This window comes from Ruminococcus sp. RTP21198st1_G1_RTP21198_201120 (assembly GCF_040924265.1).
GTDB lineage: Bacteria > Bacillota > Clostridia > Oscillospirales > Ruminococcaceae > Hominimerdicola > Hominimerdicola aceti.
Genome location: NZ_JBCOMH010000005.1, coordinates 1 through 115,343, shown reverse-complemented (window position 1 = coordinate 115,343; position 115,343 = coordinate 1). Strand labels below are relative to the sequence as shown.

At 42.2% G+C, this 115,343-nt stretch carries 99 protein-coding genes, 1 tRNA gene and 1 pseudogene (1 of these 101 running past the window's edge); 48 read left to right on the top strand and 53 right to left on the bottom strand.

What is annotated here, in order from left to right; all coding sequences use genetic code 11:
- The 3 genes from AB5627_RS04705 to AB5627_RS04695 all read right to left on the bottom strand — a co-directional run.
- Window positions 1-770: the 5' portion of an ATP-binding protein gene (locus AB5627_RS04705; RefSeq protein WP_022286484.1), read on the bottom strand. The gene continues 664 nt to the left of window position 1, outside the view; the window shows 770 of its 1,434 coding nt (coding positions 1-770); its start codon is at window positions 768-770; its stop codon lies off the left edge, out of view.
- 311 nt (window positions 771-1,081) lie between these two features.
- Window positions 1,082-3,916: an ATP-dependent RecD-like DNA helicase gene (locus AB5627_RS04700; RefSeq protein WP_265290709.1), complete on the bottom strand. Its 2,835-nt coding sequence runs from the start codon at window positions 3,914-3,916 to the stop codon at window positions 1,082-1,084.
- A 6-nt stretch (window positions 3,917-3,922) separates the two neighbouring features.
- Window positions 3,923-5,617 carry an N-6 DNA methylase gene (locus tag AB5627_RS04695; protein ID WP_265290708.1) on the bottom strand — a complete coding sequence of 565 codons (1,695 nt, stop codon included), beginning with the start codon at window positions 5,615-5,617 and terminating at the stop codon, window positions 3,923-3,925.
- Window positions 5,618-5,878: 261 nt separating this feature from the next.
- Here AB5627_RS04695 and AB5627_RS04690 point away from each other — a divergent pair, with 261 nt between their 5' ends.
- The gene (locus tag AB5627_RS04690; protein WP_265290707.1) at window positions 5,879-7,228 is read left to right on the top strand and encodes a restriction endonuclease subunit S; all 1,350 of its coding nucleotides are present in this window, start codon (window positions 5,879-5,881) and stop codon (window positions 7,226-7,228) included.
- Here AB5627_RS04690 and AB5627_RS04685 read toward each other — a convergent pair.
- The gene (locus AB5627_RS04685; protein WP_265290706.1) at window positions 7,221-7,787 is read right to left on the bottom strand and encodes a restriction endonuclease subunit S; all 567 of its coding nucleotides are present in this window, start codon (window positions 7,785-7,787) and stop codon (window positions 7,221-7,223) included. The two genes, AB5627_RS04690 and AB5627_RS04685, sit on opposite strands and share 8 nt — an antisense overlap.
- Window positions 7,788-7,906: 119 nt before the next feature.
- Between AB5627_RS04685 and AB5627_RS04680 the strand changes: the two genes are divergently transcribed.
- On the top strand, window positions 7,907-8,716 hold the full coding sequence (locus AB5627_RS04680) for a tyrosine-type recombinase/integrase (RefSeq protein ID WP_265290705.1): 810 nt from the start codon (window positions 7,907-7,909) through the stop codon (window positions 8,714-8,716).
- A 26-nt stretch (window positions 8,717-8,742) separates the two neighbouring features.
- Here AB5627_RS04680 and AB5627_RS04675 read toward each other — a convergent pair whose 3' ends face one another.
- From AB5627_RS04675 to AB5627_RS04650, 6 genes are all read right to left on the bottom strand, one after another.
- Entirely contained in the window at window positions 8,743-10,344 is a 1,602-nt protein-coding gene (locus AB5627_RS04675; protein WP_265290704.1) for a restriction endonuclease subunit S, read from the bottom strand.
- Entirely contained in the window at window positions 10,344-11,774 is a 1,431-nt protein-coding gene (locus AB5627_RS04670) for a type I restriction-modification system subunit M (protein WP_265290703.1), read from the bottom strand. Before AB5627_RS04670 ends, AB5627_RS04675 begins: the two co-directional genes overlap by 1 nt.
- Window positions 11,771-15,031: a type I restriction-modification system endonuclease gene (hsdR, locus tag AB5627_RS04665; RefSeq protein ID WP_265290702.1), complete on the bottom strand. Its 3,261-nt coding sequence runs from the start codon at window positions 15,029-15,031 to the stop codon at window positions 11,771-11,773. The genes AB5627_RS04670 and hsdR overlap by 4 nt, the downstream gene beginning before the upstream one ends.
- A gap of 228 nt (window positions 15,032-15,259) precedes the next feature.
- Window positions 15,260-16,375, bottom strand: coding sequence for a hypothetical protein (locus AB5627_RS04660; RefSeq protein WP_022287936.1), 1,116 nt, complete (start codon window positions 16,373-16,375; stop codon window positions 15,260-15,262).
- 13 nt (window positions 16,376-16,388) lie between these two features.
- Complete coding sequence (locus tag AB5627_RS04655) at window positions 16,389-17,555, bottom strand: GTPase (protein ID WP_302837712.1); 1,167 nt, start codon at window positions 17,553-17,555, stop codon at window positions 16,389-16,391.
- Entirely contained in the window at window positions 17,555-18,808 is a 1,254-nt protein-coding gene (locus AB5627_RS04650) for a GTPase (RefSeq protein WP_022287938.1), read from the bottom strand. The genes AB5627_RS04655 and AB5627_RS04650 overlap by 1 nt, the downstream gene beginning before the upstream one ends.
- Before the next feature lie 335 nt (window positions 18,809-19,143).
- On the opposite strand from AB5627_RS04650, the gene AB5627_RS04645 reads away from it, so the two are divergent.
- Entirely contained in the window at window positions 19,144-19,464 is a 321-nt protein-coding gene (locus AB5627_RS04645; RefSeq protein WP_118054467.1) for a helix-turn-helix domain-containing protein, read from the top strand.
- Between the two features lie 143 nt (window positions 19,465-19,607).
- Here AB5627_RS04645 and AB5627_RS04640 read toward each other — a convergent pair whose 3' ends face one another.
- The 3 genes from AB5627_RS04640 to AB5627_RS04630 are packed head-to-tail and all read right to left on the bottom strand — an operon-like array spanning window position 19,608 to window position 21,992.
- On the bottom strand, window positions 19,608-19,925 hold the full coding sequence (locus AB5627_RS04640; protein WP_265290699.1) for a DUF960 domain-containing protein: 318 nt from the start codon (window positions 19,923-19,925) through the stop codon (window positions 19,608-19,610).
- A gap of 10 nt (window positions 19,926-19,935) precedes the next feature.
- Entirely contained in the window at window positions 19,936-20,877 is a 942-nt protein-coding gene (locus AB5627_RS04635) for a glucosamine--fructose-6-phosphate aminotransferase (protein ID WP_368369697.1), read from the bottom strand.
- A gap of 2 nt (window positions 20,878-20,879) precedes the next feature.
- Complete coding sequence (locus AB5627_RS04630; RefSeq protein ID WP_368369696.1) at window positions 20,880-21,992, bottom strand: amidoligase family protein; 1,113 nt, start codon at window positions 21,990-21,992, stop codon at window positions 20,880-20,882.
- A gap of 294 nt (window positions 21,993-22,286) precedes the next feature.
- Between AB5627_RS04630 and AB5627_RS04625 the strand changes: the two genes are divergently transcribed.
- Window positions 22,287-22,460 (top strand): helix-turn-helix domain-containing protein, encoded by a 174-nt coding sequence (locus AB5627_RS04625; RefSeq protein ID WP_368369695.1) that lies wholly within the window; start codon window positions 22,287-22,289, stop codon window positions 22,458-22,460.
- A gap of 106 nt (window positions 22,461-22,566) precedes the next feature.
- Here the strand turns inward: AB5627_RS04625 and AB5627_RS04620 are convergent, their stop codons facing one another.
- From AB5627_RS04620 to AB5627_RS04605, 4 genes are all read right to left on the bottom strand, one after another.
- On the bottom strand, window positions 22,567-23,223 hold the full coding sequence (locus tag AB5627_RS04620; RefSeq protein ID WP_195221035.1) for an RloB family protein: 657 nt from the start codon (window positions 23,221-23,223) through the stop codon (window positions 22,567-22,569).
- Window positions 23,223-24,554, bottom strand: a complete 1,332-nt coding sequence (locus AB5627_RS04615) for an ATP/GTP-binding protein (protein WP_195221034.1) — start codon at window positions 24,552-24,554, stop codon at window positions 23,223-23,225. Before AB5627_RS04615 ends, AB5627_RS04620 begins: the two co-directional genes overlap by 1 nt.
- A gap of 141 nt (window positions 24,555-24,695) precedes the next feature.
- A complete protein-coding gene (locus AB5627_RS04610) occupies window positions 24,696-25,847 on the bottom strand; it encodes a phage/plasmid replication protein (RefSeq protein ID WP_195221033.1) in 1,152 nt (383 codons plus the stop codon).
- Between the two features lie 670 nt (window positions 25,848-26,517).
- Entirely contained in the window at window positions 26,518-27,726 is a 1,209-nt protein-coding gene (locus AB5627_RS04605) for a hypothetical protein (protein ID WP_195221032.1), read from the bottom strand.
- A 269-nt stretch (window positions 27,727-27,995) separates the two neighbouring features.
- Here AB5627_RS04605 and AB5627_RS04600 point away from each other — a divergent pair, with 269 nt between their 5' ends.
- The 3 genes from AB5627_RS04600 (at window position 27,996) to AB5627_RS04590 (ending at window position 31,472) form a co-directional block, all read left to right on the top strand.
- On the top strand, window positions 27,996-29,819 hold the full coding sequence (locus AB5627_RS04600; RefSeq protein WP_265290698.1) for a hypothetical protein: 1,824 nt from the start codon (window positions 27,996-27,998) through the stop codon (window positions 29,817-29,819).
- A 127-nt stretch (window positions 29,820-29,946) separates the two neighbouring features.
- On the top strand, window positions 29,947-30,156 hold the full coding sequence (locus AB5627_RS04595; RefSeq protein WP_117876691.1) for an excisionase: 210 nt from the start codon (window positions 29,947-29,949) through the stop codon (window positions 30,154-30,156).
- A 65-nt stretch (window positions 30,157-30,221) separates the two neighbouring features.
- Entirely contained in the window at window positions 30,222-31,472 is a 1,251-nt protein-coding gene (locus AB5627_RS04590) for a tyrosine-type recombinase/integrase (RefSeq protein ID WP_195221030.1), read from the top strand.
- 80 nt (window positions 31,473-31,552) lie between these two features.
- On the opposite strand, the gene AB5627_RS04585 is transcribed toward AB5627_RS04590, so the two are convergent.
- The 3 genes from AB5627_RS04585 to greA form a co-directional block, all read right to left on the bottom strand.
- Entirely contained in the window at window positions 31,553-32,179 is a 627-nt protein-coding gene (locus AB5627_RS04585; protein WP_265290697.1) for a hypothetical protein, read from the bottom strand.
- 263 nt (window positions 32,180-32,442) lie between these two features.
- A complete protein-coding gene (gene lysS / locus AB5627_RS04580; protein WP_022287907.1) occupies window positions 32,443-34,014 on the bottom strand; it encodes a lysine--tRNA ligase in 1,572 nt (523 codons plus the stop codon).
- A gap of 37 nt (window positions 34,015-34,051) precedes the next feature.
- Window positions 34,052-34,528, bottom strand: coding sequence for a transcription elongation factor GreA (gene greA / locus AB5627_RS04575; protein WP_022287906.1), 477 nt, complete (start codon window positions 34,526-34,528; stop codon window positions 34,052-34,054).
- Between the two features lie 256 nt (window positions 34,529-34,784).
- Between greA and AB5627_RS04570 the strand changes: the two genes are divergently transcribed.
- Both AB5627_RS04570 and AB5627_RS04565 read left to right on the top strand, forming a co-directional pair.
- Window positions 34,785-36,125 (top strand): family 43 glycosylhydrolase, encoded by a 1,341-nt coding sequence (locus tag AB5627_RS04570; protein ID WP_022287905.1) that lies wholly within the window; start codon window positions 34,785-34,787, stop codon window positions 36,123-36,125.
- Window positions 36,126-36,136: 11 nt separating this feature from the next.
- Window positions 36,137-37,924: a glycoside hydrolase family 5 protein gene (locus tag AB5627_RS04565; RefSeq protein WP_265290696.1), complete on the top strand. Its 1,788-nt coding sequence runs from the start codon at window positions 36,137-36,139 to the stop codon at window positions 37,922-37,924.
- Between the two features lie 62 nt (window positions 37,925-37,986).
- On the opposite strand, the gene AB5627_RS04560 is transcribed toward AB5627_RS04565, so the two are convergent.
- The 3 genes from AB5627_RS04560 to AB5627_RS04550 form a co-directional block, all read right to left on the bottom strand.
- The gene (locus AB5627_RS04560) at window positions 37,987-39,960 is read right to left on the bottom strand and encodes a CotH kinase family protein (RefSeq protein ID WP_265290695.1); all 1,974 of its coding nucleotides are present in this window, start codon (window positions 39,958-39,960) and stop codon (window positions 37,987-37,989) included.
- 203 nt (window positions 39,961-40,163) lie between these two features.
- Window positions 40,164-40,931 (bottom strand): type III pantothenate kinase, encoded by a 768-nt coding sequence (locus AB5627_RS04555; RefSeq protein ID WP_022287902.1) that lies wholly within the window; start codon window positions 40,929-40,931, stop codon window positions 40,164-40,166.
- A 24-nt stretch (window positions 40,932-40,955) separates the two neighbouring features.
- Window positions 40,956-41,579, bottom strand: a complete 624-nt coding sequence (locus tag AB5627_RS04550; protein WP_038672095.1) for an ECF transporter S component — start codon at window positions 41,577-41,579, stop codon at window positions 40,956-40,958.
- A gap of 467 nt (window positions 41,580-42,046) precedes the next feature.
- On the opposite strand from AB5627_RS04550, the gene AB5627_RS04545 reads away from it, so the two are divergent.
- Window positions 42,047-43,261, top strand: a complete 1,215-nt coding sequence (locus tag AB5627_RS04545) for an iron-containing alcohol dehydrogenase (RefSeq protein WP_022287900.1) — start codon at window positions 42,047-42,049, stop codon at window positions 43,259-43,261.
- 170 nt (window positions 43,262-43,431) lie between these two features.
- A complete protein-coding gene (locus AB5627_RS04540) occupies window positions 43,432-43,998 on the top strand; it encodes a GNAT family N-acetyltransferase (RefSeq protein WP_038673306.1) in 567 nt (188 codons plus the stop codon).
- A 65-nt stretch (window positions 43,999-44,063) separates the two neighbouring features.
- On the opposite strand, the gene radA is transcribed toward AB5627_RS04540, so the two are convergent.
- From radA to AB5627_RS04510, 6 genes are all read right to left on the bottom strand, one after another.
- Window positions 44,064-45,437 (bottom strand): DNA repair protein RadA, encoded by a 1,374-nt coding sequence (gene radA / locus AB5627_RS04535; RefSeq protein ID WP_022287898.1) that lies wholly within the window; start codon window positions 45,435-45,437, stop codon window positions 44,064-44,066.
- Window positions 45,438-45,569: 132 nt separating this feature from the next.
- Window positions 45,570-46,433 (bottom strand): stage 0 sporulation family protein, encoded by an 864-nt coding sequence (locus AB5627_RS04530; protein WP_022287897.1) that lies wholly within the window; start codon window positions 46,431-46,433, stop codon window positions 45,570-45,572.
- Between the two features lie 41 nt (window positions 46,434-46,474).
- A complete protein-coding gene (locus AB5627_RS04525) occupies window positions 46,475-47,470 on the bottom strand; it encodes a hypothetical protein (RefSeq protein ID WP_265290694.1) in 996 nt (331 codons plus the stop codon).
- 34 nt (window positions 47,471-47,504) lie between these two features.
- Complete coding sequence (locus tag AB5627_RS04520; protein ID WP_022287895.1) at window positions 47,505-47,828, bottom strand: cyclic-di-AMP receptor; 324 nt, start codon at window positions 47,826-47,828, stop codon at window positions 47,505-47,507.
- Between the two features lie 55 nt (window positions 47,829-47,883).
- Complete coding sequence (locus AB5627_RS04515) at window positions 47,884-49,203, bottom strand: PLP-dependent transferase (protein ID WP_288177885.1); 1,320 nt, start codon at window positions 49,201-49,203, stop codon at window positions 47,884-47,886.
- Window positions 49,204-49,217: 14 nt separating this feature from the next.
- Window positions 49,218-49,532 (bottom strand): sigma factor-like helix-turn-helix DNA-binding protein, encoded by a 315-nt coding sequence (locus AB5627_RS04510; protein ID WP_022287893.1) that lies wholly within the window; start codon window positions 49,530-49,532, stop codon window positions 49,218-49,220.
- 367 nt (window positions 49,533-49,899) lie between these two features.
- Here AB5627_RS04510 and AB5627_RS04505 point away from each other — a divergent pair, with 367 nt between their 5' ends.
- From AB5627_RS04505 to AB5627_RS04455, 11 genes are all read left to right on the top strand, one after another.
- Window positions 49,900-50,127 (top strand): DUF896 domain-containing protein, encoded by a 228-nt coding sequence (locus AB5627_RS04505; protein WP_022287892.1) that lies wholly within the window; start codon window positions 49,900-49,902, stop codon window positions 50,125-50,127.
- Window positions 50,124-51,110 (top strand): YafY family protein, encoded by a 987-nt coding sequence (locus AB5627_RS04500; RefSeq protein WP_022287891.1) that lies wholly within the window; start codon window positions 50,124-50,126, stop codon window positions 51,108-51,110. The genes AB5627_RS04505 and AB5627_RS04500 overlap by 4 nt, the downstream gene beginning before the upstream one ends.
- 470 nt (window positions 51,111-51,580) lie before the next feature.
- The gene (locus AB5627_RS04495; RefSeq protein WP_288177888.1) at window positions 51,581-53,167 is read left to right on the top strand and encodes a potassium/proton antiporter; all 1,587 of its coding nucleotides are present in this window, start codon (window positions 51,581-51,583) and stop codon (window positions 53,165-53,167) included.
- Between the two features lie 122 nt (window positions 53,168-53,289).
- Window positions 53,290-54,141, top strand: a complete 852-nt coding sequence (locus AB5627_RS04490) for a helix-turn-helix domain-containing protein (protein ID WP_022287889.1) — start codon at window positions 53,290-53,292, stop codon at window positions 54,139-54,141.
- A gap of 571 nt (window positions 54,142-54,712) precedes the next feature.
- A complete protein-coding gene (locus AB5627_RS04485) occupies window positions 54,713-54,994 on the top strand; it encodes a hypothetical protein (protein ID WP_022287888.1) in 282 nt (93 codons plus the stop codon).
- An 86-nt stretch (window positions 54,995-55,080) separates the two neighbouring features.
- Window positions 55,081-56,571 (top strand): diguanylate cyclase, encoded by a 1,491-nt coding sequence (locus AB5627_RS04480; RefSeq protein ID WP_022287887.1) that lies wholly within the window; start codon window positions 55,081-55,083, stop codon window positions 56,569-56,571.
- Window positions 56,568-57,836, top strand: coding sequence for an ABC transporter substrate-binding protein (locus AB5627_RS04475; protein ID WP_329963963.1), 1,269 nt, complete (start codon window positions 56,568-56,570; stop codon window positions 57,834-57,836). The genes AB5627_RS04480 and AB5627_RS04475 overlap by 4 nt, the downstream gene beginning before the upstream one ends.
- Before the next feature lie 441 nt (window positions 57,837-58,277).
- The gene (locus tag AB5627_RS04470; protein ID WP_288971209.1) at window positions 58,278-58,811 is read left to right on the top strand and encodes a type II secretion system protein; all 534 of its coding nucleotides are present in this window, start codon (window positions 58,278-58,280) and stop codon (window positions 58,809-58,811) included.
- Between the two features lie 220 nt (window positions 58,812-59,031).
- Window positions 59,032-59,499: a type II secretion system protein gene (locus AB5627_RS04465; protein WP_368369694.1), complete on the top strand. Its 468-nt coding sequence runs from the start codon at window positions 59,032-59,034 to the stop codon at window positions 59,497-59,499.
- A 265-nt stretch (window positions 59,500-59,764) separates the two neighbouring features.
- Window positions 59,765-60,055, top strand: a complete 291-nt coding sequence (locus AB5627_RS04460) for a hypothetical protein (RefSeq protein WP_278643127.1) — start codon at window positions 59,765-59,767, stop codon at window positions 60,053-60,055.
- Window positions 60,052-61,464 (top strand): hypothetical protein, encoded by a 1,413-nt coding sequence (locus tag AB5627_RS04455; protein ID WP_333635152.1) that lies wholly within the window; start codon window positions 60,052-60,054, stop codon window positions 61,462-61,464. The genes AB5627_RS04460 and AB5627_RS04455 overlap by 4 nt, the downstream gene beginning before the upstream one ends.
- 275 nt (window positions 61,465-61,739) lie before the next feature.
- On the opposite strand, the gene AB5627_RS04450 is transcribed toward AB5627_RS04455, so the two are convergent.
- Together AB5627_RS04450 and AB5627_RS04445 are read right to left on the bottom strand one after the other, a co-directional pair.
- Window positions 61,740-63,038 carry a tyrosine-type recombinase/integrase gene (locus AB5627_RS04450; protein ID WP_002586625.1) on the bottom strand — a complete coding sequence of 433 codons (1,299 nt, stop codon included), beginning with the start codon at window positions 63,036-63,038 and terminating at the stop codon, window positions 61,740-61,742.
- A gap of 107 nt (window positions 63,039-63,145) precedes the next feature.
- Window positions 63,146-63,820 (bottom strand): helix-turn-helix domain-containing protein, encoded by a 675-nt coding sequence (locus AB5627_RS04445; RefSeq protein ID WP_334298868.1) that lies wholly within the window; start codon window positions 63,818-63,820, stop codon window positions 63,146-63,148.
- A 173-nt stretch (window positions 63,821-63,993) separates the two neighbouring features.
- On the opposite strand from AB5627_RS04445, the gene AB5627_RS04440 reads away from it, so the two are divergent.
- Both AB5627_RS04440 and AB5627_RS04435 read left to right on the top strand, forming a co-directional pair.
- On the top strand, window positions 63,994-64,209 hold the full coding sequence (locus tag AB5627_RS04440) for a helix-turn-helix domain-containing protein (protein ID WP_195370581.1): 216 nt from the start codon (window positions 63,994-63,996) through the stop codon (window positions 64,207-64,209).
- A 232-nt stretch (window positions 64,210-64,441) separates the two neighbouring features.
- Entirely contained in the window at window positions 64,442-65,869 is a 1,428-nt protein-coding gene (locus AB5627_RS04435; RefSeq protein WP_195413016.1) for a MobA/MobL family protein, read from the top strand.
- 114 nt (window positions 65,870-65,983) lie between these two features.
- On the opposite strand, the gene AB5627_RS04430 is transcribed toward AB5627_RS04435, so the two are convergent.
- The 3 genes from AB5627_RS04430 to AB5627_RS04420 all read right to left on the bottom strand — a co-directional run bounded on the left by AB5627_RS04430 (window position 65,984) and on the right by AB5627_RS04420 (window position 68,269).
- On the bottom strand, window positions 65,984-67,174 hold the full coding sequence (locus AB5627_RS04430; protein ID WP_195413017.1) for a hypothetical protein: 1,191 nt from the start codon (window positions 67,172-67,174) through the stop codon (window positions 65,984-65,986).
- Window positions 67,171-67,725: an RNA polymerase sigma factor gene (locus AB5627_RS04425; protein WP_207737267.1), complete on the bottom strand. Its 555-nt coding sequence runs from the start codon at window positions 67,723-67,725 to the stop codon at window positions 67,171-67,173. Before AB5627_RS04425 ends, AB5627_RS04430 begins: the two co-directional genes overlap by 4 nt.
- Window positions 67,726-67,891: 166 nt before the next feature.
- Window positions 67,892-68,269 carry a TnpV protein gene (locus AB5627_RS04420; protein WP_118054371.1) on the bottom strand — a complete coding sequence of 126 codons (378 nt, stop codon included), beginning with the start codon at window positions 68,267-68,269 and terminating at the stop codon, window positions 67,892-67,894.
- A 251-nt stretch (window positions 68,270-68,520) separates the two neighbouring features.
- On the opposite strand from AB5627_RS04420, the gene AB5627_RS04415 reads away from it, so the two are divergent.
- The 8 genes and pseudogenes from AB5627_RS04415 (at window position 68,521) to AB5627_RS04380 (ending at window position 75,462) form a co-directional block, all read left to right on the top strand.
- Entirely contained in the window at window positions 68,521-68,916 is a 396-nt protein-coding gene (locus AB5627_RS04415; protein WP_368369693.1) for a GtrA family protein, read from the top strand.
- A gap of 30 nt (window positions 68,917-68,946) precedes the next feature.
- On the top strand, window positions 68,947-69,750 hold the full coding sequence (locus tag AB5627_RS04410; RefSeq protein WP_022287882.1) for a glycosyltransferase family 2 protein: 804 nt from the start codon (window positions 68,947-68,949) through the stop codon (window positions 69,748-69,750).
- Window positions 69,747-70,484, top strand: a complete 738-nt coding sequence (locus AB5627_RS04405) for a glycosyltransferase family 2 protein (RefSeq protein WP_022287881.1) — start codon at window positions 69,747-69,749, stop codon at window positions 70,482-70,484. The genes AB5627_RS04410 and AB5627_RS04405 overlap by 4 nt, the downstream gene beginning before the upstream one ends.
- Window positions 70,481-71,017: pseudogene (locus tag AB5627_RS04400) on the top strand (lysylphosphatidylglycerol synthase domain-containing protein); the annotation flags it as partial. The gene AB5627_RS04405 and the pseudogene AB5627_RS04400, both read left to right, overlap by 4 nt.
- 375 nt (window positions 71,018-71,392) lie before the next feature.
- Complete coding sequence (locus AB5627_RS04395; protein WP_265290687.1) at window positions 71,393-72,397, top strand: hypothetical protein; 1,005 nt, start codon at window positions 71,393-71,395, stop codon at window positions 72,395-72,397.
- Window positions 72,360-72,929 carry an HAD family phosphatase gene (locus tag AB5627_RS04390; protein ID WP_022287879.1) on the top strand — a complete coding sequence of 190 codons (570 nt, stop codon included), beginning with the start codon at window positions 72,360-72,362 and terminating at the stop codon, window positions 72,927-72,929. Before AB5627_RS04395 ends, AB5627_RS04390 begins: the two co-directional genes overlap by 38 nt.
- Before the next feature lie 11 nt (window positions 72,930-72,940).
- The gene (locus tag AB5627_RS04385; RefSeq protein WP_337400184.1) at window positions 72,941-73,213 is read left to right on the top strand and encodes a hypothetical protein; all 273 of its coding nucleotides are present in this window, start codon (window positions 72,941-72,943) and stop codon (window positions 73,211-73,213) included.
- Window positions 73,214-73,290: 77 nt separating this feature from the next.
- Window positions 73,291-75,462 (top strand): hypothetical protein, encoded by a 2,172-nt coding sequence (locus AB5627_RS04380; protein ID WP_368369692.1) that lies wholly within the window; start codon window positions 73,291-73,293, stop codon window positions 75,460-75,462.
- A 197-nt stretch (window positions 75,463-75,659) separates the two neighbouring features.
- Here AB5627_RS04380 and AB5627_RS04375 read toward each other — a convergent pair whose 3' ends face one another.
- Entirely contained in the window at window positions 75,660-76,064 is a 405-nt protein-coding gene (locus AB5627_RS04375) for an ImmA/IrrE family metallo-endopeptidase (protein WP_022287877.1), read from the bottom strand.
- Between the two features lie 3 nt (window positions 76,065-76,067).
- Window positions 76,068-76,415 (bottom strand): helix-turn-helix domain-containing protein, encoded by a 348-nt coding sequence (locus tag AB5627_RS04370; protein WP_022287876.1) that lies wholly within the window; start codon window positions 76,413-76,415, stop codon window positions 76,068-76,070.
- Between the two features lie 318 nt (window positions 76,416-76,733).
- Between AB5627_RS04370 and AB5627_RS04365 the strand changes: the two genes are divergently transcribed.
- Complete coding sequence (locus tag AB5627_RS04365) at window positions 76,734-77,204, top strand: hypothetical protein (RefSeq protein WP_288163254.1); 471 nt, start codon at window positions 76,734-76,736, stop codon at window positions 77,202-77,204.
- A 64-nt stretch (window positions 77,205-77,268) separates the two neighbouring features.
- Here AB5627_RS04365 and AB5627_RS04360 read toward each other — a convergent pair whose 3' ends face one another.
- The 3 genes from AB5627_RS04360 to metG all read right to left on the bottom strand — a co-directional run bounded on the left by AB5627_RS04360 (window position 77,269) and on the right by metG (window position 80,250).
- Complete coding sequence (locus AB5627_RS04360; protein ID WP_267300971.1) at window positions 77,269-77,886, bottom strand: flavodoxin family protein; 618 nt, start codon at window positions 77,884-77,886, stop codon at window positions 77,269-77,271.
- Window positions 77,887-78,174: 288 nt separating this feature from the next.
- Window positions 78,175-78,251 (bottom strand) — tRNA-Arg (locus AB5627_RS04355).
- A gap of 46 nt (window positions 78,252-78,297) precedes the next feature.
- Window positions 78,298-80,250, bottom strand: a complete 1,953-nt coding sequence (metG, locus tag AB5627_RS04350) for a methionine--tRNA ligase (protein ID WP_368369691.1) — start codon at window positions 80,248-80,250, stop codon at window positions 78,298-78,300.
- 727 nt (window positions 80,251-80,977) lie between these two features.
- Between metG and AB5627_RS04345 the strand changes: the two genes are divergently transcribed.
- The 4 genes from AB5627_RS04345 to AB5627_RS04330 all read left to right on the top strand — a co-directional run bounded on the left by AB5627_RS04345 (window position 80,978) and on the right by AB5627_RS04330 (window position 86,983).
- Complete coding sequence (locus AB5627_RS04345) at window positions 80,978-82,336, top strand: MATE family efflux transporter (protein ID WP_022287910.1); 1,359 nt, start codon at window positions 80,978-80,980, stop codon at window positions 82,334-82,336.
- A gap of 15 nt (window positions 82,337-82,351) precedes the next feature.
- A complete protein-coding gene (locus AB5627_RS04340; protein WP_046441313.1) occupies window positions 82,352-83,059 on the top strand; it encodes a histidine phosphatase family protein in 708 nt (235 codons plus the stop codon).
- A gap of 384 nt (window positions 83,060-83,443) precedes the next feature.
- Window positions 83,444-85,207: an ABC transporter ATP-binding protein gene (locus AB5627_RS04335; RefSeq protein ID WP_368369690.1), complete on the top strand. Its 1,764-nt coding sequence runs from the start codon at window positions 83,444-83,446 to the stop codon at window positions 85,205-85,207.
- Window positions 85,208-86,983: an ABC transporter ATP-binding protein gene (locus tag AB5627_RS04330; RefSeq protein ID WP_038672069.1), complete on the top strand. Its 1,776-nt coding sequence runs from the start codon at window positions 85,208-85,210 to the stop codon at window positions 86,981-86,983. It begins immediately after the preceding gene.
- A 115-nt stretch (window positions 86,984-87,098) separates the two neighbouring features.
- Here AB5627_RS04330 and AB5627_RS04325 read toward each other — a convergent pair whose 3' ends face one another.
- Window positions 87,099-87,809: an NAD-dependent protein deacylase gene (locus tag AB5627_RS04325; protein WP_368369689.1), complete on the bottom strand. Its 711-nt coding sequence runs from the start codon at window positions 87,807-87,809 to the stop codon at window positions 87,099-87,101.
- 65 nt (window positions 87,810-87,874) lie between these two features.
- On the bottom strand, window positions 87,875-88,945 hold the full coding sequence (locus AB5627_RS04320) for a branched-chain amino acid aminotransferase (RefSeq protein WP_022287915.1): 1,071 nt from the start codon (window positions 88,943-88,945) through the stop codon (window positions 87,875-87,877).
- A gap of 313 nt (window positions 88,946-89,258) precedes the next feature.
- Here AB5627_RS04320 and AB5627_RS04315 point away from each other — a divergent pair, with 313 nt between their 5' ends.
- The 3 genes from AB5627_RS04315 to AB5627_RS04305 all read left to right on the top strand — a co-directional run bounded on the left by AB5627_RS04315 (window position 89,259) and on the right by AB5627_RS04305 (window position 94,256).
- A complete protein-coding gene (locus AB5627_RS04315) occupies window positions 89,259-91,055 on the top strand; it encodes a L,D-transpeptidase family protein (protein WP_333635185.1) in 1,797 nt (598 codons plus the stop codon).
- A 67-nt stretch (window positions 91,056-91,122) separates the two neighbouring features.
- Window positions 91,123-92,964, top strand: coding sequence for an excinuclease ABC subunit UvrC (gene uvrC / locus AB5627_RS04310; RefSeq protein WP_117891894.1), 1,842 nt, complete (start codon window positions 91,123-91,125; stop codon window positions 92,962-92,964).
- 8 nt (window positions 92,965-92,972) lie between these two features.
- Window positions 92,973-94,256 (top strand): folylpolyglutamate synthase/dihydrofolate synthase family protein, encoded by a 1,284-nt coding sequence (locus tag AB5627_RS04305; protein WP_278946044.1) that lies wholly within the window; start codon window positions 92,973-92,975, stop codon window positions 94,254-94,256.
- A 42-nt stretch (window positions 94,257-94,298) separates the two neighbouring features.
- On the opposite strand, the gene glpK is transcribed toward AB5627_RS04305, so the two are convergent.
- Both glpK and AB5627_RS04295 read right to left on the bottom strand, forming a co-directional pair.
- Complete coding sequence (gene glpK / locus AB5627_RS04300) at window positions 94,299-95,780, bottom strand: glycerol kinase GlpK (protein WP_368369688.1); 1,482 nt, start codon at window positions 95,778-95,780, stop codon at window positions 94,299-94,301.
- 201 nt (window positions 95,781-95,981) lie between these two features.
- Window positions 95,982-97,853, bottom strand: a complete 1,872-nt coding sequence (locus tag AB5627_RS04295; RefSeq protein ID WP_368369687.1) for a hypothetical protein — start codon at window positions 97,851-97,853, stop codon at window positions 95,982-95,984.
- A gap of 399 nt (window positions 97,854-98,252) precedes the next feature.
- Between AB5627_RS04295 and AB5627_RS04290 the strand changes: the two genes are divergently transcribed.
- The 4 genes from AB5627_RS04290 to AB5627_RS04275 all read left to right on the top strand — a co-directional run bounded on the left by AB5627_RS04290 (window position 98,253) and on the right by AB5627_RS04275 (window position 101,332).
- Window positions 98,253-98,957: a hypothetical protein gene (locus tag AB5627_RS04290; RefSeq protein WP_022287921.1), complete on the top strand. Its 705-nt coding sequence runs from the start codon at window positions 98,253-98,255 to the stop codon at window positions 98,955-98,957.
- Between the two features lie 59 nt (window positions 98,958-99,016).
- Entirely contained in the window at window positions 99,017-99,526 is a 510-nt protein-coding gene (locus tag AB5627_RS04285; protein ID WP_022287922.1) for a hypothetical protein, read from the top strand.
- A 35-nt stretch (window positions 99,527-99,561) separates the two neighbouring features.
- Window positions 99,562-100,038 (top strand): peptidylprolyl isomerase, encoded by a 477-nt coding sequence (locus tag AB5627_RS04280; protein ID WP_270764443.1) that lies wholly within the window; start codon window positions 99,562-99,564, stop codon window positions 100,036-100,038.
- 79 nt (window positions 100,039-100,117) lie between these two features.
- The gene (locus AB5627_RS04275; protein WP_368369686.1) at window positions 100,118-101,332 is read left to right on the top strand and encodes a hypothetical protein; all 1,215 of its coding nucleotides are present in this window, start codon (window positions 100,118-100,120) and stop codon (window positions 101,330-101,332) included.
- A 52-nt stretch (window positions 101,333-101,384) separates the two neighbouring features.
- Here AB5627_RS04275 and AB5627_RS04270 read toward each other — a convergent pair whose 3' ends face one another.
- The 7 genes from AB5627_RS04270 to AB5627_RS04240 form a co-directional block, all read right to left on the bottom strand.
- Window positions 101,385-102,221, bottom strand: coding sequence for a prephenate dehydrogenase (locus AB5627_RS04270; RefSeq protein ID WP_117928310.1), 837 nt, complete (start codon window positions 102,219-102,221; stop codon window positions 101,385-101,387).
- Window positions 102,222-102,317: 96 nt separating this feature from the next.
- The gene (locus AB5627_RS04265; protein WP_022287926.1) at window positions 102,318-103,607 is read right to left on the bottom strand and encodes a Sapep family Mn(2+)-dependent dipeptidase; all 1,290 of its coding nucleotides are present in this window, start codon (window positions 103,605-103,607) and stop codon (window positions 102,318-102,320) included.
- A gap of 2 nt (window positions 103,608-103,609) precedes the next feature.
- Window positions 103,610-104,467: a metallophosphoesterase gene (locus tag AB5627_RS04260; RefSeq protein WP_022287927.1), complete on the bottom strand. Its 858-nt coding sequence runs from the start codon at window positions 104,465-104,467 to the stop codon at window positions 103,610-103,612.
- A 15-nt stretch (window positions 104,468-104,482) separates the two neighbouring features.
- Window positions 104,483-105,331, bottom strand: a complete 849-nt coding sequence (locus AB5627_RS04255; RefSeq protein ID WP_022287928.1) for a patatin family protein — start codon at window positions 105,329-105,331, stop codon at window positions 104,483-104,485.
- Window positions 105,332-105,478: 147 nt separating this feature from the next.
- Complete coding sequence (locus AB5627_RS04250; protein ID WP_368369685.1) at window positions 105,479-106,000, bottom strand: hypothetical protein; 522 nt, start codon at window positions 105,998-106,000, stop codon at window positions 105,479-105,481.
- 14 nt (window positions 106,001-106,014) lie between these two features.
- Window positions 106,015-106,611, bottom strand: a complete 597-nt coding sequence (locus AB5627_RS04245; protein ID WP_195552131.1) for a cache domain-containing protein — start codon at window positions 106,609-106,611, stop codon at window positions 106,015-106,017.
- Window positions 106,608-107,126 (bottom strand): MotA/TolQ/ExbB proton channel family protein, encoded by a 519-nt coding sequence (locus AB5627_RS04240; protein ID WP_265290956.1) that lies wholly within the window; start codon window positions 107,124-107,126, stop codon window positions 106,608-106,610. Before AB5627_RS04240 ends, AB5627_RS04245 begins: the two co-directional genes overlap by 4 nt.
- A gap of 1,179 nt (window positions 107,127-108,305) precedes the next feature.
- Between AB5627_RS04240 and sleB the strand changes: the two genes are divergently transcribed.
- A complete protein-coding gene (gene sleB / locus AB5627_RS04235; protein WP_117957247.1) occupies window positions 108,306-108,977 on the top strand; it encodes a spore cortex-lytic enzyme in 672 nt (223 codons plus the stop codon).
- A 38-nt stretch (window positions 108,978-109,015) separates the two neighbouring features.
- Here the strand turns inward: sleB and AB5627_RS04230 are convergent, their stop codons facing one another.
- From AB5627_RS04230 to AB5627_RS04220, 3 genes are all read right to left on the bottom strand, one after another.
- Complete coding sequence (locus AB5627_RS04230) at window positions 109,016-110,368, bottom strand: PASTA domain-containing protein (RefSeq protein WP_022287985.1); 1,353 nt, start codon at window positions 110,366-110,368, stop codon at window positions 109,016-109,018.
- Window positions 110,319-110,885, bottom strand: coding sequence for an RNA polymerase sigma factor (locus AB5627_RS04225; RefSeq protein WP_022287986.1), 567 nt, complete (start codon window positions 110,883-110,885; stop codon window positions 110,319-110,321). The genes AB5627_RS04230 and AB5627_RS04225 overlap by 50 nt, the downstream gene beginning before the upstream one ends.
- Before the next feature lie 137 nt (window positions 110,886-111,022).
- Window positions 111,023-111,145, bottom strand: a complete 123-nt coding sequence (locus AB5627_RS04220) for a hypothetical protein (RefSeq protein WP_022287987.1) — start codon at window positions 111,143-111,145, stop codon at window positions 111,023-111,025.
- A 193-nt stretch (window positions 111,146-111,338) separates the two neighbouring features.
- Here AB5627_RS04220 and AB5627_RS04215 point away from each other — a divergent pair, with 193 nt between their 5' ends.
- From AB5627_RS04215 to AB5627_RS04205, 3 genes are all read left to right on the top strand, one after another.
- On the top strand, window positions 111,339-113,237 hold the full coding sequence (locus tag AB5627_RS04215) for a lipopolysaccharide biosynthesis protein (protein ID WP_265291100.1): 1,899 nt from the start codon (window positions 111,339-111,341) through the stop codon (window positions 113,235-113,237).
- Between the two features lie 61 nt (window positions 113,238-113,298).
- Window positions 113,299-113,550 carry a YdbC family protein gene (locus AB5627_RS04210; RefSeq protein ID WP_022287989.1) on the top strand — a complete coding sequence of 84 codons (252 nt, stop codon included), beginning with the start codon at window positions 113,299-113,301 and terminating at the stop codon, window positions 113,548-113,550.
- Between the two features lie 237 nt (window positions 113,551-113,787).
- Window positions 113,788-115,032, top strand: a complete 1,245-nt coding sequence (locus AB5627_RS04205) for an ROK family protein (protein WP_368369684.1) — start codon at window positions 113,788-113,790, stop codon at window positions 115,030-115,032.
- Window positions 115,033-115,343 lie beyond the last annotated feature (311 nt).

The window sequence follows — 115,343 nt, the reverse complement described above, 5'->3', positions numbered from 1 at the left end:
GTTCCGTCTATTCGCTGATTGTCTATAAAACGTTCGCCGACGTTTGCCGTACTGCTTATCTCAGTTCCGGGCACAGACACAGCCGTTATGCAAAGCTGCGGAAAAAACGCCTGCGGGTAGTTTGAGAAAAGCATTATTCCGGTCAAAGTCGGTTTGCCCTCATCAGTAAAACCTTGCAAGCGGCATATTTCCTCATTTGAAAGCTCGGCAAGATTAGGCTTTTTGCTTTTCAGCAGGTCAAAATAAAGCTTGAATGTGTTGGTCTGAATGTCCTTTTCAAAGGCTCTTTCGCAAGTTCTCAGCTCGTCGTGAATGCTTTTTTTGAAAGCCTCATAGCTGTAAACCTCATATTCCGTCATAAGTCTGTCAGCGTCGCCCGACCTGACATATGAGCCTTTCAGCCTGCCCACACCGCTGTAAAAGCAGGGTTTGTCAGCATTATCTATCTCCTGTATCTCGGCGGATACGACAGTTTTGCCGTCGATAGATGCAACGGAAAACAGCGGCCTTATCACAGGCGTCATTTCCTGACACTGCGCCTCGACCTTTTTCATAAGGTCAGCGGCATCATAAACTCCGCAGACATTGTACCCGTCATTTTCATCTACGCCGAAAATAATAACGCCTCCGCCCGACTGATTTGAAAAAGAGGACAGCGAATCACGCACCTTAGGGCAACCCTTATTTGCCGCTTTTATCTCTATCTTGTTGCTCTCGCTGCGAACAAGCTGTATTTGTTTCACCATATCTACAAGTTCATTATCAAGCATTTTATCGCCTCCATAATATAATTATACTGATTTTATTAGAATTTGTCAAGATTGAATTCTTATAAAATTGTAATTTGTCTTATAAAAGTCTAATAAAAGCCGTATAAAATGAGGTGATGGCTTATAATTTGATATGGAAGTGCAAAAAAATCACCGATACAGGCACAAAGGCTTGTATCGGTGATTTTCTTTAGCCATTGTTATTAATAGAAAAGCCCGCTTATGTTAAGAACTCTCAAACTTCTGCATGATATTTACTAAGTTTATGTTAAGGACACGTATACATATATTAGAGAGTTAATTATTATACTTTAACTTTGTTTTATTTCGTTTTTTAGAAGTGCTATATCCTTATAATTGTCAATAGGCTTTATTCTATCAAGTATTTTTTGTTCAACAGCTTTCGACCAATATATTTTAAGCCTTTTCTTAGCACGAGTAATTGCTGTATAAAATATACTGTGCGTTATGAGTTCATCTATCTCATCAGTTATAACTATCTTAACAGAATCGTACTCCAAACCTTGGGCCTTATGGATAGAAACCGCATATGCTACCTGGAATGGAATTATTGTCTTGGAAGATATATCGTCATCTTCGTCTGTGCTTTTATTCTTACGCACATCAAATCGAATAATAGAATTGCCGTCACTATTAGTTCCAATAATTTCGAAGCTGCGGTTTTCTATATTTAATTCTATTAGAGGTTTATCAAGTTCTATATCAAATTGAATTGACTCTGTTACTTGTCCCTCATTTAAAATTCTAAAGTCCATGATTTTTGCTTTCATATTATTATGGATGACAGGCGACTCATCCTCTTCACTGTTAAAAAATGAATCAGCCGAATCGTTAAATAAAATAGGATCTCCGACTTTATACCTTTGTATACCACGATATATTTCCTTGCCATTATTGTTTTCTTGCATGAAGTGATTTATGTTATTAACACCATAAAGGCCACCATAATTTAAACAAAGAATAATCTCATTATCTGCAGCCGGAATGAAGATCGAAGTATCCAGATCCGCGGAAAATCCACCTGCTTGCAGTCTATCAAAAACATCGCTGTCAGATTTATCGTCTTTCATTTCTCTAACTTTATCCCACAAGCTTAACAATTGTGCGCTTTCTGTTCTAAATGGATCTTTCAGCTCGCATACTGATGTTTCAGGAATAAAATATTTTACCGCATTAAACCAATTGCCGAAATTAATTGCTTCAATTTGATATATATCCCCCACCAATATCAGTAATTCATATTGCGCAAGCTGCAATAAATCTTTCATATCGCAATTATTTACAGTGCTACTCTCATCTATTATCACAATATCATAATCTCTTTTCATATCTTTAGAATGTGAATTGTTAAATTTAGCAATAGTCATGAATTTACATTTCGACGATGCCGACACTTTTCTTTTGAGATTATTTACGGCGGGATTAGTATTTGCTAAATACAACCTTGAGGAATCCTTAAAATAGCTTGATATATAATTAATTAATGTCGTTTTTCCAGTTCCAGCAGCCCCATATATCAATGCTGCTTTTGAATGTTCAAACATATTTATTAAAGCCATTTTCTTTTCATTAGACACATCACTTCTATCTTGAGTACTGATCCAATGTTTTACAGAATTCGAGTGATTATTTATACCGGAGTTGGTCATATCTTTTATGGTTTTAATTATAGATACGGTGTCATTTCTATAGCTTTCTATAAAAATATAATCATTTTTTATTATCAATTTTCGTGCTTGCTGTTTATCAGTACTATACAATTTACTATTATATATATTCACTAACGATTCAACATTTTTGAAATGTTTATATTTATGGGAAACTCCATCTTCATTTTTTTCTAATGGTGTAAAAAGAATTCCTTTTTGTTCAATATTATTTTTTATATGCCAAGCCAATAGTTCATGTTCACGCCCTGATACATCAAAGCATTTAAAAATATCTGAAATGCTTGGAACATGTTTCCTAAGTGCAGAACAAAACGGCATTTCGTCAAAAGGAATAGACTCATAATGCAAATATAGACCCGATAATTTATAATAACCTGTGTATTCACGCTTCCATTTATGCCAATATCTTTTGTATTGTGCTTTTATTACTCTATTATTCATATGAAATAACAAATATTTTAGAATATTTGCACCAGGACAAAGATTTTTCAAAAGAGATCTACAATGTTTCAGAATGTCAAAGAAGAATGCAGATTTTGAATTCGGAACAATCTGATTGCGTAAATCTATAAAGTCATCATCAGATATATCAAGTATTTCAGATAAATTATCTCCCGTTTTGGTCAAGTACTGCGATAAATTATGTTGTTCCGCTCTTGAAAGTTTAGGGGCTGTTCCGTATACGATTTTAGCAAAATTATTAAATTCGCAAGGACGAATATTTACTTCCCACTTGACAATGATTCTTATAGGCATCGTTTTATCAAAGATTTCAATAGAATTATCAGCTATTGCAAACTTAACAGCATAATAATCGGATAATTCAATATCAGTAAACGCGATTATACGGTCTGTTTTGCTTGCGTTATCATTTGCGGGTATAAATGCTACTTCATAGTAAATCTTATTATTTACAAAGAATGGCTTGATTGATTGAATGTAAAACCGATCAAAACAATAATCATCACCCACAGGAGCACGGCATAAATCAATCTTTTCTGCAATTTTTTCATAGTAGGCTTTATAGCTATAATCTGTCTCAATATGGAATTTTCCAAGGTTATGAAGAACTTTCATAGAATAATTGTCATGAAGAAAATTCCTTATTCTTAATAGATACTCATAATATTTGAGCATTAATCGACTGGCATTTTCCTCTGCTAAAGTGCGATGAGACGAAGACACCTGTAAAAAGCCATGAAAACGAGAAATATGCTTTAACCTTGCTTGACTTTTAGCATACTTTACTGCCTTTTTTATATTCTCTTGATTATCCTCTATGTCGCCGCCGTTAGCATATATCTTCAGCATAATATGTTCAACGAAATGACGAAGTTGTGAAAGAATATCCTGAGAAATCTCGCCAGTTGTATTCATTCCCATATTATCGATATGTCGGCAAATAACCCTGTCGCTGTTTTTTATCTGCTCGTCAATCTGTAAAATTCCACACATATTTGGTCACCCCTTGTTACCGATCACTGTTCTTTTTCTTTCCAATACTTTTTTCATTTTACGTTTCAGTACATCGTATTCATCTAACGCAGCCTGATATTTCAGAGCAATTATTTTTTGCTCTTCAAGTGGTGGCAACGGGATCATAATATTCTTTACTGCTTCTATTGAAATGTTTTTAACTGCTGTGCCGCCTGAAACATAATCTAAGGCGGTTTCACCCGCTGCACTATCAAAAAAAGCTTGGATATAATACGGGTCTGCCTTGTTCTCGTCGATCTCAATAATATAGAGATTTCCTGTTGCAATAACAAAATGATCACTATCACAATTTACAACAGCAGAACGAAATGTAGGAGACGCCATCTTTGAAAGAACAATAGAATTACCGGGTATTACAAATTTATCGAGTTTTTTCGGCAATTCTGTGATATACTGCTGTCCTTCCTCAATATCTATTGAGCCATTTACTACATTTGCAAGAGAAATAAACCTGTACTTTGTTGGGATAATGGACTTGTATGATTCCAACAGTTCTGGTTTTACTTGCGAACCTCTTGAAATACTTTTTATAACCGCTCCAAAGCACACACCATCTTCTACAACAGGCTTGTCAAGATAATGAGATGCTATTAAATTATAGTCATGGTCTCGCATATCCTTCGGTAAAACATCTATCGTATTAACTCCGCCATTATTGATACAGTTAAGGATACTCTGAATATCATTTTCAGAAAGCGTATTCAGTCTTTTGCTTTCTTTGGAAAAGATGTTTTCTGCATTTATTAGTCTGATGGATTTGTTGTTACTACTAAAGACGATCATTGTTGTTGGTATCATAGTTTCGGCAAATAGTGCATGTGGAAGATTTATAACTGCTTCTATATAACCATTCTCAGCAAAATACTGACGCATATACATATCAGGCTTTGCAAATGCTGCTCCATTTGTCATAATTGCAACAGCTTTACCCGAAGCGTTTAACGAACGAATTATCATCGCATTAAATAACCAGTCAGATGAACATCTTGAAATATAGGTGCTCTCAATTCCGAAATGATCCTGCAATGAGCGACGACAATCATCTAAATCTGCGCCCTTGAGAGCAAAAGGATAGTTTGAAAAAATCCTATCATAACTTGTTGGATAATCATATGTCAATGCATTATTTATTACAAAAGAATAGTTATCGCCAAGAAGTGACCCTCTGAGAATGGCAATATCGTTTGCGTTAAAATTTAGTTCTACTCCAGTATATTCACCTACCTTTGTGTTTTGCAAAGCATATACAGGAAAAGTTGCCACTCCCGAACAAATATCAAGTACTTTATCATGTTCATTGGTTTCGAGTATCCCATCTGCCAGCTCCACTAATGAAGTTGGCGTACTCATTTTAAAGTACGAATTATCATAAAGAACTACTTCTTCTAATATGTCTGAATCGAACATGTCAATGTAACTCAAAACGATTTCCCATAAACCGTTCAAATTTCGTGAAAGAATATCTGAAATGTCAGGGGAAATATGTGCAGTTTCTATGAACGTGTCAAGAGTAGCTGTAGATATATTTGTTGTTTTTTCTATTTTACTCAAAACGTAAGCAGTAGAAACAACAGCCCCACCAATGTTCGATATTTTTCCACGATAGGCTTCACCAAGTTTGATTGAAACATCTCTAATCGTATCAATCGTATATTTCAAATTAATCCCTCCAAAATATTTTTAGGTAATTCAAAACCTTGATACAAGTATATCATAGTCTTCTTGTTCTGTCAATGTGTTTATTGGTAATTTATAACCTAAAATATAAATTTGTCGCTTTGCACAATTTGAGCGATGATTCACCTTGCAATATTGTCACTTGGCAACAAATCAAATAACTCATACATTTTCCCTATCAAGAATAAGATACCATAAAATTATTTATATAATTTGCATTATGAGAAGTTCCCTGACGGCACGGTGAAGTGCATTGAAGATGAGATACCGTTTGAGCTGCCGGAGGGGTGGGAGTGGACGAGATTACAGGCTATATGCGAACCAATTACCGACGGTACTCATAAAACTCCGACATACAGCGATGAAGGTTTCATATTCCTATCTTCAAAAAATGTCACCTCTGGACATATTGATTGGGATAATATAATGTATATTCCTGAATCTCTCCATAATGAACTATACGCAAGATTAGCACCACAAAAGAATGACATTCTTCTTGCTAAAAATGGAACAACAGGTGTGGCTGCAATAGTTGATAGAGATTGCATATTCGACATCTATGTTAGCTTGGCTTTACTTAGAATCATAGGATACATAATATCCCCTGAATATTTGCTTTCAACAATAGCAAGTTCAACCATACAAAACTATTTCAATTCATCTCTTAAAGGAATAGGCGTTCCTAATCTTCATTTGGAACACATTCGTACAACCCTGATTCCTGTTGCTCCGATTAACGAGCAGTATCGAATAGCAACTAAATTGGAGCAACTTCTTTCTTTTGCAGACAATATCGAATCCGACAAAACTGATCTCCAAACCACCATACAGCTCACCAAATCCAAAATACTTGATCTCGCCATCAGGGGTAAGCTCGTTAAGCAAAATCCCGATGATGAGCCTGCAAGCGTTCTTCTTGACCGTATCAGAGCCGAGAAAGAGGAGCTTATAAAACAGGGCAAGATCAAGCGTGATAAGAAGGAATCTGTTATCTTTAGAGGTGAGGATAACTCTTATTATGAGAAGATCGGTGATACCGTCACTTGTATTGACGAAGAGTTGCCGTTTGAGCTGCCCGACGGGTGGATATGGTGCAGAGGCTCAAGCTGTTTCTTACCTATGGAGAGTCGAAAGCCGTCAGGTACTTATTTCAAGTACATTGATATTGATTCCATTGATAATAAGCATCAGGCAATCAAAAAAGCCAAGATAACAGAAACAGCAAAAGCTCCCAGCAGAGCAAACAGAGCTGTATTTGACGGCAGTATTCTGTTTTCTCTTGTAAGACCATATCTTAAAAACATAGCTTTGGTGGATAGTAATAATGCAGACAGTATAGTTTCAACAGGTTTCTATATAGCTACATCAAATGGGACGTTTATACCGAAATACCTCTATATACTAATGATTTCTGCTTATGTAGTAAACGGCTTGAATCAGTTTATGAAAGGCGATAACTCTCCGTCTATAAGCAAGGATAATATTGAGAAGTGGCTATATCCTGTTCCGCCGCTTGCAGAGCAAGAAAAGATCGCCGATATCGTTCAAAAATACATCAGAATACTTGAAGATATAGAAAAGAGCCTCAGCTGAGGCTCTTTTCTATATTGGTCATGATTTCAACTGCTGCTGTGATAATCTCAATGATACGTTCCTGTTCTGCATAAGGCGGTAGAGCCACTATCAGGTTCTTCAATGTCAATGGCTTTAGCTCCTTTTGATTGGTTGAGCCTTCACCGAGCTTTTCAAGTTCCTGCTGATATGCTTTCAAGAAAAAGTATAAATATTCAGCACTTATCTCATTATTGGCTCTTATAACAGTAACATGAGAATCAGGCACGACAGACTTACCACGCCTATTATCAGTTTTCCTATAAATGCCGACTCTGCCGAGTGTTCCTGTACCTGTTGAGTTTATAACAGTATCCTTATCCTGCATATATTCATCATTAGGATACTTCACAAGCGTTGATTCATCAAGATACAGGGCTAACTCCATATTGATACCATCATACTTGGTATTGCATTTCTGAGCGAACACAAGTGTATCACTGCTTTCAGCGTATTTAGGAGATTTTCCACGCTTTATTTCCTTTTGACAGCACGTTTGAAGTCGTATCCACGCCCACCCGTCGGGCAGCTCAAACGGCAATTCCTCGTCAATGCAAGTGATGGTATCGCCGATCTTCTCATAATAAGAGACAAAGACACATCTGTTATAATAGTAAGTGCAGGGAATTTCGCACCAAAATTATAACGGAGGTGTCTTTATTGAAGGACAAAAACAAATTTGAAGCATTTCTTAAACGCAGTAATCTTTCAGAAAACACGATCGATGTTTATCTATGGACGGTAAGGTATTTTGAAGAACATTATGACGGTATTACAAAAGAATATCTTCTTGCCTACAAAGGTTATCTTATGGAGAATTTTAAGCCTAAAACAGTCAATCTTCGTATTCAGGCTATGAATAAGTATCTCGTGTATCTTGGCAAAGAATCGCTTCGCATTAAGGCGGTCAAGGTTCAGCAGAAAAACTTTCTTGAAAATGTAATCAGCAATGCGGATTATAAATTTCTGAAAAAGTCACTAAAAAAGGACGGTATCATGGAGTGGTATTTTGTTGTATGGTATCTTTGTGCTACCGGTGCAAGAGTGAGCGAGTTGATTCGTATTAAGATTGAACACGTTGAAACGGGTTACTTTGATCTCTATTCTAAAGGCGGTAAGCTTCGCAGATTGTATATTCCCAAAAAGCTTCGTAATGAAACTCTTGAATGGCTCAAAACTCAGGAGCGTACATCGGGCTACTTGTTTCTGAATCGCTTTGGCGAGCGTATCACTGCAAGAGGTATCTCCCAACAACTCAAAAACTACGCTGAGAAGTATGGGCTTGATAAAAAGGTCGTATATCCGCACTCGTTCCGTCACCGCTACGCAAAGAACTTTTTGGAGAAGTATAATGACATTGCTCTGCTTGCCGATCTTATGGGGCATGAGAGCATTGAGACTACCCGTATCTATCTTCGTAAGACCGCAAGCGAACAACAGGCTATCGTGGATAAGATCATTACATGGTAAAAGAATAGCCGTCCTCGGCTGATATATCAATTCACATTATCCGCTATGGAATCAAGCAGGGAGAATAGCTGGCTAACCTTGTCGGCTATTCTCTTTTGTTCGTTCACAGGTGGAACAATCAGCACCGCTTTCCTTCCGTCAAGTGTACCGAGTCTCGGCATTTTCACCCCATATGAGCAATGATTTGCATATCGCAGAAATGTAGGGGACATTAAGTAGTATTTTGCATATTCAGGTAAAATATATTTGTTGAAGTCAAGTGGCAATATCTCAGATGTACAGTATCCGTCATCATCAACAAGAACAACCTTATTCAGATAAGGACGGAGTTTGCTGTATAATACCTGTCCTTTGTGGAATGAGTGCTTTGTGCTTGCTGAATTTCTTTCTTTTAGTGTTAACTTTTGCGATACTTTCCCCGTATCCTTTTCAATATCTTCTAAGTCCAAAATCCACGCTGTTTTGGGAATATCTTTTGTATCTACATTCGTACAGTTACCATAATCACATACTTCTCCAAGACAGCATATGCCCCAACTATATGGAATATCGTTAATTCTCCAATCGTCAAGTGTTTCAATAAGATTACCCATCCTAAGATAATAAGAGTTATCCTCACCTCTAAAGATAACAGATTCTTTCTTATCACGCTTGATTTTACCCTGTTTGATAAGTTCTTCTTTCTCTGCTCTGATACGTTCAAGGAGTACGCTTGCAGGTTCATCATCGGGATTCTGCGGAACGAGCTTGCCCCTGATAGCGAGATCAAGGATTTTGGATTTGGTGAGCTGTATGGTGGTTTGGAGATCAGTTTTGTCGGATTCAATGAAATCTACAATAGAGAGTAACTCTTTAATCTTAGCTATAATTCTTTCTTGCTCCGTTAATGTCGGCAATGGGACAAGCATTTGCTTCAATTCTGTTTTATTGAATTTAGGCATAGCTGTTCCAGCTGTCAACCGTTGTAAGTAATCTTGTCCAACGAATGATCTAAACACATATTCAAAAAAATCTGATGTAGTATTATAATGGAATTTAAGTATAATAGAGTTTGGAGCGAGAGACATTGGAAAATCAAAATAAGGAATTTTAAATACTTTACCTATGGAAGCACCGATATTACTTAACATCAGTTCTCCACCATACAATCGGGACTTATCTAAGAAATCATAGCTTTCCTTATCAATATAAGAAAGGTCTTTTTCAAAATTATTTGCAAAATCAACTGTCCGTACAAATAAAGCATAGTTCTTTTCTTTGTATGTTCTAACGTTTGCCTTTAAGGTAGCAAAACTGCCATTAGCAACATAATCGGTAACAAGTGTGGTTAATATATCTAACCTCGTCCACTCCCACCCCTCTGGCAGCTCAAACGGTATCTCATCTTCAATGCACTTCACCGTGCCGTCAGGGAACTTCTCATAATGCAAATTATCATCACCGAGGAATATAACAGTATCGTTCTTTATTTCCTTAGCTTTCAGCTTGCCATCCTTGACCATCTGCTGTTTTTCGGCTCTGATACGCTCCAACAGCACAGAAGCAGGCTCATCGTTCGGATTTTGCGGAACGAGCTTGCCCCTGATCGCAAGGTCAAGAATTTTTTGTCTTAATGCTTTTGTATCCATTATTCATCTACCTCGCCGATAAGACTTTCAAGCTGTGCAACGGCACTTGCGATATTCTCCGATTTGGTTTTTATCGTTTCAAGAAGCTCCGTCAGCGTATAGTCATCGCTTGTATTCACAGACTTAATCCAGCTTATATCAAGGCTTGTCTTATCTCGCTCTAAAATATCGTCGTATGAATATCTGCGCCATCTGCCGTTCGGGTTTTCCTCGCTCCATGTTTCCTGTCTTGCGGAAATATCCTCAGCGTGATAACACTCCACAAATTCATCGAAGTGGCTTTCTTTCAGCGGATTGGTCTTGCCGAAGGACGGCATTTCGGAACGGAGATCGTATATCCATACTTCTTTAGTATTGCCCTTATCGGCAGTACCTCTCGTGAAGAAAAGCACATTGGTCTTTACGCCCTGGGCATAGAAAATGCCAGTAGGCAGACGCAGGATCGTGTGCAGATTGCATTTCTCCATAAGGTCACGGCGTATCTTTTCACCGTCACCGTCTGCAAAAAGCACGTTATCAGGCAGAACGACGGCAGCACGGGCATGACCTGATTGATTTAGGCTTCTGTAAATGTGCTGTAAGAAGTTGAGCTGTTTATTGCTTGTGGGGAAAGTAAGGTCATCACGGGTAGCACGTTCACCGCCTTTTTTCGTACCAAAAGGTGGATTCGTCAGTACAACGTCATAGCCCTTCATCTGCTTTCCGTAATTTGAGAGAGTATCTCCCAAGTAGATCGCACCACCAATATCATGAAGCATTGCGTTCATAAGTGCAAGCCTATGGGTATCGTGAACAAGTTCACAGCCTGTAAATGCCTGTGTACGTTGGAATTCCTGCTCATCGACCGACAGATCAAACAGATCATCGGTATGTTCCTTGACGTAGTGGTCGGCAGCGATCATAAATCCGAAAGTACCGCAGGCAGGATCGTTACAGCGTTCACCGGCTTGCGGAGCGATCAGCCTTGTCATTACATTGATAAGCACACGGGGTGTGAAATACTGTCCTGCTCCCGACTTCTTTTCGGTAGCATTCTTCTCCAACAGTCCTTCATAAAGGTTGCCCAAGCCTTCTTCCTTTGCACTGTACCAGTCAAACTGGTCAATAGTGGTGATGATTTTTTCAAGGTTTTTAGGCTCATCAATGTTAGTCTGTGCGCCCTGATAAATCTCACGCACACGACCTTGACAGTTCTCTCCGAGATGTTCCAAAAGCTCCTTGTAGAACTTCTTCAGCTCAATACCTTGCTTTGAAAGCAGCTTATCCCAGCGATATTCTTCGGGGATAGCCTTTTCGGTATCGGTTTCCTTACACATCTTCAAAAATAGTATATAGGTAAGCTCCGTAACATACTGCTGATAGGTGATACCATCATCACGCAGTACGTTGCACAAATTCCAAAGTTTCGCAACAATTTCCTGATTATTCAAGCTACGATTCCTCCATCGTCATATAAGTATTGGTTCAGTTCCATAATAACTTCATGGAGCTGTCCCTCAAATCGGCGATCAATGCCTTTGAATCCGCCGTTATTCTTGAAAGCACCCTGTTCAAACATCTGCTCATCAAGTACAGCTTCTTCAAGCATGACCTTTTCTATACGTTTCAGCCAGTCAAGCTGAACCTTGTTAAACTTGTGGTTCTGTCTCAGCTTCGCAAAGGCATTTTTAACTCTTGTTTCATGGCTTATCAGCGCTGAGCCGATAGCCTGCTGCCGAACAAATGCGATAATATCCGCAACAATATCTTCGTTTGTCATTTCATTCCAAGCTGTGTTGAGCTGCTTTTCCGTGAAATCATGACGGTCAAGCTCTATTTTCAGCTCTTTGAGAGTAGCCCTTGTCAGCTCAGAGGGGCGAGTGCATACGATTTTGAGTGCATTTATCTCACTAAGGTTCTCCACAACAAACTTCCTGAATGCTTCAATATAGTCTTCGGGTTTGCTTGCCTTGCCGTAACCTCTTTCATGTGATATGACCTCATCATCATGATCGTCTATTACAACGGGACGCTTTCTATGTGTTCTGTCTTTATCAAGCACAGCAAATGCCTCCGAGCATTCCAAAACTCTCTTTGTGGAGTCGGCAACTTTGCCATCGTTCAGCTCTTTTGAAAAAGCATTAAGGTCTTTACCGCCTGTCAGGTATATGAACTGCTCCAGAGCCTTTGCACTGATCTTTCGGCTTTTCCTTTGCAGTTTGGCAATAATCAGACTAAGCTGATATGCCTGTTTGTCCTTCTCAACAACTCTCAAACCGTTAAGCAAGTCCTCAAAGGTAGTCTGGGGGTTTGGTGTAACAGGCTTCATATTGCTTACAGGCTCTAAGGTTTCATAGACACCTACGGGATCATAGATCTCAAAGTGGTCTTTGTCTATCTTGCTACACAATCTCGTAGCTCTGCCGAGCATCTGCTCAAACAGGATACGGGACTTGATACGGCGCATAAATACAAGATTAACGATCTCAGGCACATCAATACCTGTTGTCAGCAAGTCAACAGTAACTGCTATTTTCGGATAGGCTTCGTTCTTGAATTGCCGTATTGCTTCAAGTATCTTCTTTTTGTTGCCACCCTCAATACTTCCGGTGATTTTCTTTACAACATCATTATCAATGCCATATTTCGAATAAATATCTTTGAGTATCGTTACAATAAGGTCAGCATGTTCATCATTAACAGCATAGATAAGCGTTTTGCCCTCACCGTCAGGATTGAAGTCCATAGCGATTTCATTAAATACGGCTAAATTGAACTTTTCAGTAATTACGTCCTTATTGAATTTATCTATTTCAAACTTCATATCATCCTCAAGCTCATCGCTGTTGAGAACTTCGCCCGTGTTCGGATCGTAGATAGCGAGCGTTTCGCCCTTTTTGTATTCAATGCCGTTATCACGGAGCTTGGTGTGAATATCGTGCGGAGCATCGTGATCGACAAGATAACCGTCAATGACAGCTTCTCTGTAAGAGTATGTAAACACGGGCTTTCCGAATATCTCTGTTGTATGCAGAGCAGGGGTAGCCGTCAAAGCGACCTTGACAGCATCGAAATACTCTATAACAGTACGATATTTGCTGATATAATCTTCCTGATTACGATACAGCATTTCATCATCGCTAAGTTCTTTGTCGAGTGTATAGCCCCTATGAGCTTCATCAATAACGATCAGATCATAATCAGAAACGGAAGGCATTGTATCATCGTCACTGTAAATTATACGTTTTACAAGGCTTTGCACCGTAGCTATATGTATTTTTGTTTCCTTATCTATTTCTTTTTCATCAAGCCCTTTAATGTTGTATATCTCATCAAGGGTCATTAAGTCTTCTATCTTGACTTCTTTAAATACATCAGCCGCCTGCTCGCCGAGTGCTGTTCTATCAACAAGGAAAAGGATACGCTTAAAACGATTGCTTTTGATAAAACGGTATATCATTCCGAGAATAGTTCTTGTTTTTCCGGTTCCCGTAGCCATGGAAAGCAATGCTGTTTTCTTTCCTTCAACGATAGCGTTTTCGGCTGCTTCAATAGCTCTTATCTGGTATTCACGCAGATTCAGTCCGTCAGGATCACGTAATAGATCAAACGGGGTATTCTGCAGTACCTGATTTGCTGCAGCAATATCTTTATCGAGCATTTCTATAAGTCCATCAGGACTAAACCAACCTTGCAGCGCTTTAGGCGTATTTGCACCGTCACGCAGATCAAGAAACCATATTCCAGATTTTTGTTCTATCTGTTTGAGATACTTTCTGCCATTAGTAGCAAAAACGAATGGGACTTTATAGCCGTTCCAATCATTGATAACATACTGGTCATGCTCAGATTTTATCATACGGGCGTAATCCTTGCACTGATAATCGATAACAGATGGGATATCTACACTTATTTTCTTTGCTTCAATAATAGCGACAAGTTTAAGTCCTACAAACAAAGCATAGTCTGCATAGCCGCCACTAGTTACCGTAGAATCAGTTGGAAATTCAGCAATAGCAATATTACGTCCTTTTTGCGGTCTTGTTCCTTTGGAATATCGGAGATCGTTTGTATCAACTTCCCAACCATATTTTCTAAGCTGGTCGTCAATAATAATGCGTGTTTCGGCTTCGGAAAGCTCCATTGCCTCTGTAACTTCTGCCGATTTGTCGGCTCTGTCCTTTGCAGACGAACCCTCCGTAGCTGTTATAACAGGTTCAGCTTTAGCAGCGTTTGCGAGCTGTTCCTCTAAGTCCTTTATAATGCTTTCATAATCAGGGACAGGCTTATTTTCCGGCATAACAAAATCAGGTGCTTGGAAGTTGTAGTCACCATAGACCTCCATGAACCATACAGCAAGCCTGAATGCCATTCTAAGCAAGGATTTTGCGGTATCAACAGAATCTTCGTATTTATGAACGGCATCATTACGCTTCATCCTGAGAGAATAAAGTATATCATCAATTCTGCCGCCACGATCTATAAGCCCTTCACGTTTCAGGATTTTTATTCTATTAGCGTGGGTATTATCATAATCAGGCTCATCAAGCCCTTCATTTGCAAATATCTCCTGTACAAGACGTTCAGCAAACATTCCGAGTTTATAAATACAAGCATTAGGATCATTATATAGATAACTCTCAGCAGTTTTTCCGATTTTCGCAAGAGCTTTCCAATATCTGCCTAGAAAATCAAAATTAGATGTCATGTTGATTTCACCTCTGTCACAAAGGAACTTCCCATAATATTATACTATCAGAAGTTATATATTCACATCACATTATACCACATTTCCCACAAATAGTCAATCGTTTAGCTGCGTTTTTTATTGCTTTGTAATAAAAAATGAAGTAAAGTCACTAAATTTAAGGTAAAAAAAAGCAGCCTTCCGACTCCTTAAAAAGCCGAAAAGCTGCCATAACAAAATTCAAAAATATCAGCTCAGCGAACTAATATAATACCCTAGTGTACTCTTAGGATTAAGCTCCGAAAGATCAACAGCTACGCCTACTGCCATGCCTAGCCGCTCGCGGTCTGCCTGCGATACGTCGAACTCTATGCCCCACGCGTTGCCGTCTATGTTTATCCACGCCGTCGGGCCGAACGTTCCGCCGTCAAGCGTTGCGCCCTCCAGGCTCGGGCAAATGGCTTTCAGCTCGTTGTACGTCATTCCAACCTGCACGCCCTCGGTGATGTATCCGCCCGGCGTGACGTGTATCGCGTACGGAAAATCAAGCGTGCCGATGTTCTGTATGTCCATGGTGTAAAAGCCTATCTTCGTGTTCGGGTACACGTCGTCGTTCTCCACAGCGATGATGTTTTCCTGCCCCACTGATATAAAATCCATGCTGAAATCGTCGCCCAGTTCGGCAAAAATATCGTCCGCCGTTTCGTAGATAAGGTCGTTCGCATACACCGTGTCGTCGTAAATGTCATACGGCGCAAGCGTGGTCACGGGCTTAGTCGTGGTCGCCTCGGCGGTCGTTGTGGTGGTAGTTTCCGTCGGCTGAGCGGCGCTGTCAGATTTTTCGTCTGCCGAACTTCCGCCAACTTCGATAAGAAAAGTCGCCGAATGTTCGTCACCGTCTGAATCATAATGGCTCTCAGTGATCCTGAAATCGCCCGCATTGTCCACACCAATGCAAGCCTGAGCCTTGCAGGTGCTTCCGATAGGCGCTTCATTTGGGTTTCTCGCAACGTCGCCCGGGTAACTGTAACCCATAACGCCATTGCTGTCTATTATGGTGTCCTCCATGTCGAAGAAAATGCCCTTTGCTATGCCGTCCTCGTCCTCGTAACCGATGTTTGTATATTCGTAGTCCACGATATAGACCGCCGCAGGATTTTCGTCCGCATACTCATTGCGCTCAGCCGTTTCCGTGACGCCTGTAACGGTAAGCGACCACTGCCCGTCAACTGTCCAAGTTTCGCCAATGGTGTAGTAGTCTTTCTTCATGCTTTTTTTGCCACTGCCTGAATCGCTGTCTGAGCAAGCGGTGAGCAGCACCACCGCACCCGCGAGGACTGCTGCTGTTAGTTTTTTTATGGTCATTTGGTGATACCCCCTATATCTTGATCTCGATAGCTAGCAGTTTCTCCTCAGTTTTCTCGACCTCTTCAAGAACCGTGCTTCTCGTTCTTACAATGTACTTGTCAACCGTTTCATGAAGGTCATTTTTGATATCTTTTGCTCTCTTTATGTTTATCTTTATCTCTGCAAAAAGTTTTTTCATAAGCTCTTTGGTAACGTCCTGGTTCATGAATTTCAGTATTTTTCCCGTCGATTCGGCGATCCTTTCCACCTGCTGACTTACTTCTTCTTTGAAAGCCTTTGTTGCGTCAAAAAACATTATCGGGTCGTTCAGCAGTTTTAACGTATCCATACCAAAAACGATCGTGTAATACTCTTTTGACAGCTGCTGATAATAATTATACGCATCGTTAAACTCGCTATTTAGTTTCATTACGGACTTTATAACGAACACGCTGAATTCATTATTTATCTTCTCTTCAAATTCATCCAGCTTATGATGCTTTCGCAGAACAAAGCTTGTACTTGCCACCATATCATGAAGCTTATCGTGCTCGCTGCGAAACATTTCGTTGACGTGCTCTTTTATTTTATACGGCACTTTTACCTTGTAATTGTTCCACAAGTTGCGGATAATGCAGTTTACTACCTCTTTGCGTCCAAACTTCTTTACCTCGCCCGAGATAAGCTTTTTCTCATAGTTGTTTACAAATATCACCGAGTCAGCCGAAACGCCGCCGTCTTCAACTATGCGCCTTTTCATGCGCTCCGCTCTGTCGTCGTTCTCAGATTTGCAGTGGGTTATCACAACGTTTACGTTGTTTTTCTCAGCTATAAGGTTGTTTATTATGCTTATCTCAAAATCTTCCACTCTGTCAGAGTCGGCGCTAAGGCAGTAGATTATGGTGCTGAACCATTCATTGATAGAGTGCTTGTCGTATTCTGCTACCTTTTCGATTATCTGCTTGTGCCATTCGTCCGCTTTATCGGGTTCAAGACCCCAGCTGTCGCATATCGAAAAAGATATTCGGTCGTTATCTTTCAGCTCGAAAGAATATTCGTGCAGGCCCTCCGCCGTTACGGGCTTTCCCGCACCCGTCTCCGCGACCTCTTCGCCAAATATGTAATTCAGCAGACTGCTTTTGCCAACGCCCGATTTGCCGGCTATCAGTATATTAGTTTTTATCTTGTCGCCTTCCATTATTTTCTTGCTCCTTTTTTCGTATCCTTGAACATATCAACTACAGCTTTTACTATTCTCTCTACAATTTTCTGATCCTTGCCCTTGCTGATCTCTTTCATTACCTTTTTCAGATTTTCAACAGTAAAGTAGTCGGAAATTTTGGTGATCATAAGGTCTTTCGAGCCGCCGTTCTCTATGCAGGCTTTAGTGTATTCCTCGCAGATCTTCGTTATCGCAACGCCGAGGGTAGCCGTAACAGTAGTTGCCACTGAAACATTTACCGTGGCTTTCGCCGCGCCGCCGACAAATGGGATCACCGAAAGCAGCTGAGAAGCCAGCGTTTTTCCTATATAAGAAACGAAGCCCGCTCCGGCTAAATTTTTCACAGCGCCCTTCATATCATTATCTATTCCGTAGCAGCTTAAAATATCCATCGCCATTTTTACCTGTATGCCCATAAGCGGTACCGAATCGGAAAGTGGCACGGGTACAAATGATGTAGCCGTAACAATACCTGCGGCTAAAGCCGCGTATTTCGGTATCTTGTGCTTTATCATCATTTCTGCCATTTGACCCTGCGCTTTTTTGAGCGACGGGATAAAGCTTTCTCTGAGGTAATCGTCAAGATTATGATGTGCCCAGCTGTTTATCTCAGATTTCTGCACATACTCGTCGCCAAGATCGCTGTTAGTAGAATAGGTAAACACCTCAACGCCGTTTATCCTATTGCGTTTTCCGGCATCGCCGACAGCGTCCTTTATCTGAGCGACTTCGTTCTCGTCAAGATTATCCACCTTTGTAATAATAACGCACACGGGGATATTTCTCGCCTGTATGTCTTTTATCAGCCTTTCATCGAGATCCATGAAGCGGTTATTTATGCAGTACCAAACCTCGTGGATGTGCATACCCAAATCCGCAGGATAATTATTTTTGCGTTCGTCGATAAGATCTATTATATTTTTGTAAAAAGCGCTGTTTTCCGGCGTAGACGAGCTTTCTACCTCGTAGCCCTCAGTGTCGAACAGGGTAATGCTCTTTGAATGATACTCGTGTATGCCCCTTGTCTGCGGCTTTCCGCTGCTTCCGACAGGCGCGGCGCTATCCTTATCAAACTCGAAGAAGTCGTTTATAAGGCTGCTTTTGCCAACGCCGGTAGCTCCGCACACTATGATATTGATATTTTTTGAAGCATTTTCCTTTACTTCTTCATAGCACTTATCATAGTCAAAGTTTTTTACGTCAAATTTCTTGTTGATGTTTTCGTTCATGTCAAAAACTCCTTTTCCTTATTGATTTGTCAATTATCAGCTATAACTGACATAATAATACGTTTTTGTATGTTAATTATAACACATTCTTTTTCACTTTTGTTAAGCTGGCTGCTTAGTATAACGTTTTCGTAAGATATTTTTTTATTTTAACAAAAAACATGACACAATCCGCTTCTTATACAAATATCGCATTATTTCAAATACTTTACATCATTATATCATATTATTTCACATATTTCAACCCCTTTATAGGAAAAATTCCGACATAATGCATAATGATATAGGATAAAATATTATATATGGGGGTGCAAATAATGTACGAAAACAAATTCATGTATGACAATAATTTTGCTTTGAGGCTCTCAAAACTTCGCACACAGAAAGGTGTTTCCGCAAGGGATATGAGCTTATCTATTGGACAGAACGCAGGGTATATAAACAATATCGAAACAGGAAAAGCCCTGCCCTCTATGACCTCTTTCTTTTATATCTGCGAGTATCTGGACATTACGCCGCAGGAGTTTTTCGATGCCGACGCCGAGCAGCCAAAAGAGCTAAGTAAGCTTATCTCTGACCTGAAAAAGCTCAACAAAAGGCAGCTGGAGAACATTGCTGATATTGTTAACGATCTGGCTAATGGGAATAGGCGGTGAAAGGGGAAAAGGTAAATTTGTACGTCTGCCACATAGACAAGACCGACACTTTGAAGCATGATTATAAGGTAAATAGGTACAGGAGAGGTGAGTTCAGGGCAAAAAAATCACAGCCCCCTCGAAAGCTGTGATTCCTTTTCAACTCAATACTCCTCCGCCAACAGCAGCGTAATATGATCCACATCGTCGATCATATACGCCCTGCCGTTTACCTCCACGTCGGTCGGTATGAAATATTCAAGCTTAGCCTCGGGGCATTCCTGCATATGATAAATGTGCAGGAATTTTTTCTGCCCTTTGACCTCTGTCACTATCTCGAAAATTTGCAGATAATCAAGCTGTCCGCTGACCTTTTCTCGCATTTGCTCTACGGCTGAAAATAACGCCACTTGCAATTCAATAGGGAAGTTTTCTGCCACGCCGCTTGTGACGTATCTGCTTCCGCTGAATGTGTATGCCATAAAATACCTCCTAATAATATTCCCCCACCAGCACCCTAGCCTCCTCGATACACTCCCTCAACATACTCCTGTCGCAAAGCATACCCTCTATCTCTTCATCCGTGTAACCCATATCGTAAAGCAGCATAAGATCTTCCTGCGATACCCCGAACATTCCGCATATATCAAAAAGTTCATCATCGTCATAAGCGGGCTTTCTGTATCCATAATAGTTCCAGCCATAGCAAAATTCGTTCGGTACAAAGCTGCTTTTCTCAAAACGCCCACGCTTGTCAATGCTTATGATCTCGCCTTCCGTGACCTTTATCACTTCAAACGGCAGCTTTTCAAGGAAACTGCCTTTCAGCACGTTCTTCATAATGTCCTCGGTGGACGTGTAAACATACAGTCCTAATTGCTTGTAATGGATAAGGCAAAGCGGATTGTCGCCCTTTGCTATGAAAAGCTTATTCTTGTCGCTAAGTATCGTGAATACGAAAGAGCCTTCTACTGCCTCTGACATCTTTGCTATAGTCTTGAAGTCAAGTCTGCCGTATTTCTCAATAAGCTGTGCGGCAACGTAGCTGTCAGTTTCTATCTTGCTTTTCGGCAGATGTTCAGACTTTGCAAGCTGGCTGTCATTGTAAAGCACACCGTTGTGACATAAAGCAAAAGACCCGTCCGCAGTTTTGCCTGTGAACGGGTGGTTATTGTAAATGTACCTAGCGTCGCCTTGGGTAGTCATTCTCGTATGACCTGTGAAGATAACTGTGTCCTCAGGCACATAAAGCCTTACCTTGTGAGCAGGCTTTGCTCTCTTGAAAACTTTAAGTTCGCCGTGTTTCACATACGCTATGCCCGTTGCGTCCTTGCCCCTTACCTCTGACTCGACGGATAATCTGTTGATAAGTTCTTTCATCTCGCTCCTGCTGAGCGAACGTCTGTAATTCACAAATCCAAATATCGCACACATAGTTAATCCTCCTCACTGACAGGCTCGTTAACATAGAGCCTTTTCTCTTTCAGATACCTGATAAGCTCTGTATATTCAGGCTTTATGCCCAGCACAAAATCCGTCCAGGATTGCTTGTTCAGTTCATCGTCATTAAGGCAAACTGCATTTTCGCATATGCTGTCAACAAGTTCAAGCGTAGCCATAAAGCTGTTGAATTTCAGCGTGCCTCTGAACAATCTTATCTCAACAGTATCAGCATTTGTGATGTTCACACAGGCATATCTGCCCTTAGTGCTTTTCTTTGCCTTTTCAAGTATCTCTTTCGGCTTGTCATTGTAACCGTGTCTTGCCGCCCAGCGGTCAACGCTGTATGCAGTACGCCGTGAGAACTTGAAAAGCTCGTTCCAATGGCTCTCGAAAAAGAACATTATTCGGCTTATGACTTCTTCCTGTTCCTCGTAGGAATATCCAAGCTGCTTTCGGCCTATATGGACGTGAAGTCCGCAGGTAGACGTATTATGCGAACGGTAGCCAAGGGCAATGGCTTTTTTTACTATCTCGTCCCACGGGAATTTCTTTCGATGAAAATCTATTGAACAAGGGTGGCTGACAAGTTCCATTCCCTCGTCCAGTGAGCCGTCAGACTTTATGTAAAGCACTTCATTCTGACTATTAGCTGTATCATATATCTTTTCCGCGTTATCATCGTATCTTCCTGCACCGTCTATCTCCAGTTCAACGCCGTAAAAACGCACGTTGTCTTCTTTCGGCAGTTTGTAGAACACGGGTTTTGGCTTGTAGTAATAATCGTTGATGTAGTCGCCGCTGTCATAGCAATCGTCATAACATTCACGGCAATAGGCATTATCGCCGCGCCAGTACGTATCGTCGGAATGCACGATAGTTTCGCAGTTTGAACAGCGGTAGTAATGATTATCATAGCAATCTGTACAGAGGATAGTATTCTCATCGCTCACGGTATTCTGTTCGATACAGCGTTCGCCGCAATGGTCGCATACCACAGTTTCGTTATCGTAGCAATCCTGACAAAGTATCTCGTTTTCGACTTCATAGCATTCCGCCTCGTCCTCTAAAGCGCAGCCGCAAATGCTGCAATGGGTAAGTTCGCTCATTTTAAAACTCCTTTACAAAATACAAAAATTAAAGGCAGACCCGAGGCCTGCCTATGGTGTTCACTCGTCCTTTTCTGCGATGTAGGTGATGATCTCCTGCGCTATCTCCACCAGCACGCTGCCCACAAGCACGAGTATAACTTTAGCTTTGTTCATCGTAACGCCCTCCTTTCCGCATTTGCGTTACTTCATAAAGATGATGTATATTTGTAAAGATCAAGTTTCCGAAAAGTGCCGTACTAAACCGCAGAACATTAAGATAAACCGATATTTTTTTGAAAGGAATGATAAATTATGTTTGACAATATCCCCGATATACTTACCGCTAAAGAATGTCAGCAGCTTTTAAAGATAGGCAAAAACTCTATGCTTCGTTATCTTAAAACAGGGGAGATAGAGGTTTTCAAGATAGGCAGCAGGTGGAGGATTTACAAGTTTAGTGTTATTGAGTTTTTGAGGAAGAGGTGAAAAAAACAGCCGCCCCTGTACTGTGTTTTTTCAGTACAGGGGCGGGTGATTATCGTATATTCCATATAATCGACACTATTAAGTCAATAATATATGTAAGTTATAGTTATTGAAACAGTTCACAATCTTTAAGTATTTTTTCTATGATCTCCCATATAGCCAAAGACGGATTTTCCTCATAATACTCGTATTTTCTGTGTTTTTTCGGGACATTTACTTCTTCATTTTGTTTCATTATCTGTTTTGATCGTTTTATCGCCGTACGAACATCTTCAAGTGTAAGTTTAGATAAACACTTTTTAAAATTCCTTTCTTGCTTGTATTTATCCATACTCTCAAAATGCTCATTATATGCTCTGTTTATATATTGCAGGTAATTGCTTCTATGAGTTTGTGGCGCTTTCATCTCAGCCTTATGAAGAATGATCCACAAATCAAAAGTCAAATTGCTATATCCAAATTTGTATGTTACTTTTTTACCATGATTTTTAATATCAGCCATTTCATCAATAACTTTTTTTAATTCGGTCGAGTGTTGATGACCATTACTTTCATAATCACATAGATGCCAGATTTCAGTTTGGGTTATTATAGACATACGTTTCACTCGGCGTTGAGGACTTTTTTCAATCTTACTATCCAGTTTTACAGTTATAACAGAGTTAGGATCATTGTTGATGATTTTTTCCAGCCAGTCTAAATACCATTTCTCCGTGTCACCTTCAACGGAAAAATAATACTTGACCTGAGTTTTTCTTTTCATTATGATTTTTCCTCCTTTTCTGAAGCTATGAGTTCCTCGAATATCGGAGTAAAATCAATATCTTTTATTGCTCCATACCTGCTGACAAAGTAATTCTTCATATAGTCCTCACCTTTACGTACTCCATAAGTACCGGAAGTACCAAAGTCAGCTAACGAATAAATTGAACTTGCTTGGTCTTTATTACGCTCAACAAATTTGATCTCATCTCTTCTGAATATATTGCCATTCAAAAAGATTGGATTATGTGTATTGAATATCAGCTGTGCGTGATGAATATTGATTTCATCATTATGAAAGATATTTATTATGTTCATCAATGCCATTGGATGGATAGATGCATCAAATTCATCAACAACAAGTGTTCCACCGGTGTGTATAGCTTTAATGACTAACGGAAAAAGATTTACAAATCGGTAAGTACCATAAGATTCAAATATTTCTGCTGCAATAGCGAAATTCTTTTTGCCTTTTGCATTTTTCATCATAGAGCAAAGTATTGTTTTATTATCTTCTTTGTTATCTACATAGCCAAGTGCATTTGAACCGATACCAAATATTTCAGCCGCCTTGTTAGTGGTCTTATCAATATAGATCGTTTTCTTCTGAGGGTCTGAGAATCGTTTTATCAGCTGCATTGAGTCAGAACGATAAATCACCATGAATTTGTATGAAAACCAATCAACTATGATCTTGACAAGGTCTTTACTGAAAATTAGCTTAAATCCATTAGTCAGAAACAGTTCCTCATCATTAAGGCTGTTAAGAATGATATCTTCAGCAAAATCAGCTCCGAGTCCTTGAGCATATGGCACATAGTCGGAAATATTTGCAAGATTGCCGATCTTAAGACCATCTTCTCTTTGAAAGATCATATGCTGATTTACAAAAAGTGTTTCAGATACGATTTTACGATCGTAGTCCGTATCAAGAAAACTTCCAAGATCAAGTTTCAAAGCATACTCTATCAACAAACCATTTGTCGTAAACTTTATGCAGAATTCGACAGGCTCTGCTTCTTCTGACATATTATTCGGAATAAGCTCAAGCAAAAATGCAGCACGATTAGGCGAGGACTCATCCTCTGAATCACGGATATTTCCTCTTAGTACAATTGCCCTCATAACATCCATAGCTCCTATTATGTTGGTCTTTCCAGAAGCGTTCGGACCATAAATAACAGAAGAACACAAACCCCTGATTTTTTTCTTATTGCAGTTTTCTTCTAAGATGCTATAGTCAAGCTCAGTTTGTTTTGGCTTCTTAGTCATATCCAGTTCAGCCTCATCAATAAATGATTTATAATTTTTTAATTTAAAACTAAGCAACATAAAACCATCTCCATTTTGTAAAATTATCGCAACTTATTTATTATATTATAACGCAATTTAAGGACTTTGTCAATATTATTGCATACGATTTTGCAAGAAATATGCAAAATCAAAGTTTAAAACAACTTTTTATTGCTTTCATTACTCCACTAAAGCTTTCTGAAAAAACACCGACTTACCATACTTCTTTTTAGCCATTAGATATAGTTTAATCTCCTGATCTGTAGGAGGATAAAATCCCAGCAAAGAATCCAAAGACTGAATAAATGGTATTGGTCTGCCCCTCATTGTAATTGGAGAAACACCATAACGCTCATAATGCTTCTTTATATTATTCTGGCGTTTATCGCTAGGGTATACATTATCAAGTGCAGTTTGAAGATCTTCTTTCGGATACTTATCAAGTTCATCAAGCAAAGTGACCATTCTTCTGCACCTTGCCTTTTTATTGCCTGTCTCATCAAAAAGATATTTTATCATCATCTTGCTTTCAAGATGACAAAGGTTAGTAGGAAATTTAAAAAGCCTGTTATAAACGCGGCTTACTGATGACGACATATTTACATAAGCATTTTTCAAAGTCCGTTTTAAATTTTTCTCTAGGAAATGTTGTCTTATATATTTTCTCTTGCACCTAAGTTCTATTCTTAATGTGTCCTTAAAATAATCAACACACTTATTATAATAGCAATTATCAAGTGCAGCCTGATGCTTATTGTATACTACAAATTCAAATCCTTGAGAGTTATTTTCTATATTAAAAGAATTTTCTCTCATAAATGAAGGACAATTTTCCTCAAGAGATTTATTATTAGTATAACCATCATACATAGGTATTCTGTATAGCATCTTATTTACTTCCTTGATAATATTCTCGGGAATGCCATGTACATCTCTTGCGATGTCGAGTCTGCTAAGATTAGATTCATCTATGTCACCTATCTGGAAGTCTGAGTCGATCTTATCCATAATGTCAAACAGTGTCTCTATAGCTTCATCAAATTCATCAGTACTATGTATCTGCTTTGTCAGATCCATATTATATATCAACATATTCATATTAACTATAACTGTAATTAAAAATGGCTTGCTATAATTTTTAATTTCATTATTGGTACATTTTCTTATTTCTAACCTTATTCCATATTGAATATATTCTAAATTTATAAAATTTTGAAATCCTATCCATTTATAATTTTTACTATTAAAATTGCATTTAGAAATTAATTCTTTATATTTTTCTATATCAATAGCTTTTATTAGTTCTATTGTATGAATAAAATAATTACTCAATTTACGCACCGTCCTTTTCGGTTTATTTTAGTTTATTGTTGTCCTAAAATAAAAAATAATTAAATATAGACTAAATTAGATAGAATTATAGGTGTTTTATATCTAGTGGAGATAGATAACATTTATTAAGTTTGACTTTATATGATAAAAATAGCTATAATATAGTTTTTATAAGTAAATACTTATAAATTTTATTTTACTAAGAAAAAAATCCACTCCCTTTTTCTAACAAACAGGGCATGGATTATTAACCTATATATACATATTTTAGCTCTAATTTGAATCTATTCATCGCTATAATATTTATTATATTTTTCGTAAATTTCTCAAATTGACTTTCTGATATAATCTCATTATAATAGACACTTGAAAAAAATTCGAGCCTATGATAAGGGGGAATTTTTATGCAAAGAAAATCACATAAGAAAATGTGAATATATTTGCATTTCACTTTGCCAGTCGTAAAGCAATAAAGATACTTTTAAATGGAAATTATTAGAGTACACATATTATAAAAAGAATAAAACCGCAAGTACAAGCCGTTTTTTTGTATCAACAGCGTAAAACTTGCGGTTTTTAGTTTAGAAATAAATTTCAATGTATTTATAAGGAAATGAGTAGTGTTTGATGTAGCACTAGGTTTATCTCAATCTTGGAGTATGAACGAGATTCATATTTTAGCAACGGACAAAAGCAAACTTATCCGTTCTCCACTTAGCGAGGGACAGGATCCATATAGTGTAGTGTAAACTTCATCAAGGATTTTTTTGTATCTAATTATATTTGCTTTCACACGGCCATTATATGCAGAATATGGTTTATGATTTGGCTTGATCAATTTCACAAACGCTTCAAGCCAATCTTTAAGAGTGATAATGTCATCTTTGATACGTTTAGCATAGTTATTATTGAAAACGAACTGATCGCATCTTTTTAATGCCATAACAAAAAAGCGATGATTATTTTCAAAGTTGTTATTACCTTCAACGCCACAAGTACCGATATGACACGCTCTCAAAAGATCCCGAAGTATGCGGCTCTTCTTCAAACGCTCCAAACTCTCTTGTTCCTCTTCCGAAAGACTGTTCATATCATAAACGAACAGCCTATGCTCTTGCTTTACATTATCCTGCGAAACTGCTTTTTCTTCTTTAACTATCGTGTGTTCAGACGTAACCACCCTTATTTCACGTCCCAGCGGTTCCCATACGTTGCGTCTTAGTTCAGTACCTATTTGGCTTTTTCCATATGTTTCAGTTGAAGTGCCGTACCAATCAACAAGTGTATCACGGCCAATGCGGTTGCTGTCCGAACGCTCACTAATAAGAAAATGCCATACTCCCAGCAGGAAACAATCGGCGGTAAAGTTAAACTGTTTATCGACCATTTCTTTTTTGCTCGTACTTTTGCCGTTCCCGAAAATGTAAAACGCTGTATCGTCGACGATGTCCTTATCATCTCTTATCGCTCTCAGCAGTTCGTCTACCATTTGCCTGCATTTATTTTCATCAATGCAGTACAGAACAAATTCGGTCATAAACGCAAGTGAAGTCGGCGTATCGGACTGTACATCTTCTATAAATGCCGCTTTTATCTCATCTTTTTCCGGCATAAGAAATTTAAAATTAAAGAGTTCCTTTTTGCAATTTATCAGATTGCTGTTCAGGCTCTTCAATGTATCTGCTCGTTCATTATCATCAGTATACCATTTCAAAGTAAGTGCAGAGATAAAATATTTGAAGATAGTTGTCGATATTACAGTATTATTTGCTCCCAAAAATCTTCTTTCTGCTATAGCTTTATCTTTTCTGGTATACCTTGACAAGAGTTTCAAAAAGATACCTAGAGAAAGATACGAACTTTTCTGAGTTTCTTCCATTTGAATGTTTCCTCCTTTTCAACATAAATCAGCGCATATGTACAAGTAGCATAAAAATCGCTCTGAAACTTTGTGAGTATTCACTTGGCGTTAACCCGTTAACATCTTTGCGTTAACGGTTCTTGGTGTGATAAACTCTAAACAGACAGATGATCTGATAGAGATAAAGTACAACAAAAATACTATGTGTCAGCAGCTTTGTAGTGCTTCTATTATATCACTTATTTACAGATATTTCAACTACTACTTGCTTAAAAGGAGAGCTTCTTATGAAAACTTTATTATTAACTCCAAAATTGCCGCAGGAGTATATACTGAAAGACGGCTGTTATTACAACTCAAAAGGCAAGATAACGGAATGGTCGATAACGCAATTAGAGTTTTATTCCACTATCAATACCCAGCACAATTGTACTAAGTACGTCAGATTTCACATCAAGCTTGCTGAGCAGGATAAGACGTATAGTTTCGATTGTCCGCTAGCACTTGCGATAGAGGGAAAGGCTTTAGACATCTTTTTCGACTATCAAATATACGCACTTTGCAGCGACAACCTGTTTTCTAAATTCATATCATCGGTAGTGAAACTGAGCGTATTCGGTCAAACACCGGCAGAGAACTATGCCATAGACCAAGGCTATCTGAAACTGCCAAACGGCAAGATCGTTTTCGGCTTAGGCAACGAAGTAGTCAATGTTTCCGACGAAGACCCTGTTATCTCTGAAAGCACTATAAAGCTAAAGAAAAGCGATAACAGCGGCGACTTTACTTCATATCTTGACAAGCTTATAAATTCATCATCATTCCCGCCGGCGGCATTCATAGCGTCCTTAGTTGCTTATGTCAAGCCGATGTTTGAGAACGAGCTGGACGAATATGGTTTTACCATATACATTTACGCCGATTCAGGGCTTGGCAAAACGGAATTTTCAAAGCTGCTCAGTGATATTTTTGAAGATCACGACAACATCGTTTCATTGTCCAGCGATAAATATGCGATCAAGAAAGCCGCAAAGCTGAAAGATTCATTGATAGTTATCGACGACCTGAATCGCACGGTATCATCGAGGATAAGAAATTCCAACGAAGCAAAGCTCTGCGACTTTATACAAATGAATCAAAGCAGCGGCAACTGCCACTACAAAGACATCGAGGTGAAACTCGACAACATAGCTATCGTCACAGCAGAATATGTCATCAAAAACAACAGCACCATAAACAGGTGTCTGCTAGTCCAGCTTGAAAACGCCTTTGACAGCGATGAACTTACTCTGTTGAAAAAAGAGCACGGAAGGTACATTGCGTTTCTAAAAGACTTCATCTTGTGGCTGTGTCGGAATTATGAAAAAATATCCGATGAATCAGCGTATTACAAAAGCAAGAACGATAATAGCAATATCGGCAATGAAAATAGCGGCAAGCTAAAGCGGATAATGCGTACCTATCAGATACTTTGTATCACGCTGGATATTTTTAAACGCTACCTCAAAGAACAGCACGATCTTTCGGACGAGCATATCAAAGACTTATCTAACATATGCAAGACCTCGATAGAAAACTGTATCAACGACACGATAGACCATTGTTTGACAGATGATAATAAGATAGGCAGAGAATTTATCGACGAGATACTTCTCGGAATATACCAAGAGGACATTGTGTCCGCCGATTTTGCTGAATATTCCAAAGAAGCGAAAAAAGCAAGAAAAAACAAATATCTGCAACGATACGTCTTTTATTTTGACGGCTCTTACCTTTGCGTTGAGGCTGACGTTTTGACAAATTGGCTGAAAACCAGATTAGAGCTTGAGGTAGTGCCCAGCAAGCAAAAAGTGTCGGCGCAGTTAAGATATTATGGCCTGCTCAAAGTTATCGGTGGCGAGTACACATCTACTATTTCAGAGGACAAGAGCAGAAAATATTATCAGCTATACTTGCAGAGATTGAAAGAATGTCAGGCTGAGATCGCCAATATATCGGCAGACGAAGTGCATTATTGGTGGGATGGTTCTTCAAGTTCGTCTGATTATGGCAGTTGGGGAGATAACTCGAACGACTGTTTTGAAAACATAGATGACCAAGAGCCTTATTAACTCCATACTAACTGCAGTTTTCTAAAGAATAGAAAGAAAGTCGAACAACGCCCATAAAAAGGAGCAAAGTCTTATTTTACACTAATACATTATTTTCAAGATACCAAGGAGGTAAGCAATTATGGATATGGTCAGAGAAAGGGAACTCAACGTCCCTATATTTCAAAAGCAAAACCTCACTATCGAGGAAGCCGCCGTTTATTCAAACATCGGTCAGCACAAGCTGAGAGAACTCACGGCGGACGAACGCTGTCCGTTCGTTTTGTGGGTGGGGAACAAAAGGCTTATCAAGCGCAGGCAATTTGACGAGTATATGGCGAGAGCTTATTCTATCTGAATCATATAACCAAAGCTAAATTTCAGCAGAATTTAGATATTCGTTTTTATAAGGAGGAAATAGCAATGCAGAATAAGGTCAGATATTCAAAAGGAAAAAGACTTAAAAAAGGCGAATCTGAGCTAGCAAACGGCACTTACAGATACCGTTATCAGTCACGCAGCGGAAAACGAGTTTATATTTATGCGAAAACGTTGGACGAGCTTCGCCAAAAAGAGGAGACGGTTGAAACTAACAAAGCTTATGGTATCCGAGTGGACTCTATGAATACGACTCTCGACCAACTGGCAGGCTCGTGGTTTTCGCTTAAAAAGGGTCTTAAAGAAAATACATATCAGAATTATCTTTATATGTACAATACTTTTGTCCGTGACGAGCTGGGCGGATACAAGATAATGAGCATACGCTATGCGGATATACTCGGTTTCTACAACGAGCTTGTCGAGGTAAAAGGGCTAAAACCTAACACTGTAGATAATATCCATACCGTAGTTCATCAGGTGCTTGACTTTGCCGTGCAAAATAATTTTCTGATGAACAACCCTTCTGATAACGCACTCAGGCATTTGAAACTTGAGAGCAAACAACATACTGAGAAACGTATCTCGCTAACTCTTGCAGAACAACAGTTATTCATCGACTATATGCTGAAGTACCCTCAGTGTAATCATTGGTATCCTATTTTCTACATAATGTTGAACACAGGAATGCGAGTTGGTGAGATAACAGGATTGCGCTGGCAGGACGTTAATCTTGAGAATGATTTGATAACTGTTGACCATACCTTAGTCTACTTCAACCATAGTGAGAACGGCTGTCATTACAATATCCATACGCCGAAAACTCGTTCAGGTGAAAGAACTATACCTATGCTTTCAGGAGTAAAGGCGGCTTTTGAGCAAGAGCGAAAGTTCCAGCAGGAAGCAGGGATAAAATGCGATGTTGTCATCGATGGGTACAGCGACTTTATTTTCACAAATCGCTATGGGAACGTGCATAATCAAAGCACTCTGAATCGTGCATTGAAAAGAATGATAGCCGACTGCAATCGTGAGCAGCTTGCGAATAATCCAAAGAACGCCGATGTCACGCTCCTACCGAATTTCAGTTGTCACATTCTCCGTCATACCTTCGCAACACGTCTTTGCGAGTCGGGCGTAAACATCAAGGTCATACAAGATGTTTTAGGTCACGCAGATTTTGATACGACAATGAACGTCTACACCGACGCCACAAAGGATTTCAAACAGCAGGAATTTAGAGAGCTGGATAGGCTTATCTCTAATGGTGGCAGTTTTGAAAAGTCAGATGAGTGATAGAAAAATACCGATACGATCTATTTTGGATTCATATCGGTATTTTTTTGCTGAAATTTTCATGTGTAAAAAACAACGTTTTATAAATGATTATGTGCCGTTTTATAAAAGATCTTATTCTCGATTACCTTTTCTATTGGTGCAGGAATTCTCTTTATACTCCTTAAAGATTCAATAGCTACTTTTTTTATGCTTAATCTTGTTGCTCTGTTGATTGCGGTTGAAGCCTCTACTTCTGATTTTGAACTTTCGATAAGACTTTCCATAAAATTCTGATAAGAACAGATATATTCCTGTCTTAAACCTTCGCTTATATTAATAGCTACATAATTTTGAAAGTTCAATATATTTTTCCCATCTATATTACTTTGTAAAACTATTAGTTCATTTTCTCCACTATATCTCCATTTTATTCGTTTTCCAAGTTTCTCTTTAAAGTCAATAAATTCCTTATCGCTATAGTACCATGCTACACCATCTACACCCTCAACCTTACGAGAATATCCAAATTCATTTGGACCATCGGTATATCCAACCGCATAAATTGAGCAGTATTCCCTTGAATCATGATGAAGATATGAGAATTCGTTTATGATCTCTTGGGCACCTACTGAAGTTGGTCTAACAAAAAGTAAAATAATAATATGATTCTCATTCAATTCTCTTTCCTGACGTTCGATCTGCTCATATGTATTTACTGCATACATTATTTTTCCTCCTTATCAAATCAAAATAACAACATTTTTATTACAGACGGGTTACCTCAGAACAATTATATCATTTTTTTACAAATAAATCAATAGTTCGACCATATTTACATAAATAAATCACCGACACAGCCACAAAGCCATATCGGTGATAACTTATCATATCTTTACGCTGCACCTCATGAAAATGGTGCAGATTTGGTGCATTGGTGCAAAATAATGTGACCTAAATGCACCGAAAAGCCCGTAATTACGACACTTTCTTACTCCAACGTCTTCATTGTAGGGAACAACAGCACATCTCTAATAGCCGGTGAGTTAGTCAGCAGCATAACAAGTCTGTCAATGCCGTAACCAATTCCGCCTGTAGGTGGCATGCCTATCTCCAAAGCTCTCAGGAAGTCCTCGTCTGTGTGGTTTGCTTCCTCATCACCCTGCTTCAATGCCTCTTCCTGTGCCGCAAATCTCTCACGCTGATCTATCGGATCGTTCAGCTCTGAGTATGCGTTGCACATCTCTCTGCCTGTGATGAAAAGCTCAAATCTTTCTACATAATCAGGATTCTCAGGCTTCTTCTTTGTAAGTGGAGAAATCTCGATAGGGTGATCCATTATGAATGTAGGCTGAATAAGATGCTCCTCAACATATTCCTCAAAGAACAGGTTGAGTATGTCGCCCCTCTTGTGCCTTGCCTCGTATTCAATGTGACGCTCGTCTGCAAGTGCTTTTGCTTCTTCTGTTGTGGCTACCTGTGAGAAATCAACACCAGAATACTTCTTAACTGCGTCGATCATTGTCATTCTCTCAAACGGCTTGCCAAGGTCGATCATTACGTCACCGTATGGTACACAAGTTGTGCCGCATACCTCCTGAGCAACGTGCCTGAACATATTCTCAGTCAGATCCATCATGCCGTAGTAATCAGTGTATGCCTGATAAAGCTCCATAAGAGTGAACTCAGGATTGTGTCTTGCGTCAACACCCTCGTTTCTGAATACTCTGCCTATCTCGTATACTCTTTCAAGTCCGCCGACAATAAGTCTTTTCAGATAAAGCTCCAGAGAAATTCTAAGCTTAACGTCCTCGCCAAGTGCGTTGTAGTGTGTCTCAAATGGTCTTGCAGCAGCTCCGCCTGCATTAGATACCAGCATTGGAGTTTCAACTTCCATGAAGCCCTGTCCGTCAAGATATCTTCTGATAGATGAAATTATCTGCGACCTCTTTATAAATGTTTCCTTTACCTCAGGATTGCATATAAGGTCTGTGTATCTCTGTCTGTATCTAGTGTCCTGATCCTTCAGACCATGCCACTTCTCAGGCAAAGGCAGAAGCGACTTTGAAAGCAGTACGAACTTCTGAGCGTGAATTGATATCTCACCCATTTTTGTTCTGAATACAAAGCCCTCAATGCCAACGATATCACCGATATCGCCCTTCTTGTAATCGTCAAATTCTTCCTTGCCGATCTCGTTCATTCTCAGATAGACCTGAACCTTGTCGCTTTTATCTCTCAGGTCAAAAAAGCTTGCTTTGCCCATAAGACGTCTTGACATTACTCTGCCTGCAACGCTTACTGTTATGCGGTTTGCCTCAAGAAGCTCCTTGAGCTTTTCCTCGTCTTCGCCTGCCTGCTCCTTAAGCTCAGCCTCAAGCTTTTCATACTGTGCTTTAGCCTCGGCACAGCTTGCCGTAACGTCATACTTTGTTATCTCAAATGGATTCTTGCCCTTGGCTTTCAGCTCTTCAAGCTTGTCCATTCTTATCTTCTTTAAGCTGTTTATGTCCTCCTGAGTAAGCTCTTCCTCAGGAGCGTTTGTGCGGTTTTCCTCGCTCATTTATATTTTCCTTTCCGTGTGTTTTGTAAGTGGTCTGTTACTTTGAAATGTCGATGACCTCGAATTTCAGCAGACCGGCAGGTGTTTCAGCCTCGAAAATGTCGCCTACCTTGTGCTTGAGTGCAGCCTTGCCTATAGGTGACTCGTCAGAGATCTTGCCGTTGTCAGGGTCAGACTCAGTTGAACCTACTATCTGAAGATCCTCGATCTCGTCAAGCTCGATATCCTTTATCTTGATGATAGAGCCTACGCCTATCTCGTTTACAGAAATATCATCGTCCTCAACGACAGTTGCGTTTGAAATGAGAAGCTCTAACTCATTGATCTTTGATTCAAGGATAGCCTGCTCGTTCTTAGCCTCGTCGTACTCAGCATTCTCGGAAAGGTCTCCGAAAGAACGTGCTTCTTTAAGCTTCTGAGCGACTTCACGTCTTTTTACTGTAATGAGGTATTCAAGTTCCTCCTGCAATTTAGCATAACCTGCTTTTGAAACAGTCTTAGAAATAGCTGCCATAATTAAACACTCCTATATCAATATAATTTTATACGGGTACTATCAACTTAATATTATACACGATTTGCCCTCTTTTGTCAAGGTCGGAAGCCGTCGCAAACGGGCTTTTTTGCACCTTTGGACAGTCTGCACGATTTTACATTTTGCACAAATTTTCACCTCTGACAGCGTGTTAGGATATTGAAAATAATAATAGTATGATCTATAATTATCTTATGATAAAACAAGTTATGAAAAAACATAGGAGGAAATTTTCATGCCAAACCCCATTTTGCCTGCATGGGAGTATATCCCTGACGGCGAGCCGAGAGTTTTCGGCGACAGAGTTTATCTTTATGGCTCACATGACAGAGCCGCTCAAAGCGACTTTTGCGACTATAAACTGAAAGTCTGGTCTGCACCACTTGATGACCTTAACAATTGGGTCTGCCACGGACACAGCTTCCATACCCGTGATGACCGTGACCATAAGTCCGATACCGAGGGAATGACCGACCGCAAGCTGTTCGCTCCGGACGTTATAGAAAAAGACGGCAGGTATTATCTCTACGCCTATATAGTCGGCTCAAAGGGCGTTGTTGGCGTGTCCGATAAGCCCGAAGGTCCTTTCAAGCTCCTTTCTCAGTATAAATATGACCCTGAGGACGCAGGCGATGACGGCATTTATAATGATGCAGGCGTGCTCGTTGATGATGACGGCAGAGTGTATATTTATTACGGCTTCACAGAATCCAACTTCAACGAGATAGACCCTGCGGATATGTATACCATTAAAAAGGGAAGCTACAAAAGAGCGGTCATTGATGACAGCGACAACGCACCGCAGGAACAGCGTTTCTTTGAGGCAAGCTCCCCGAGGAAAATCGGAGATACATACTATCTTATATATTCCCCATGTGTAGGAAGCAGGCTTGCCTATGCAACCTCAGATAAGCCACAAGGCCCGTTCAAATATCGTGGATATATAATAGACAACGGCGTGGATTTCCCAGGCGGAAATGACCACGGCTCAGTGTGCAACATAAATGGTCAGTGGTATATTTTTTATCACAGAATGACAAACAATACCATAATGTCAAGACGTGCCTGCGTTGAGAAAATAGAGATTCTCCCTGACGGAACGATACCGACAGTGGAAATGACATCGCTTGGCTTTGAAGACAGCCTTGACCCTTTCAAGCCTTATCCTGCGGATATAGCCTGCGTGCTGAAAGGCGGCTGTTTTATCACCGAAAAGGACATCTTCACAAGAAGTATCGTGAACATCACCGAGGGTAATGTTATAGGCTATAAGTATTTTGACTTTGGCGAGGACTTTTCCTCAAAGACCATGAAGATAGCCCTGAAAGTCAGGGGCATGGGAACTGTTGCAAAGGTGGCGGTCTATGCTGATGACTATGAGAACAGCGAGCCTGTAGGCTATGTTGATATTGGCACAGGCGACGGAGTTTACACAGGAGTAGTCAAGTCACTCACAGGCAGACATTCTATCTATTTTGTGCCTACAGCTTTTTCAGATGAACTTGCCGATTGGATAGCAGATTATTTCAAAAACAAGCCGCTTTTTGAACTTGAAGAATTTGTATTTATGAAATAGGAGGGAATGACATGGAAAAGTTTAGGCTTATCCCGCTTCTTACTGCAGCGGTCATGGGCTGTACTGCACTGCTTGCAGGCTGTGGAAAGGGAAGCGACAGCTCTTCATCAAAGGCAGAGGAGGGCGCAAAGACCTCTGATGACGGAAGTATAAACAAAGACCTTACATCAACCGAGCTTGCAAGACTTCTGGGCAACGGCACAAACCTTGGCAACACAATGGAGGCATACGGTCATAAAAGCTATTCCGCAGACACCGACCCTGAAAGCTTTGAAACTTTCTGGGGTCAGCCTGTCACAACGGAAGAAATGATAAAGGGCATGAAAGCAAGCGGCTTTGACTCTCTCCGTGTGCCTGTGGCATGGACAAACGCAATGGAGTATGAAAAAGGCGATTACACCATAAATGAAGCCTATCTCGACAGAGTGGAGGAGATAATAAACTACGCTTTGGATAATGATATGTATGTTATCATAAACGACCACTGGGACGGAAGCTGGTGGGGAATGTTCGGCTCTTCCGAGCAGAGCGACGTTGACAAGGCGTTTGAAATGTATAAGTCCATGTGGACGCAGATAGCGAACAGATATAAAAAATACTCCGACAGACTTATATTTGAGGGTGCAAACGAAGAGCTTGGTGACAGACTCAATGACACAGACGTGTGCAAAAACTCAGGCTCGCTTTCAAAAGCCGAGTGCTATGAAATGGCCAACAAGATAAATCAGACCTTTGTTGACACTGTCCGTGCAACAGGCGGAAACAACGAACAGCGTTTTCTTCTTATCGCAGGCTACAATACCGATATCACAATGACCTGCTCAAACAAGTTCCAAATGCCAACTGATACCGCAAAGGATAAGCTCCTGCTTTCTGTTCATTATTATACCCCTTGGGATTATTGCGGAACAAAGGGTCGCTCAGATTGGGGAACAAAGACAGACTATGAGGAGCAGAACAGACTTTTCAAGAACATGACAAAGTATTCCGAGCAGGGCTATGGCATAATAATAGGCGAGTATGCAGTGCTTACAAACGGCGGTGACCTAAAGAAAGGCACTGACAAGTTTATTGACAACCTCCTTGACAACTGTGACGCCTACGGCTTTGCACCATTCCTTTGGGATTGCAGTGATTTCTTCTCACGTTCAGAACTTAAAATGCGTGATGAAACTGTGGCAAAGATATTTGATGAAAGACGCCGTGATAACCAGTCCTCGATGACAGTGGAGGAGGAAAGAGCCGCTGCTGTAAAGAAGCTTGATGAAACCCTTGCGGCTGCACCTGAAAAGCTAACAGATGATACCGCACCGCAGGCTGACGAGAACACAGCGGTGGCATGGATAATGTATCAGAGTGCAGATTTTTCCGTATGCTACAGCGTTGGTGACGAATATGATCCGGTTTCAAAGAGCGACGGAGTTATCGCAGAAAACGCAGTTATAGACGGTGAGGGAACTTACACAGTAAGCCTTGATATGTCATCAAACAACGCCAACGGCATTGCATTCTCGGCTCTGGGTATCGCAAACGGTGAGAAGCTTTATCCGAACTATATCGCAACTATTGATGAGATAAAGATAAACGGCGAAGCTGTTGAAACCATAGCGGAGGGCTACACCACATCTGACGACCAGCTTTGCACAAGAGTGAACCTTGTAAATCAGTGGGTATCCACACCACCTGAGGATGCAAGGATAGCAGGCGGTGACCTTTCAAAGGCTTCTCCAACAATACTTGACTATGCAGGAAAGATAAACACTCTCGAAATAACTTTCACATACGCTCCTGAGGCATAGATCAGAGCATATAAAAACGGCAGTTCAGCATATGCTGTTCTGCCGTTTTGGTTTGTGAAATATCAGAACTGCGAATTAGTCCAGTCCACAATACTTTGGATAGACTTATCACGCTTGTTAATGAACGCCCTTATGCAATCTGAAGAAGCATATCCTCCATGAAGCGCTTCTTCAGCCGAGCCTGTTTCTGGGTATCTTGCAAAGAACTGCTCATAAAGAGGGGAATATATGCTCTCAAATTCTGCGAGCCTATCAAGTGCCTTTTCTTTTTCAAACGTACCCTCAGACATCTTTAAAAGCCTGTCATTGAAATCGTTCCTGAAATCTTCATTTGACATAAGATAAGCAAAACTCAGAACCGCAGGATTTTTCGTGTCCGTGTCAAGCAGTCCCTTTGGCTTGTAGTTATCCTCTTTCATGGTGTTCGTCCATGCGTCGCCCTCGCCGCTTACTCCGCCGAACTCAACGTCATAGAACATGAAACGCCATTTGCCGTCTGCATATTCGTTGGAACTGTCTGTGTTCTGCACCTTCCACATTGACCAGTTTTTGCCCGGCCAATCCCACTTGTTGTTTATCCAAACCTCTGCAAGGAAATAATCTCTCACACTGTCGGTGTCAACAAGCTTTGAGAACTCCTCATAATCCGTCTGTGTGGATAAGTCTTTGTGAGAAGCGAAGAAATCTGTAAGCTCCTTGAAGAAATATCCCTCGTCTGTTTCTCCCTCTGGAAGCTTGCCCTCGTCAAGCTTGTAGCCGCTTTGATAGGTTTCTGCGTCGCCTTTGTAGACCACCACATCGTCTTTGTTCACACCGTAGTGGCTTTCAAAATAATTGTCGGAATAGTCCTCCTCCAGCACATAAAGTCCCCAGTATTCGCCATTCAGATAAACAACGCATGGACGTGAAGCCTTTGTTGAGCCGTCAAGCTCTGTCATAAGACTCTGCCAATAGGTGTCATTGAATTTTGCCGTAAAAGCACAATTACCACCTGCACGGAGAGTAAGCGTCTTAAAGCTGTCGATAGTTTCATCAGATGCGTTTTTCAGCCCCTCAAAGACCTCATAGTTAAACTTCTTTTCGCCATATTTCTTTCTGGCGTAAAGCCTGAATCCCTTTTGCAGGTCGGAGCGTGAATAGTTTCCCTGTATCCTTATGCCGCAATCCTGTGACAAAGCGTTCGTCACATTTCCCTCGGCTGAAATCTCGTTAAGCTCGATGTGACAATCACGTTCCCATTCCTTGCCACGCTGTTTGTAGTTTGCGTCAAGCTGTCTTGCAGTTTCGTTTTCTATGCTTTCTCCGCTGGCTTTATAGTCCTCAAGTGCCTTGCTGAAAATATCTCCCTTGACGTAAATGCCGATCTTGCTGTCGAAAAGGTCAGCGTAGTCCATTGTAATGTTCATTACCGCAAGGTCATGCCCTGCCGCTTCACAGCTTTCTTTAAGCCCTTTTATATGCTCCTCTGCGCTTCCTATGTAAAAGCTGCCTGAGAAGCTTTGTGAAACGCTTCCGTCGCTTTTTTCACTTGACGCTCTTATAACAGTGCATTTGTCCACCGCATTGTCAGAAGGTGCTTTTTTGTTGCACCAGAAATCCCCTTCGCCAAAGCTGAACTCATTGAAATTTCCCGATATCATTTCTGTCGGCACGGCTGAAACCACATTAGGGTCATTGCTTCTGTCTTTTATCTCGATAGGGGCAGTGTATTCTTCTCTCGTGGCAGAGGTCCTGGGGTCTGTGCCGTCAGTGGTGTAGTATATCTTCTCACCCTCGTTTGCGGTAAGCTCAAGGCTGAAACCGCTGCCATAAAAGCCGCTTTCCTGTGAAAAACCTATCACGCTGTCATTGAGGTCAAACTCAGGCTTGTCTGTTTCAGGTTCGGTGGTGGTATTATCATAGTCTGAAACACTGCTGTCCGCTTTGCCGGAGCTTTCAGCCGCTTTTGATGAAGCCTGTGAACCGTCCACACCATTTGAACAGCCTGACAGCATAAGCACTGCGGCCATAAGGCATAATATTTTTCTTGCGTTCATATATTTCCTGCTTTCTGTTTTATGTAAACGTTTTACTTTGCACATATGATTGTACCATAACAAAGCACTGGAAGCAATAGAAACGCTCCATTTTCGGCATTTGCAACTGTTTGAAGCCCGTTTGTTTGTCTATTATGGATATAAACAGTGACATAAAAAAGCGTCGGATAAACTACCCGACGCTTTGTGTATTGTATTGTAAATTATTGTTTGTTTTTATTGTAGATTATCATAAGCCCTTTGAGCAGAAGCTCATCGTCAATGACGATGTCACGCTTGCAGTAAGGAACTATTATTTTTGCCACACCGCCTGTGGAAACCACAGTGCATTTTTCACCAAGCTCGTTTTCTATCCTCTCTATAACGCCGTCAATGCTTGCAGCGTTGCTATGGATTATACCGCTCTTCATACAGTCGATAGTATTAGTGCCTATGACCTTTTTAGGCGGCACAAGGCTGATGAAAGGAAGCTGTGAAGCCTTGCCCGAAAGCGAGTCGAGGGAAGTTCTGAGTCCCGGTATTATCATTCCGCCTATGAAATTCTTTTCCTTGTCTATTACTGATATGGTAGTAGCAGTGCCCATATCTATCATTATGATAGGCACAGGGTAGAGGTTTATCGCCGCAACTGCATCTGCAACTCTGTCGCTTCCAAGCTGTGCGGGATTGTCGAGATTTATCTTAAGTCCCGTCTTTATTCCGGGTCCTACCACCATGATGCGCTTTTTGATAAGCCTCTCCATTGCCTCTTTCATCGTGAGGGTAACAGACGGCACGACCGATGAGATTATGCCGCCCCTGAAATCTGACATATCTATAGAATGTATCTCAAGAATGTTCTTGAGCATTATGGCATATTCAAGTGCCGTGGACTGCTGATTTGTAGAAAGTCTTTCAACAAAAAGTATTCTGTCGCTTTCAAAACAGCCCATTACTATGTTAGTGTTTCCTATATCGACCGCTAAAACCATTTGTATGTTATCCTTTCGGTGAATTTATGCCTGCGCTTTGTTTTTGCTGGGTATGAACCTTGCCTTATAAAGTGCAGCACCCACTGTACCTGTAACAAATGTACATACAGCCATTTCGACCAGAGCGTTTATGCCTACAAAGGTGCAGATGAATACTATGATATTCTTTCCGCCCATAAGCTCTTTTACATAATCGGTGTTGCCGAAAAGCAAAACAAGCGCACTCATAAAGAACGCAGTGTTCAAAAACGCAGTAAAAAAGCCCGTAACAGCATATGAAACATAATTGTTTGTTACCTTGCTCATGCCTTTTGCAATAAATCCTACGATAATGCCGTCAAGAAGTCTTGGTACAAATCGCTGAACGAAAGCCAGGACCGGATCGATCGCAACAAGTGCTGCACCCATTCCGCTTGGCACGCCTATTCCGAAGCACTGCAAAAAGCTGAGCAGTCCGAAAACTCCTCCAATGACTGCACTTCCCACAGGGCCTACCGTTACAGCCGCTATGGCAATAGGAATTACGTTGAGAGTAATTACCAGCGGTCCGATAGGTATAGAACCGATAGGAGTGAACGAGAAGATCATTGTGAGAGCTGTCATCAATCCCAGTATCACCAATGATTTTGTGTTGACCTTTGTTTTCATATTAAATTTCCTCCTTGTTATTATTCCTCCATCGTGGGAGGATACAATACAATACTAGTATATTATATCACATTTTTTCGCATATTTCCATAGCTTAAGCAAATTTTTTATGAATTTTTTTATCTTCATAAACAGGAATATCTCTACACTCATAAATGTATAATTTATTAACAAAAGAAAACGAAATAAGCACTGCAAAATTCCATATAGTGCAAACAAAATCGTGATTTTTCATGTAATTGTGATATTTTTTTCACCTGTTTTACACATTCATATGTACATTTAGCTGTATGCACATACTTATATATGCTATGTAAAAGTTAATAATTAATAGAATATTCATAGATTATGTTAGAATAGTTCATTGACATTTTGTATAATTAAAGTCAAGCAAAGAGAGAATTTGTGTGAGATTTACACAAACCTCTTTGAACACATTATTACATTACATATAGGAGGAATTAGAAATGAGATTTACATTACCAAGAGACCTTTATCACGGCAAGGGAGCATTGGAGAACCTGAAAACACTGAAAGGTAAGAAAGCTATCATCGTAGTCGGCGGCGGCTCAATGAAGAGAAATGGTTTTCTCCAGAAGGCAGAAGCTTATCTGAAAGAGGCCGGTATGGAAGTTAAGCTTCTTGAGGGCGTAGAGCCAGACCCTTCTGTAACAACAGTTATGAACGGTGCAAAGGTCATGCTCGAATTTGAGCCTGATTGGATCGTAGCAATGGGCGGCGGCTCACCTATCGACGCTGCAAAGGCTATGTGGATCAAGTATGAGTATCCTGACTGCACATTTGAAGATATGTGTAAGGTATTCGGTATCCCTGAGCTGAGAAAGAAAGCACACTTCTGCGCAATTTCTTCAACATCAGGCACAGCTACTGAGGTAACAGCATTCTCTATCATCACAGATTATGACAAGGGTATCAAGTATCCTATCGCTGACTTTGAGATCACACCAGATGTAGCTATCGTTGACCCTGACCTTGCAGAAACAATGCCACAGAAGCTGACAGCTCATACAGGTATGGACGCTCTGACACACGCTATCGAAGCTTATGTTTCAACAGCAAACTGTGCATATACAGATCCGCTTGCTATCCACGCTATCGAAATGATCCAGAAGGATCTCATTGATTCTTACAACGGTGATATGGGTGCAAGAGACAGAATGCACGACGCTCAGTGTCTTGCAGGTATGGCATTCTCAAACGCTCTGCTTGGTATCGTTCACTCAATGGCTCATAAGACAGGCGCAGCTTTCGCTGACTATGGCGCACACATTATCCACGGCGCAGCTAATGCAATGTATCTGCCAAAGGTAATCGCATTCAATGCTAAGGACGAAACAGCTAAGAAGAGATATGGCGTTATCGCTGATTATATGCACCTGGGCGGTTCAAACGATGACGAGAAGGTAAAGCTCCTCATCGAGTATGTAAGAGGCATGAATGATAAGCTCAACATTCCTCACTGCATCAAGAACTATGGTACAGACAGCTATCCATGTGAGCAGGGATTCGTTCCTGAGAACGTATTCCTTGAGAGACTCCCTGAGATCGCTAAGAACGCTATCGCAGACGCTTGCACAGGTTCTAACCCACGTCAGCCTTCACAGGAAGAAATGGAAAAGCTCCTCAAGTGCTGCTACTACGATACAGAAGTTGATTTCTAATTCTCCAGATTATAGAACAGAGAGCGTCCCGAACTTGTTTCGGGGCGTTTTCTGCTTTTTTGTGTATTTCGCTTAAAAACGCTTGATTTTTGCTAGGCTTTATGTTATAATTTTAGTAGACTTGGGAATTTTTATTATATAAGCAGGGGAGAGTGTTTATTTTGCAGGATATGGACTATTATTTTTCTCATTTTCCTGTGCTGGAAACAGAAAGACTCATACTCAGGGCGAAGACCGCTACTGACGCAGAGGATATGAAAACCTATATGGCTGACGAGAACCTTTACAAATATTGGGGCAGAAACATGACAAGGCAGGAAAGAGAGCCGTCGCTTTTTTTCGGACGCACTCTTAACAACGGCAAAAAGGATCATATAAGCTGGGGGATAGAGCTAAAGAAAAATCATAGGTTGGCAGGGGAGGTAAATCTGTTCAATATCGAGAATGACAGACAGGCAATGATAGGCTATCGTATCTCGGCGGCGTATCAGAACATGGGTTTTGTCACCGAAGCTCTCAGGCGTGTGATCAGATTTTGCTTTGAGGAAACAGGCGTTCAAAGGCTTGAAGCTGAGGTCATGACGGTGAACGTGGCTTCAAACAGAGTAATGGAAAAATGCGGCTTTACCTGTGAGGGAACAAAGCGTCAGGCAAAGTTTGTGAACATCTATACAGACTTCAATATCTATGGGCTTCTCAGAAGCGATATTATGGGAGAGCGTGCGGCTTCTACATAAGACAGAAAAATAACGGGCGGAAGAATTGGTCTTCCGTCCGTTTTGTGTTGTTCTGTATTAGCTTATCAGCCTATAGCTTTGAACGCCTCTCTTATTGAGCGCACACCGATTATTTTCATTGAAAACTTGCTTGTGTCAACGCTTTTCAGCGAATGTGCAGGAACGATACAAGTTTCAAAGCCCATTCGTTCGCACTCCGCAAGGCGCTGTTCACAGTGGGAAATGCTCCTGAGCTCTCCGCCTAAGCCTATCTCGCCAAGGGCGATAAGCTTGTCGCTTATTACCTTGTCCGTCAGCCCCGAATAAAGCGCCAACGCCACCGATAGGTCAGCCGCAGTGTCATCAAGCTTTAATCCGCCTACAATGTTGATGTAAACGTCCAGCCCACCGAAAAAATAGCCAAGCCGCTTTTCAAGCACAGCTATTATTATCGCCATTCTGTAGTAGTCAAAGCCCGTGGCAGTACGTCTTGGGGAGGCAAGCACGCTCTTGCACACAAGTGCCTGAACTTCCGCCATAACAGGTCTTGTGCCCTCCATTATGCAGGCAACGCAAGTTCCCGAAGCGTCTGTCGGTCTGCCCTCCAAAAACATCATAGAGGGATTTTCAACTTCCAGCAGACCGCTGTCAGCCATTTCAAACATACCTATCTCATTTGTTGAGCCAAAACGGTTTTTTATGGCTCGCAGTATCCTGTAGGTGAGATTTCGCTGACCCTCAAAATACAGCACGCAGTCAACAATGTGTTCCATGACCTTTGGTCCTGCGATAGCACCGTCCTTGTTGACGTGACCTACTATGAACATTGGTATCTCTTCCGACTTTGCTGTGCGCATGAACATATTTGTACATTCTCTTACCTGCGTCACAGACCCCTGCGCAGAGGATATCCCGCTTATGTTCATGGTCTGGATAGAGTCGATTATGACTATCTCAGGCTTTTCTTTTACTATCACAGAGCATATCTGCTCGCAGTCATTGTCTGCAAGAAGATACAGATTTTCAGAATCAACATGAAGCCTGTTTGCACGAAGCTTTATCTGCCGTACAGACTCCTCTCCCGATACATAAAGTATGGTGTGGTCTTGTCCTAAATACTGACATATCTGCAAAAGCATTGTGGATTTTCCTATGCCCGGTTCACCGCCCAGAAGCACCAGAGAGCCTTTCACAAGCCCTCCCCCAAGCACTCTGTCAAGCTCTTTCAGCCCCGTTGCATAACGTATCTCGTTGTAGCTTGCGTCAACGTCGTCTATGCCAACTATCTTGTCGGAAATATCCCTGACAGTCGTGGGCTTAGACTTTGCACCGCCCGACCTGACCGCAAGCTCGACCTCCTCAAAGGTGTTCCATTCGCCGCAGTTAGGGCATTTGCCGTTCCATTTTGAAGTTTCATATCCGCATTGACTGCACACATACGAAGTTTTCACCTTTGCCATATGGACGTTCCTTTCTGCATATTTATCTGATGATTTGCTGATATATAAAAATGCTGCGCCGATTTTGTGTAGGGGCTGGCGCCCCCGACAGCCCGTTTATGTTGCGGTGATCGCTCGTGCAAAGCGCTGAAATTACTTGCCCTCAAGCCCCTTGAGAGCCTTTATCTCGTCACGGTCGAGCCTTATAACAGAATCCTTTATTACCTCAATATCGTCTTTCTTTACCACAACAACATTGTCGTTCTTATCCATTTTAACTCTCAGCTTGCCTGTGAGCAGATTTACTTCCTCAACAACGCCTCTGCCCTCAGCCGTTTTTACGATAGCGCCCACCTTTGGTGTGTGCTTGAGAAGATCCTCATAGCTGTCCTGCTCGTATTTCAAACAGCACATAAGTCTTCCGCAAGTGCCTGAGATCTTTGTAGGGTTAAGTGACAAGCCCTGCTCCTTAGCCATTTTAATAGAAACAGGCTGGAACTCTCCCAAAAATCTTGAACAGCAGAAAGGCTGTCCGCAGATGCCAAGACCCCCAAGCATTTTTGCCTCGTCACGAACGCCTATCTGACGAAGCTCTATCCTCGTTCTGAATACCGCGGCAAGGTCTTTTACAAGCTCACGAAAGTCAACTCTGCTCTCGGCGGTAAAATAGAAAAGAAGCTTGTTGTTGTCAAAAGTACATTCAACGTCGATAAGATTCATTTTCAGCTTGTGAGCGGCTATCTTCTGCTCGCATATCTTGAAAGCGTCCTTTTCCTTTTGTCTGTTTTTTTCGATAGTTTTCATATCGTTAGGGGTGGCAAGCCTTATAATGCCTTTTACGGGGTTTGTGAATCTTGTTTCGTCTATTTCCCTGTCCACAAGCGCAACTTCACCACATTCAACGCCCCTTGCGGTCTCAACGATAACTTTGTCGCCCATTTTCACGTCATAGTCTTTTGGGTCGAAGTAGTATATCTTGCCAACGCTTTTAAAGCGTACTCCGATTATTTTTAACATCTCTTTTTCCTTTCAAATATATATCACGGCTTTGCCGTCAGCTACTTTCCTGTGACAGAATATATCTGTCCTGCCAGACTGTTTATAGTCAGGCTTATGTTGCAGTTTGCGTCTATCCTGCCTATGTAGTCAGAAACTATATCGTAAAGCCTGACCGCCTGATCTGAGGAAAGGCTTCTGCTGAGCGTCTTTGCACCCTCTTTCGCACAGCTCACAGACTTTTCGCTTTCTCCCCCGAGCCTGAATGCCGCACTGTCACGGAGTATCTCCTGAAAAAGGCTCAGCCCCTCTCTCAGCAACGTTTTTTTGCCGTCTGCCACAAATAGCGTTTTCAAAACGTCATATTCGTTTCCACTGCACATTGCGTCGCACAGACCTCTTGCAAGCTTCACGCTGTCAAAAAACTGGGAGTGTTCAAGATACTCGACACATCTGCCGATGTTTCCACGCCCTGCTGAAACAGCTTCGCTTATGAGTGCAGGGGCAACGGCAGGATATTTCTCCTGCAAACACTCCATGCTCTCCGCCTCCGTGACAGAGGTCATGCCAAGGGAAAGCACTCGTGAGATTATGGTAGGCAGAAAAATTTCCTTGCTCCTCGCCGTAAGTATTATAGCGGTATGCTCAGGCGGTTCTTCAATGACTTTAAGCAGAATGTTCTGCACCTGAATAACAGTGTTCACCGACAAGTCAAGGTCAGGAATTATGTATACTTTCATTCTCGCCTCGTTCGGTGCAACGGGAGCTTCCGCAACTATAGGTCTGATAGAATCGTCAACGATATAGTTGCCGTTGCTGTTTGCCTTTGCCACCATAACGTCAGGGTGAGCTCCGTCGGCTATCATTCTGCACGTCCTGCAAATGCCGCAAGGCTCGCCTGTCTGACGTTCGCACAAGAGTGCCGCCGCTATCCAGCGTGCAAGGGTCTTTTTACCAAGCCCCTTTTCTCCGTGTATCATTATGGAGTGCGGCTCTCGTTTCTTTTTTATCATCTCAGATACGAGCCTGCGAGGCTCGCTGTTTCCGTATATTATCAAGCCCTCAGACCCCTTTCTGAAAATTTTCTATCCCTTAGACTTTCTCGAAACGCTCGATGTCAGTAACGAAAATAGTTGCGCCGCCGATAGCCACCTCAACAGGATATGAAGCCGCACCGTCAGGCTCCATGATAGTTGATGACGGAACGAACTGCTTTCTTTTCTTTGAATACTTTTTGCAGACCTCTATAACAAGGTCTACCTGCTCATCAGGGCAGCAGATAAGAAAGGTGGTGTTTCCTGACATAAGAAAACCGCCTGTTGAAGAAAGCTTTGTGGCTCTTATGCCGGCTTTCAGAAGTCCTTTATTTACAGCGTAGGTATCATCGCTGTTTACGATAGCATAGACAAGTTTCATGATTTTGCCTCCTGTTATTTTGATGTAATAATAGCTTTTTTAGCTACACCTTATATTATAGCACATTTATGCGTTCAATTCCATAGTTTTTCAAAATTTTTATTACCTGAGGTGTTATCTCCTCACCGCTCACTGCCACAGGCACAGAGGGCTGACAGCTTGTGACGGTCATTCCGCATATAAGACCGCAGGCGTCCTCCACGTTTACGGTGTGCTGAGCCGAAAAAGCCGCCTGCCTTATACCCATGCGTTTTATCCCTTTGGGTATAGCGGGTAAGTCACTGAAAAGCCTTATCCTAGGCTGTTTTATCTCTGAAAACGCCTTTTCAAGTTTCAAAAAGTCCTCCTCGCTGTTGAAAGGCGACGGCATAAGCACAACATATTGTGTGTCGCTGTATTCAGGCTCGATGCCATATTCCCTCAGCCTGTCTGCAAGGTCGTCACCTGTGATACCGCTTTTGTATGCGGCAACGGTTATCTTCATAGGCTCTTCGCCTATGGTATGCCAGCCGAAAGCTGTTATCCTATCTTTGCAGACTTTTACCCTTTCCACAGTGCGTTCAAGGTCACGAGGAAAATCACCATTCACATAGTCAGCGCAAAGGTCAAGGCTCTCCATTATAAGATAGGAGGGGCTTGTTGAGCCGAACATTGACATTATCTCTTTGGCGCAATCATCATAATTCGCAGGGGCGTGATTTGAAATATGAAGCATTGCTCCCCCTGTGTAGCATGGAAGCGTCTTGTGAGCAGAGTCACAGCACATATCAGCCCCCAAGTCCATGGGGTGCAGGCTTTCTGGGAGAAACTTCAGATAAGCTCCGTGAGCGTTGTCGCAAAGAAGAGGCAAGCCGTATTTTCTGCAAACCTCGCTCATGCCCTTTATGTCGCTGAGATCGCCAAGATAGTCAGGTGAGGTCACATAAACGCAATCTGCCTTTGTCCTTGACAGCACCTCCTCAACGTCCTCGGGAGTGACGCTTCCTGCGCATATAGACGTAAACTCGCCCTTTGGATATATCCACTCAACGTCAATGTCAAGGAGTATACAGGCGTTTATAAACGCCTTGTGGACGTTTCTTGGTGCGGCAACAGTTATCTTTTTTCCTTGTCCACTGCGACATACTATGCCAAGCATTGCCTTTATGCAAAGGCTCGACCCCTCGGCAGAGTAAAAAGTCCGCCTGCTGCCATAGGATTTTGCCATTTTGGCTTCGCTCTGTGCGATGATCCCCTCGGCTTCAAAAAGATAGTCCGCACCCTTTATTTCAGTGATGTCAAGAGCCTCAAGACCGTGAAATTTCTGCCCTTTGTGACCGGGCATATGAAACCTCGCTATGCCTGACTTTGCATATTCTCTAACGAATTTATTCACAGGTGCGTCCAATGCTATCTCCCTTTCAGTGCGCTTTTGAGCATGGCAGGCTTCATACCGCAGGATATTCGCTTTCTTGCAAGCCCGATAGTCCTGGATACTGTGGATTTTGAAACTCCCTCTGCGTCGGCTATCTCCTGCATTGTCATGCCCTTTGTATAATACATTATTATATAACATTTCTGCCGTTTCGTCAAATTTTCCCGCACTATCTCACGCATGAGCCTGTTTTCTATGGCAGAGGCAGGGTCGGGACTATCTTTCTCAGTGACACGAGGACTTGAGATATAGTTTTGTATAAGCTCGTATGATACCTTTGTGTGCTGCATAAAAATCCTTTCTTTATCTTTTTTTTGATGTTTTCTGACCATTTTTTTACCCACTATATATTGTGGGCAAATTTTTGGACAAACACAATTTTCAAAATTCTTGTTTAATTTGTGGGAAATTAAACGGACTGTTTGTGCATTTTACCATTGCAATTTAAAGAAATATGTGTTATAATGTATCTGCAAATTTGTTTGAGGGTGTTTTGTTGGACTTATAAATATAAATAAAGGAAAAAGCCGATATGAACATCTTTTGAATGAAAAGGGCGGTATTGTGTAAGCTGCCCGTTCTATTTTGAGCCGAATACTGCGGATAAAAATAAAAACACAGGGCAGTGTGAAGCTTTAAGGAGAAGTGTAAAAATTTATGGAGAAAGTAAAGCTTAACAGATTGTCTGAGCTTACTGCTATTGCGAGAAAAAGAGAGCTTACCCCAGAGGAGAAGTCTGAGCGTGAGGCTTTGAGAAATGAGTATCGCAGAAGCGTTATAGCTAACCTGACAGGTCAGCTTGAAGCCACGACGATCATTGAGCCGGACGGCTCAAGAATTAAGGTTTCGGATATGAAACGCAGCGGGGAGGATAAAATAAAGTGACAGGAGTTTCCAGACAGAAACAGAAGCTTTTGACCATGAAAAAGCTTTTTGAGACCAAGACAGACGAAAAGCATACCATTACAGGAAACAGGCTTATCGAGATCCTGGGCGACTATGGCATAAAAGCTGAGCGTAAGACTATCTATGACGATATCAAGACCCTCTGCGACAGCGGAATGGATATTGAGATAACTAAGGACGGTCACTCCAACGCTTATTATCTTGCTCAAAGGCTGTTTCAGGACGAGGAGCTGTATGTTCTTGCAGATGCAGTTGCTTCAAGCAGGTTTCTTACACAGAAGAAATCGAAGGAGCTGTTAAAGAAGATACAATCACTTACATCTGAACACAAGGCAAAGGATCTGCGCCGAATGGTCTATGTGTCAAACAGGACAAAGACCTTCAACGAGCAGATATACTATGCTATAAACAGCATACAAGAGGGCATTTTCAGCGGCTTGGAGATACACTTCAAGTATTACGAATACACCGTTGAAAAACGCAAACAGCTTCGCCACGGTGGCGAGGTGTATACGGTTTCACCGTATTCTCTGGTTTGGGAAAATGACAACTATTACCTTGTGTGCTATTGCGAAAAGCATGAAAAGATATGCCGCTACAGAGTTGACAGAATGACTCAGGTCACTGTTACAGATATCCCCAGGAGGGAGCTTTCCGAGGAGGAGAAGACAGAGGTCACAAATCGTCAGACTATCTACGGAATGTACGGCGGCGAGCTTATGACGCTGCAATTGCAGTTTGACAATAAGCTCATAGATGTTGTAATGGATCGTTTTGGTGAGAAAACCATATGTCACAAAAATTCCGACAATACCTTCTATATAAATGAGGAGGTACAGGTCGCACCAACATTCTGGGGCTGGCTTTTCCAGTTCGGCTCACAGGCAAAGGTGCTTGGACCTGAAAGGGCAGTGGAAATGGCAAAGGACGCTATTTCAGATATTGCCGATTGCTACAAATAAAAATTTGGACAAGGATAAAAGAGCCGAGATATAAATAGGCGAACGTCTGCTGTAAAAGGCAGGCGTTTTTTATTTGGATATACTGCTTCACTATTGATTGTAGCACATATGTTCGATATTGTCAAGGGGTAATGTAAAATTTCCGTAAGATGTGGGCAAAAAGTTGACAGCACAGGGGTGAATATGTTATAATATTTACACAAGCAAAGGCGCTTTGAGTAGAAGATACCCAAAGCGCTATTTTTATAATAAGACAATAACTGCCATATCTATATGTAGGGGCGAACAGCCCGTGTTCAGAAATTGCCATAAATTCTGAATTGTAGGGGACGGCGCCCTCGACGTCCCGATCGAAGTGACGAGGCTTGAATTATCCGGAATTTGTGTAGATCAACATTGTGCGGATACACAAATGAGATCGCAGTAAATGCGATGTGTTTGTTGTGAAAGGAGTGATATACTTGACCACAATGCTCATTTTATCTTCTGTGATAGTGCTGTGCTGTGTGTTTTTCAATAAAATATCGGACAAGTTTGGACTTCCTGCATTGCTGGCGTTCATTCTCCTTGGAATGTTGTTCGGCTCTGACGGGCTTTTTAAAATAGAGTTCGATAACTATAAATTTGCCGAGGAGATATGCTCGGTGGGACTTGTTTTCATAATCTTCTACGGAGGCTTCGGCACGAAATGGAGCGAAGCCAAAAAGGTGGCAGGCAAGTCACTTATACTCGCTTCCGCAGGAGTTTTGCTCACAGCCTTTGCAACTGGAGCATTCTGCAAGCTTGTGCTGGGCTTTGAGTGGCTGGAAAGTCTGCTTATAGGCGCTGTTATAAGCTCCACAGACGCCGCTTCGGTGTTCTCTGTACTTAGAAGCAAAAAGCTGAACCTGCGATACGGTACGGCTTCAATACTGGAGCTTGAAAGCGGAAGCAACGACCCTTGGGCTTATATGCTCACGGTTATAATACTTTCAGTAATGAAAGGCGGTGCGACGGCAGGAGGCTTTGTTGTGAGCTTGCTTGCACAGGTGTTCTTCGGTGTGGGCTTCGGTGCGCTTATATCTTTGGGTGCGGTGTATCTCATAAAACGTGTGCGATTTGACGCAGCAGGCTTTGACGCTATCTTTGTTACTGCCATAGCTATTCTTTCTTATGCTCTGCCCTCGGCGGTGGGCGGAAACGGCTATCTTAGCTGTTACATTGTGGGAATAGTCCTGGGCAACACAAAAATATCAGGCAAAACAGCCCTTGTGCATTTCTTTGACGGAATAACGGGCTTCACACAGATATTGCTGTTTTTCCTCCTTGGACTTTTGGCATTCCCGTCGCAAATGCCGTCAATAATACTTCCTGCGGCGGCGATAGCATTGTTCCTTACATTCGTTGCAAGACCTGCGGCTGTTACTGTTATCATGAAGCCTTTCGGTGCAAAGTGGAAGCAGATAGCCCTTATCTCATGGGCAGGACTAAGAGGAGCGACCTCCATTGTTTTCGCTATCATGGCGACAGTTGATGACGCATATATGAAAAATGACGTTTTCCATATCGTTTTCTGTATCGTGCTTATGTCTATCGGTATTCAGGGTACGCTTCTGCCGCTGTTTGCTAAAAAGCTCGATATGATAGACGATGAGGAGAACGTAATGAAAACGTTCAATGACTACAGCGACGAAACGGAAGTGCAGTTTATAAAGCTTTCAGTTCAGCCGGACAGCAATTGGGCGGGGCGGAAGATAAAGGATATACCGTTTCCGAGAGGTCTGCTTGTGGTTATGATACTCCGTGACAAAGAGAAGATAATACCAACAGGCAAAACCCAGATACTTGCAGGGGACGTTGTTGTGCTGAGTGCGGCAGGCTTTTATGACGACAGCCATTTTGTCCTAAGCGAAATGAACCTTGATAAGCATCATGAGTGGTGCGGTCACAGGATATCCGAGATAACAATGTCAGAGGACAGCCTGATAGTAATGATAAAACGTCAGGGGCGTATACTTATCCCAAACGGCAGATTGCGGCTCAAAGAGGGAGATGTGCTTGTTGTCACATCAGGATAGAGAATATGCAGGCGGCGGAAATTTTCTGCCGCCTTTTTTACTCAAAAAATCAAGCACAGCCATGAAAAGTATGCTATACTATAAGTACAGTAACGTTACTATATATACGAGGGGGCAGGGGAATGAGAAAGGAAGACCAGAACAATTTCTGTATTTTCACCACAGCACTTGATTATATCGAACACAATCTGTGCAGTGAGTTCACGCAGGAGGATATAGCGGCAGTGTGCTATTGCTCGCTTTCGGCACTTCAGAAATTGTGGAGATACGCCACGCATACAAGCCTTAAAGAGTATATCTCAAAAAGGCGGCTCACCAATGCAGGGATAGATCTTCTCAATACTGATATGACCGTCATGGATATCGCCATGAAGTATCAGTACAATTCCCACGAAGTCTTTACAAGAGCGTTCACAAAGCAGTGGGGCGTTGCACCCTCGGTGTTCAAGAAAGAATGGAACAAGAGCTGCGGACTTTTTCCAAAGCTCAACCGTGACTATTTAAAAGGAGCATATTATATGGGCAACAAGAAATTTGACGTAACTGAACTTTTTGATTATCTTAACGAGAGAACAGGCACATATGTATTGTGCTTTGACATTGTGGGACTGATGAGGATAAACGATGAAATAAGCAGAGAGGCAGGGGACAAGGTGATACTTGAGAGCCTAAAAAGGATAAACGCCGCCGCAGGGGAAGATATGCCTGTTCTGAGGATAGGCGGCGACGAGTTCGTTATGGTCACAGGGCTTGATGATGTTGAAAAGGTGACAAAGATAGCGAAAGCTGTCATGGAGAAAAACGGTATTGAAACGGCGTACAAAGGAGGTACAGTGCCGGTATCCATAAGGTCGGGAGCGGTGATGATAAGAAAGCCGCTGAAATATTCGATGCTCTGTCATGACTTTGATGAGGTCATAAGCTTTGCGAGAAATGACGGAGAGGTGCATTTTGCGAAAGCAGAGCAGAGATAAAACGATATGCCGAGGGCGGACAATGGTCTGCCCTCGATTTTTATGAAAACCACTTTGCCATTCTTATCAGCTTATTTTCAGTGTCTTTTCATAAAACTATCATATTGAACAGGTATTATATATACAAGGTCAGAGGAACACCGAGAAAGACCTCAGGCAAAAGCTTTGAGAGCTTGATGAAAGTTCCGTCAACCAATTACTCATAATGAGTTTTTCATATAATGAGTTTTCATATATAATTTTCCTTCATTCTTCTTTTCATTTCATCTCGCTGTGCTCTGAATTTTCAGAGTGCGGCAAAAGTGAAATGGCATGGGAAAATACATAACTTTAGCATTCCCCATTCATAATTTTTTCTTCATATTATACTTCTTACTTCTCTGAAAGACCCTGTGGCTTTTGCCGCGGGGTCTTTTGGATTTGTAGAATTTATATCAAAACAAACGTTCTTATCTGTGCATATCGACAAAAAACTTGCTGTCCAAAAAATTACCCCTCAAATTCATGAAGTTGTGTTATCATACATACAGCCCCGAAATAGAAAAAGAAAAATATGAGGATGTGTGTAAAAATGATATGGATAATCATGATGAATGTTTTTATCGTTGCGGCAGGTGCAGGCGGCGACAGGTGGCTTATGAAAACTATAATGAGAATGGTGCTGTTTTTCCTGTTTGTTGCGGTGGCAGAGAGGAACATGGGAGCAGTGTTTGCCGCAGGCATCGTGTTCACAGCGGCATGGGCGGCACTGTCGCTTTTTGAAGCGGAAACCAAAAAGAAACGCCATGCAAATAAGGTTAGACAGTGCCGTGTCAGAGAAAATATAAACCGTACAATACAAATTGAGCAATAATTAACAAAAAAATCACTTATTTTATGGGCATATGTGTTATAATTAATAATGATTATAATGATTTAGCCTGAGAGGTGATATAGCTTTTGAAAAATTCTGCTGATTTTGAACTGTATGATAAAATAAAAAAATATAGAAGATCTATTTTGAAAACAAGCGTGTTAGTGCTGTTCGTTGCTTGTCTGCTTGTGTATGCGTGTGCCTGCTATTACAGCGGTGTGAACGCATTTCAGAAAGAGGCTCAGCTTTGCTCTGCCATAAATGCGGAAGCAGACCAGAATGTGGCTGCCTTTATGAAGAAAATGGAGGACACTGCCAAGCTTATAATGGGCAATGAGGACTATGCGAAATATGATCCTACGGATACGTCAAAGAGCGAATTTGCTGTGCTTAATGAGGAGAATGTTCTCACTGAGAGGCTTATAGAGCTTAGTACATTGGGCAACTATACTGATTTTGGCATTGTAAGCAGTAATGAACATAATGTAGGAAAGATAACCGATGGTACAAAGGATATATTTGACGATGAGATATACAAGAGAGTTTCCGACCTTATGGGTGACAGCAAGATAAAATGGTTCACGGGACAGGACGATAACTACAGACGAGTGTATTTCGCAGGCAGGATAAATGACGATCTTATTTTTATCTCTTCTGTGTTTTCAACGGAGTTTGATCTTGTTTTTCTGCCCTCTGACAATTACAGCGAGATAAATACCATGCTGTGTGATGACGATGGCAGGATAATCTATGCTAACGACGGAAAAAGTGTTGTCGGCGAAAAACTCGATGAAAAGCTCTCTAAATTCCTTGAGGGAGGCACTGGCGTCACCGTTTCGGATATGACTACTATCTGTGCTATTGATGATTGCCGTGACGATTGGGTGGTCATTACTACCGTGGATATGTCAGACACTTTGCGTCACTATGTGAAAACAGGGCTTAAATGCCTTGGTATCTTTATTTGCTGCGCAGTCGTATTTATTATGATATCTGCGGCAGCGGCGGCGGATAACGACCCGCAGAACGGACCGAAGTTTGGAAAATATCCAAAGGTGGACGAAAATACAGGGCTTTTCACTGCGGAATATACCGAAAACAGCATTATGGATAAAATGGAAACTTGTATCTCAGGCTCGACTATCGCATTTATTATCGTGAAAATAACAAATCTGGAGCTTATAAGGCTCAACTATGGCGAAGAGATAGTGGCGGAAGCTGAGCGAAAGGTCGCCGAAATACTGGTGGAGAACCGCAAGGAGGGCGATATCTGCGGAATTTTCAGGGAGGGCGAGTTTGTTCTGTTTGCAGACCACACGAACTTTGACCTTGTTAGAGCCTATGGTAATGTGAGGGCTTATGTTAAAGAGCTTAACGATAAGCTGAAGGAATGTTGCCTTGACGATGACAGGGGTTACATAAAATGTGCAGTGGGTGCGTCGGTCTACCCTGAAACAAGCGATGATTATGATGAACTTTACGAAATGGCAGAAAAAGCCTGCGAGAAAGCAGAACACAGCGAGGACGCAAGAGCAGTGATATATGATAAAAAAGAGGAAGAGGTGAGCCGCAGTTGAGAACACGCATTGTACGATGTGCGGCTTTGACCGCTTCGGCGATCTGCACAGTGACTGTCATGACGGGCTGTGCATTGTTTGAAAGAAGAATGGAGCATACCGTAAAGACTGAGGTGTCCTTCTCGTGGTGGGGCAAGGACGTGCGCAACGAGTATACTCTCGATGGGCTTAAAGCCTATCAGAACAGCAATAAGGACGTTGTGGTAAGGCCTGAGTATGCAGACTTTGACGGCTTCAAAACACGAATGGACGTGGAATTTTTCTCTGACACCACCGCAGATATCATGCAGTTAAACTATAGTTGGCTCTATGAATATTCTCCCGACGGCGAGGACTTTTATGACCTTAATGAGCTGTCGGAATACATAAATCTCTCAGCATTTGATGATGACAGCCTTTCGTATGGCACTATAAACGGCAAACTTAATGCCTTGCCTACCGGTACGAACTGTATAACCTTCTACTATAATAAGACCATGTATGACAGATATGGTCTGAGCCTGCCTGAAAATTGGTCTGACCTTATAAAAGCGGCAGAGGTCATGAAGTCAGATGAGGTCTATCCTGTTGAATTGACGAAAAAAGCGTCTTATCTCAGCTCTGTGGCGTATGTAGAGCAGGTAACGGGAAGAAAAATGTTATCTGACAGCGGTGAGTTTCAGTATACCTTGGAGGATGTAAGGCTCATGCTCGCCTTTTATCAGGAAATGCTAAATAAAAAGGTCACAAAGCCTGCGTGGGATTTCGATAGGAACGATCTTGAAAAGTGTCTGACGGCAGGCGTGGCTTCCTGGATATCAGACGCAGAGTATTACTGCGAGCCTGCTCAGAAGTTTGGCTTTGACATCGTTATCGGCGACTATCCAAAGCATAAGCAGGCCGTGAGCAGCGGTTGGTATAAAAAGCCCACTAGCGTTTATGCCATAAAGAAAAATACCAAGTCCCCTGAGGAAGCCGCAAAGCTTCTTGACTATCTTGTGAACGGTGAGGAAATGGCTCTCCTGCAGGGTATGGGAAAGGGCGTGCCTGCATCAAAGGCGGCATTGGAAGCCCTTGAAGCGAGGGATATGCTTGACGGGATAGAGTATAAAGCCAACGAGAAAATGGCAAACTCAGACGAGCTTGAAATAATGTCACCGAAGCTCGAAAATCAGGAAGTACTTGACCTTTTTATAAGCACCTCCGAGTCGCTCTATTATGGCAGGGCGGAGATAGAAAACGCTTCTGAAAATCTGTATAATAAGATGAAGGAATTATACAAATAGTTAAACTTGTGAAACAATTAGTGCAAAATGTATTCAAAAATGAATGAGAAGTGTACAGAGTTCACAAAAATAACGAAAGTGTTAAATAAGTCTTGACAATTTATTTGTTTTAAGATATAATTAAGGACGATGTAAGGTAATACATCATAAAACGGTGTGTGACAAAGTGTGTGACAGAATTTTTTGTGAGAATGTCAACATAGTGTTACAAATCGTCAAAATGACCGATTGAAAATTAGTTTTTCGTCAAGTTGAACAAAGTTGAGAAAAAATCTGAAAAACTATTGACATTTTGGACAAGATGATGTATACTTTAATCATGGTGATAAGGAGAACACAAAGAACTCCGAAAGCCGTTTAATTATTGGAAAGTAGCTGCTTAAATCGGCTTGCGGCACTTTTATAAACAAATTTATTTAATTTATTATGGAGGGATTTTCTATGAAGAAATCTAACAGAAAAGGTTTCACCCTTGTAGAGCTCGTAGTTGTTATCGCTATCATCGGTATCCTTGCAGCTATCCTCGTTCCTACAATGATGAACTATGTAAAGAAGTCAAAGCTCAAGACAGCTAACTCAAACGCTAAGCTCGTTTTCACAACTGTAAACAACGAGGCTGCTGATATGCTCGTTGAGGGTACATCAGTAACAGCTGATGCTTCAATGAAGACTGCATCAAGTAAGGGTAACAAGATTGCGGCGAATTTTGGTGGCACTGGAGATGACGCAAAGGCTAAGCTTGCTTCTGCAGTTTGGAATGCACTTAAGGACAATGGTGATGGCGCTGGCTATTGCGTATATGTTCTTGGCGATGATGGTAACGTTACATTTGCTCAGTGGTCTGACGTTGAGAACCCAACAGGTGGAGTTCTTGGTCAGTATCCAAACCCATGTAGCAAGCCTGACGATGCTAATAAGGCATTCCGTGATACAGCATACGCAAAGGCTGATTGGAGTGCAGCTGCAGCTGGCTAATTTACAATTAAAGCATTTTGAGAACCGCTCAAATGAGCGGTTCTTTTTTGTCTGAAAATATATAAAATAGACAATCAGAATAGCCTGCCTTTGTGCAAATGGTAAAATTGAGTAATTAAGCCTGCCTCTTCCTTGACAAAATCGGGTAAATTTTGTATAATATACTTGTCGAAATATTAAATGGGGATCAATATTCCGATGAAAGAATTGAGGGAAAGACATGAATAAAAAAGGCTTTACTTTGGTGGAGCTTGTGGTGGTTATTGCCATTATCGGCGTGCTTGCGGCTATTCTCATACCAACTATGATGAGTTATATCAAAAAGGCAAAGCTTAAAAGCGCAAACAGCAATGCAAAGATAGTGTTCAATACTGTAAATGCGGTCGTTACTGATATGCAGTGTGAGGGAAAAGATATTGATGTCAGCTCTTGCACGGCTGTTGTTGATTGCACCGCCGAGCCTGACTCTTCAAAAAAACTTGAAAAAGCTGTCCATGATGCACTTAATGGAAATGGTGACAATGCAGGCTATGCTTATTGGATCGCAGGGGAGGACGGCAGATATAAGCTTGCACAGTGGTGTGATACAAGTTCGCCAAGGTCTAAAGGCATTGTAGGGCAGTATCCTGACCCTGTGAACAAACCTTACGATCTCCCTGAGAATTTCAGTTGGGGCATTAAATTCTGAAACTATTGACGATCTGTCATTGCCGTGGAATAATTAAGATAACAAAAAAGAGGCATACTGCTGTAAGCGGTTTACCTCCAATATAGTTTTTTCTTTAAGAAATAACCGACCTATTGGACGTGGGGCGGTTATTTCTTTTTATTGCAGACATTGAGTACAAGTCTAATCATGTCAATATCTGTCGCAAAAAGTTTTACAAAAACATTGACTAATTTCTTAATAAATGGTATAATTTATATGTCAATTATTTTTTTGGAGGATATTAATGAAAGAGAAATTTAAAAGCTGGGCATTCAGCAAAGAGCATGGAAAATGCGATGTTATAACGCTGATAATATACCTGCTTGGCGTTTGCACTGTATCGTTTTTTCATGAACCGTGGTTTGATGAAGCTCAGTCATGGGCGATTGCACGTTCGGGAACTATAAAGGAGATACTTTTTGAGATACCACACTATGAGGGTCACCCGCCACTATGGCATTTGATATTGGCGCCTTTCGCAAAGCTTGGCGCACCCTATGAGCTGTCCCTTGCGGCAGTCAATATTTTTTTATGACCCTTGCTGTGGCGGTCTTGCTTTTCAAGTCACCTTTTCCAAAGCTGATACGTTGTCTGTTGCCGTTTAACTTCTTCCTGTTTTATCAGTACGGCGTTGTAAGCAGACCTTATTGCATACTTGTGCTTGCGATTTTCCTTGCGGCAGCGTGCTATAAGAATAGAAATGAACACCCTGTAAAATATCTTTTGTGCCTTGCGCTCATGTGCGCTGTGCATTCATATGGCATAATAATTGCGGGCTGTCTGTGTATCGTGTGGCTAATAGAAATTTTTACAGAGTATAAAAAAAGCGGAAAACTTGCAGACATACTGAAAGACCGCCGCTGTTGGCTGATGTTTTGTCTGCTGATATTTGCAATGTTGGTCATGGCTGCTATTGTGCCGGATGAAAATGTGTACCTTGGCGGTAAAATGTCAAGTGAAACAGAAAAGAAATTTGACTTTAGCTGTATAAATATTCTGTTTTGCTTTGTGATCTTTTCTGACTCGATAATCACATCGTTTTTTAATTATGCTGGCGTTCCAAGCGAGATAGCAAGCCAGATCCCTGTTATCGTTGTTTCTATCCTGCTTGTGGCACTATTTGTGACGATAACATACAGAAATAAAAAACTGCTGACTTTTTTGCTTCCATATGGAGTGCTTTCCATATTCGGCTCTTTTGTTTATATATCTCCACACCACATAGGCGTTATAACAGCGTTTGTGATCTTTGTTCTTTGGATAATAGTTGATGAAAGCGGCAAAGTTCTGCTGCCTGAGTACATGAACAAAATATCGGCTAAGATTGGAAAGAAACTTAAAGTTATTGTAAAAGCCATTGCATTTCTACCATTGCTGATACCAATTGCATGGAGCTGTACATCATCATATTTTGATATTCGCTATCCATATTGGTTTGATGAAGCCGCTGACTTTATAAAAGAATACCACCTTGATGATTATAAGATCATGGGCTATTGGCAGCAGGTTCTTAATGGTGAAATAGATGATGATGCTTTCTGGAATGTTGATGAAGCTGATTATATGTGGCATGATTATCCAAATCTACAGGGCATATCCGTTGCATTAAACCCATATTTTGATAAAAATATATTTTGTTATTTCAATATTGATAAACATGACAAAACGTTTCAGTACTATCGGGCTAATACCCAGAAAGAAGCAGAAGAAGAATTTTCCAAGTGGCGAGAGCAGGGAGAACCTGATGTAGTCATAGAGCGTTGTGAGATAACAAAGGCATATCCTGACATAGATGTTGATAATTATGTGGCTGTCAAGAGAATATATTTCTATAAACCATATAAATTTGAGACCTATGACCAATATATCACCATCTATGTAACAAAAGACCTGTTCAATAAGATCGGCACTCTTGAAGAATTGACCGCAAAAAAGCTATACTAGAAACGATATGACAAAAAGTTTGTTTTTGGATTAATTATCCGAAAATGCTTGATTTTTCCTTGATGATGTGTTAAAATAATACATGAAACAGAAAACGTTTTACGATGGAGATTTTAATGTGAAAAAGCTTGACCTTGACAAGATAATAAAATTTGAATTTAACTATCTAATCCTCAAAAACCATTGATTTTTCAAGGCTTCACGCCTGTTTTTCATTCAAACCTTATCTGTTTGCCCTTGTTTTTGCCCTTACGAGCCGAAACAAGGGCAACTTTTTATTCCCCGCCGACCACCTTATCCAGCAGCCTTGCGGAAGTACGCTTCGCTTCCCTTGTAGAGTGAGCGTAGATGTTCATTGTGGTACTGACATCGGAGTGTCCGAGAAGTTCCTGCACATCTTTCGGCTTTGCGCCGCCGGAAAGCAGATTGCTTGTGTAGGTGTGACGGAGCGTGTGGAAATGGAAATCTTCAAGCCCTTTCACTTTCTTCTTTGCCGCCCTGCACATAATCCCTACCGTACTCGGCGCTTCATACGCCCCGTCTGCTCTCAGGCAGACAAAGGAGATTTCCTTGTAATCCTCCGGGACTTCCTCTGTCCTTTGCAGGCTGTAAACCTCATAATAGGTGCGCCCTTTTTCCTTTACTTCTTTGTAGTAGTTCAGGTGATAAAACTCCCCGTAGCGGAAACGGTTTTTGCGCTGTTCTGTTCTCGCCGCCCGCAGGATTGCCGCCAGCGTGTCGCAGAAATCAACGGTGCGGACTTTGCTCCGTTTTGTCGTTCCCACTTCGGTTGTGTGCCTTGTTCCGTTATAGCGCATGCTTCGGCGTACCGTGAGATATTGTTCCTCAAGGTTAATATCCTGCCAAGTCAAGCCGCATACTTCCCCGATACGAAGCCCCGTGTAGTACGCTATCTGCACAGGCAGCAAGGCGGGATTATCTTTTGCCTTGAGAAATTCCTCCAGCTTTTGGAACTGTTCATGGGTGATAGTAGGAATACTGGAAGTATCTTCCTCACTGTCCGAGAAAATATCCGTTTCCTGCTTCCTGCCCCTCAGCTTCACATACTGCATAGGGTTAAAGGTAATCAGTTTTTTCGGGAAAACCGCAAAGCGGAAGGAATTTTGCAACACCGCCGAGAACAGGAGCATATATCCTTTGCTCATGGGCTTTGAAGTTGTCCCGTCCGGGTTTGTCCCACCGTAGCTCAGAAAATCAATGAACGCCTGCAAATGGTCGGCGGTCACGGTTTTCAGCTTGCGTTTGCCAATGGGATATTGCTTGATACGGTTGACCGTTCCCTGATAGGACATGACCGTCCCGTTGCTTAAGTTGCCGGGTTTCAGTTCTTCCTCTACCCACATATCCAGCATATCGCCTACCGTGATGTTTTCCGCTTTCCCGACAAACTGCTTTTCCTCGTAGTCCGCTATCGCTTTGCGGAGCATGGCTTCTGTTTCCGCCTTGCTCTCTGTGCCTGCAAACTCTTTCTGCACTTTTCTGCCGCTTTCATCTTCAATATAAAAGCGTCCGTACCACTTTTTTCCTTTCTTTCTTACAGAACCTTTTGCCATAGATAAAAAACTCCTTTCTATCCGTGGCAATCGGGACTGTGACATATGGTGTGCGTAAAGTAATTGTGTCACTTCCGCCAGTGGAAGTCAACTGGCGTCTTTACTTGTCAAGGTGCCACGGAATTTTCTTTTTCGGATAGCCTTTCTTCGGCTTCCTCCACTATCCCGAAAAGTGCGCCCATCGACATTTTTGTGCGCCCCTCATCGTGGATATGTAAAATCCCGTCTAAAAACCGTTTCATATCCTCAATCGGCACTTCCATCTTCTTGCGGTATACCTGCTCCATGATTGCCCCGGACTCTATGGCGTACCGTCCAAGAGACTCTTTCAGCCCTTTGTCCTCCGCCACACGGTCAACTTCCTCCATAGCGTCAGCAAAGTAGCAGGTCATAACCGTATACAGGTCAACCATCTTGCCGAGAAATGTCGTGAGAAGCTGCTGGTGCGGTTCGCCCTTTACTGTATGGGAAACTGTGTCCAGATACTTCTTGATGTGTTCCTCAATATCCCGCTGGCAGAGAGTATAGGTGTCATATTCCTTATCATCGGAAAGACCTGTCAGCCATTCGGGAGTTGTGAGCAACGCTTCCGCAAGACCGTTGATAACCATTGTGCGCTTCGGATTAACCCCGTCCGCTTCGTACCGCTGAATGGTGGATTTGTTCACGCCCACACGCCTGCCGAGTTCCGGCATGGTAATGTTTAACTCTGTGCGGCGTTCCTTAATCCGCCCACCGACCTGTTTTGCGGTGAATGTGGTTTCTTTTTTCAAGGTGTTCACCTCCTGACTGGTATCAGTATAACACGCCGATACTTATTTTGCAACCATTATCTCGATAAAAATTGTAAATAAACTATGAATGGTTGCAAAACGGGTTGACAAGAGATGACAGAATAAGTATAATGATAAAACAGTAGTTGCAAAATGAGTATTCTAAAAAGGAGGTTGATAGAATGAACGCAGTCAAAATGGGACTTACCATAGAGGAAGCCGCAGAATGTACGGGTATCGGCAGGAACACCATGCGGAAGCTGGTGGAATGGGGAAAGCTGCCCGTCCTCAAAGTGGGGCGCAAGACCATTATCCGCAGGGACACGCTGGAACGGTTTCTGACGGTCAATCAGGGAAGAAATCTTCTGAAACCCGATGATGTCCGCAGAGTGGAATGACCATCCATTCTTTTTCGGGAAGTAACCCTAAGCCCTCGGCGTTTGAGAGCGAAATACACCCCTCGCACAAATCTTCGATTTGTACTCCGGGTATTTCGCCCTTGCAGGGGGCTTCCGTATCAACCGCCTGCAGCGTATGATACGGGGCTGTCACCGTTGCCGCAGTGACAGCCGCAACCGTAAACGATTGCAAAAAAGGACGCACCTTGACAACAGAAAACGGAGATGATGTATGCCGAGACACAGTTTTATCCAGATGTCAAAGCTGCCCAATGTCAAAGGGCGAATATCATATATTACAAGCCATGCAAGGCAGGAAAACCTCTATGCCACCTACCGCACCGCCGACAGTACCTTTTGGAGCAATCTTGCAAGGGAAAGCCAGCAGGAGTTTCAGTGCAGCGGCACAGAGGGCAAATGTATCGAAGCAAGGGAACTGATTATCGCCTTGCCCGAAGTCTATACGCAATATGAACCGCAGCAGGTACTCACGGACTTTACAGAGGAGTTCCGCAGGCGGTACGGTGTGGAGTGCGTGTCCGCCCTCCACCACAACAAGCGCAAGACGAATTATCATATCCATCTGATTTTCAGCGAGAGGAAACTGCTCCCCGAACCTGATGTGAAGATTGCTTCCCGCAGCGTATTCTTTGATGAGACTGGAAAGCGTGTCCGCACCAAAAAGGAAATCACGGGGGAGGACGGGCAGATACGGAAAGGCTGTACCGTCATCAAAAAAGGCGAGGTATACGAAAGCCATCTGTTTACTGCCAAAGATACACGCTTTAAGGGAGAGCCTTTTCTCCGAGAGATAAAGGAAGTGTATACGGAACTTATCAACCGCCATATCTCTGATCCTGAGCAGCACTTAAAGGTATTTGATAAAAACAGCGTCTATCTGCCGACCAAGAAAATCGGCAAGAACAATCCCAAAGAGGACGAAATCAAAGCCGACAATGCCGCAAGGCAGGAATGGAACAGGACAGCGGATATGGCGTTATTATCAGGTATCTCCGAAGCAAAGATTTTAGAAGTCAAGCGGACAGAGATACACGAAAAAACGAGCCAGTCTATCAAAAACAAGGGCTGGCTCCCCAATCTGTTCCGCAGTATTGTCAGCAAGGCAAAGGACTTCCTGCAAAGCCTAATCCGTGAACACGATATGCCGCCGAAGCCTGTCCTTGAAATAGATATGGCAGAGTTCCGTACCATGCAAAAGCTGATGATAAAGGCGCAGGATAAGGCGAAAGAAATCCGGCATTTGCAGGATACGGTACTTCCGAAACTGAAACAGCAACTTGCCGACACAAAAGGGATTTTCAAGGGTAAGGAGCGCAAGGCGCTCACAGAACAGATACAGCGGACAGAAAAGGAAATCGCTGAAAAGCTGGATAAACTGCCCGATGTTCTGAAAGAGGACGGTTATCCCGATGTGCAGGCGTTCATGGCAACCTACCGCAAGGCGGAGGCTGTCGTGGAGCAGTACAATCGTGACCTTGCCGCATGGGAGAGGCAGGTCAGGGAAAAACAGAAACCTGCCCAAAAAGAGCAGGCAAAGCCGCCCGAACGGAAGAGCGTACTGAAACGCCTGCGCCAGCTTCAGGCGGTGGGCAGACAGAGAAGCCAGCCAAAGCGAAAATCCCACGACAGAGAAAGATAGCTTTAATGCCGAAAACAACACCGCAGGGCAGTACCTCTGCCTTGCGGGATTACATACATTTTAAGACAGAGAAACACCCTGCAAGATTTTGAAGTCTTGCAGGGCGTAGGTGGTTCATTCAGAAATTAATACATCTCCATCGGAGATTGTTGCCTTAAATGCCGAAATTGCACCTGCAATGGTGTTACCACTGGTTTCATCAATTTCGCCTTCATAGGAAATTTGCACGGTATCACCAACCTTGACAATTCCATAATCTACATAACGGGAGATACGAAGGTCATTTAGCAGAACCTTGTAGGTGATACCGTCCGCCGGCTTCTTACACAGGATAGAATCATCCACCAAGATATATTCTTCCGTAATCTCAATGATTGTACCGGCTACCGAGTTTCTGTACGGTTCATACTCTACTTCAGTGGAATTCTCTTTCGCATAATGGATAATCCTGCTTGCAGCATCCTCGCCGATGTTGAATAGATACTGCCAATTAAATGCGTTTGTCCACAGATAGCCGTCTTCCGTCACATACAGAGCAACTTTGTAAACACCAAGTGCTTCGGAAGTAATCGTAAAACTGAGGTAACTTCTGTCACCAACCGTCCATGTTTGATCTTCAACGAAAGGGGCGTTCCTACATTCGGACAGAACTTCCCACACATAATCGTCACTGCTCAATGCAAAACGTTTGCTATCAGGAGTATTGTCTCCCTCAGAAAAGCGCTGAAACTCCACGACCTCGGACAGATTTACGGCATCCATAAGCTCACCAAGGGTGTTCGGAGGAGCATACTCGTCATTTTGAAAGACATAATAACTGTCCTCCATCTTTACGGCTATAAACTGACTTTGAGCAATATCCTTCAATGCATATGCTTCAAACTCGGCAGAATATTTTTTTCCATTATTGACTTCATCATATCCAACCACAGTGTAGTTGCCAATACTCTCGCCAATCCATGTTTCTGATACCGCACGGCCTTTTCCATGATACTCAATACCGTCAATTTTGACATTCCTATATTTTTCATATACAGTCTGATACTCCCATGGCCATACAATTGCAGATTCGCTGGCTCGGATAGAAAAGTCCTTGTATCTGCCGTCGGTTCCCTCCGGTGTTACATTTTCCCGAAATAGCGATGGGAGGATTGCCGCCCCTACAATTACAATCACTGCAAAGCATGCTGCCAAGGAACCCCATTTTAACCAATGTTTCTTATTTTTCTTCTTGCACTTAGCTGCGTCGGCGACAAGATCGTCATCAATTTGCCCGATGGCATTTGCGATTCTCGGTGTTTTCATATTTCAACGCCCTCCTTAATCAAGTAATCTTTTAGCTTGTTTCGGGTGTAGAACAACATATTTTTGACCTTACTCTCAGTAAAAGAATAGCGCTTTGCAATCTCCCTTATAGAATCGAAATAAAAATACTTGCGGATGAAGACATTTCTGACATATTCCTCCTGACTGCGAAGAAACGTACTGATCAGCTCACCTACATCCTCGTCGCTCACATCGGGGGCATATCGTTCATCCGGCAATACTGCCGCAAGCTCGTCCAAGGATAAAATGATCTCCGCTGACCGTTTCTTTCGCTTCATAAACTCCAGTCGCTTCAAAGAGAGATTTCGTGCAATCTTGCAGATAAAGGGCATGAAATTGTGCGGTCTTGTAGGCGGAATGGTGTTCCACACACTCACATAAGTATCATTAACGCATTCCTCAGAATCTTCGTGATTATTTAGAATGTTATAGGCAATACTGTGGCAGAGTTTTCCGTACTTTGTATCCGTCTCCTTGATCGCCTGTTCATCTCTATTAAAGTAGAGTTCTATGATTCTCAGATCATCCATGTTGTTCACCTCCCTCATTTGACCTAAAAGCGCTTTCACCTATTAAGTACGTTTTTTGAGGCGATGGTCTTAAAAAATAACTCTTTTAGAATTATACCATAAATCTTTGATTTTTCGGTCATATACATAAAAACGGCGGCAAGGTTTTCCTCGCCGCCGCTCCGGCTTAACTGTAAATCAGTTCTGCATTTACAATCTCCACCGCTCTACTGCGAATATTATTCATCCTGCCAACCCACTCCATTTGATTTTCTGTTTTTAGTTGCTCGGTTACGCCCTCACGCTCCGACATCTGTTTTATCAACCGAAGGAACATATCCTTTGCCTGTTTGTCTATCTCGGCAAGGTATTCGTTCAGCCTTCCGCTTGTGAGCAAATTGGTATATGTAAGCCTGTGATATTCTTTCAGATAGTGCAAATGCCGCTGTCCCCACAAACCGATAGGCTGTTCTTTTTCGGTTGGTAAGATAAGACAAGGAATATAATAATCTCCTTGCAGTTCATACCACAGACCATTTTTATCATCGTAAATATACTTGTCCATTGAAAAATCCTCCGTTATAATATATTCGCACATACATCACAGTTCTCCGATTGCCACACTTATGTTTATTCTTGTTATGAGATTTTCTTGCCCTTGTATTTGCCCTTATGAGCAAGGAGGGAAAGAGTAAACTTGTGTGTAACCGTATAAAGAGATAAGGAGAACACATTGCGATAAATCCTTTATTTTCAGGGCTTTTGGAGGATTTTATTAAAACACTGTAACCTCTGTTGAGAGGTCATAATTTACTGATGTTCAAATTTGTATTGACTTCTGGAATAGGTTTTTTGCTTGATTTCATATCCTACTTTATGATGACGCAGCTAATAAATATCAGTGTTGTTTATGCGAATTTTACAAGCTCAATAATAGGCGCAACATTTGTTTTCATAGTTTCTACGAGAAAGATATTTATACATGATAATTCAAAGATCCCATTAATGTGCAAATATATTTTGTATATAATGTATCAGCTTATCATGATAACGGTGGCGTCGTTGCTGATCTCTTATGTAAATAAATTTCTGTCAGCATCAACGGATATATCATTGATAGTTAAATACAGCAAAATGTTATCGAAGATCTTGGTAACGCCGCTGACGCTTTCGTGCAACTATATTTTTATGAGGACGATTTCCAAGCTGTAATATGACATATATCGATGAAGGAGAAGCGTTATGAAGAAAGATAAGATCATGGTGTTTATACCTGTCTATAATTGTGAGAAGCAGATCACGAGAGTGCTTTCACAAATCAATGACGATGTGCTTACATATGTTGATGAGATCATTGTGGTAAACAATTTAAGCACGGATAATACAGTAAAGGTTACACAGGATTACCTTTTGCAGCATAGAGAACTTCCGTGTAAGATAATAAATAATAATGCAAATTTTAATCTTGGCGGATCACACAAAGTTGCTTTTAATTATGCTTTAGAAAATGATTTTGATTACGTTATTGTCCTCCATGGCGACGATCAGGCGGATATCAGAGACTTTTTGCCAATTCTGAAAAAGAGAAGTTATAAAAGGGCTGATTGCGTTTTGGGTGGTAGATTTGAATCAAGATCTTGCCTGATAGGTTATTCAAAAAAGCGCATACTTGGAAACCATGTTTTTAATCTTATCTATTCACTGGCAGCTGGAAAGTCTATAAGAGATATGGGTTCAGGACTTAATATGTACAGCACCAATATGCTCAAAAGTAAATTTTACATTGGTCTGTCGGATTCATTGTATTTCAATGCTGAAATGCTGCTGTTCTCAGCATATTATAATGTTGATTTCAAGTTTTATCCGATCACATGGCGTGAGGAAGATCAGGTATCAAATGCAAAATTATTTAATTTGTCATATAATTTGTTTGTCATGGCTTTGCGATATAGGCTTAACAAAAAGAAGTATATAGATTCCTACTGCAAAAAAGATATATATAAGGGAAAGATCATTTTTGATAATACTGTTGGGGGAGAACGATGAAAAATTTCCATTTAGTAATGCCAATGGGCGGCAAGGGACAGCGCTTTTTCAATGACGGGTATGTAGCCCCTAAACCATTGATCGAGATACATGACAGACCATTCTTCTATTGGTCCACTATGTCAATACTGAAGTATAATCCAGATTGTGATGTTACTTTTGTTGTGCTGAAAGAACATATAGAGAAGTTCGATATAAAAAATCGTATATTATCGTATTTCCCACAGGCTAGAGTGGAGGTAATACCTGAGGTTCTTGCAGGTGCAGTGCTGACTTGCATGGCAGGTGTAGAAAATATCAATGACGATAGACCAGTCTTGTTTAATGACTGCGATCACATGTTTTGTTGCTCTGAGTTCAATTTTATGGATAAAAAAAGTGCGGCAAAGTATGACGGCTTGTTGTTCACGTTTAAATCAGATCTGCCGCAGTTCAGCTATGCTTTGTGTGATGAAAATGGTGTTGTTATTAGAACTCAGGAGAAAGTTGTTATTAGTGAAAATGCAATATGCGGAGCATATTATTTCAGAAATAAGGACATTTTTCTTGAAAACGCCAAGAGATATTTGTCGGAGTGCGAATATAGTGAATATTTTATGAGCGGCGTGTATAACAGCATGATAAAGAATAAACTTATATCCGGTGTAGTGGGTACGGATTATCATATATCATTTGGTACACCTGCTGAGTATCAGGACGCAGTTGACAGACCGGAATTTGGAGAGCTGCTATGAACATTCTTATGTTTTTAGCTGCGCTGGCGGTGATAACTCTTGGACACTTTTTTAGAATTAGGCGTTGGAAAAGTTTTATATCGGTCTATGAAGATTCACATGATTCAGACTTGATGTTTTGCACAGGAATAGGTTATTTGGTGGATAATGTTCTGCCATTTCATGTTGGCGATATTGTCAGAGCAGCGATAATTGGCAAAAAACTAAAAAATGGTGTTGCATTTTCTCTTGCCGTGATAATCATAGATAGGATCTTAGATGTTTTCGTTGTAGCGTTCATTTATGGGACGATTTTTTTTGCCTCAGGGAAAAATCTGATGAATTTTATTTTCTTCACCGGTTTTTCAGCACTGCTACTGTTTTTTCTTTGGTTGTCAGTTACATTTAGCAAACGTTTTAAAAAGTGTGTGCTTGTATTTTCCTCAATATTTAATACGAAGATCCAGCTTTGCATCTTAGAATTTGTGTGGTCTTTTATCTGTACCATACGCAATACAGTGAAAAAGATCGACAAAACAAAGCTTGTTCTGAGAACACTTTGTATGTGGTCTTGCTACATTTTGTCATATCTGATGTATTCAAATTGCTTAAAAAACACGTCTTTCGTAGATGTTTTCAATAATTTGTTCAGCATAGATTCTTATTCTCCATTTGTTGATTATGTACGTCATGGTTTTTCTCACTATTATTTTATTTTCCTGCTGTTTAATTTCCTCACTTGTGTGTCTATAATAGTGGTCGCATTTTTTGAAAAATTCAAAAAATGCAGCTCTGAGAATAAAGGAGAGCTTATTATACCATATACAAATGAAAACAGCTGTCTTGACTTTTTGAAAATATATTTCTCAGATATCCGTGATAAAAACTATATTGACCGGTTTCTTGAAATAAATAAAGATGTAATTATATTGAGAAACTGTTCAGCAGGTTCAAATGCAACAACTTTGCAATGTATAAAAAGCGGAAGAATGGTGTATCGGAAGTATGCCTTTGGCAGTGACGGTGAAAAATTATTTGAACAGGTAAAGTGGCTTCAAAATAATAAAGATCAGCTGTATGTTACTGAGATCCTAGATGCGTATCAGAAAAATAATGTTTGTTACTATGATATGCCGTATCTTGGTGATTCTATAGGTTTGTTTGATTACATACATTCTATGCCTTTGGAGAGTTCTTGGAGAATAATGGAGAGCGTAGTCAGCGATCTTGAAAGCAATTATTCTAAGAAATATAGTTCCAAGGCTGACGCTGATACAATAAGGCAGTATTATGATAAAAAGATCAGATCCAACATAGATAAAATAATGAATGCACACGTTTTGAGCGAATTGACAAACTATGAAAAGGTTGTCATCAACGGTGAAACATATGATAATCTGACAATGTTTCTTGACAAATTATACTCCTTTGACTTTTGGAAAGAAATATTTGAAAATGACTATTATTCAGATATCCATGGAGATTTGACAGTAGAAAATATTGTGTGCAATATTAATTATCCCAAAGGGTATTATCTTATTGACCCAAATGGCGGAAATATCCATTCGTCGCCTAACCTTGACTATTCCAAGCTTCTGCAATCGCTTCATGGAAATTATGAGTTCTTTATGCACACAGCAAAGGTCAAAGTTAATAAAAATGAAATATCGTTTAAGATAACAAGAACTACGTCATATGACGTATTGTATAAAAGATTTGATAAGTATCTAAAAGACACGTTTGATGCCAAGAGAGTCAAAAGCATATATTTTCACGAGATAGTGCATTGGCTGAGACTGATGCCGTATAAAATAAATAATGACAGTGATCGTGCAGCAATGTTTTATGCAGGCCTTGTAATGGTTGTAAATGATATTTTTGAGGAGTTTGATAATATTGACAAAAGGATCGGAATTAAAGCTTGCAATGTTTGACCTAGATGGTACGCTTTTTGATACGAACAAGGCAAATTATCTTTCCTATAAAGAAGCCTGCAACGGCTTTTGTGATGTAAGCGAGGATTTTTTTTACGAGCATTGTATGGGAAAAAACTATAAGACTTTTTTGCCTCTTTTAGGAGTGGAGGATAAAGAAAATATAGAATTGATACATAAACGGAAAAGTGATAATTATAAGAGCTTTTTCTCTTTTATACGTCCTAATTTTTCACTTCTGAAGATAGCTGAACTGTTTAAGACAAATGGTTTAAAGATCGCAATAATAACAACCGCGTCAAGAAGCAATACTTCAACGCTTTTGAAGTTTTTCGATTATGATGATTTTTTTGATCTGGTGGTCACACAGGAAATGACAGATAAGACAAAACCTTTTCCTGACGGGTATCTTTATGCCATGAAGTATTTTCATTGCACGCCTGACGAAAGCATTATATTTGAAGATTCTGACGTTGGTTTGCAAGCTGCTCTTAAAACACAAACTGCGGTATATAAAATAGTACGCTTTTGAAGGGTGACACAATGAAAAATAAAACCAGAAATTTGATACCTGTGCTTGTAATAGTGCTGTATTCAATATTGTTCTTTGCTGTTATTTTGTCAAAGAATAGAAGTTCCCTTTATGTTGATGATAATATTCTTCAGTGGGGACCTGTTATAAATAAAGCATTCGATAATATTTTCAGCGGTAAGGGTATACCATATTGGAATTTTTATCAGTATAAAGGCATAAACATTTTCAGCAGCGGTTATTATGGCTTGCTGAATCCATTTATGTATGTTCCTATGCCATAAGCCATTACCTTTTAAACGGTTTTCTTGAAACGCTAATTGTTTATGAAATAATTATGTATATGCTTGGTAATCTTATGATGTATAAGATACTGAGAACATTAAATTTGAAGCGTAGTACGATAATAATAGCGATGCTTACATATTCAACCAGCGTGATTTTTTTCCTTTTCAGCTTTTATTATTTTACTTTCAATAATTATTTCTTTATGCCGTTTTTAATGTGGACATTTATTCAGACCAACTCCAAAAGGATCCGCTATTTTATTCCTGGCATAGTTTTGGCTTTTTCCCTGCTAATGGGCCATGTTCAGTTCAGTTGTTATTATGTAATGGTATACTGTATTTTTCAAGTGGTCGCTTCTGTTCAAAAGAAAAAGTTAAAAGAATTAGTTCCGCTCATGACAAATTTGATGATATTTATAGGCTTGTCAAGCGGGATAATAATTGGGTCTATGAAAGTGTCAGGCGACAGAAGTCTGATACTTTCAGGCAATGAGGGCTTTTTCGACCTGAGCGTAGCTATTTCAAATATTTTCAAGCCTATATGTATAGTTTTATTTAATAATAAGACTATATCATATGGTAATTATATGAACTATATTGGCTTGGGCTTTTTTGCTTGGTTTTGTCTGCTGTATGCTGCATCGGCCATAAAAACGCTATACACAAAAACGGAATGTGGCATACAATTAGCTGTTAGCAAACTAACTTCACATGGCAAGATAAGCAATAAGTCAAGACTGTTATTATATGGTATCCTTTATTTTGCTTCGGTAAGAGCGGCTGTATACTATTTGTTTGAACAATATCATTACTCACCAATAGCAGACGCAGTGATAGTTATTCTTATCGCTATCAGTGTTGTGTGTTTGTTAGTGCATGATCAGAAAACCAATACCCATTATATGACATCACATAAATTAAGAGCAGGCTGTGTGCTGTTTTTGATACTCCTGTTTCTTGTGCTAAAGCTTGATTTTGTATTATATCTTGCAGCTATAGTATGCTATATTCACTTTTTCATAAAAGGAAAAGGTCAGAACAAATATAATGAGTCAGAAAAACTTATGCACATTTTTCTTTTTGCGGCAGTGTTCTTTGTGATAATGGCAGAGGGAAGTGGTCACGGGATCGCTGATATATTAGGTCATCTGCCTTTTATCAGTGAATTTCGCTTCCTGTATAAATGTTCATTTATTTATGTGCCGCTTATAATAGTGACGGGAGCATATAAGCTAGACAGCATGAAAAAATATTACAAACCAGTAATAATTGCTTCATTGGTAAGCGTCATTTTTTCATTCGTTGCTATACTCTATTTCATGCTCTCAGGAACTCACAATTTCATCAATAATAAGCACTATGATTATTGGGATTATAAGAACATTAAGCCAGAAGTTGAAAGCTTGCTTTATGAAAACCATATAGACCATAATTATAGATTTCTCACGATAGGAAAGATCTATAAAGATAATATGACGTATTCTAATAATCCTGTTGAATATAGTTCTAAGATATGTTTTTATGGCTTTACAAAAAATATTTGCACCGAGTATGGCTTGTTTTCCTTAAATGGTTATGATAATATATTTTCCAAAAAAGGCTTTGATCAGAGCAATGCAATAATGAAGGATATATCCACAGAGGGTATGATGTGCAATATGGTAGCATCACCATTAAGTTATCTGCAATATATGAAAGAGCCCGAATGGATAAATAAGTTTGAAGATCAGATGATATCAAACGGAGTAAAATATGTTCTGGTCGATAAAAATAGTCCGAAAGCTATTGAAGCATTCACCAAAGTCATTGAAAAATGCCCTAAATTGACGATATCAACTGTGCGTGATTGGACGCGTGGTATGGAGCTTATAGAAATAGACGGAGTTTCTCCTATCTGTTCCTATGGGGATAATATTGAAATTCCGATAAAAGCAGATTTGGATACGCTAAATTTTGATGCTGACTTTGCTAAGGATACCGAGATAGTTGTATCAATGACCTACGTTGATAATTACAAATTGACATTATATCAAGACGGAAGATCAGTAGGAGATGCTAAACTGACAGAAACCTCAGATGGCTATATTTCAGCAGTTATACCTAAGGGCAATTATACAGTGCAATTAAGCTATGAAAACAAGGGAATGGATATAACAGTGCTCATTGCCATATTCACAACAATAATTACATCGGCAGCAACCATTTATTTGTTTTTGGATAAAAGCCCCAAGACAACTAGCACTTGATTTGTATATATCGCTTCGACTGCCACAACTGCACGGACGTTTTGCCACAACTTGTTGCTGACTTCACGTGGGCAGTCAGCGACAAGTTCGTGGATATATTGTGCGGTTCAATAGTGGCAAGAGCGCGGTTTTGTAACCGTTAAAGTGCGGTTTTAAGTCAGTGCAGTTGCGGTTCTGTGGGCGGTATATACATTTTTCTACCCAAAATAAACCCCATAATACCTGCAAGCCTTTATCATAAAATCCTCGCTCACATCAAAATGTTGCGCAAGCAGATAAATGCTGTCCAGATTTTTCTTTATGGCTTTGATAAGCTCGCTTTTCGGTATCAGATTTTCTATCGCCCACTTGTCTGCACGGTATTCATGCTGTGAGATGTTGTCTGCCGTGGCGTATCTGTTGTAAAATGCACCCTTTACGCAGTGACCTATCTCGTGAGCAGTGCGCTCCTTCAAAAGCCTTGCAGGCGTCTGGCTGTCTATGCCGATCGCACAGCCTCCTGCGCCAAAAAGCGATATCGCCCCGCACTTCGGACAATCAATAAAATCTATAGTTATGTTCTCTCTACTGCAAATATCATACAATTCCTGTATGTTCGTCATCTCTCACTTTTCACCAGCCTTTCTGCGCTTTGCTTCCTCTCTGAGCATGACCATTTCTGCATACTGCTTGACCTCGTCAAACATTTCGTCCGTCACTCCAAGCGTGCCGTTGAATAATGCATATTTCAGCTTCGTGTCAAAATCTTCTTCCCTGCCAGATATAAGATATTGTACGCTCACTCCAAATCTGTTCGCTATCTTTGTAGAATTCTCTGCGGAAAGTCGTTCCGTCCTGCCTTTGCTCAGCTCAGATAAACAGCTCCTCGTTATAGACAGCTCCTTGCACATCTGCGATACCGTCATATTGTTCTCCTCGCATAGTTCTTTTATCCTTTTGTACATTTCAGTCATATTTTCTTCCTCCAATTGTGATGATTTCACAAAAGATACAGAAGTCTGTATCAAATTTGCTAATAGCTATTGACTTTTGCAGAAACCTGTAGTATACTGTATGTATCGTTAGTACAGATATCTGCATAAAATCTGGATTTGATATAATTATAATACATTTTCCTGTAAAAGTCAAGAGGATAAACCGCCCCCCTTTTTGACATCTCCGCCCCGAGAGATATACAGAAAACGGTTATCTGAAATGTCATTGCTTTATTTTATTTACAGTATATCATACTAACTGTCCAAATGTCTGTACAAAAAGGCGAAAGGAGAAAAATGTACGATAATATAGATTATTCCGTAGAGGTAAATTCCATAAAAAGGCTTGCACCCTCAGCGAGCCGATATAATTTCAGAAGCGGTGGAAGCAGAGTTAATACAGCCGCACTGCGAAAGCTTTCACAGTATCGCAAACTAAGGTGGCAGGAGTGGAAGCTTAAAGAAGATATCTGCGAAATGTCCTCACAGCTTGCCGCAGTGGGGGAGCATTGCGGCAGGGTAGCCCACAGAGGGAAAAAACTTACTGACTTGTGGCTTGACCTTGCAAAGGTGCAGCTTCGCTTGAGAGAATGTGAGGAGCTTGCGGCAAAAATGCCAAAACGCTATCGTGGCGTGGTGAAAAGCCGCTATTTTGACGGCTCAAAGAAGCACCCACCTGAGTGGGGAAGCTCTGCCGCAGAGTTCGGCTTTCCCTTTGGAGGAGAAGAACTGCGCAGGCGAGTGACAAAGTGCCTGAATGATATATAACTAAAAAATATCCGTTCTGTTTTTTGCAGAACGGATATTTTTCATGTTTTCTTTATGTATAGAGTTATCTGATAAAATGAGTCCAAGCGTGTTCCTCGACCTCAGGTAAGCCGTATTTTTCTTTGCCAAGTGCAATGCTTTTCATAAGGAAAGTCATGTTTCTTGCAAGTACACGCATTGTCTGTTTACCCTCATCGTCCATTTCAGCCTCGCCTACTTCACGTCCGTGAATACTGTTCCAATACTGACTTGAGGCAATAGGCATATTGCAAATAGTGAAATACTTGTTAAGCTCATCAAATGTAGCCGAACAGCCGCCTCGTCTTGCACAAACTACACTTGCTCCTACCTTCATTGATTTGTCAAAATGTGTGCTGTAGAACAAACGGTCAAGACAGGCGATAAGAGTTGCATTTGCAGAAGCGTAATATACAGGGCTTGCAACAACAAGTCCGTCAGCCTTCTCAAACTTTGGTGCGATTTCATTTACCATGTCATTGAATACGCATTTGCCCGTTTTTGAACATGACATGCAGGCAATACAGCCACGAATATCCTTGTTCCCAATTAGAACAGTTTCTACTTCAACATCACTTTCTTTAAAAACCTTTTCCATTTCTCGAATGGCAATAGAAGTGTTTCCGTTTATCCTCGGACTTCCGTTTAAAATAAGAACGTTCATGTTAAATCCTCCTATGTATTTATTTTAATAATTATATCACTTGGAGTACACTATAAGTCAAGTGAATATTTATATGCTTTATTCTGAAATAATTGTTAATATGAGCATTTCCTGAAAAATCCGCCGACAAAAAGTACGGCGGATATGATACAGCTATATATATTGCAAAGCGTAAAATGCCCGCCACAGCGAACATATAACTCTCCAAGCATATCACGCCTATGGGCGGAAATAAAAAATTCCGCTACCATAAATGATAGCGGATATGGTACAGGGGCTCGCCCCTGTTGGTGCGCCTGACAGGAATCGAACCTGCGGCCTCAAGAGTCGGAGTCTTGCGCTCTATCCAACTGAGCTACAGACGCATATAAGGAGCGGAAATCCGCTCCTTGTTTTTTTTTATAAATTTTTTTATCTAAGCTTAGCTCCGCATGGCAAGTCCTGATCCGGGAAAATAACGCTTGCCGCACCGTCAGGTGTGTCAGCCGCACATATCATGCCGTTTGACTCAACTCCGCAAAGCTTCACAGGCTTCAGATTGGCTACAATAACGACCTTCTTGCCAATAAGATCTTCAGGCTTGTACCATGCCGCAATGCCCGATACTACCTGCCTGCCGCCAAAACCATCGTCAAGCTGTAAGCAAAGAAGCTTCTTGGACTTCTTTACCTTCTCGCAGTCCTTAACAAGAGCAACTCTCAGATCTACCTTTGCAAAATCATCTATGGTTATCTCGTCAGCTATAGGCGCAGGCTCAAATCTATCGTCAGCCTTTTCCTCAGGCTCTGCATTGCTGCCTATTATCTTGTTAAGCTCCTCGATCTCCTTGTCAACGTCGATCCTTGGGAAGATTATCTCACCCCTGTGAACTGTAACGTCAGCAGGAAGTACACCAAACTTGCCAGCGTTCTCGTATGTGATGTCGCTCTCAGCCGCACCTATCTGCTCCCATACCTTTGGCATCGTTGTAGGCATAAAGTTGCTGAGAAGCGTTGATACTATCCTGATAGTTTCAAGCAGATTGTAAAGAACTGTCGCAAGTCTTGCCTTTTTGCTCTCGTCCTTGCCAAGTACCCATGGAGCTGTCTCGTCAATGTACTTGTTAGCCCTGGATACTACCTTAAATATCTCAGCCAAAGCATTGTTCATCTGAGTCTTGTCCATGAACTCGTCTACCTTTGCAACAAGTCCCTTAGCCTCTGCGATAAGCTCAGCGTCAAAATCGCCCTCTTCTCTGTCAGCAGGAAGCGTGCCGCCAAAATATTTGTCAGCCATAGCTACAGTTCTTGAAACAAGATTGCCAAGACCATTTGCAAGGTCAGAGTTTATTCTGTTTATCATTATCTCATTTGAGAATGAGCTGTCTGCACCCAAAGCCATTTCACGCAGAATGTGATACCTGATAGCGTCAGCACCGTATCTCTCACCAAGAATGAATGGGTCAACAACATTGCCCAAAGACTTGGACATCTTCTGTCCGTTGAATGTTATCCAACCGTGTACAGCAAGATGCTTAGGCAGCGGAAGATCAAGTGCCATAAGCATTGCAGGCCAAATGATAGCGTGGAATCTCATGATATCCTTTGCTACCATGTGAACGTCAGCAGGCCAGAACTTGTCAAAATCATTGTACTGCTCGTTCCAGAAACCAAGTGCGGAAATATAGTTTGAAAGTGCGTCTATCCAAACGTAAATAACGTGCTTGTCATCAAATGTAACAGGAATACCCCACTTGAAAGTAGTTCTCGATACACAAAGATCTTCAAGACCAGGCTTGATAAAGTTGTTTACAAGCTCAGTGGCTCTTGTCTTTGGCTGGAGATAATCTGTCTCAGTGAGAAGCTTCTCTATCCTCTCAGCAAATGGCGACATCTTGAAGAAGTAAGCCTCCTCCTTAGCCTCTGTTACCTCTCTGTGACACTCTGGACAACAGCCATTCTCGTCAAGCTGTGACTCAGTCCAGAAGCTCTCACAAGGCGTGCAGTATTTGCCCTTGTATTCGCCCTTGTAAATGTAGCCCTTGTCATAAAGAGCCTTGAAGATCTTCTGAACAGTTTCAATGTGATAATCGTCAGTAGTTCTGATGTATCTGTCATAGCTGATGTTCATGTAGCTCCAAAGCTTTTTGAAAGTCTTGACTACCTCATCAACATATTCCTTAGGTGTAACACCCTTTTCAGCAGCCTTCTGTTCGATTTTCAGACCATGCTCGTCAGTGCCTGTGAGGAACATGACATCATAGCCCTGCATACGTCTGTATCTGGCAATAGAATCGCAGGCAACAGTGGTGTAGCAGTGACCGATATGAGGATTACCGGAAGGGTAATATATCGGGGTAGTGATATAAAACGGTTTTTTCTCCATATAAAGGACCTCCGTAAAAGAATTTGCATAAGCAGCATTTCTTATATTATACTACTTTACAGTGGTTTCGTCAAGCGGTAAAGCGAGTAAAGTGAGGAGTTAGGAGTGAGGAATGAGGAGTGAGGAGTGAGCAAAGCTGACCAAAGTTGTGCCCCCTGCACCGAGCGTAGCGAGAGATAAAACGCAGGCTCAAGCCCGGCGTTAGAGGGCTTGCAGGGTCAAGGGACAGAGTCCCTTGTGGGTTCTTAGGGCAAAGCCCTGAGCGGAGTATGAGGCAGAGCCTCATTCGGCGTAAGCCGACAAGGTGCAGATTAAAGTGTAAAAAGCACACGAGAGCCATATATCAAACAAACCCCATATCGGAGTACAAAATCTGCACCGCCCACCCTCGCCCTGAGCAAATGTAAATCCGCAAAGAGCGTAGCGATTTTGCGGCACAACAAACTTTCCCTAACAATCTGTAGGGGCTGGCGCCCTCGACAGCCCACCCCCCTTGACATTTTGCATTATTGTTTATCTCACAACCCTTGATAACCCCACAAACATCGGTAGGGGCGAACATCGTTCGCCTGTGCTCAGAACTTGTATAAATTCTGAATCATAGAGGACACCACCGATTTGTGCTGATTTAACAAATAATTCATACACCTTTCGTATAAAAATGTTATAATAAAAAGGTTAAAGTATATATTCTAAGAAAAAGTAACTCTAAGGTGGGAATCGTAAAATGGAAGAAGTAAGAGAAAATAAAATGGGAACGCAGCCCATAGGCGATCTGCTGTTCAAAATGTCCCTGCCGATCATGATATCCATGCTCGTGCAGGCTCTCTATAATATCGTCGACAGCATATTCGTTGCCAAAATAAGCGAGGACGCACTCACTGCCGTGTCACTGGCTTTCCCTGTGCAAAATCTTATGATAGCCCTCGGTGCAGGCACTGGTGTCGGTATCAACGCACTGCTGTCAAAATCACTTGGTGAAAAGAACTTCAAACAAGCCAACAGCGCCGCCAATAACGGCATTTTCCTCTGCCTTGTGAACTTCGTTATCTTCGTGGTTTTTGGTGCATTTTTTACCGAGATCTTCTATCGCTCACAAACCTCAAGCAAAATAATTATCGAATATGGCGACCAGTACCTAACCGTCATCAGCCTGCTAAGTATCGGTCTTTTCTGTCAGATGACCATGGAAAAGCTTTTGCAGGCTACTGGTAAAACTATCTATTCAATGTATACTCAGGGAATAGGCGCAGTGATAAATATTATCCTCGACCCTTGCTTTATCTTTGGCGTGGGCTTCTTCCCTAAGTGGGGCGTAACAGGTGCGGCTGTGGCTACCTGTATCGGTCAGTTCACCGCTGCAGCTTTCGGACTTTTCTTCAATATGAAGTTCAACAAAGAGATAACCATAAACCTTGTGAAGTATAGACCGCAGGCGAAAATAATCAAGAAGATCTACGCTGTCGGCCTGCCGTCCATCATAATGCAGTCTATCTCTTCTATCATGACATACGGCATGAATAAAATACTTATCGGCTTCTCAAACACCGCCGCCGCAGTTTTCGGTGTGTATTTCAAGCTTCAGAGCTTCGTTTTCATGCCTGTTTTCGGACTTAATAACGGTCTTATCCCTATCGTTGCCTATAACTATGGTGCAAGAAAGAAAAAGCGTATCACAGGTGCAATAAAATACGCCATGATATATTCTGTGTCTATCATGATAGTCGGCACTATCATAATGCAGATTTTCCCTGCACAGCTTCTGAAACTCTTTGACGCAAGCGATAATATGCTAAGCATAGGCGTAACAGCCCTGCGTATAATCAGCACACACTTCTTCTTCGCAGGCTTTGATATAATCATAATTTCATCATTGCAGGCTCTTGGCAGGGGACTTTCCTCTATGCTCGTTTCATTTACAAGACAGCTTGTTGTGCTTCTTCCTGTGGCGTATCTTCTTTCCCTTACAGGCAAGCTTGACGCTATCTGGTGGGCGTTCCCGATAGCCGAAATATTCTCGATCATGGCGTCATTGTTCTTCCTTAGAAGAGCCTACAACGCTGAAATAAAACCAATGGCAGACTAACTAGGAGGTATTTTTATGCGGCTTATTTTTATCAGACACGGCGACCCCGATTACGTTCATGATACCCTTACAGAAAAGGGCAAGCGTGAAGCAGAGCTTCTTGCACAGCGTGTAAAGAATTGGGACGTTTCAAAGTTCTACGTTTCTCCCCTTGGCAGAGCACAGCTCACAGCGGAATATTCCCTGAAGCTTCGTGGGGATACAGCGGAAACTCTCCCATGGCTGAGAGAATTTAACGGCATAATACCCACCTCTGATGGAGGACATCGTATCCCATGGGATATGTACCCCACCGAGTGGGCGGACAAAGAGATATACTATGACCGCAATAATTGGTTCAAGTCCGATTATATGCAAACAGGCAATGTTGAAGAACAGCTTAAATGGGTGCATGAGGGTATTGATAAGCTTCTTGCCGACCATGGTTATATCCACGAGAACGGTATGTTCCGCATTGAAAAGCACAGCGATGAAACCCTTGTGTTCTTCTGTCACTTCGGCGTATCAATGGTGATGATAGGACACCTTCTGGGCATTTCCACCATGAATATGTGGCATGGCTTCAATATGCAGCCTACCTCTGTGACGGTCCTCGGCTGTGAGGAGCGTGAGGGCGACTATGGCTTTTTCAGATGCCACGTCATGGGCTGTACAAAGCACCTTGCAGGCGGCAATGAACCTATCTCCAACGCAGGCTACTTCACCGATGTTTTTCAGGATTAAATAAACCCGTAAGGGTGACTTTTTCGCTCGCATATTATTGCATACAAAAATATCCTCTATCCGCTCTGTTATTTCAGGGCGAATATTTTGTTATACGAAAACTTAGTTTAATATAATATAACAGTCAAAGAAAACGTTTTATTCTAAATATGACTATTATTAGATAACAACATATTCATAATTTGTGAAAAAGCACAACAAAGGCTTCGTGTTTTCGTTGATTTTTTAGCTTGCTTTATGTAAACTAAATGCTTTTACCCCCTTGACTTTATTTTGAAAAGGGCTTATAATATCCCATAGCTTAAAAGAGTATGGGTTTCATATTTTTATATATGTGCCTATGAGAGCATGAAGTTTAGAAGAATAAAAGGAGAGTGAAAGAATATGTTCCAGCTTCAATGGATATGGCACAATCTGAAAGGCTACCGAAAATTCTATGTAACAGCCCTTGTGCTGACTATCGTATGCAACGCCTTGTATCTTACCACACCTTATTTCAGCAAAGAGCTTGTGGATAAGTTTCTTTCAAGCAAGGACGCACTTTTTAACCTTGAGCATGAAAGAAAGCTGTTCTGGCTGCTGCTTGCAGGCATGGTGGGCTTTACCCTGCTTAGAACTATCTGTCAGTACACCTGCAACATGACCTATGAATTATCATCTCAGGGCATGATATACAGAATAAGGGCACACCTTTTCAGACGTATCGAAAATCAGGATATGGAGTTTTATGACCGCAACCGAACAGGCGACCTTATGACAAGGCTCACAGGTGACCTTGATATGGTGCGTCATGCAGTGGCATTCGTTTTTAAAGGTATGCTTGAATCATGTTCGCTGTTTATAGCCTCATCAGTTTATTTCTTTATGGTAAGCTGGAAAATGGCACTTCTTCTGCTGGCTGTTACACCGTTCATATTCGGCGTGGTGGTGCTTCTTGATAAAAAGGCAAAGCCGGTCTACGTTGACCTCCGTGAAAAGCTGTCCCAAATGAATACAGACGCTCAGGAGAACATCTCAGGCAACAGAGTTGTAAAAGCCTTCGCCCGTGAGGACTATGAGATAGAAAAGTTCCAAAAAGCCAATAAAGAATACTCTGACGCCAACAAAAAAGCGTCACTGCTGTGGCTTAAATTCTTCCCTTATATGGAAGCTTTCGCAAACGCTTTGTCAGTTGTAATGCTCCTTGGCGGTGGATTTTTCCTTATAAAAGGGGAAATAACAATGGGCGAGTATGTTGCTATCTCAGGACTTATCTGGGGCATCGCAAACCCTGTCAGAAACCTTGGTATCTATGTGAACGATATGCAAAGGTTCATGGCTTCCGCAATGAAGGTCATCGAGATATACTATGCAAGACCTATCATAACCGACCGTGAAGACGCAGTTGACCAGACAGAAAGGCTTCACGGAGATGTCGAGTTCAAGGACGTTACCTTTAAGTTTGGCAAGCATATAGTCCTTGACAACGTGAACTTTAAGATAAAAGCAGGTCAGACAGTTGCCATAATGGGCGAAACAGGTTCAGGCAAGACCTCGCTTATAAATCTCATACCAAGATTTTATGATACCAACTCAGGAGAAGTCCTTGTGGACGGTGTGAATGTAAGAAAGCGTAAGCTCTCACAGCTCCGCTCACAAATAGGTATGGCAACGCAGGACGTCCTGCTTTTCTCTGATACCATAGACGGCAATATCGCATACGGCGACTCTGATATGTCCGAAGAGGACGTTAAGCACTATGCAAAGCTTGCGGCGGCAAACGAGTTCGTTGAGAAAATGCCTGACGGCTATGAAACTATCGTGGGCGAGCGTGGCGTAGGTCTTTCAGGCGGACAAAAGCAAAGACTTTCCCTTGCAAGAGCCTTAGCCATAAAGCCTGCCATTCTTATCCTTGACGATACCACCTCCGCCGTGGATATGGAAACAGAAAAGTATATTCAGGACAGCCTTAGAAACCTCGATTTCCCATGCACAAAGATAATAATAGCCCAGCGTATCTCCTCCACAAAGGACGCTGATATGATAATAATCCTCGATGACGGCAAGATAACCGAAATGGGTACTCATGATGAGCTTATAGCCAAAAAGGGATACTATTACGAGGTGTTCAAGCTGCAGAACGATGGCTTCGGAAAGGAGGCGGTCTAAATGGCAAGAAACCGTTATGACGTTGACGAAGTCCTTGAAACCCCATTCGACTTCGCCCACCTGAAACGCTCCTTTGTGTATATCAAAAAATATAAGGGCAAAATGATAACCGCCCTTGTGCTGAGCGTGTTCGCCGCAATATCAGGACTTCTCGGACCGCTCATCACACAGTATGCTCTTGATAATACCATACCTCAGAAAAATATGGGACAGCTCGTCCTGCTCACCCTCGCATTTGTCGGCACTATAGCCGTGTCCATAACATTCTCCACTATCCGTTCAAGGATAATGACAGTTGTTGGTCAGGATATAATCTTCGATATCCGTACCGACCTTTTCAAGCATTTGCAGGAGCTTCCATTTGAGTATTACGATAACCGTCCACACGGCAAGATCCTCATCAGAGTTGTAAACTATGTAAACTCCGTGTCGGATATGCTCTCAAACGGTATCATCAATGTTATACTCGAGTGCCTTAATATGCTTTTCATCATGATTTTCATGTTCTTTGTGAATGTGAAGCTGTCATTGGTGGTGCTTTCGGGTCTGCCGATATTTGCAGTCATAATGATGATGATAAAGAAAAGACAGCGTAAAGCATGGCAGGACGTTTCAAACAAATCCTCAAACCTTAACGCCTATTTGCAGGAAAACATCACAGGCGCAAGAGTGACCCAGATATTCACCCGTGAGGAAGAAAACGCCCAGATATTCGACAGACTTTCCGAGAAATATCGTAAAAGCTGGATAAATGCCGTGAAATATTCTAACCTTGTTTGGCCTGCTACCGACAACGTTTCTACTCTTGTGAGAGCCGCAATATTCGTGGTGGGTCTGCTGGTTCTGACCCCTGCGGCAGTGAGCCTTGGAACTATCGTTGCCATGACAAGCTATGCTTCAAGCTTCTGGCAGCCTATCATGAACCTGTCAAACATCTTCAATAACTTCATCAACAATATCGCCTACCTTGAGCGTATCTTTGAAACCCTTGACGAGCCTGCCACTATCGCAGACAAGCCGAACGCTCAGGATATCGGTGATATCACAGGCGAGGTAAAATTTGATGACGTTACATTCAGCTATGAGCAGGGCAAAACAGTTTTGGAGCATATCTCCTTTGACGTTAAGCCGGGCGAAAGCGTTGCCCTCGTTGGACCAACAGGCGCAGGAAAATCTACAGTAGTTTCTCTCCTGTCAAGATTTTATGACCTGGACAGCGGTAAAATAACCATAGACGGCAAGGATATAAGTCAGGCGACCTTGCATTCCCTCCGCTCACAAATGGGCATAATGCTTCAGGACAGCTTTATTTTCAGCGGCACTATTTATGATAATATCCGCTACGGCAGACTTGATGCAACGGAAGAAGAAATAAGAGAAGCCGCAAAGATAGTCTGCGCAGACGAGTTCATAAGCGAAATGAAAGACGGCTATATGACTGAGGTCAACGAGCGTGGCTCAAAGCTTTCAGGCGGACAGAAACAGCTTATCTCCTTTGCAAGAACGCTACTCTCCGACCCGAAAATACTTGTCCTTGACGAAGCAACTTCATCAATAGACGCACGAACAGAAAAGCTCCTTCAGCAGGGACTTCAAAGACTTCTTGTTGGCAGAACTTCATTTATTATCGCACATAGACTTTCCACTATCAAAAACTGCGATAAGATAATGTATATCGACAACAAAGGCATTGCCGAGTGCGGCACACATGACCAGCTTATCGCAAAGAAAGGCGAATATTACAAGCTTTATACCGCACAGCATATGGACGAATAAAATAGCATAAAAACACGGGTGGACACTGCCCCCTGCAAATGTGGCTATCCACATCTGTAGGGGCGAACAGCGTTCGCCCGTTTGTTATTTCACCCTGTTATCACGTTGTTTATCTTTACTTTATCACTATCTTATCCAACGTTTCCCCCACCTTGTCATGGATAACAAGGTCGCAGGAGCCGTCCATGGAAGTCTTGTCCCGATTTATCAGCACAAGATCATCCCCCTGAAAATATCTCACCATTCCTGCCGCAGGATAAACTGTCAGAGAAGTGCCTGCAATAATAAGCGTGTCGCACTGAGAAATCTCCCTCACCGCCTCCGTCACAGTTTTATCATCAAGCCCCTCCTCATAAAGCACAACATCAGGCTTGATTATTCCGCCGCAGGTGCATTTCGGAATGCCTGTGCTGTTTAAAATATCCTCCGCAGTGTAGAATTTTCCGCAGTCCATGCAGTAGTTGCGGTGTACGCTTCCGTGAAGCTCCAGCACCTTTTTGCTTCCTGCCGCCGTGTGAAGTCCGTCAATATTCTGCGTGATAACTGAAGAAAGTATGCCTGCCCTCTCCATTTCCGCAAGCTTGTAATGAGCCTTGTTAGGCTTTGCCGTCAAACAAAGCATTTTGTCACGGTAAAAATCATAAAATGCCTTTGTGTGCCGCATAAAAAACGTGTGGCTGAGTATCTGCTCAGGGGGATAATCATATTTCTGATTGTAAAGTCCGTCCATCGACCGAAAATCAGGAATGCCGCTCTCTGTTGATACCCCTGCTCCTCCGAAAAATACTATCCTGTGTGACTTGTCTATTATCTGCTGAAGCTCCATTTTTATCACTCCTATGAAAAATGCGGTCTATACCGAAGCACAGACCGCATTGATTATTCACGATATTAGTCGATCTTAACGATCCAGCCAAACTCGTCTGGTATCTTGCCCCACTGAATGCCTGTCATTGTATCATAAAGCATCTGTGAAACAGGGCCGATCTTGTTGTTGTTTATCTCCATTACCTTGTCGCCCCACTTAAGATGACCAACAGGTGAGATAACGGCAGCAGTACCTGTGCCGAATACCTCGTCAAGCTTGCCGTTGTCGTAAGCCTCAGCGATCTCCTCGATAGAGATCTTTCTCTCGCTTACCTTGTAGCCCTTCTTCTTGCATATCTCGATAGCAGACTTTCTTGTGATGCCAGGGAGAACAGAGCCAAGAAGCTGTGGTGTAACAACTTCGCCGTCAATAACGAAGAAGATGTTCATTGAGCCAACTTCCTCAACATACTTTCTCTCAACACCATCAAGCCAAAGTACCTGCTCGTAATCCTGCTCGTGAGCTTCTTCCTGACCCGCAAGTGAGATAGCGTAGTTAGCAGCAGTCTTTGCAAAACCTGTACCGCCTCTTACGGCTCTTACATACTTGTTCTCAACGTATATCTTAACAGGATTAAGACCGGTTGAATAGTAAGCACCTGAAGGTGAAAGAATAATGATGAACAGATAGTGGTCAGCAGGCTTAACACCTACATATGGGTCAACTGCGATGATAAATGGTCTGATGTAAAGGGAAGCGCCCTCTGTGTGAGGTACCCAGTCCTGCTCCATTTTTACAAGAGTTTTCAGAGCGTAGAGCATATCCTCTTCGTTTATCTTAGGAATTACCATTCTCTCAGCAGAGTTGTTCATTCTCTTGAAGTTCTCCTGCGGTCTGAAAAGCTGAACAGAGCCGTCAGCGGTACGATAAGCCTTAAGGCCTTCAAATATCTCCTGACCGTAGTGCAGGCACATAGCAGCAGGGGAGAGTGAAAGGTCGCCGTAAGGCACGATCCTAGCGTCATGCCAACCCTGACCTGCGTCATAATTCATAACAAACATATGGTCAGTAAAAATGTGACCGAAACCAAGCTTTGTTTCGTCAGCTGGTTTTTCCTTTGGAGTAGTGGTACGTTCGATCTTGATATCTAACATACAGATCCTTCTTTCTTAAATTAATGATCGGCTCGCCAAGCGAACCTTTACCACATATATTATAATACTTATTGTGATCTTTTTCAAGAGGTTTTGCAAAAAAAATTCCTTGCCACAGGAAAAATATGCAGGATAACATTTTGAAAACTGCATTTTTATACAACTGTATGAAAACTGTTGAGAAATCGTCATAAAATTGTCTTTATATTGTAGGAAATACTCCTTGAAAAAAAGGTGATAGTGTTGTATAATAGGGTAAAATAAATGTGAAACAAGTATATTATAATAAGGTTATATAAGGAAAGGTAATATTATGAACGATAGAGAAAGAAAGGATAATGAGCTTGGTATAGATCTTGATATGAAAGGTCTTACCCTCGACAGCGATGAAGCCGCAAAGCCGCAGGCGCAGAACCGCCCTATGAGCCATGAGGATATGGCAAGAATGATCGCTAAAAATATGGCAATGCAGGACGGCGGCTTTGACGAGCCTATCACTCCCGTAAGAGGAGTTTCAGACTTTGGCGAGGAAACTATCAAGCCTAAAAAGCCCAAAACAACTGAAACACGCAGTAAAAATGCAAAGCCTGCATCAAAGCAGACTTCAAAGAGCGGCTCAAAGAATGGGAAAAAGAAGAAAAAGAAGTCTTCGTCAGGAAAGACTGTCGCAATAGCAATATGCTCAGTTGTTGGTGTTATGATAGTCGCCGCAGGTGGTTTCTATCTGTGGGGCATGAATTCGTATAAGGATAGATTTCTTGGAAATACATATATAAACGGCATCGAGGTCAGCGGAAAGACCAAGGCGGAAGCCTATAAGCTCGTAAGCGAGCAGGCTGTTATCCCAAAAGCCATCACCGTTACAAAGAAAGACGGCACAACATTTTCCATAAAGCTGTCTGAAATAGGCTATAACGATAATACTCAAAACCTTATCACACAGTATTATACTCAGCAAAACCACTATTCATGGTTTTCTTCTGCCATGAAGCGTACGGATTTCACTTTTGAATCTAAGTTCAAGTACGATAAGGCTAAGCTTGAAAAGGTGCTGAAAAGAAAGGTGCTTGACTCCCAAAGCACAAAAGATCCTGAGGACGCCTATATCAAAAAAGGCGACGACAACAGCTATGTTGTGGTAAAAGAAACCACGGGCGACGCTGTGGAGGAGGGTAAGATAGACGAGCTTTATTCCTATGTGGAAAATCAGATTGACGACGGTAGCTTTGACGTTGATATCTCAAAGGCAGATTGCTATAAAAAGCCTGCCATAACAGCGGATATGCTTGAAGAGACCTGCAAGAAGCTCAATAACCTTAACGATATCGAAATAACATTCGATTTTATCTACACCACCGAAACTCTCACGGGTGATACTATCATGGATTGGATAACCTTTGACGAGGATAACGCCGAAGCCGGCTATACAGTTGATGAAGATAAGGCAATGGCATATGTTGAAGACCTTGCAGATAAGTATGATACCTATGGCAAGGACAGAGAGTTCAAGACCACAAAGCGTGGAACTATCACTATCTCCGAGGGCCAGGGCTGTTACGGCTGGTGGATAGACCAGCAAAAGACCTGCGACCTTATCGTGGACCTTGTTGAAAAGGGAGAGTCTGCCGAAACTGAGCCTGTCTACTATGTAAACCCTGACTCAGCCTATGAGTACACCTGCAATAAGGATTGGCGTACAGCCGATAAGGATTACGGCAACACTTATATCGAGGTAGACCTCACCGCACAGCATTTGTGGTATTATAAAGACGGAAAGCTCGCAATGGAGTCTGATATAGTTTCAGGCTATCCAAGCAAGTCAAGAAATACCCCTGGCGGTGTTTATAAGCTTTGGTATAAGGAAAAGGGCAAGACCCTCAGAGGCTCAGCAGACGGACAGTCTTATGCCTCATATGTTGACTATTGGAACAACGTTTCCACTATCGGCATAGGACTTCACGACGCATCATGGCAGAACGGCAACTTTGGCGGCAGCCGTTATAAGTCAAGCACATGGGGCTCACACGGCTGTATAAATATGCCTTTAGATAAAGCAAAATACGTTTATGACAAAATAGATATGGGTACTCCTGTATTTATGTATTGGTAAGAGATAATAGCAAGGCAATACGGACAACTCGTATTGCCTTTGCTTTTAGTTTCAGTTAGGAGAATTTATGTACATTACAGATGAAGACAACCCACGCCTGCCATTTCTGCGTGATAAAACTTCAAAGCTCACCACCTCGCCGGGCTGTTATATAATGAAAGACAAAATGAAGAAAATAATATATATCGGCAAGGCGAAAAATCTCCGCAACCGTGTGACATCTTATTTCAGAAAGTGTCAGGATCACCTGCCAAAGGTGTGGAAAATGGTGTCCCACGTCTATGACTATGACTTTATCGTCACCGACTCTGAGTTCGAGGCACTTGTCTTGGAGTGTTCTCTTATAAAGCAGTATACCCCGAAATATAATATCCTGCTGAAAGACGATAAGGGCTATAGCTATATCAGGGTCACAAATGAGGACTACCCACGTTTGCAAGCCGTATTGCAAAAATACGATGACGGAGCAGAGTATATAGGACCTTATACAAGTTCATTCGCAGTAAAACAAGCCGTTATCGAAGCCAATAAAGTCTTTATGCTCCCTACCTGCACCCGAAAATTTCCGCAGGATTTCAGAAAACAGCGTCCCTGCCTTAATATGCACATCAAGCAGTGTATGGGCGTTTGCACAGGAAAATTCTCCAAAGAGGAGTATAATTCTATAGTCCGTCAGGCGGTGGACTATATCCGAAACGGCTCGTCAGATTCAGTTGAAAGACTCACCGAGGAAATGAACAAAGCCGCTGAGGAGCTTGACTTTGAGCTTGCCGCAAAGCTTCGTGACCGTATCCAAGCCATACAAAAAGCCGCTGAAAGTCAGAAGATAATCAATGACGATATTCGTGACACTGATATAATCGCCATTGCTCAAAATGGCGAAATGGCTTGTGCCAGCGTTATAATGTATCGTGGGGGCAGACTTTTTGATAAGGCTTCCTATTTCCTTGGCGAAAAAGACGACAGCATAAAAATGCGTGAAGATTTTCTCATGCAGTATTATTCCTCCAAAGACAGCATACCGAAAGATATCCTCCTTGACGAGGATATCACAAACGGCGAGATAATAGAGAAATTTCTCCGCCAGAAGTATGACCATGCCGTGAATATCTCTACTCCGAAAAGAGGACAGTTTCTCCGCCTTACTACCCTTGCCAAAAGCAACGCCACCGAGTATCTCTCCATAAAAGTCGGCAGAACAAGCCGTGAGATAACCGCCCTTGAGGAGCTTGCCAAAGCATTGGGACTTCCCAAGACCCCGAAATATATCGAGTGCTACGATATATCAAACCTCGCCTCTACAAATATGGTGGCAGGCATGGTGGTCTTTGAAAACGGCAGACCATGTAAGAAGTATTATAAAAAGTTCTCTATCAAAACAGTTGCAGAGCAAAATGACTATGCCTGTATGCAGGAGGTCATAGAACGTCGCTTTAGAAACTACTTTGAGAAAACAGACGAGGGCTTTTCCATTATGCCCGACCTTATCTTGCTGGACGGTGGAAACGGCCACGTCAATGCCGTTGAGCCTGTCTTAGAGCGAATGGGCGTCACCTGCCCATTGTTCGGACTTGTGAAAGACTCCAAGCACCGCACACGAGCCGTTGCCACAGGCGGCGGAGAAATAAGCCTTGCAAAGTGCCGTGCAGCCTTTAATCTTGTTACCGCCATTCAGGACGAAGTCCATAGAGTAGCCATAACCTATCAGGCACAAAAGCATAAAAAGAATGCCCACCGACTTGAAATAACCAAGGTCAAAGGCATAGGCGATAAAAAAGCCGCAAAACTCATCACCGAGTATAAGACCAAAGAGGCTCTCAAAAAAGCCACAGTAGAGGAGCTTGCAAAGACCGCAGGTGTGAATATAGACACCGCAAGAGAGCTTAAAGAAATAATAGACGAAATGTAGGGATAACATTGATAGAAAATACCAAAGACATAGACGAGCTTGAATTTATAAACAGCTTTTCCCATTCAGGCAAGCCCGTGAAAGACCTGTCCAGAATAAAAGCCTTGCTTTCCGACCTTGGCGACCCACAGGACAGCCTTAAATTCGTTCATATCGCTGGCACCAATGGCAAAGGTTCAATGGCGCAGATGTTCAGCGAGGTCTTTCAGTGCGCAGGGCTGAAAACAGGTCTTTTCACCTCGCCTTATATAATAAGCTATACCGACAGGATAAAAATAAACGGTATTGATATCCCAAAGCCTGCCCTTGCGAAAATGGCGAAGCGTGTGAAAGCCGTCACCGATATGCACTGCGACCGTGAGAATTTCTCTCAGTTTGAAATAACCACCGCCATAGCTTTCCTCTATTTTGCCGAGGAAAACTGCGATATAGTCGTCCTTGAAACAGGTCTTGGGGGACTTTTAGACAGCACCAACGTTATAAAAACCCCTGTCCTAACAGTTATAGGCTCAGTGGACTTCGACCATACCGCCATTCTGGGCGACACCTTGGAGAAGATAGCCTATCAGAAAGCAGGCATAATAAAGCCCCACTGCCCATGCGTTTTGAGCGCAGGCAATGATATGAAAGTTATCCGCACCGTCAGAGAGCAGGCGGTGAAAAATCTTTCTCAGCTGGTTATCCCCGACATCAAACAGCTCAAACTTATAAGCTGTGACGTTTTCGGCTCAAAGTTTGAGTTCAAAGGACAGCCCTATGAAGTCACAATGGGTGGCGCACATCAGGTGCTGAACGCCATGAGCGTCATAAGCGGAATACGCCTTATCAACGATACCCTGAAAATTCCCCAGGATAAAATTTTTGAGGGCATCAAAAAAGCCCAGCTCCAAGGCAGAGTGCAGATACTCAGCCGTGAGCCGCTTTTGATACTGGACGGCGCACACAATCCAGACGGTCTGTCAGCCTTGGCAGGCGTATTGGAGCATTGCCCAAAACGCCCATGCTACGCCGTTATGGGAATGTGCAGGGATAAAAACATCACCGAGGCTGTAAAGAAACTCATACCGTATGTAGACAAATTCTACACAGTTGACGGTTTCAGCGACAGAGCCGAAACTGCCTCTGACCTTGCCGACATCATAACCAACGCAGGCGGCAGGGCAGAGCAAAGTCCAAAGCCTGCCCTTGAAATGGCACGTCAGCTAATAAACGAGAATCCTCACGGAGTGAATCTTATATGCGGTTCGCTTTTCCTATGTGCCCAGGTGCTTAATGAAATGAAAGATATATAACAGAAAGGGCGACCCACCCAAGGTCGCCCGATTTTTTTACCTTTATTCCCTAATAGCCGCCCCGACCGCTTTCTTCCAACCACTTATCAGATCACTGCGTTTACTCTCGCTCATAGACGGAATAAACTCCCTGAACTTATCCGAAACGCCAACAAGCTCTTCCATACTGCCCCAAAGCCCACAGCCAAGCCCTGCAAGATATGCCGCACCTGTTGCGGTGGATTCCACGTTATAAGGCCTTATGACCGAATGACCCAATATATCAGCCTGAAATTCCATAAGAAAATCGTTGCTTGCCGCACCACCGTCAGCCTTTATGCTTCCGATAGCCCCAGCGTCCTCCTCCATCGCCCTGAGAACGTCATAGGTCTGATAGCACATAGCTTCCAATGTTGCCCTGACTATGTGGCATCTGTTTGTTCCTCTTGTAAGCCCTGTTATCATGCCCCTTGCCTCAGGCTTCCAGTATGGTGCGCCAAGTCCCACGAATGCAGGCACAAAGTATACACCGCCCGTGTCCTCAACGCTTCTTGCAAGCTCCTCAGTTTCTGACGCTGTGCGTATTATGCAAAGCTCGTCACGAAGCCATTTTACCGCCGCACCCGATACGAATACCGACCCCTCCAGAGCATAATTCACCTTTCCTCCTATGCCCCAGGCAATAGTCGTGAGCAATCCATGACGGCTTTCCACAGGCTTTTCACCTGTGTTCATAAGCAGAAAACCGCCCGTGCCATAGGTGTTTTTCACATCGCCCTCACGGAAACAGCATTGCCCAAAAAGTGCCGCCTGCTGATCTCCTGCACAGCCTGCGATCTTTATCCTGCTTCCGAAAATGTTCTCCTCAGTTTCGCCCAAGTCACCCGAACATTCTTTGACCTCAGGGAGCATACAGCTGGGTATGCCCAAAAGTCCCAGTATCTCTCTGTCCCATTCAAGGGTGTGAATGTTGAAAAGCATAGTCCTGGAAGCATTGGAGTAGTCCGTAACGTGTACCCTTCCCCCTGTCAGATTCCATATGAGCCAGCAATCCACAGTGCCGAAAAGTATCTCCCCCTTTTCCGCACGCTCCCTTACGCCCTCAACATTTTCAAGTATCCACTTTATCTTTGTGGCAGAGAAATAAGGGTCGATAAGAAGTCCCGTCTTGTCCTTGAAAAACTTTTGCAAGCCCTGACTTTCCATTCGTGCGCAGTCCTCAGAAGTCCTTCTGCATTGCCAAACGATAGCGTTATAAACAGGCTTGCCGGTGTTCTTGTCCCAAAGTATCGTCGTTTCTCGCTGGTTAGCGATGCCGATAGCCGCCACGTCCTCCGCTGTTATCCCAGCCTTTGCAATGACCTCACGAGCAGAACTGAGCTGACTTTCCAGTATGTCCATAGGGTCATGCTCCACCCAGCCGTTGCCGGGGAATATCTGCGGATATTCTTTCTGTACGCTCGCAATCTTTTCACCCTTTGCGTTAAAAAGCACCGCTCTGGAGGAAGTCGTTCCCTGATCTAAAGAGAGTATGTATTCTTTCATAAAATTTCTCCTTATTGCAAAAAAGGGGCGGAAATCCCACCCCTCATTATTCTGTAAAAGTAACGTATATACGTCATTTGTAGGGGAGCGGCTCAATTTCTGCTTCACAGAAATGCGACGTCCCGCTTGCCCGACGTTTTGTTTACTTATTCTTTTTCGTTACACCACGTTGCGGATATTCTCCCACACTTTATATCGTCATCAAATAAGCCCCGTGTAAAGCAGTATAAGATAAATGATCAACAAAAGCGACAGAACGCCAAGAAGCTTCCAAATACCCTTTATGGCGGACTTTTCCTGCTTTTTAGCTTTAACAAATTCCTCGATAGCGTCCGGGGTGTATTCTTTGTGCATCTGGCTTCCTACTGTTGGATTGAGCATATCATTGATGTTGATGTTGCGGTATTTTTCCTCACGAAGCTTCTTAGGGTCGGTCTCCTTGGTGCTGATGTTATCATATGAAGAATTGAGCAGGCTCTTGTCCATTTTCTTCATGTTGATAGCGTCCATAGAAAGCTCTGCTTCCTCAGGTCTGCCAAGGCTGTCACCATTGTCGTAAATATGCTTTGTGTCAACGCTCTTCATAAGCTGATTGTTTGAGCGGTTCGCCCTCAGCATCTTGATAAGAGTGTCAGTGTAGAGGTTTTCCTCTTCCTCAGCCTCGTCAGTAAGGATTATGTCCGAGGTGTCGTTTATCGCCTCGTCAACTGTATCAATAAGGGAAGTAAGTCCCTTGTTCGCCTTCTTGTATGGCTTTTTAGCTGCAGGCTTCGGAGCTTCCGCCGCAGGCTGTGGAGCAGGCTGGCTGTACACAGGTGCTGAAACTGTCTGTTGTGCAGGCTGTGCTGTCTGAACAGGCGTTGGAGCAGGTGCAGGCTGTGAAACTGGCGGAACAGGAGCAGTAACAGGCTGGCTTGCAGGTGCAGAGCCTGAAATGCCCTCGTGTCCCGGAATAAAGATCTTTCTCTTTCTTATAGGTGCGTTTATCTCGCCGGGAATACCGCTCTGAGCCATCGGCTTTGTGTTGAATACAGGAGCAGACTGGATGTCCTCTGCAGGCGTCGGTGCAGGAACAGGCTGTGGCTCTGGTATAGGCTGTGGCTCTGGTGCAGGCTGTACTGCTACAGGTTCAGGCTGAACGGGAGCTGGAGGCGGAACTACCTTAAGCTCAGGATTTTCCTCAGGCTCGTCAGGTATAGGCTCGCTGTCAGGACCGTCCTCGCCAACGATAGCGTCAGCAGAAATGGAGCTTGCAGCCGCAGAGAAATCGTTGCTTTCGATAGCAGAGTCCTCGTCGCCCTCAAAGCTTACCATTTTGCCTGTTGTAACATCATAGTATTCCTCGCCGTCCTTGACAGCGATCTTGAGCTTTGGCGCAGGCTCGCCCCTCTTAGGCAGGTTAGCCTGTGGAATGTCAATGTCAGGGAATACTTCGTCAACGTCCACCTTTGCAATCTTAAGTATCTCCATTGCGGATCTGCACTTCATTGAGCCTCTTACCATTTCCTTGATAGGAAGCAGAATTATATCACAGAATGTGGCATAGAAAGACCTCAGCGCAGACATTGAGCTGTCAAGCATATCCTGCGGAAAACGATGGTCAAAATACTTATCCCATTGCTCAGGGCTTGACATGATCATCTTGTCTATGTACTGACAAAGTGGTATCCAAAGTTCAGGCTCTTCAAAATCTCTGTCATTGGTGATGAGCCACATATAACATCTGAGGAAACAGTCATAGCATGAGATATCTCTGAGGTTGAGCATAACGTCATCAATGTTCAGGGAAGCCGAAAATATAGGATCAGAGAATGCGAAGCATCTGTATCCGTTGCTGGCGATCTTTGCATAAGCCGTTTTCAGATCCTTTTCAGAACGGGAGAAAGGCGGCAGAAAATCAAAATCATAAGGCGTTTCATAATCAGCCGTGTCACCTTTAGCCGCCATATCAAGCAACTTTTTGTATGTGAGCGTGACATCAGCAGTAGGAGTGTCAACGGCTATGCCGAGCACCCTGAAAGGATTGCAGGCGAAAAGTTCCATTGCCGTTATCCCAAGTGACGGTCTTGTCATAAATAGATCCTCCTCCATGAATTTACTTCATATATACTTAAGCTTTTACCCTTCTTATTCGTGTTATCTTCTTCACGATCGGGTATTTTTGTGTATCTTTATGCCAAAAATAGTTTTCTCAAACTAATTTGTTTTTTGTTTTTAATTAACAAAATAAATAACTTAACAAATATAGTATAGCAAATATTAGTATAGATTACATTAACTAAGCGTGAATTTTATATTTATATTATATTAATACGAAACAAAATGCACAAAAAGAGTTTAAAAAATCGTACAAAAAGTAACTGCCAAAAGGTTTGCAATTTTGGTGAAAATATTGTATAATAAATAAGTATAAGATGTCAGGCATAAAAAGCCGATATCAGATCATCATGCCAATAAAAAGGGGGAGATCTTATGGGTCTGTTCAGCAGAAAAAGCTCCGAGCCCAAAACATCGACACAGCCTAAAAAGCAGCAGATAAATGCTGATGATATATGGAACACGCCTGTGAAGAGAGCAGGCGGAGATACGGCTTTTGTGAAGGAGTCCAGCAGCGATAAGGTACACGCCGAGAAGATAACCGATACCATAGAGCCGGAAACTATCCGCAGCAAGATGGAGCAGCTTGAAAAAGAGCTGGCTGAAAAGAAAAACGATCCCGTAAAGACCTATGCCGACTACGACGTGAACCCGGTAGGACAGGCTGAGATAACCGATGCCCAGAGCGAGTATGAAAAGCTTTATGAGGAGGAACACGCAAGATTTGTAGCTTCTCATAAGGAGGATATAAGCGTGGCGTCCGTTGAAGGTATCGACTCAAAGCTTGAGGAGATATATAGGATACATGACGAGAAAGTGGCTCAGGAGAAGCGTGATACAGGCAATATCGAAGCTATAAGTGCAGAAACCACAGCCGCAAAGGTGGCTGAGCTTCCTTATGCAAAAAAGCCTGAGGACTATGCAGAGTATAAGGATATAAAGGGAATATCCGTCGATGAGGCTCTTGTGGAGGGTCTTGGCTCTGTTGACCACAGCGAGGACGACGATGCTATCGGTTCAGTATCGGAAGAGTTTTTGGCGCAGAAGGTGAAAGAATTTAACGAAAAATATGGCAGATGATCGGGGTAAAGGCAGTCATTAGGGGTATTGCCAGAATAAATTGAATTGGAGAGATAAAATTGAAGATCAATACCGATAACCCTATCATAAAGTTTTCAGGCAAAGGCAAGCCGTTTCAGTATGATAAGTTGCTTTATGCTACATTAAATGAGTATATACTTGATTATAAGAATGCAAGACTTGATAAGCTTACCGATCAGGACGCTTCTATATGCCTTGCGAGAATAATAAGAAAAATGGAAGTCAATGACGTTCCTGTCCAGCAGTTTTTCCATGAAGAGCTTGAAAAGTGGAGCGAGCATACCAACTATGAGAAGATACTCAGGCTTTGCGAGCTTATGGCAAAGGATATCTTCGGCTGTTTTGATAAGAACAGAGATGACGGCAACGGCGGCTTCTATAAAACAGACAGGCTCTATTGCGTAAATAATGACGGTGAAAGAGATTATATCGTTTGTGACGAGGTTGAGAAAAAGGGACTTTTCAAGAAAGTTCCAACTCCTGTCACATTGTATTTCAATGATCTTATGGAGAAAAATAAACGTGGCGAGCTGCCAAAATCCAAGTAAATTTTGTATTAACAGATAATAAGGAGAGTATTAACATGGTAAATATAGAAATGGCAAACGGAAAGAATATCAAGATCGAGCTTTATCCTGACGTTGCGCCTATCACAGTTGCAAATTTTGAGAAGCTTGTTAAAGAGGGCTTTTATGACGGACTTATTTTTCATAGAGTTATCTCAGGCTTTATGATACAGGGCGGCGACCCGACGGGAACAGGCATGGGCGGTGCAAAAGAGAAGATAAAGGGCGAGTTCCTTGCTAATGGTGTTCGTAACGACCTCAAGCATACAAGAGGCGTTATCTCAATGGCACGTTCAGCAATGCCAAATTCAGCAAGCTCACAGTTCTTTATCATGCACCAGGACGCTCCTCATCTTAACGGTCAGTATGCAGCATTCGGCAAGGTAGTCGAGGGCATGGACGTTGTTGACGAGATCGCAGCAGTTGACGTAAATTTCAACGATAAGCCGCTTGTAGATCAGGTCATGAAGAAAGTAACTATTATTGAGGACTAATAAAAAGGAAAATCATGGGCTGCGGTCTTTATGGCGGCAGCCCTTGTTTACGTCAAAAACAATATCAGGAGAGTAAATAATGGATTTCAAAAAAGTAACAGTGGGATTTTTTGCAGCGGTCATGGCAATGACCTCAGTGTGTTTCGCTGATCCCGAAACGCCTGTGACAACCGATGTGCCAGCCACAGATCCTGTACCGGAAACGACCACTACCGCTCAGCCTCAGCGGGAGGACACTGAAACGACTACAACTACCACAGCTCAGACATGGGAAACCACCACATGGGGAACTACCACATCTTATTCCTATGTTCAGGACACTCCGACTTCTACGCCGACAGTTGTAAAGCTTGTGGTCAGCGAGGTAAAGGATAAAAAGTTTACAGCGAAAATAAATATCCAGAGCGACCACCTTATCTCAAATGCCTCTATCTCCGTGGGCTATGACGATAGCCTTGTAGAGTTTGAAAAGTGTGAAACCAATGATAAAGCAGGGGGCATGGCAGTTGACAATGCCTTTGCAGGTAAGTTTGTATATAACTATGTGAACGCAGACGGCACAGACTTTGACGGTGATTATGCGACCCTCCATTTCAAAGTCGCAGACGAAAAGCTCACCTCAACAGTGCTTTATCTAACAGTAAATTCCCTTGATGACGAAAACCTCAATGCCATATCAAATCAGGTAGAGAACGGTATCGTCAAGTATCAGGACGCTGCAGATGTTCAGCAGGACGACAGCGATTATATCGAAATAGACGTTGACTATTCCAAGTATCCTATCGCTCCCGAGGATATAGGACTTACAGATGTTGACAGCGTAACAGTAGCCAACGGCGAGGTGCTTATATTCGAGGACGGCAAGTTCCAGACCCTCAGCACAGGCGAAACAAAGATAGATATTGTTTATAAGGACGGCTCAGTAGGGCATTTTAAAATAGTGATAAAAGAACCTGAAGCCGTGAAGCTTGAAAGCTCAGAGGCAGAAGCGACCTCAAAAGCCGCAAGTCCGGTATCGGAAGAAAAGAGCGGTTCATCAATGGGCGTTATTATTGGCGTGGTCTGCGTTTTGTGCGTAGCTCTTATTGCCGCTGAGTATCTTATGATAGTGAAAAACAAAACAGTGGGCGACAATAAGTCAGCCAACAAGGATAATGATAAAGATATCCACGATACAGACGAAAGCGACGATACCAATTTGTCCGAGCCTGACGAACCTGACGAAAATGAAGAGCAGGAAGAAACTGATAATACAGACGACGATACAGACACAGATAAAGAAACAGAAGAATAAACAAAAAGCGGTGCAGAAAATTGTGAACTCTGACACCGCTTTATTTTCTTATTCAGCTATTATTAGACAATTCCTTAAGCTCTCGACCCTCTTTAAGCAGGTCATGCAACCTTTGAGCGTCATTATTTGCAATAGCATCACGATACTCCGTTAATCTTGCGATTATATGCTCTATCTCGTCCACCAGTGGACCACGGTTCATAAGGAAAAGCTCCGTCCACATATCTTCGTTGAGTTTAGCCACTCTCGTAAGGTCTTTGAATGATCCTGCTGAAAAACCTGCCTGCTTTAAAAGACTAGGGCTTTTTACATATGAACTTGAAACAACGTGAGCAAGCTGAGAAGTGAACGCAATAACGCTGTCATGCTCCTCAACGTTTGATACAACGACCTTTGCAAAACCTATGTTGTATGCAAGCCTTGATATCTCCTGCACCACCCTCATAGGCGTTCTGTCAGTAGGTGTCATTATAAAGCTTGCTTTCTCAAAAAGATTGTCCACCGAGTATGCAAAACCCGAAAATTCACGTCCTGCCATAGGGTGACAGCCGAGAAAGTTTACGCCGTTTTCAATGCAAACGCCCTCTACCGCTCTGACTATCTCGCCCTTTACTCCACAAGTGTCAAGAACGATACCGCCCTTTTTGAACTTGCCTGCATTCTCCGTGATAAATTTTATGGTAGCCTCAGGGTGAAGTCCCACGATAACAACGTCACAGCCTGCAAGGTCGTCAATGGCCATTTCACCGTCGATAGCCTCCTGAGCCAGCGCCCCTGCTATCGTTCCCCTGTCAATATCTATACCGAAACAGCTCTCATGAGTGTTCTTCTTTATTGCCTTGGCAAGCGAACCGCCTATAAGTCCAAGTCCAACTATACAAATCTTCATTGTCCGTCATGCTCCTTTTGCTTTTACGCTTTTAAGCTTTTATGTAATAAAGTATATCACTAAAATTACACTTTGTCAAGAGCCATGCACACCCAATTATTCACCGCAAAGCTCTGCAATAGCATTAGCGTACATATTCAGATTTATTTTGAAAGTTTCCATGGAAATATGCTCGTCAGCTCCGTGCATATTGTTGTTTTCCTCAGGGAATTCCGCACCGAACGCAACACCGCCCTTTGTGTTGTGAACGTAGGTTATTCCGCCCTCAGCGATACATTTTCCCTTTTCGCCCTTGATCTTTTCGTATACCCTTAACAAGGTCTGAACGAACTCACTGTTTTCGTCCACATAATGTGGCTCCATGCCGTCAAGCTCGTCCACCTTGAAGCCCTTGCTTTCAAGTGCCGAAGTTATGATACCGCTTATCTCAGCAAGCGTCTTGTCAATAGGGAAGCGTATGTCGATACCGCCATGAAGTCTGCCACCCTCAGTTTTAAGGATAGTCAGCGCACAGGTCATCTCGCCTGATACATTGTCTGAAAAACCAAGTCCGCAGGACTTTCCGTTGCATTCTCCGTGTGGGAAAAGCTCAGCCAACCCACCAAGGAGAGCATTTTCATTTTTGTATTCTGCCACAAATTTTGTTACCGCATTGTCGCCGTTTTCAGGTCTTGACCCGTGTGAGGATTTTCCTCTGATGACCTTCTCACTGTCGTCGGCAAACTTCACAATGCACTTGTCCGGGATAGCATTTATAACGCTTCCACCCTTTATCTCAGCTATCTTATCGTCTGAAAATTCAGCAGAGAATGTAAGATGCACCATGCCCTTTTCGCAGTTGAGTACAGGAAAAGAGCCGTCGGGGGTGAACACCATTTCAGGGAAAGGCTGTTTGCTTTCATAATATTCCATGTCCTCACAGCCGCCCTCTTCATTGCCACCGAAAATAACACGGAAGTTCTTTTTTATAGGAATATTAAGCTCTTTGATAGCCTTTACAGCCCACAGCACCGCAACGCTCGGACCTTTGTCGTCAATTGTTCCTCTGCCGAAAAGCTTTCCGTCAGCTTTAGTCAGCTTGAAAGGCGGATAGCTCCAGCCCTCGCCTGTGGGAACAGTGTCAAGATGTGAAAGCACAGCAAGCTTACATTCCCCATTTTGGTAAAAATCACCGTGAACAGCATAGCCGTCAAAGTCCTTTGTTGTCATGCCGAGCTTTTCAAGATAAGCCTTTCCCCAGTCAAGAGCCTTGCGAGAACCCTCGCCAAATGGCTTAACAGGGGCGTTTATGTCACCAACGCTCTCGATAGAGATTATCTCGTCTAGGTCACGAAGTATCTCGTCCATGTGCTTGTCAAAATATTCTGCAAATTGTTTCTGATACATATTTATTCCTGCCTTTCAAGTGTGCAAATCATTATTTCCGAGGGATTATTCAGCCTGAATTTACCAAGTCCTGCCGTAACAACAAGCTTTGCCGATCCCTGTTCAGTGTCAAGCTCGTAAATCCCCTTTGTGTATCGTGGAAAGAATTTCCGTTCGGGAGAAAGTATTCCGCCAATAAAAGGCAATCTTATAACTCCCCCATGACAGTGACCCGAAAACGTCACATCTGCTCCCCAGTCCGCATAAGCACGGAAAGCCAGCGGTGTGTGCGAAAGCAAAAAGTTACACTCGCTTCTGTCAGGCTCGCCTAAAAGCTTTGTAAGCTCGTCCTTTGTAATCTGCGGCAGGTCGTGATGTGAAAAATCTTCGTTGCGGTAAAATCTTTGGGGAAGCTGAGTGCCGTATATATTGATGTGATCCTCGCCTATTTTTATCTGCTCCATGTTGTTTCTCAGAATGTGTACTCCACATTCGGTGAGTTTCAAAGCAAGGGCTTCGGCATTGTCCATGTTGTCAGTTTCATGGTTACCGAAAATATAATAGGTCGGTGCAATATGTTTTAGCCTTTTCATAAGGGCAAGCTTCGGTATCATGTCCGTTTCGTCACGGCTGTAAAGATCACCTGCAAAGAAAATAAAGTCAGGCTCGGCGGCAATACAGGAATTTACCAGATTGTTGAAATTGTCCCCGTAACGCTTCTTGTGAAGATCTGCAAGAAGAAGTATCTTTTTACCAACAAAATTCTTAGGGAGCTTTGATACCTTCAGTTCGTATTTGTTCACCCTTAGCTGTCTGTTTGAAATAAGCATATAACCGCCCAGAAATGCGGCGGCAGCAAAAAGCGGCAGCTTGTATGACATTTTATTACCTCATTCCTACTTGCAAAGATATTTTTTCAGATCGTCCATTGCCCATTTTGCGTGGTTGTAGCCGTAATCGTAGAGCCTTCTCAGCTTTACAGGGTCGCCCTCTGTTCTTCCCACACCGAAAGTGGTCTTTGGTGTGAAAACAAAGACTTTTCCCTCCGCTTTAAGCTCCATAAGCTCTGCGATACATTTGTTGTATCTCTCGGCTCTTGTGGCAATGGCTTCGGCAAACTCAGGGTGCTTGTGATAATATTTTATGGCAAGCTTTGTGGCAGGCTCCTGGGTCTTAACATAGCCCTTTGGTCGTGTCAGCACAACGATATTTTTGTCACAGCCTGCTTTTATTGCCTGCAAATATGGTATTGAATCTGATATACCGCCGTCCATATATTTTTCTCCGTTTATCTCTATCTCAGGGAAAAGCAGAGGAAGTGCACAGGTGGCTCTAAGCAAATTCCAGTGGGTGTCATCTTTTGGCACGTCCATGTACTCAGCCTTGCCGTTTTTTACGTTTGTAACAACTGCACAAAATCTGCCCTTGAAGTTTCTGTAGGCTTCATAATCAAAGGGAAGCTCAACATTAGGCACAACATTGTAGGCATAATCAAGGTTATAGTAGCATCGGTTTTTCGGGTCAATAAGATGTCTTGCACCCATGTATTTCTTTGTTCCCATAAACTCAGTTGCAAGGCGGAGATTTCTTCCTATCTGCCCTGAGCAGTAAGAAACGCCGAAAGCTGCTCCTGCCGAAACGCCTATAACATAATCGGCTATTATTTTATCCTCCAGCAGAGCGTCCATTATTCCGCAGGAATAGACCGTTCTGCTGGCTCCGCCCTCTAAAGTAAGTCCAAGCATGATATTACCTCTGTTTCTGAAAAGAGGACGGCTTGACCGTCCCCATTTTTATTATATTATCTGTCTATTGAGAAAACAGGCGAACCCTGTCCGTCTGTTTTGTTAAACGCACTGAACAACGGGCGAACGCTGTTCGCCCCTACGATTTTATCTTACGGTTTCTGATGTGACGTCATTAGCCACGCTGTTATCCAAAGCTGAATTGTCAAGAACTGTTTCTGTGAACTCTCTGCCGTCGTCAGTAAGAGCCTTTTTCAAGTCATCCATAGCGTTCTTTGTTGCGTTGTCGTCTGTTATCCTTACGATAACATTGTCGCTCATAAGCTTCACTGTGGAAACAAGACTTTTAAGATCTACCACACGCTCATCAATTATATAAGTGCTTCCTGAAACCTTGATGTCATAAAATTCCTTTGGCACTGCTGTTGTTGTGGTAGTAACGGAAGATTCATTGGAGGAAGCACTTACGTCCTTGCCGTCCCCTGAGCCTTCGCCTTTTCCACCGCCTAGTCCAAGTCCAAGATACTGCATTATAAGAATAAGCGCCGCAATGATAATGACGATCAGCATGATACCAAGAAGCTTTTTCTTCTTTTTCTTTTTCTGCTTTTGTCTTTGTTTTTCAAGGTCACTGCGGTAGAGCTTTTCAACATCGTTCTGAATACTCATTTTTATTGTCCTTTCTATTTTGAAGTGTTTATGTATGTAAAGTAAACATTTTCGTATTTGTCTGACACAGCCTGCACAGCGTTTTCAACTATTCTCATGTTACGATAAAGCACAGCGTCACCGTCATAGACCACTGCCGCAAGCATTACTTCACCGTCTGCCGCACCGAGTCCTTCAAAAAGAGATATGAGCCTGCCTGAGATATCTTCATCAGGGGTCACGGTCATAATATCCTCATCATTTCGGGAAATATACAGCTTATCAGTGCCGTTTTCATTTCGCATATCAAGTGAGATAAGCATACCCTGAGTGTAGCCGTCAAGCGCCTGCTGATTTTTTGCGGCATTGCTGTTAATGTTCTCAGCCTTTTTATAGGCTTCATCTATCTGCTTTTGCATATTCTTACGGAGATTTTCTAACTCGTCAGCGGACTTTTGCTTCTGCTCCTCAAGCTGTTGAGTGACAGCCTGCACCTGAGCTTTTGCGTCCTCTTTCTGACTGTCGGCAGATGCGGAAACATCGGTCATGACCCAGAAAAGCATTATCATGATAACGTCAAGAAGGGAAGTCAGCTCAAGGACTATGCCCTTATTTTTCCTGAAACCATTCATGGCTGCTCACCGCTTTGGGAATGTTCAGCGTTATTTCTTTCAAGATAGAGCTGAACATTTTTCTCGTTATCCTCTATTTTTGCAGAGATTATGCCGTCAAGAAATTTGAAGATTATAGCAAAAACAAGTCCCCAAAAAGTGGAGGTCAAAGCGCCATAGAAATTATCCTGAACGTTTGTCATATCGCCCACCATACCGAGGAGGGAGATAACAGTGCCGAGGATACCCAAGAGAGGGAAAATCCCTGTGAGATTTACGAACAGAGAATAAAGGCTTCCTGTGCGGTTACGCATAGAAACGATATCTGTTTCACGAATGTCCGAAATATCGCTGTCAGCCTGACGGCGGGAAGCGCCTGAGTCGGGAACGAAGATGTTAAGATGAAGTTTGTTGTAGAGAATATCAGCCGATTTTTTAGTGAAATAAAAGACGAGGGCAGTTGCGACTGCAACCAAGAAAATTATCATGTCGAAGCCGAAAAAGTTCATAAAAATTACGGAAAAGAGTTTTTTCATGGATAAGACCCCCTATAGAGATAATGATAGCACATTTTGAGGTAAATTGCAAGATGTGGGGGCGGATTTTTAGTGAGGAGGGGAGGAATGAGAAATGAGAAATGAGGAGTGAGGAGTGAGGAATGAGGAATGAGCATAGCAGACCAAAGAAAATTGCAAGCATAAAGTAAAAATAAAGCACCGAGCGAAGCGAGAGATAAAGCGCACGCTCAAGCCCGGCGCTAGAGGGCTTGTGGGGTCTAGGGGCAAAGCCCCTAGCGGAGTATGAGGCAGAGCCTCATTCGGCGCAAGCCGACAAGGTGCAGATTGTAGTATCAAAAGCGTATAGAAGTCAGATATTAGATGAAAGTGATATCGGAGTATAAAATCTGCACCGTCTTTCTATCCCTAAGCGCAATGTAAATACGCAAAGAGCGGAGCGATTTTGCGGCAAGATAAACTATCCCGAATATATTTAGGGGCGACCTTTTGTCACCCGTGTTCAGAATTTGTTATAATTTCAGAATTGTAGGGGGACGGCGCAATTTCTGCTTTGCAGAAATCCGACGTCCCGACCCCCTCGCACGTCTTTGTACATCTGCATGACTTTATGGTAAATTCAAACCTCGTCACTTCGAGCGGGCTGTCGCATTTCTGTGAGCTTGCGAACAGAAATTTCGCCAAGCCCCTACAAGCATGATAGGATAGTTTTTTGTTCTGTCCTACAATGGTTGTAATCGTGGACTTGTTTCTTCGACGGGCGAACGCTGTTCGCCCCTACAGATTTGTTGCCATAGGTTTCGTGTTTTAGCTGTATTTATATTCAATTTTCAAGTTGCGTTCGGGGTGTGACATTGGGTATTATGCCCTTGGTTGCGTATACACAAAATCCACAACGCACATCCACGCTTTGACACAAGTTCTCTACAGCCTGTTCCAGAAACGCACCTCGGTTTCACTAAGTCGCAGGGCTTATACGTGCCCGCAAGTATCAAAACGCTTTCTACTTATACACGAAAATTACCCTTTTTGTTGCATAAAAAATGCAACAATTGCAGAAATGTTGCCAAATTAAAATATAAATCATTTGTTTGCATGAATTTGTACTGCTGAATTTGTGCATATTGACATGGCGTGAATAAATCTGTAAATGCTGTAAAAAATAAATGCAGATTTTCAGGAGGTGATCTTATGAGAACAATGAGAAATCTGCTTGCGAAAAAAGCTGTGGTGACGGTGCTGGCGGTGGGAATTTCGCTGGCTGCGGTGAATGCCTTTTGGGGCGGTTCGGACAGTGCGCTCTCTCAGCTTGGGTCTAGCGGCAGTGAGGTTAGGGCTATTCAGGAACGCCTTAAAGAACGTGGTTTGTTCAACGACTCTGTGACGGGATACTACGGCGAAAAGACCAAAGCCGCTGTGATAAAATTTCAGAAACAGCAGGGGATAAGTCAGACGGGAACGGCAGGTCCGCAGACGCTTCGGGCGCTGGGAATATCTATTGGCTCTGTGCCGTCGGCTACGGAACAGAACATCAATCTTTTGGCGAGAATAATCTCTGCCGAGGCCAGGGGCGAGCCTTATGTGGGTCAGGTGGCTGTGGGTGCGGTGATCCTCAACCGTATCGAGCACCCGTCTTTTCCTGACACACTTTCGGGGGTAATTTACCAAAACGGCGCTTTTACGGCGGTAGTGGACGGACAGTTCAACGAGCCTGTTGCCGCTTCAGCTTACAATGCTGCCCGTGACGCTTTGAACGGCTGGGATCCCACAAACGGCTGTGTTTACTACTACAATCCTGCTAAGACTTCAAACGCTTATATGCACGCTAAGCCTACGGTGACGGTTATTGGAAGCCATAGGTTTTGTATGTGAAAAAAAGCCGCCCTGCAAAAATGCAGAGCGGTTTTGTGCTATTTATGTACGAAAAAGTAATCGCTGCCGTTTAGGGATATTGGTATGGAATAGAGGATATCGTCGGTGAATTTACGGGAGATGTAGCCTGCTATATCGGCGAGCTTTTCGGTATCGGAGATGTCTATGGCATAGGCGTCAACATACGAGGTCTTGCCTGTTATGGCTATTCTTACATCATTTATATGGAAAACGTCTTTTACTTCTTCGAGTATCTCTCTTGGGCTTCTGTAGCCGGGGGTGACTTCTGCTTTTCCGCCGAGGGTTATTGTGACTATCGACATATCAACGTTACAGCTTTGCAGAAGTTCTTCCATTTCATTGATGTTGTGTTCGTAAAGCACTGTTACCTCACATCTGTTGCCTTGGTCATAAATGCCGCAGGAGGTGAAAGTTGGGCGGTAACCCATTTCTTCCAGGTCGCACAAAAGATTTGATACTTTATACGGATTTGTTATAGGCGTATCGCTGACGGGGAGATCGCCTGTCGGCTCTGGGTAGGCGGTGTGGACGTCCACAAGGTCTATGTTTACGCCGTATGCTTGGAGGTAGGCTTTTGTGCAGGTGACGTCATTTTCGGTGTTTACTGTTACGTCGAGGTAGGTTTCATGGTTTTCGGCGGAGATTATGCCGAAGTCTGAGGTTCTTGAATTTAGTGCGGAAAGTATTATGTCAAGATCGTCTGTGTTTTCAAGGTCGGTGAGGCGTTCGGTAAAGGTCGGTATCTCTATATCTGCCGCTTCATATGTGCCAAGCTCGTCTTCGGTGAGCTGTTTATCGGTCTGTTCGTCAGAGTCGGTCTGTGAACTGTCATTGTGGATATACGTTCTTTGCTCAGGAACTGGACCTTTGCTCACAAACAGGTTGACTTCTTGCCCTGCTTGTATCTCTTCCCCTGCGGCAGGCTCGGTATTCATGACAGTTTCGGCGGCGACAGCATCGTTATATCTATCACGTCTTACGGGCGTGCCGCCTGCCTGTGCGATAAGCTGTTCGGCTTCGGCATAGGTCTTGTTGGTGACGTCCGGCACTGTGATAGGCTGTGGGGTCTGGGGCGGCTGTGTTGTGGTATCGGTGGAGGCTGTTGATGGGACAGGGGTGGTGGCGTCGATATCGGGCTTTAAAAGTCCGCTGAATGCGAATGCTCCCACTGCTACGGCGGCACAGGCTGCTGCTGCGGCTATGCCGACGGATTTTCTTCTAAGCTTTATAGGCTGGGGTTTTGTTTCTGTGTGTGCGCTGTCGGCTGAGTTGGTGATAAAGGCTTTATTGTCTATTTTTTGCAGGATAGCGTCAAGATTTTCAGACTTGCTTTCGCTGTGGGACTTTTTCATTATATCTGTCATTTTCATTGCTTTGTTCCTCCTTTTCACAGTATGTTTTTTTCAGCTTGTCAAGGGTGCGGTATAGTCTTGATTTTACGGTGGACTGGGACAAGCCTAGGCATGATGCGGTTTTCTTTATTGTATAGCCGTACTGATAATGCAGTACGAAAATGCGGTAGGTGGTATCGTCGGAGCTTTTGAGATAGCTCATCACCTGCTCATAGTCGAAAAAGTCGGCGCTTTCAAGGTCGGCAAGGGCTTTTTCGTCGGGGATATTCAGGTCGGTGATATCCTCGAATGTGGCTTTGGGCTGTTGTCTGTAATGGTCTGCAACATAATGCTTGGCTATACGCAGGACGTAATGCCTGACGTTTTTTATTTTCCCCTCAGTGGTGATAAGGGAGCGGTAAAAATCAAGATACACGCTTTGGAGTGCGTCTTCTATAAGCTCTCTGGTGGGAAGCTTTGAGGTAAGATAGCGGTCTATATAATCGTATGTATCATTATAAGCCTGCACGAATGTATCTTTTAGTTCTGTTCCCATGGTTTTTCCCCCTTTCTTTTTGCTCTGTGAGCTTTCACCCTAATAGTCGAAAAAAATGCTGAAAAAGTTTCACTTGCGGTGAAAAAACTGCGTAAAGAAAAAGGACGGCAGAAGCCGTCCGGATAAAAACGCTGTGTTTAGTCTACAGAATAATATTTCTGAAGTCTTGTTTTGAATATCTCACAGATGATATTTGCAGCTACTCCTGCTGTGAATACAGATACGAAAAGTATCAGAAATACTTTTGTTGCTTTGCTCATGTTATCTTCCTCCTGTAATTCTGTGACGCTGTTTTTACAGCCCTTTTCTTTAGGTCTATTATACTATAATCTTGCTCTGATTGCAAGCGGTTTGTGAAAAAATACGGCTTTTTATAAAAATATTTGCAAAAATCAAAGCATTGTGTTATAATATCTCTATGTGTTATATTTTTATGTAATGAGGAAATTTTAAATGGCAGAAACAGGCAAACAAAGCAGCTACAAAAAGCTGTTTTCAAATACGCTGGTGTTCGCTATAGGCTCTTTCAGCTCAAAAGTCCTTGTGCTGTTGCTTGTGCCTATATACACCAACTATCTTACTACGGCTGAGCTGGGCGTTACGGACGTTCTCACTCAGATAGCTAACTGGATAATACCTCTTGTGACCATGACTATCACGGAGGCTATAATCAGATTTGGTCTTGACAAGGCTTATGACAAGGTAAAGGTCTTTACTCTTGGCAATCTTATATGCTTCTTTGGTCTGGCGGTGTTCGGTATTTTGCTGCCTATTGTGTCGCTGACGGGAATTGCTGACAAGTATATTGGTGGATACAGCTTGATACTATATATATATGTATTCACCTCAAGCATGAAGTCGCTTTACTCAACTTTCGTGCGTGCAATGGAGCAGGTAAAGCTGTTTGCTTTTAACGGCATACTGACCACGTTCTTTACGCTGTTTTGGACGGCAATGTTTTACATGGTGCTTCCTGAGGGATTTCTCGGTCACGGCACGGGTATCGAGAAGTATTTGCTCGCCACCATTCTTTCTGACCTTATATCGGTGGTATTTCTCACGTTCAAGTCAAAGCTTTGGAGATATATAAACTTCAAGGATATTGACAGAGAGCTTTTGCAGGTAATGCTTCAATACTCTGTGCCTCTTATCCCTGCTCAGCTTTTGTGGCTCATAACAAACAGCTCGGATTCATTTATGACTACCCACTATCTTGGCTCGGACTACAACGGCGTGCTGTCGGCGGCTTACAAGATACCTAACCTTGTGTCAACGGTATATCTTATGTTCGGTCAGGCTTGGAATATGTCGGCTATCACTGAGGACGATTCTGATGACAGAGATTCGTTCTATGAGAATGTTTTTGACTTCAATCAGAGCCTTTTGTATATTCTTGTGGCAGGCTGTCTGCTTATCGTTCAGCCTGTGACTAACTTCTGGATAGGCGCAGATTTCCGTGACTGCGTAAAATACTCGCCTATCATCATATATGCGACCATTTATTCATGCTTCACCACTTTTATGGGGTCTATTTATCTTGCTTCAAAGCAGACGAAGAGGTCACTTTTTACGAGCCTTGTTTCAGGCGTTATAAACGTGGGGCTGAATGTTATACTCATACCGAGGATAGGACTTTACGGTCCGCCTATATCCACGGTGGCAGCTTATATGACTGTGTTCATCATAAGAGCCATAGACTCGAGAAAGCTAGTGCCGTTCAGGATAGATATGAAAAAGATGATAGTGAACAACATCGTTATCCTTGTGATGATGTTCATTTGTCTTTTTGAAACTGACCTTATGCACCACCTGCCTTTGTATGCTATCGTGACACTGCTTTTCTTTGCGGTCTTTATACTCAACCGAAAGGCTGTAGAGAGCATATTCTACAAGGTGCTTCCTGCAAGGATAGCTTCACATTTTGTGAGCCTTAGCACTGCAAAGCTTTGCGCAGTTATTGGCGGCTTGGCTGTATTTGTACTCATAGACTTGCTCACAAGGGGCATTATTGTGTATGCTTTGCTTCTGGCAGGCTTTGTCTTTGCAATATACAAAAACAAGAACAGGCTTATGTATATCTTTATGGTGCTTATGCCGCTGAGTCTAGTTTTCAGGCACGGCATGGTATGGGCAGCGGTGGCATTTCTGATACTGGCGGTGGCTGTTATTATCAAAAACCGCAGACCAGCAGATGTTTTCATTGGCATTGCGGCACTTGATATACTGCTTGGTGCGGCGGCAGGACTTTGGTTCGGCGTGCTTGCGGCGGCTGTGCAGACACTTGTATGCGGCTTTATATTCCGCAGACAGATATGGGATAAGCTTATTGAATGGGCATATAAAAAGCGGTAGAGATACTGCGTTTTATAGATAAAGGGGCTATGCTCCTATTACACCAATGGAGGTTTTTATCATGGCAGAATTGAAATTTGAGATCACAGAGCGTATAGGCGTACTTTCTGAAAACGCCAAGGGCTGGACAAAGGAGCTTAACAAGGTTTCCTGGAACGAGAGAGAGCCTAAATATGACCTGAGAGAATGGAATCCAGACCACAGCAGAATGGGCAAGGGTATCACTCTTACTGACGAAGAAGTGGAAACTCTCAAGGCTATTCTCAACGGTGAGGAGATAGAGGACGATATCAACGAGGCTGACATTCTTTAAAAAATTGTAAATGTTCGGTAAACAGTTAAATGATAATCAATTGTTAATCATGAGTTTAAAAATGTTTGCTATAATTTCCGAGAAGAACAATTAAACGGCGGAGTTGTGCGTTATTTCATGCATGGCTGCCGCCGGAAGCTTGCACATAAAAGGCGTTTCGTATCAGTATTTAAAGGACACGGAACGCTTTGAACGTACAGGGCAGGTAATAATATATTCGGAGGGAATTATAGTTATATGGAACAGCATGGCATTAGCAAGCTTGATCTCAAGAGGCGCAACCGTATGCAGGTCCTCAAGATACTCAAGCAGAGAGGCCCTACTTCCCGTATCGACATTGCGGGAACTTTAGAGCTTACAAGAGCCGCTGTCACGATCATAACAAATGAAATGATCGAGCAGGGGATAATACAGGAAATAGGCGAATACAAGCACGTTACAGAAAAAGCTCCGAGAGGCAGAAAAAAGATACTTATCGACATAAATCACCACTACAAGTTCGTTATAGGCGTAACGGTAGAGGAGGATATCGTAAGCGTTGGTCTGTCAACTCTGGCAGGTGCAGTTCTCGATAAGAGAAATCTGGCTATCAACGAAAAGACGGACTACAGCACCATTTTTGATTTCACTGAGAAGTCTATAAACGAGGTACTGGGCGACAACTGCCTTGACAAGAACTCTATTCTCGGTATCGGTTTCGGTATATTCCCGACTATGTATTCAAGACTTGGTATCAGTGTTGAAGATGGTGAGCCTGATTATGCTAAGCTAAAGGCTGCAATAAGAGAGAAAACTGAGCTTCCGCTGGTTTTTGACAACTCTGTAAAGGGTACGGCTATGGCAAATATCGACTTCCTTAAAACAAAGGATATAAACAGACACAACATAGCCTTTTTGCAGTATGGCAACACTATGCACTTTGTTGTGACGAATCTTAACGATCCGATCGTTTCATATGATAACAGAACTAACTTCGTGGATAAGATGATAATCAACCCTTATTCTGACAGGACTTGTCCTTGCGGAAGAAGGGGCTGTGTTGAGAGTGAACTCACTCCATCGGCTACTATGTCAAAGCTTAGGGAAGTATTTTCTGCTGAAAAGACGCCTTTTCTCTATGAGGCGGCAAGGGGAAGTTTTGAGAATGTCAATCAGGATATGATAACGATGGAATACGAGAAAGACGACAAGGCTGTAAAAGAGATACTTAACGGTGAGCTTACGCTGTTAGCGGTGCTTCTTAACAACTTGTATTTTTCTACCAACCCACAGAAGATAGTGCTTCATCAGTTCAAATTCCAGAATGAAAAGGCGTTCCAGAAATTAAAGGACGCTGTGACAGAGATAGGCGGAGCGCTTGTTTCAAGCAAGATCGAGCTTTCTATTATTGAGGACAAGCACAGATTCCTGTCAGGTTGTGCGCTTGCAATAAGAGAATTGTTCTTTAATAGGGGCGGATTTGATACATCTTCTAATAATTAAGAGCATCAGAGCAGGGCATTGCCCTGCTTTTTCTTTTATATTATAGTATAAAATGAACAACATAGTGAAAAATATCTAAATTATCGGGTAGAAAATGTATAAAATAGAGAAACGATGAAAAAGCTATTGACAAATGTCGCTGTAGATGATAAAATATAAAAGTCGCTTGACGAGAGCGATGAATGTGAATAAGGTGATGACGATGAACACTTTTTGAAAGAGTTCAAACGAATTCATAAAGAATTCACAAAGAAAAGTCTTGACAAAGCTTAGCTAATATGATATAATAGATAAGCTGATTTAAGACAGCG

What these genes read in the sequence shown, in the direction of transcription:
- AB5627_RS04700 (WP_265290709.1), bottom strand. Translation starts at nt 3,916, where the DNA reads ATGTGTGGAATTTTACAGATTGACGAGCAGATAAAAAACAGCGACAGG.
- AB5627_RS04675 (WP_265290704.1), bottom strand. Translation starts at nt 10,344, where the DNA reads ATGGATACAAAAGCATTAAGACAAAAAATTCTTGACCTTGCGATCAGG.
- hsdR (WP_265290702.1), bottom strand. Translation starts at nt 15,031, where the DNA reads ATGACATCTAATTTTGATTTTCTAGGCAGATATTGGAAAGCTCTTGCG.
- AB5627_RS04660 (WP_022287936.1), bottom strand. Translation starts at nt 16,375, where the DNA reads ATGACCATAAAAAAACTAACAGCAGCAGTCCTCGCGGGTGCGGTGGTG.
- AB5627_RS04655 (WP_302837712.1), bottom strand. Translation starts at nt 17,555, where the DNA reads ATGGAAGGCGACAAGATAAAAACTAATATACTGATAGCCGGCAAATCG.
- AB5627_RS04650 (WP_022287938.1), bottom strand. Translation starts at nt 18,808, where the DNA reads ATGAACGAAAACATCAACAAGAAATTTGACGTAAAAAACTTTGACTAT.
- AB5627_RS04645 (WP_118054467.1), top strand. Translation starts at nt 19,144, where the DNA reads ATGTATGACAATAATTTTGCTTTGAGGCTCTCAAAACTTCGCACACAG.
- AB5627_RS04640 (WP_265290699.1), bottom strand. Translation starts at nt 19,925, where the DNA reads ATGGCATACACATTCAGCGGAAGCAGATACGTCACAAGCGGCGTGGCA.
- AB5627_RS04635 (WP_368369697.1), bottom strand. Translation starts at nt 20,877, where the DNA reads ATGTGTGCGATATTTGGATTTGTGAATTACAGACGTTCGCTCAGCAGG.
- AB5627_RS04630 (WP_368369696.1), bottom strand. Translation starts at nt 21,992, where the DNA reads ATGAGCGAACTTACCCATTGCAGCATTTGCGGCTGCGCTTTAGAGGAC.
- AB5627_RS04625 (WP_368369695.1), top strand. Translation starts at nt 22,287, where the DNA reads ATGTTTGACAATATCCCCGATATACTTACCGCTAAAGAATGTCAGCAG.
- AB5627_RS04620 (WP_195221035.1), bottom strand. Translation starts at nt 23,223, where the DNA reads ATGAAAAGAAAAACTCAGGTCAAGTATTATTTTTCCGTTGAAGGTGAC.
- AB5627_RS04615 (WP_195221034.1), bottom strand. Translation starts at nt 24,554, where the DNA reads ATGTTGCTTAGTTTTAAATTAAAAAATTATAAATCATTTATTGATGAG.
- AB5627_RS04605 (WP_195221032.1), bottom strand. Translation starts at nt 27,726, where the DNA reads ATGGAAGAAACTCAGAAAAGTTCGTATCTTTCTCTAGGTATCTTTTTG.
- AB5627_RS04600 (WP_265290698.1), top strand. Translation starts at nt 27,996, where the DNA reads ATGAAAACTTTATTATTAACTCCAAAATTGCCGCAGGAGTATATACTG.
- AB5627_RS04595 (WP_117876691.1), top strand. Translation starts at nt 29,947, where the DNA reads ATGGTCAGAGAAAGGGAACTCAACGTCCCTATATTTCAAAAGCAAAAC.
- AB5627_RS04590 (WP_195221030.1), top strand. Translation starts at nt 30,222, where the DNA reads ATGCAGAATAAGGTCAGATATTCAAAAGGAAAAAGACTTAAAAAAGGC.
- AB5627_RS04585 (WP_265290697.1), bottom strand. Translation starts at nt 32,179, where the DNA reads ATGTATGCAGTAAATACATATGAGCAGATCGAACGTCAGGAAAGAGAA.
- lysS (WP_022287907.1), bottom strand. Translation starts at nt 34,014, where the DNA reads ATGAGCGAGGAAAACCGCACAAACGCTCCTGAGGAAGAGCTTACTCAG.
- greA (WP_022287906.1), bottom strand. Translation starts at nt 34,528, where the DNA reads ATGGCAGCTATTTCTAAGACTGTTTCAAAAGCAGGTTATGCTAAATTG.
- AB5627_RS04570 (WP_022287905.1), top strand. Translation starts at nt 34,785, where the DNA reads ATGCCAAACCCCATTTTGCCTGCATGGGAGTATATCCCTGACGGCGAG.
- AB5627_RS04565 (WP_265290696.1), top strand. Translation starts at nt 36,137, where the DNA reads ATGGAAAAGTTTAGGCTTATCCCGCTTCTTACTGCAGCGGTCATGGGC.
- AB5627_RS04560 (WP_265290695.1), bottom strand. Translation starts at nt 39,960, where the DNA reads ATGAACGCAAGAAAAATATTATGCCTTATGGCCGCAGTGCTTATGCTG.
- AB5627_RS04555 (WP_022287902.1), bottom strand. Translation starts at nt 40,931, where the DNA reads ATGGTTTTAGCGGTCGATATAGGAAACACTAACATAGTAATGGGCTGT.
- AB5627_RS04550 (WP_038672095.1), bottom strand. Translation starts at nt 41,579, where the DNA reads ATGAAAACAAAGGTCAACACAAAATCATTGGTGATACTGGGATTGATG.
- AB5627_RS04545 (WP_022287900.1), top strand. Translation starts at nt 42,047, where the DNA reads ATGAGATTTACATTACCAAGAGACCTTTATCACGGCAAGGGAGCATTG.
- AB5627_RS04540 (WP_038673306.1), top strand. Translation starts at nt 43,432, where the DNA reads ATGGACTATTATTTTTCTCATTTTCCTGTGCTGGAAACAGAAAGACTC.
- radA (WP_022287898.1), bottom strand. Translation starts at nt 45,437, where the DNA reads ATGGCAAAGGTGAAAACTTCGTATGTGTGCAGTCAATGCGGATATGAA.
- AB5627_RS04530 (WP_022287897.1), bottom strand. Translation starts at nt 46,433, where the DNA reads ATGTTAAAAATAATCGGAGTACGCTTTAAAAGCGTTGGCAAGATATAC.
- AB5627_RS04520 (WP_022287895.1), bottom strand. Translation starts at nt 47,828, where the DNA reads ATGAAACTTGTCTATGCTATCGTAAACAGCGATGATACCTACGCTGTA.
- AB5627_RS04510 (WP_022287893.1), bottom strand. Translation starts at nt 49,532, where the DNA reads ATGCAGCACACAAAGGTATCATACGAGCTTATACAAAACTATATCTCA.
- AB5627_RS04505 (WP_022287892.1), top strand. Translation starts at nt 49,900, where the DNA reads ATGGAGAAAGTAAAGCTTAACAGATTGTCTGAGCTTACTGCTATTGCG.
- AB5627_RS04495 (WP_288177888.1), top strand. Translation starts at nt 51,581, where the DNA reads ATGCTCATTTTATCTTCTGTGATAGTGCTGTGCTGTGTGTTTTTCAAT.
- AB5627_RS04490 (WP_022287889.1), top strand. Translation starts at nt 53,290, where the DNA reads ATGAGAAAGGAAGACCAGAACAATTTCTGTATTTTCACCACAGCACTT.
- AB5627_RS04485 (WP_022287888.1), top strand. Translation starts at nt 54,713, where the DNA reads ATGATATGGATAATCATGATGAATGTTTTTATCGTTGCGGCAGGTGCA.
- AB5627_RS04470 (WP_288971209.1), top strand. Translation starts at nt 58,278, where the DNA reads ATGAAGAAATCTAACAGAAAAGGTTTCACCCTTGTAGAGCTCGTAGTT.
- AB5627_RS04465 (WP_368369694.1), top strand. Translation starts at nt 59,032, where the DNA reads ATGAATAAAAAAGGCTTTACTTTGGTGGAGCTTGTGGTGGTTATTGCC.
- AB5627_RS04460 (WP_278643127.1), top strand. Translation starts at nt 59,765, where the DNA reads ATGAAAGAGAAATTTAAAAGCTGGGCATTCAGCAAAGAGCATGGAAAA.
- AB5627_RS04455 (WP_333635152.1), top strand. Translation starts at nt 60,052, where the DNA reads ATGACCCTTGCTGTGGCGGTCTTGCTTTTCAAGTCACCTTTTCCAAAG.
- AB5627_RS04450 (WP_002586625.1), bottom strand. Translation starts at nt 63,038, where the DNA reads ATGGCAAAAGGTTCTGTAAGAAAGAAAGGAAAAAAGTGGTACGGACGC.
- AB5627_RS04440 (WP_195370581.1), top strand. Translation starts at nt 63,994, where the DNA reads ATGAACGCAGTCAAAATGGGACTTACCATAGAGGAAGCCGCAGAATGT.
- AB5627_RS04435 (WP_195413016.1), top strand. Translation starts at nt 64,442, where the DNA reads ATGCCGAGACACAGTTTTATCCAGATGTCAAAGCTGCCCAATGTCAAA.
- AB5627_RS04430 (WP_195413017.1), bottom strand. Translation starts at nt 67,174, where the DNA reads ATGAAAACACCGAGAATCGCAAATGCCATCGGGCAAATTGATGACGAT.
- AB5627_RS04425 (WP_207737267.1), bottom strand. Translation starts at nt 67,725, where the DNA reads ATGGATGATCTGAGAATCATAGAACTCTACTTTAATAGAGATGAACAG.
- AB5627_RS04420 (WP_118054371.1), bottom strand. Translation starts at nt 68,269, where the DNA reads ATGGACAAGTATATTTACGATGATAAAAATGGTCTGTGGTATGAACTG.
- AB5627_RS04415 (WP_368369693.1), top strand. Translation starts at nt 68,521, where the DNA reads ATGTTCAAATTTGTATTGACTTCTGGAATAGGTTTTTTGCTTGATTTC.
- AB5627_RS04410 (WP_022287882.1), top strand. Translation starts at nt 68,947, where the DNA reads ATGAAGAAAGATAAGATCATGGTGTTTATACCTGTCTATAATTGTGAG.
- AB5627_RS04405 (WP_022287881.1), top strand. Translation starts at nt 69,747, where the DNA reads ATGAAAAATTTCCATTTAGTAATGCCAATGGGCGGCAAGGGACAGCGC.
- AB5627_RS04385 (WP_337400184.1), top strand. Translation starts at nt 72,941, where the DNA reads ATGAAAAATAAAACCAGAAATTTGATACCTGTGCTTGTAATAGTGCTG.
- AB5627_RS04380 (WP_368369692.1), top strand. Translation starts at nt 73,291, where the DNA reads ATGTATAAGATACTGAGAACATTAAATTTGAAGCGTAGTACGATAATA.
- AB5627_RS04375 (WP_022287877.1), bottom strand. Translation starts at nt 76,064, where the DNA reads ATGACGAACATACAGGAATTGTATGATATTTGCAGTAGAGAGAACATA.
- AB5627_RS04370 (WP_022287876.1), bottom strand. Translation starts at nt 76,415, where the DNA reads ATGACTGAAATGTACAAAAGGATAAAAGAACTATGCGAGGAGAACAAT.
- AB5627_RS04365 (WP_288163254.1), top strand. Translation starts at nt 76,734, where the DNA reads ATGTACGATAATATAGATTATTCCGTAGAGGTAAATTCCATAAAAAGG.
- AB5627_RS04360 (WP_267300971.1), bottom strand. Translation starts at nt 77,886, where the DNA reads ATGAACGTTCTTATTTTAAACGGAAGTCCGAGGATAAACGGAAACACT.
- metG (WP_368369691.1), bottom strand. Translation starts at nt 80,250, where the DNA reads ATGGAGAAAAAACCGTTTTATATCACTACCCCGATATATTACCCTTCC.
- AB5627_RS04345 (WP_022287910.1), top strand. Translation starts at nt 80,978, where the DNA reads ATGGAAGAAGTAAGAGAAAATAAAATGGGAACGCAGCCCATAGGCGAT.
- AB5627_RS04340 (WP_046441313.1), top strand. Translation starts at nt 82,352, where the DNA reads ATGCGGCTTATTTTTATCAGACACGGCGACCCCGATTACGTTCATGAT.
- AB5627_RS04335 (WP_368369690.1), top strand. Translation starts at nt 83,444, where the DNA reads ATGTTCCAGCTTCAATGGATATGGCACAATCTGAAAGGCTACCGAAAA.
- AB5627_RS04330 (WP_038672069.1), top strand. Translation starts at nt 85,208, where the DNA reads ATGGCAAGAAACCGTTATGACGTTGACGAAGTCCTTGAAACCCCATTC.
- AB5627_RS04325 (WP_368369689.1), bottom strand. Translation starts at nt 87,809, where the DNA reads ATGGAGCTTCAGCAGATAATAGACAAGTCACACAGGATAGTATTTTTC.
- AB5627_RS04320 (WP_022287915.1), bottom strand. Translation starts at nt 88,945, where the DNA reads ATGTTAGATATCAAGATCGAACGTACCACTACTCCAAAGGAAAAACCA.
- AB5627_RS04315 (WP_333635185.1), top strand. Translation starts at nt 89,259, where the DNA reads ATGAACGATAGAGAAAGAAAGGATAATGAGCTTGGTATAGATCTTGAT.
- uvrC (WP_117891894.1), top strand. Translation starts at nt 91,123, where the DNA reads ATGTACATTACAGATGAAGACAACCCACGCCTGCCATTTCTGCGTGAT.
- glpK (WP_368369688.1), bottom strand. Translation starts at nt 95,780, where the DNA reads ATGAAAGAATACATACTCTCTTTAGATCAGGGAACGACTTCCTCCAGA.
- AB5627_RS04295 (WP_368369687.1), bottom strand. Translation starts at nt 97,853, where the DNA reads ATGACAAGACCGTCACTTGGGATAACGGCAATGGAACTTTTCGCCTGC.
- AB5627_RS04290 (WP_022287921.1), top strand. Translation starts at nt 98,253, where the DNA reads ATGGGTCTGTTCAGCAGAAAAAGCTCCGAGCCCAAAACATCGACACAG.
- AB5627_RS04280 (WP_270764443.1), top strand. Translation starts at nt 99,562, where the DNA reads ATGGTAAATATAGAAATGGCAAACGGAAAGAATATCAAGATCGAGCTT.
- AB5627_RS04275 (WP_368369686.1), top strand. Translation starts at nt 100,118, where the DNA reads ATGGATTTCAAAAAAGTAACAGTGGGATTTTTTGCAGCGGTCATGGCA.
- AB5627_RS04270 (WP_117928310.1), bottom strand. Translation starts at nt 102,221, where the DNA reads ATGAAGATTTGTATAGTTGGACTTGGACTTATAGGCGGTTCGCTTGCC.
- AB5627_RS04265 (WP_022287926.1), bottom strand. Translation starts at nt 103,607, where the DNA reads ATGTATCAGAAACAATTTGCAGAATATTTTGACAAGCACATGGACGAG.
- AB5627_RS04260 (WP_022287927.1), bottom strand. Translation starts at nt 104,467, where the DNA reads ATGTCATACAAGCTGCCGCTTTTTGCTGCCGCCGCATTTCTGGGCGGT.
- AB5627_RS04255 (WP_022287928.1), bottom strand. Translation starts at nt 105,331, where the DNA reads ATGCTTGGACTTACTTTAGAGGGCGGAGCCAGCAGAACGGTCTATTCC.
- AB5627_RS04250 (WP_368369685.1), bottom strand. Translation starts at nt 106,000, where the DNA reads ATGAGTATTCAGAACGATGTTGAAAAGCTCTACCGCAGTGACCTTGAA.
- AB5627_RS04245 (WP_195552131.1), bottom strand. Translation starts at nt 106,611, where the DNA reads ATGAATGGTTTCAGGAAAAATAAGGGCATAGTCCTTGAGCTGACTTCC.
- AB5627_RS04240 (WP_265290956.1), bottom strand. Translation starts at nt 107,126, where the DNA reads ATGAAAAAACTCTTTTCCGTAATTTTTATGAACTTTTTCGGCTTCGAC.
- sleB (WP_117957247.1), top strand. Translation starts at nt 108,306, where the DNA reads ATGAGAAATCTGCTTGCGAAAAAAGCTGTGGTGACGGTGCTGGCGGTG.
- AB5627_RS04230 (WP_022287985.1), bottom strand. Translation starts at nt 110,368, where the DNA reads ATGAAAATGACAGATATAATGAAAAAGTCCCACAGCGAAAGCAAGTCT.
- AB5627_RS04225 (WP_022287986.1), bottom strand. Translation starts at nt 110,885, where the DNA reads ATGGGAACAGAACTAAAAGATACATTCGTGCAGGCTTATAATGATACA.
- AB5627_RS04220 (WP_022287987.1), bottom strand. Translation starts at nt 111,145, where the DNA reads ATGAGCAAAGCAACAAAAGTATTTCTGATACTTTTCGTATCTGTATTC.
- AB5627_RS04215 (WP_265291100.1), top strand. Translation starts at nt 111,339, where the DNA reads ATGGCAGAAACAGGCAAACAAAGCAGCTACAAAAAGCTGTTTTCAAAT.
- AB5627_RS04210 (WP_022287989.1), top strand. Translation starts at nt 113,299, where the DNA reads ATGGCAGAATTGAAATTTGAGATCACAGAGCGTATAGGCGTACTTTCT.
- AB5627_RS04205 (WP_368369684.1), top strand. Translation starts at nt 113,788, where the DNA reads ATGGAACAGCATGGCATTAGCAAGCTTGATCTCAAGAGGCGCAACCGT.